Below are 115,343 nucleotides of genomic sequence, written 5' to 3' on the forward strand. Positions count from 1 at the left end.
GGCTTTGTTGACTTTGCGCGAGTTCATTTTATTTCTGCATTACATGGTAGTGGCGTTGGTAATCTTTTTGAATCAATTCAAGAAGCCTATGTCTGTGCAACGCGTCGCGTAGGAACTTCTATGCTAACTCGTATCATGAAGATGGCAGAAGATGATCATCAGCCACCGATTGTTCGCGGACGCCGTGTAAAAATGAAATATGCACACGCTGGTGGTTATAATCCACCTGTTGTCGTTATTCATGGCAATCAGGTAACTGATTTACCAGATAGCTATAAGCGCTATTTAATGAACTATTTCCGCCGTACTCTGCAAGTTATGGGTACGCCAATCCGCATTCAATTTAAAGAGGGTGAAAACCCTTATGCGGATAAGAAAAATAAATTAACCGTTTCTCAAATGCGTAAACGTAAGCGTTTAATGTCGCACTTGAAGAAATCGAAATAAGAAAACTAAATTTCTTATTTAAGTGAAAAGCCACATTTTTATGTGGCTTTTTTATACCTACAATTTAAGTAGTTATTTTAATGACACTGCTGGCAGTGGTTTTTTATATTTCATAAAAAATTAATTTAATTTTTCAAATAATAATTTAAAATGCAATTGATTCCTATTCGCCTTAAAGAGCTATTACTTTGAAAAAAAAGATTATTATCACATCAATTTTTATGCTTTCTGCTTGTGCAACACCTGAAAAATGGGAAGCGAATACTACCACTCCATCTCCTTTAGATATTGCCAAAAATATGTGTAACCAAGAAGCGAACAAGCAATATACCGTGAAATATGTGACGCCAAGTAAACCTGTGTTTGCACCGATGCGAATTAATGGGAAAGAGATCCCTAATGCAGGGATTGGGCCATCAGTTCCTTATGATGCTAATGAATGGTCGCGTAAAGATTATTTTAATACCTGCATGAGAGCCGAAGGATGGGAAAATAAAAATAAAGTCACAGGGTTACTGGCTTTTTTGTTTAATTGATTTTAGAAAATATTTATCATTAATCTTCTAGTTATATTTCAGTAAAGCCACATTTTAATGTGGCTTTATCATCAATAAATTAAGTCGTTACACCCACTCTTTTTGGATCAAAAAGTCACTGTATAACTTTGCTTCTGGGGTATTTTGTTCAGGGGAGTAATCATACTCAAAACGAACTAAAGGTGGCATCGACATTAAAATTGACTCTGTTCTTCCACCGCTTTGTAAGCCAAATAATGTGCCTCTATCCCACACTAAATTGAATTCAACATAGCGACCGCGGCGATAGAGTTGGAACTGGCGTTCACGCTCACCCCAAGGTATTGATTTGCGTTTTTCAACAATAGGTAAATAGGCATCAATATAACCAAGTCCAACGTGTTGGACAAATTCGAAACAATGGTCAAAATCTGGGGTATTTAAATCATCAAAGAAAAGACCACCTACACCACGCGGTTCATTGCGGTGTTTTATATAAAAGTAATCATCACACCATTTTTTATAACGAGGATAATAATCTTCACTAAAAGGAGTACACACTGATTTAGCAACTTTATGCCAATGAATAACGTCTTCTTCAAATCCATAATAAGGTGTTAAGTCAAAGCCACCACCAAACCACCAAACGGGATCTTCACCTTCCTTTTCAGCAATAAAAAAACGGACATTAGCATGAGAGGTCGGAATATAAGGATTAAGAGGGTGAATAACTAATGACACTCCCATTGCTTGAAAACGACGTCCAGCTAATTCAGGGCGATGTGCAGTGGCAGATTTCGGTAATGTATCGCCATAAACATGTGAGAAATTGACGCCAGCTTGTTCAAAAAGAGCGCCATTGGTTAAAACGCGAGTACGACCACCGCCCCCTTCTTTTCTTTCCCAGTTATCTTGCTGAAAAGTGGCTTTTGGGTCTATGTTTTCAAGGGAGCGACAAATCGTATCTTGTAGTGATAAGAAAAATTCTTTAACGCGATGAATATCAGGTAAATTCATAATAACCTACAATTTTTATCATATTTATTAAAAATAGAACTCCATATTGTCTATGTTCTCATTTTCAAGTTGATTCATAAACCAAACAAGCGATAATAAATTCAGATTTATGTGACCGATAATGGGCAAAACCATGGAAATACGTGTATTTCGCCAAGATGATTTTGAGGCAATTATTACACTTTGGGAGCGTTGCGATTTGATATCGCCTGATAACGATCCTGAAATTGATATTGAAAGAAAATTAAACCACTCACCCGATTTATTTTTGATAGCAGAAGTGGCAGGTGAGATTGTGGGTAGTGTGATGGGAGGTTACGATGGTCATCGTGGCTCTTTATACTATTTAGGCGTTCACCCTGATTTTCGAGGAAGAGGCATTGCGAATGCATTGATCTCTCGATTAGAGAAAAAGCTGATTGCAAAAGGGTGTCCTCAAATTACATTAGTTGTGCCTGAAGAAAATGATGCAACAATTTGTATGTTTGAGAAGTTATTGTATGAAGATCAAAACCAAGAAAGCACAACTTATACTAAACGATTAATTGTTGATCAGGATTTCGATCTTTAATTGTGTTTAAAGCCCCTGATATTTTTAGGGGTTGTTTCTCTTCCCTTTATATTTATCTCTTTTTTCTTTGTTCCTATTCTTACATTTGTACTTCTTATTTTATGCGTAAAATCTGATATTGCCTTTTCTGTGGAACAAAATGTTATGTTGATGGTCGTAACTAGGCTTTCTTTTCATGTGGTTATCTAAGATCAAATCAGTAAATATTTTGTTATGCTGACTTATCGCGACTGTTTTAGCCTGATGATTGAGGCGATACAAAGAGTAAGATAAGGTGTTCTTAATAACCTCAATGTCTATTTTAATGTGTGACGAAAAAGTTTAACGGAGAAATAAATGATGCCTAAGTTTTGGTTACCCTTGTGTTTAAGCACAAGTGTTTTGCTATTAAGTGGCTGTTCATCCATGGGAGGAATGTCTTTTTCTGCACTAAATCCGATGAATTGGTTTTCAAGTGATACGTTAACAGTTTCTGCCAATGGATTAGGAAATATTGCCAGCTCAACAAAAATAACAGAAAGTGAAATAAAAAATGAGTTAGGTGGTAGCTTTAATTATCGTGAAGGTATGGAGATGCAAGGTAGCGATATTATTGTTGTCGTCCAAGCGCTCGCAGATAATAAAGTTCAAGTGGCTTTCTATGGCAAAGAAAAAGGTACCGTTGAGAAAATAGAAGTCTTTGATGCCAAGGCAACGACGGATTGGGGTACAACTATAGGTACACCATTTAAAGATATCTATAAAAAAGCATTTGGTGCGTGCAGCAAAGGCCCTAAAGATGAAAAACAGAGAACCATTTTATGCCAATCCGCAGAAGCTAAATCGGTGAGTTATGTCTTTAGTGGTCAATGGGATGGTCCTGATGGATTAATGCCACCTGATGAAGTTTTATCTAATTGGACATTAACGCAAATTATTTGGCAGAACAAATAGCCTTCACGCTATTCCTTATGCTATTCCTTATAAAACAAGGAAGATTTTATAATCAGACTGTCCGATTTTTGTTAAAAGGCAAATCTTCAGGAAAAAATATTCGATATAATCAACATCATTCTGGGTGTTTTGATTATTGATTAGGAAAGCAATATGTCTCATGCACAAAGTGGCATTTTAGTCGCACATAGTAAATTTGGTCTTTTTATCGAAGCAATGGTTGTGGGTGAATTAGAGGCTCTGCGTGAAGGATGTCAGAAATTCATGCAATCATTATCTGATTTACAAAAGCAATTTCCTGATGCATCACTAGGCGCAGTTGTTGCATTCGGCTCTGATCTTTGGAAAAAACTTTCTGATGAAAATAGCGCACCAGAACTGAAACCTTTTCGCCCTTTAGGTAAAGGTTTAGCGCCTGCAACACAGCGCGATCTTCTTATTCATATTCAATCTATGCGTCATGATGTGAATTTCTCACTGGCACAAGCCGCAATTGCTGCTTTTGGTGATGCAATCAAAGTTGAAGAAGAAATTCATGGTTTCCGTTGGATAGATGAGCGCGATTTAAGTGGTTTCATCGATGGCACAGAAAATCCACAAGATGATGAGCGTTATGGTGTTGCACTAATTAATGACGGTGTTGATGCTGGTGGTAGTTATGTTTTAGTTCAACGTTATGAGCATAACCTGAAGAAATGGGCTCGTTTTAGTGAATCAGACCAAGAAAAAATGATCGGTCGCACTAAAAAAGACAGTGTTGAACTTGATGAATCCGAGCGTAATGTGACATCTCACGTTTCTCGTGTTGTGATTGAAGAAGATGGTGAAGAACTAGCGATTTTACGTCACAGCCTGCCTTACGGTACTGCAAGCGGTAAACATGGTTTATATTTCTTAGCTTACTGTGGTCGTTTATATAACATTGAGCAGCAACTATTGAGTATGTTTGGTGAATTAGACGGCAAACATGACGACCTATTACGTATGAGTAAACCTGTAACAGGGAGTTATTACTTCGCACCTTCTTATGAAGTATTAAAAGCACTGTAATCATTATCTGGTGTTAAATACGTTTTATTAATGAAATGCCTGCTTTAAAAGCGGGCATTTTTGTCTGAATTTTTTTCACATAAAGAGTAATTGATGTAAATTTAATTGATTAGACTGAGTTTCATTCGGTTTTAATAGCTTATGGTTATATCAAATAACAAAAGCTAACTACACTGTTATAAATAAAGTCGATAGAGTAACCATTAGAATAAAACTTACAATGATGGGTACTTTTGATGAAGAAAAACACAATCAGAACCTTTGCATTACAAGCAACCGCAGCATTGTCTTTGGTTGTTAGTAGTTATGCGGGAGCAGCTCAATTACTTAATAGCTCTTACGATATCGCAAGAGAGCTATTCACACAGCTAAATAGTGATTTTAAAACGCAGTGGGATGCTCAACATCCTGACAATAAAGTCACCATCAAACAATCTCATGCGGGTTCTTCTAAGCAAGCACTTGCCATATTGCAAGGTTTACCTGCGGATGTAGTGACCTATAACCAAGTCACTGATGTGCAAATTTTGCATGATAAAGGCAAATTAATTCCTGCTGATTGGCAACAACGTCTTCCTAATAATAGTTCACCTTATTATTCCACCATGGCGTATTTAGTACGCAAAGGAAATCCAAAGAACATCACTTCATGGGAAGATTTAACGCGTGAAGATGTCAAAGTGGTTTTCCCTAATCCTAAAACATCGGGTAATGGTCGCTATACCTATTTAGCAGCGTGGGGAGCATTTGAAAAAGCTTATGGTAATAATGAGAAGACACAAGAAGCGATGAAGAAATTCCTCAAGAATGTTGAGGTATTTGATACAGGAGGTCGTGGTGCAACGACTTCTTTTATTGAACGTGGACTTGGAGATGTATTAATAAGCTTTGAATCTGAAGTTAATAATATTCGTCAACAATATGGTGAAGATGAATATCAAGTCATTGTGCCACCTGTTGATATTTTAGCTGAGTTTCCTGTCGCTTGGATTGATAAAAACGTTCAACGTAATGACACCGAAGCATTGGCGAAAGCCTATCTAAATTATTTATACAGCCCTAGAGCACAAGAGATCATTACGCAATTTAATTATCGCGTAAATGATAAAGCGGTCATGGCTGAAAAAGTAGCACAATTCCCAACAACGTCACTATTTACGATTGAAGAGGTATTTGGTGACTGGAATAACGTGATGAAAACACATTTCACGACAGATGGCATGCTTGATAAATTGTTAGCGCAAGGACGTCAATAATGTTTACCACAACCAGTAAACGGGTATTACCAGGATTTGGATTAAGTTTAGGTGGAACACTGTTTTATACCTGCTTGATCTTACTGTTACCAATGAGTGCGCTGGTTGTGCAACTTTCTGATATGAGTTGGTCTCAATATTGGGCAGTGATAACGCATCCTCAAATTGTGGCCGCTTATAAAGTCACGCTATTAGCAGCGGCAGTTGCCAGTATTTTTAATGCTATTTTCGGTATGTTGCTTGCGTGGATCATTACTCGTTACCGTTTTCCGGGTAGACAACTACTCGATGGCTTAATGGATTTACCTTTCGCTTTACCTACGGCGGTTGCTGGCTTGACACTCGCAACTCTTTTTTCAACTCAAGGCTGGTACGGTTTTGTATTGGATAAATTTGATATCAAAGTCATTAATACATGGATTGGTATTGCCGTTGCTATGGCTTTTACCAGTTTACCTTTTGTTGTAAGAACGGTTCAGCCAGTTCTTGAAGAGTTGGGCCCTGAGTATGAAGAAGCGGCTGAGACGCTAGGGGCGAGTCGTTGGCAGACTTTTCGTAAAGTTGTATTACCTGAGTTATCACCGGCACTAATAGCGGGAACCGCGCTCTCTTTTACGCGTAGTTTAGGTGAGTTTGGTGCGGTTATTTTTATTGCCGGCAATATTGCATGGCAAACAGAAGTCGTTTCTTTGATGATTTTTATTCGATTGCAAGAATTTGATTATCCTGCGGCAAGTGCAGTTGCTTCTGTAATTTTACTTGTTTCATTAGTCTTACTGTTTTCAATTAATGGATTACAAAGCCGATTTGGTCAACGATTGAGGGGGCATTGATGTCGGATATTATGCAACAACGTTCGGCATATCGTCGCCAAATTGATTGGGTAAAGTGGGGATTAATCCTTACAGGCGTTGTGTTATCCATTTTGTTTTTAGTTGTGCCTATTGCGTGGATCTTTATGACCGCGTTTTCAAAAGGCGTTGAAATATTTACTGAGAACTTATTAGACAGCGATATGTTACATGCTGTCTGGTTAACTGTACTCATCGCGCTAATCACTGTACCTGTCAATATGTTGTTCGGTGTCAGTATGGCATGGCTTGTCACGCGCTTTCGTTTTCCTGGGCGCCAGTTATTAATGACACTGATTGATATTCCATTTGCAGTGTCTCCAGTGGTTGCTGGATTACTTTATCTGCTTTTTTACGGTAGCAATGGCTGGGCTGGGCAGTGGTTATCGCAATTTGATATTCAACTTATGTTCTCATGGCCGGGAATGGTATTAGTGACAGTGTTTGTCACTTGCCCTTTTGTAGTGAGAGAACTGGTGCCAGTGATGATGAGCCAAGGCAGCCAAGAAGATGAAGCAGCCGTGTTATTAGGAGCGAGTGGTTGGAAGATGTTTTGGCGAGTGACATTACCAAATATTCGCTGGGCATTGTTATATGGTGTGGTATTAACTAATGCCAGAGCTATTGGTGAATTTGGTGCGGTTTCTGTGGTATCTGGTGCTATTCGTGGCGAAACCTATTCACTACCGTTACAAGTTGAATTATTGCATCAAGATTACAATACCGTCGGTGCATTTACTGCGGCGGCATTACTTGCGATGATGGCAATTTTTACCTTAATGTTTAAAAGTGCTTTGCAATGGCATTTAGCCCGTCAGCAATGAACATCATTATTTACACAAAGTAGAGGCAAAATATGAGTATTGAAATTAATAGTGTCACAAAATATTTTGATCGCACTGAAGTGTTGCATGATGTCACTCTTGATGTGGCTTCAGGTGAAATGGTGGCACTATTAGGGCCTTCCGGATCAGGTAAAACAACACTCTTGCGTATTATTGCAGGCCTTGAACATCAAACCCAAGGAAGTATTCGTTTCGAAGGGCAGGATGTTAGCCGATTACATGCGAGAGATCGCAAAGTTGGTTTTGTTTTTCAGCATTATGCGCTGTTTCGCCATATGACTGTATTTGAGAATATCGCTTTTGGTTTAACGGTATTGCCTCGACGAGAGCGTCCTAACAAAGAAGCTATTCATAAAAAAGTGCAACAATTGTTAGAGATGATCCAATTGCCTCATTTAGCGCAACGTTATCCAGCACAATTATCTGGTGGGCAAAAACAGCGAGTCGCTTTAGCTAGAGCTTTGGCTGTTGAACCCCAAATTTTACTGCTTGATGAGCCTTTTGGCGCTTTAGATGCCAAAGTAAGAACAGAGTTGCGTCGTTGGTTACGTGAATTACATGAAGAGCTTAAATTTACCAGTGTCTTTGTCACTCATGATCAACAAGAAGCGATGGAAGTGGCTGATCGCATTGTGATTATGGGAAATGGCAAAATAGAGCAAGTGGGGACACCACAAGAAGTGTGGCAATCACCAAAAAGTCGCTTTGTTTTAGAATTTTTAGGCGATGTGAACCACCTAAAAGGTGAAATTAATGGTGCTCAATTACAGATTGGGGGATATCACTTACCATTGTCTGTGACACCACTTTATCAAGGTTCAGTAGATGTGTTCTTACGTCCTTGGGAAATTGCATTAAGTGTATATGCCAATAGTGTTTGCCGATTACCCGTTAAAGTTATTGAGGTATCACCCAAAGGGCATTATTGGCAGATAATTTTACAGCCATTAGGATGGAGTGATATACCTATTACTGCGGTTTGGAATGATATTTCTTCTGCGCCAACAAAAGGAAATACCTATTATATGGGAGGTGCTCAAGCCCGTTTATATACGGAGGATACTCCCTTAAATACGGTATCGTTAGCCTATACTGCCTAATTATTAATCTATCAATTAATTTTACTATTTTTCACCCATGCTTATTTCTGGCATGGGTGTTTTGGTTTCTATAAAAGCGAAGAGACTTATCGAATTACGTTAATATTATTGCGTTAATAAGTTAAATGTGATTTCTTCATTAATACAGACAAACAAATGAGCAGGAACTTATTGTGGCAGGGTTAGAACAATTTATTGGTAATACACCATTAGTAAAACTACAACGACTTACACAAGAGGTGGACGCTGAAATCTGGGTTAAGCTTGAAGGCAATAATCCCGCAGGTTCAGTAAAAGACAGAGCTGCATTATCGATGATTGAACAAGCAGAATTACGCGGTGAAATAAAACCGGGTGATACGTTGATTGAAGCAACCAGTGGTAATACGGGTATTGCCTTAGCGATGATTGCAGCGGTAAAAGGTTACCGTTTAAAGTTGTTAATGCCTGAGAATATGAGTAAAGAGCGTCAAGCATCAATGCAAGCTTATGGTGCAGAATTGATTCTAGTTAGTCGTGAAGTTGGTATGGAAGGTGCGCGAGATCTCGCGCAACAGATGGAACAACAGGGCGAAGGTAAGGTATTAGACCAATTTAATAACCCAGATAATCCAAGAGCTCATTTTATTTCTACTGGTCCTGAAATTTGGCAACAAACACAAGGTCGTATTACTCATTTTGTTTCGAGTATGGGAACAACAGGCACAATTACGGGTGTGGGAAGTTACTTAAAAACACAATCTGATAGTGTGCAAGTGATAGGTCTTCAGCCTGAAGAAAAAAGTCAAATTCCGGGTATTCGTCGTTGGTCACCTGCTTACTTGCCAGGTATCTTTAAAAAAGAGCTGGTGGATAGTGTGATAGATATGTCACAAACAGAAGCAGAATCAACGATGCGCCTTTTAGCAAGTCAAGAGGGTATCTTCTGTGGCGTAAGTTCTGGAGGGGCTGTTGCTGGCGCTCTGCGCGTTGCAAAAGAGAATCCCGGTGCGGTGATTGTTGCGATTGTGTGTGATAGGGGGGATCGTTATTTATCTACGGGCGTTTTCTCGTCATACTTCAAGTTGTAGCGTTGTTGACTGCGTTCACTCACCCTAGTCACATACTTATGTATGCTCCTAGGGACTTATTCACTTGTCGCCTAGCTACACCTTGAATTATTTAGAGCATTTTACTCGTCATACTCCAAGTTGTAGCGTTGTTGACTGCGTTCACTCACCCTAGTCACATACTTATGTATGCTCCTAGGGACTTATTCACTTGTCGCCTAGCTACACCTTGAATTATTTAGAGCATTTTACTCGTCATACTCCAAGTTGTAGCGTTGTTGACTGCGTTCACTCACCCTAGTCACATACTTATGTATGCTCCTAGGGACTTATTCACTTGTCGCCTAGCTACACCTTGAATTATTTAGAGCATTTTACTCGTCATACTCCAAGTTGTAGCGTTGTTGACTGCGTTCACTCACCCTAGTCACATACTTATGTATGCTCCTAGTGACTCATTCACTTGTCGCCTAGCTACACCTTGAATTATTTAGAGTAAGAACATCGTCGAATTAGTTAGAGTAGTTTTTGGTTTGTGTTTTTTGAATACAAAAAAACCGCCACATTATTGGTGGCGGTTTAAATAGAGAACATCACAGAAGATTATTTTTTAATCTGAATAATAACGGTTTCACCAACAGTAACTGGGCCTGTCATTTTGGTTAAACCTTGAATTTCATCCATATTAGAGATAACAACCGGAGTTAGAACTGATTTTGCTTTTTCTTCTAATACAGCTAAGTCAAATTCTAAAATAGTATCACCTACTTTTACTTGCTGACCTTCTTCAGCGATACGTTTAAACCCTTCACCTTTCAGTTCAACAGTGTCGATACCGAAGTGGACAAACAACTCGATACCGTTGTCAGACTCAATAGAGAAAGCATGGTTAGTCTCGAAAATTTTACCGATAGTACCATCGACTGGCGCAACAATTTTATTACCAGCAGGTTTGATAGCAATACCGTCACCTACGATTTTTTCAGCGAAAACAACATCAGGAACATCTTCGATATTGACGATTTCACCAGAAAGTGGTGCAACAATATCAATCGTGCCACTGCCTTTCTTTTCCTCTGAAACCAGTGATTTTAATTTATCAAACAGACCCATGAATCTTCTCCTAATTATTGTAGTTGGGACCGGGCTCTGGCTAATGCGATTAGCACAGTGTCTTTTCTTTAGTAAAAGTTTCTACTAAGTCCATCAATTCTTTTGCAGTTGGCTGAGCAAGTGCTTGCTCTGCTAGTGCTTTTGCATCATCGTAATTCGCGTTACGGATCACTTTTTTGATGCGAGGAATTGAAATAGCACTCATACTAAACTCATCTAATCCCATGCCGAGAAGGAGCAACGTTGCTCGTTCATCTCCAGCAAGTTCACCACACATTCCAGTCCATTTACCTTCAGCATGTGATGCATCAATCACCTGTTTTATCAGGTTGAGTACTGCAGGTGACATTGGATTATACAGATGAGATATCAGCTCATTTCCACGGTCTACAGCCAGAGTATATTGTGTTAGATCGTTAGTCCCAATACTAAAAAAGTCAACTTCTTTTGCCATATGACGAGCCATCACTGCTGCGGCTGGGGTTTCTACCATCACACCGACTTCAATAGATTCATCAAAAGCTTTCTTTTCTTCACGAAGCTGGCTTTTTAGTATTTCAAGTTCTGCTTTCAATGCACGGATCTCTTCAACAGAGATAATCATTGGAAACATAATGCGTAGTTTACCAAAAGCAGATGCTCTTAAGATAGCACGTAATTGTGGATGAAGGATCTCTTTACGGTCAAGACAAATACGAATTGCACGCCAGCCTAAGAATGGGTTCTCTTCTTTTGGTAGGTTCATATAAGGTAAGTCTTTATCGCCACCAATATCCATAGTACGAATAATGACCGCTGGGCTTCCTACGGCTTCTGCTACCGCTTTATAGGCTTGGAATTGCTCTTCTTCTGTTGGTAAAGAGTCTCTATCCATAAATAAGAACTCAGTACGATACAGACCAACACCTTCAGCACCGTTACGTTCAGCACCCGCAACATCTCGAACTGTACCAATATTAGCGCAAACTTCGACTTGATGCCCATCAAGTGTAATAGCAGGTAGGTCTTTGAGTTTTGCTAATTCTTCTTTTTCGTGCAGATACTCTTCTTTGATAGCTTTTAATGTTTCGAGTTCTTCATCTGATGGATTAATAATGATTTTGTTATTAATCGCATCAAGAACAAGATAATCATCTTTTTTAATGGTTTGTGTCGCATTAGATGTTCCCACAATAGCTGGAATTTCTAATGAACGAGCCATGATAGAGGTGTGAGATGTTCTACCACCTAAGTCAGTGATAAAACCTAATACGTTGTCTAAGCTTAATTGCGCAGTTTCAGAAGGGGTAAGGTCAGTTGCAACTAAAATAACTTTTTCTGAGATAGCACTTAAATCGATAATTGGCATCTCTAAGATATTGCGCATTAAGCGTTTACCAATATCACGAACGTCAGCTGCACGCTCTTTTAGATATTCGTCATCTAATGCTTCTAATGCGGTTGCTTGATCTTCAATAACAGATTGAACCGCAGCTTCAGCGGTTTTTTTGTCGCTTTTGATGAGAGTAACAATTTCTTGTTCTAACTCTTCATCTTCTAGCAACATGATATGGCCTTCAAAGATTTCGGCTTTATCCGCACCAAGGTTCTTTTCAGCACGCTCTTTAATAATTTCTAGTTGTTGTGCAGATTTGTTACGACCGTCTTTAAAGCGTTCGATTTGATTTTCAATTTCATCACTTTGGATCTTACGTTGGCTAATGATGATGGGTTCTTCTTTGAGGAGAAGGGTTTGACCAAATGCGATACCGGGTGACGCTAAAATTCCTGAAATCATAATTTATCCTACGACTTGCTGGTGATAATCTTAAAAGAATAGGATTGCAAAATACTGTTGTTTTAAAATCATCATTAAAATTAACTCCCCTGAATGGTTTCAGGGGAATAAATACTGCGTTAATACTTAATCGCGAATTACTCTAATTCCGCCATTAATTTTACCAATGCTTCAACAGCTTGTTTTTCATCTTCACCTTCAGCAGAGATAGTCACAACAGTACCTTGGGTTAAGCCTAAAGTTTGTAATTTAAAAAGACTCTTAGCGCTGGCAGATTTACCACTAGAGATAAGCGTGATATCAGAAGAGAATGTTTTGGCTTCTTTTACAAATTGTGCCGCAGGACGAGTATGTAAGCCGTTTGGTGCTGTAATAGTAACTTCTTGCTGGTACATAGGATTTTTTCCTTTTATAACTCAATTGTTCACATTAAGTCAGGACTTAGTAAGTGTAGATGAATTTGTCCTGCTTTGCGTAGCAATATCAGATAATATTAAGTCGTAAAGCGTCATCTGATAAAAATAGTGTTCAGAAAGATAAAAGAGTTCGTTTTGTCATCTCGGTTATTTTCTGATTAATTTCGACCTTCGAAATAATTAATTGATTAAATACTAAACTCGAAGAAATAAATCACCTGTCTGGATGACAAACTTTGATCTCTACCACAAAAAAAGCACCATTGAGGTGCTTTTTTAATAAATATTTTACAATTGAGATGACGCGATTTAGCTATCAGAAATGTCAGCAAAAAGTGGGGTGCTTAAATAACGCTCACCAGAAGAAGGTAAAATAACCACAATTTCTTTATTTGCAAATTCTGGCTCTTTTGCGAGTTTTACTGCTGCCGCAATAGCTGCACCTGAAGAAATACCTGCGAGAATGCCTTCTTTAGTCATAAGTTCACGAGCAGTATCAAAGGCTTCTTCGTTAGTGATTTGAATAACACGATCCAGTAACGATAAATCTAGGTTTTCAGGAATAAAACCAGCTCCGATACCTTGGATTTTATGTGGACCCGGTTTTATTTCTTCACCAGCTAGAGCTTGAGTTATAACAGGGGAGCCTGCTGGTTCAACAGCAACCATTGTTACCGCTTTACCTTGTGTTTTTTTCAAGTAGCGACCAATACCTGTAATAGTACCACCAGTGCCGACACCAGCAATAACAGCACCTACTTCACCATCAGTATCATTCCAGATTTCTGGGCCTGTGGTTTTTTCATGAATTTCAGGGTTAGCTGGATTACTAAATTGTTGTAGTAAAAGGTAACGCTTAGGATCGCTATCGCGAATTTCATTGGCTTTATCAATGGCACCTTTCATGCCTTTTGCGCCTTCAGTCAGCACTAAATTAGCACCCAATGCTTTGAGTAATTTACGGCGTTCTACACTCATAGTATCTGGCATTGTCAGTGTTAATTTGTAGCCACGAGCCGCTGCAACATAAGCTAGAGCAATCCCAGTATTACCACTGGTAGGTTCTACAAGCTCAACACCTTCTTTAAGAATGCCTTTTTTTTCTGCATCCCAAATCATGTTGGCACCGATACGGCATTTTACACTGAAGCTTGGGTTACGAGATTCCACTTTAGCCAGAATGTTGCCATTTCCGAAATGCTTTAAGCGAATTAAGGGAGTGTGCCCAATAGTTTGCGAGTTGTCTTCGAAAATCTTGCTCATTTTTATCCTCGGTACATGATTTTTATAAGGTCAGATGAAATTACCATACGCCATCAAGCTAAAGATGGAAATAAGCTTTATGAATATACTTATAACTTTTTTATCTTTTTATTCCAAAAGGTTCTAATCAAGAGTCAGTGAGACGATTCACAAATTAATAAATCAAGAGATGTACAGTATATTGATGGCTGATAATCTATTTTTAACCACATTTACTGCAAATACAGGGGTCATAATGGAAACCATTGAAGAGTTGATTAGTGCGCTTGAACTCGCCGTGCCTGAATTAGATGCGCAAGCTTTGCGTGAAAATTTACCCGAGTCAGATGCTCAAGAAGATGTCCTTAATTGGCTATATGAATCACTCTCAGCTCAAGGATTAATGGATTATGTGGAGTGGACAGAATATTTTGGTGATATTCCTGATCTAAAATCGTTAGAGCACATTTCTTTGCCTGAATCACCAAGTGCGTTGATTTTATCTCAAGTTGAGAATATTGATTGGGATGAGGTGAGTGTAGATCCTTATATGCTGCCTTATGAACTACCTTATTTGGAATATATTAACCATTTTTTGACAGAAAAAGGGTTACGATTGGTAGACCTTACTCCGTTTGAAAATGCTTATATTTTCTGTATTCGAGATGATGAAGAGATAATTGAAAAACTAGATGGCGCATTAAATATCTTTGAAATGGGTATTAATGAGCGTGATCCAATGGATAGAGAAGAGACAAAAGATTATATTCGTTCATTAATTGAGTAATCTGATTAATAACAAAATAAGTCAAATCACGTTTTAGAAGAAAAGCACAAAAGAAAACCCCGTCTAATAATAAAACGGGGTTTTTCATATTTATCGATATGTCGCTAAATTAGGTTTACCACTGTCCATCTTGCACATGCTGTTTACGATAACGATCGCACCACATTGCGGTTGCACCACAGATAGCAACAGGCATGATGACTAAATTTAGAATAGGGATCATGGTAAAAATATTAATAACCATACCAAATTGAAGATTATTCCATTTATCCTGTTTAAGCGAAGATTTCATCGCTGCAAATGAAATTTTATGGTTATCAAATGGGAAGTCATTATATTGAATTGCCATCATCCAAGCACCAAAAGCAAACCATAAAACAGGAGCAACGGTTTGTCCGATAGCAGGAATAAAATAGAGCAATAACAAAACAATAGCGCGAGGTAAATAATAAGCTATTTTAGTTAACTCACGTTTTAAAATACGTGGAACATCTTTCAATATACCTGCAACACCTGTATCTGGTGGGGCGACGCCAGTTATTTGGCCTTCTAATTTTTCAGCCAATAATCCATTAAACGGGGAAGCAATAATGTTGGCTAAGGTGCTAAAGAAATAAGTGAACACTAATAAGATAAAAATAACGGATAATGGCCAGATTAAATAACTCAACCACTGTAACCAATCAGGAACTTTTTCCATCATCCAATTGACCATGCCACCAATTTGTCCATATAACCACCAAAAGGCGCTTCCGAGAATAATAATATTGGCAAGTAGGGGTAAGATAACAAAACGTTTTAGCCCTTTGCGTGTAATTAAACGCCAACCAAGAGCAAAATAATGAAATCCATTTAAATTTTTATTCGTTTCTGTCAAATTTGTCATACTTCCTATTCTCTCCAATGAGGGCAAGCTAGTATCATATAGGGAGATAATCAGCCTTACTAGTCATGAATTGTCTAAAAAACGCGCATAAGAGATTGATGTGTGTATCTTTGTGACAAGAAAATTAAGTATTGGCTTGCACTTATGAGCATTGGCAAATACTCTTAGTAAAAAGTAATATTTGCCAACGTGGCTATTAAACCTCAAGACAACAGAGATAGAAATGATGCAGCAAAATTTGCGTCTGATATTAATCGTTGTTGGTGCGATTTTAATCATAGCTTTGTTATTACACGGCTTATGGATTGGTCGAAAAGAGCGTTCTAAGCTTTTCCGTAATCGCCCAGTAAAACGTCAGAAACAGAATTATCAGTCAGATGAGAACGATGACGAACCACAATATGCTGAGGTTAGTCATCAGACATCAACTTTATCCTCTACTGAAAAGCGGGAGAGTGAGCCACCGATAAAATCGGAGCTTCTACATGAACCTGAAATTTCAGTGGCAGATAGAGATCCATTAATGTCTGAAACCCAAACAAAAGGGAATTCTCACGATACTTCATTACAGCAAGAGCCTAGTCTTGGTGTTTTTGATGTTATTGAAAAAGAGCCTGTACCAATTGTTAGGGATGAGCCAAAACAAGCCCCTGTGGTTAATGTTGCGAGTGAAATAAAATCACACGTTAATACAATAAGCCCATCAGCAAGTTTTGAGCCTGCAATTTCAGAGACAACGGCTCATGTGACTTCTGTTGAAACTGAGGCTTCGCATCATGCTCCGGCTGAAGAGCCAAAAGTTGAATCTGTTCCGCAAGCAACAGAAGCAGAGAAAGAGCTGGTTATTGTTCTAAACGTAAGTGCACATCATGGTCAAATGCTGGATGGTGAAACATTGATGCAAAGTATCATTCAAGCTGGATTCCAGTTCGGCGAAATGAATATTTTCCATCGTCATCTTAATCCAACAGCCAATGGACCTGTATTGTTTAGTTTAGCGAATATGGTGAAACCTGGAACATTTAACATTGATACGATGGCTGAATTAACTACACCAGGTGTATCGATGTTTATGATGGTGCCATCTTATGGTGATGCTAATCAGAACTTTAAATTGATGTTACTTACGGCTCAACGTATAGCATCTGATGTAGGTGGTGTTGTGCTGGATGATGAACGTAAACTCTTAACGCCACAAAAAATCGAGCTTTATAAATCTAGGATCCGCAGGACACTGGATTTAAATCAATAGCATTTGTCTGTAAAAAGCCCCCGCTTGCGGGGGTTTTTCTTCTTTGGTGATAATCATGAATAAAAACACTCAACAAAAAATTGATAAACTTCGCGTTACTCTACGTCACCATGAATATCTCTATCATGTTATGGACGCACCTGAAATACCTGATGCTGAATACGATCGCTTAATGAATGAGCTAAAAGCATTAGAAGCTGAACACCCTGAATTAATTACCTCTGATTCGCCTACACAGCGAGTTGGTGCCTTACCTCTAACGGCATTTGAGCAAGTGAGACATGAAATTCCGATGCTCTCCTTAGATAATGCTTTTGATGAAACAAATTATCTGGCTTTTGATAAGCGTTTGCGTGATCGCTTAAAAAATAGTGAAGAGATCACTTTCTGTTGTGAATTAAAATTAGATGGATTGGCAGTTAGTTTACTTTATGAAAATGGAGTATTAGTACAAGCTGCAACGCGTGGTGATGGTACAACTGGGGAAAATATCACTGAGAATGTGAGAACAATCAAAGCTATTCCACTGCGTTTATATGGCGAAGATATTCCTGCTCGTATTGAAATTCGTGGTGAAGTCTTTATGAATGAAAAAGGCTTTGAATATTTAAACGAGGAAGCGCGCCGCACAGGTGGAAAAGTTTTTGCTAACCCTCGTAATGCCGCAGCTGGTTCATTAAGACAGCTTGATCCTCGTATTACAGCAAAACGGCCATTAACCTTTTTCTGTTATGGTGTCGGTGTACTTGAAGGTGGAGAATTACCTACAAGCCACTATGAGCGCTTACAACAATTTAAAAAATGGGGATTGCCAGTTAGCGATGCTGTAAAACTTTGCACTGGTAGCAAAGCAGTACTAGATTTTTATCACCATGTAGAAGAAATTCGTCCTAATTTAGGTTTCGATATTGATGGTGTTGTTATCAAGGTTGATGCAATTGCATTGCAAGAAGAGCTGGGTTTTGTATCAAGAGCACCGCGTTGGGCTATTGCTTATAAATTCCAAGCTCAAGAGCAGATGACGATTATCAAAGATGTCGAATTCCAAGTAGGGCGTACTGGTGCTATTACACCTGTTGCACGTTTAGAACCAGTTCAAGTTGCAGGTGTTGTTGTGAGTAATGCAACGTTACACAATGCTGATGAAATTGAACGTTTAGGAATACGTATTGGCGATACTGTAGTTATTCGTCGAGCTGGTGATGTTATTCCTCAGGTTGTCAGTGTGATTGAAGAAAAGCGCCCTGATGGTGCGCAAGAAATTGTCTTTCCGACACATTGTCCTATTTGTGATTCTGATGTTGAGCGCATTGAAGGCGAAGCTGTTGCACGTTGTACTGGCGGTTTAATTTGTGGTGCGCAACGTAAAGAAGCACTTAAACATTTTGTTTCACGTCGCGCTATGGATGTGGATGGAATGGGCGATAAAATTATCGACCAACTGGTTGAGAAAGAATATGTCAAAACACCAGCAGATCTCTTCCGTTTAGATGAAAAAATCTTATCTGGTTTAGAGCGAATGGGCGAAAAATCAGCTAAAAAATTGATCACCGCTTTAGATAAAGCTAAATCAACGACATTTGCACGTTTTATTTATGCACTTGGTATTCGAGAAGTTGGTGAAGCAACAGCAAGTGGATTGACAACACATTTTTCAACTCTTGATGCATTACGAAATGCAGATGTAGAAGCTCTAAAATCAGTTCCTGATGTGGGCGATGTCGTAGCTAAACATGTCGTTAATTTCTTCCAAGAGGAACACAATAGAACGGTTATTGACCAATTGATCAATGATGCAGGTATTACATGGCAAGCGCCGGTTATTGTGACTCATGAAGCGGGTGATAATCCTTTTGCAGGTAAAACCGTTGTGTTAACTGGGTCACTTTCACAGTTAACGCGTGATGAAGCAAAAGACAGATTAGTGGCGTTAGGCGCAAAAGTAAGTGGAAGTGTTTCTAAAAAAACTGACATGGTAATTGCGGGTGAAGCGGCAGGCTCTAAGTTAGTGAAAGCTAACGAATTAGGGATAACGGTTATCGATGAAGATGAAATGATACGATTACTTGATCAATCGAAATAATCATCCTAATATTTAATAAATGCTACTGGGAAACCTTCTCAGTGGCATTTTTACTTAAGCTAAATTTACATTTAATGTTTCTTAAGTAACTTTCAAAGTGTGATCAATCTATCTTATTTAATAAATAGTGTGTATACGGTTTCATGAGATTGTGACAGTAGTCACATCCTAATGTTACGCGTTACATAAAATGCTCTACAATATTTATTTTTATTTTTGGAGCATGCATGTCCTCTATCATTCACTTCGTTTTAGCACTCGCCGTTATTGGCGCATTAGCATTCGTTGCGAGTAACAACCGCAAAGGGATCCGTCTGCGTTATATCGTGCAGTTATTAGTTATTGAAATCGCATTAGCATGGTTCTTCCTCAACTCTGATGTTGGTGAAGGCTTTGTTCGTGGATTTGCTGGATTATTCGATCACTTATTAGGTTATGCCGCACAAGGTACTGAATTCGTATTCGGTGGCATGATGAAAGGTGGTTTAGCATTCTTCTTCCTGAATGTTTTATGTCCAATTATCTTTATTTCTGCATTAATTGGTATTCTTCAACATATCAAAGTATTACCTTTCGTGATCCGTATTATCGGTACTGTGCTTTCTAAAGTGAATGGTATGGGGAAACTGGAATCATTCAACGCAGTGAGCTCACTGGTTCTTGGTCAATCAGAGAACTTTATTGCCTATAAAGATGTATTAGGCAAAATGTCTCAGCGTCGTATGTACACTATGGCTGCAACAGCAATGTCGACAGTATCAATGTCGATTGTTGGTGCATACATGACAATGTTAGATCCAAAATATGTCGTTGCTGCTCTAGTACTGAATATGTTCAGTACCTTTATCGTCCTTTCTGTGATTAACCCATACTCTGTTGAAAATGAAGAAGAGATCCAAATGGGTAATCTGCATGAAGGTCAAAGCTTCTTTGAAATGTTAGGTGAATACATTTTAGCGGGTTTCAAAGTTGCATTAATCGTTGCTGCAATGCTGATTGGTTTCATTGCATTAATCGCAGCAGTGAATGCGATTTTCAGCATGATTTTCGGTATTAGCTTCCAAGATTGCTTAGGTTACGTTTTCTATCCATTAGCATGGGTTATTGGTGTGCCAGAGCAAGATGCATTACGTGTTGGTAGTGTTATGGCAATTAAATTAGTGTCTAACGAATTCGTTGCAATGGGTAGCTTACAAGATATCGCTGCTGAAATTTCACCGCGTTCTGTTGGTATCTTATCTGTATTTTTAGTTTCATTTGCTAACTTCTCTTCAATCGGGATTGTTGCAGGTGCGATTAAAGGTCTAAACGAAGTACAAGGTAACGTTGTTTCTCGTTTTGGTCTGAAATTACTGTTCGGTTCTACATTAGTAAGCTTCTTATCAGCAGCTATCGCAGGTCTGTTTGTTTAATCTCTGAAGGTAAACAGATAGCATGTGAATAAAATAACAATGTAAACGCAGTCACTTGTTAATCAAGTAACAGAAAATCAAGCAGTGCCTTTGGGTACTGCTTTTTTTATCTTTAAATTGCCCTATAATCGGTTCTATTCCTTCAATGACAATGTGGTAGAGAACATGTTAGACAAACAGCACCTTATCGATATAGCAAACACACAAATGCCATTTGGTAAGTACAAAGGGCGTATGCTGGTTGATTTACCAGAAGAATATTTATTGTGGTTTGCAAAGAAAGGCGAGTTTCCTGAAGGTAAACTTGGTCAACTCATGGAGATGACCTTAGCAATTAAAATTGAAGGTTTAGAAGGGCTATTAAAGCCATTAAAGCGATAAAATAAAAAAAATCCCGAAGATTTCTCTTCAGGATCTTAAAATTCTGGTGGAGCTAAACGGGATCGAACCGTTGACCTCTTGCATGCCATGCAAGCGCTCTCCCAACTGAGCTATAACCCCACATATTGGATTGTTCTAGAAGTACATTGGTGGAGCTAAGCGGGATCGAACCGCTGACCTCTTGCATGCCATGCAAGCGCTCTCCCAACTGAGCTATAGCCCCAACATACTGGAACGGGCTTGATAATAGGCAACAAGCACAATACTGTCAATCAGTTAATCTCACATTATTTATTGATTGCTGAAAAAGAGTACAAAAAAAGATACATTCCCTACTTTAGGGATGTATCTTTCTTAATAAGCAAGATTAACGTGGTAATTAAGCTTGGTTTTCTCTTTCAGAAATAAAGTCTAATGCTTTATTAATGCGTGCAACGCTACGAGTTTTACCAATAGCGTGAACGGTAACATCTAAGCCAGGAGATTGACCTGCACCTGTTACAGCAACACGTAACGGCATACCGACTTTACCCATACCCACTTCTAATTCATCAGCAGTATCTTGAATAGCTTGGTGAACATTTTCAGCTGTCCACTCTGTAATTGCTGATAACTTATCGCGAACAACTTCTAATGGTTGACGAGCAACTGGGCGTAAATGTTTCTTCGCGGCAGTTTCTTCAAAGGTTTCGAAATCAACATAGAAGTAATGGCAACTTTCAGCCATCTCTTTTAATGTTTTGCAGCGTTCACCTAATAATTTGATCAGCTCAACTAATGAAGGACCATTGCTGGTATCAATATTTTGTTGTTTGATATGCCAATCTAAATGAACAGCAACTTTCTCTGCTGGTAGTGTATTGATGTAGTGATGGTTTAACCAAAGCAGTTTATCAGTATTAAATGCGCTTGCTGATTTACTGATAGCCTCTAAAGTGAAGTGTTCAATCATTTCATCAATAGTGAAGATCTCTTGGTCACCATGAGACCAGCCTAAACGTACTAAATAGTTTAATAGTGCTTCTGGTAAATAGCCGTCATCACGATATTGCATTACGCTAACTGCGTTATAACGTTTAGATAGTTTTTTACCATCATCACCTAAAATCATTGATACGTGAGCATATTCAGGTACAGGCGCACCTAATGCTTTAAGAATATTGATTTGGCGAGGTGTGTTGTTGATATGATCTTCACCACGAATAACGTGAGTGATTTCCATATCCCAGTCATCAATAACAACACAGAAGTTATAAGTTGGAGAACCGTCAGTACGGCGAATAATTAGATCGTCAAGCTCTTGGTTACTAAATTCAATTGGGCCACGAATTTTGTCATCAAAAATAACAGAACCTTCTTGTGGGTTTAAAAAACGCACAACATGAGGTTCATCAGCGCTGTGATTATGGTTACCGCCACGACAACAACCATCGTAACGAGGTTTTTCACCTTTCGCCATTTGATCTTCGCGTAGTTGCTCTAAACGCTCTTTAGAGCAATAACAACGGTATGCAGTACCCGCAGATAACATTTGATCAATCACTTGGTTATAGCGATCGAAACGTTTAGTCTGATAATAAGGACCTTCATCCCAATTCAGATTTAACCAATTCATACCGTCCATGATTGCATCGATGGCTGGCTGTGTTGAACGTTCTAAGTCGGTATCTTCTATACGCAGTACAAATTCGCCCTTATTGTGACGGCTATATAACCAGGAATAAAGTGCGGTACGCGCACCACCAACATGTAGATAGCCAGTAGGACTTGGTGCAAAACGGGTTTTTATTTTACTCATTGGGATTGCCTTTGTACGTCTTACTTATATATAGATAAGTAATCGTGATTATCAAAAAAACGAAATGGTTGTCTTATTTTATCACTGGATGCTAATTCCTCAATGGCATTAAGCTTTTAACAGAGATAAATTTTTCAAATTGATGATTTTTTGTTTGACGAAGAGTATCCGTAGGATTACTTTGGTTAATTGCTGTGTCACTTATGGTGCTAAAAAAAGCATCTTGACTAAAAATAAAACGAACGATCATTTTCACGATAAAAAACTGATAAAAATCGTTGACTCATAGCGCAGTATCCCTATAATGCACCCCATCACGACGGGCGGTTAGCTCAGTTGGTAGAGCATCTCCCTTACAAGGAGGAGGTCGTTGGTTCGAGCCCAATACCGCCCACCATTATTTCGTTGTGATAAGTTGTATGATTTAGTGTAATTGGGCGGTTAGCTCAGTTGGTAGAGCATCTCCCTTACAAGGAGGAGGTCGTTGGTTCGAGCCCAATACCGCCCACCAATTACATTGAAGCGTGGTAGTGAGAATTTAGTCATCATGAAGTGGGCGGTTAGCTCAGTTGGTAGAGCATCTCCCTTACAAGGAGGAGGTCGTTGGTTCGAGCCCAATACCGCCCACCACTTCATCCGGTTATTTCGCGCAATATCACACATTTAGGTATGGGTCGTTAGCTCAGTCGGTAGAGCAGTTGACTTTTAATCAATTGGTCGGGCGTTCGAATCGCCCACGACCCACCATTCCTAAAAATACAACGCAAAGTAGTGAACATTGTGACGGGTCGTTAGCTCAGTCGGTAGAGCAGTTGACTTTTAATCAATTGGTCGGGCGTTCGAATCGCCCACGACCCACCATTCACAAAGCTACTTACAGATTTACGCAAAATTATTAAATGGGTCGTTAGCTCAGTCGGTAGAGCAGTTGACTTTTAATCAATTGGTCGGGCGTTCGAATCGCCCACGACCCACCATTCACAAAGCTACTTACAGATTTACGCAAAATTATTAAATGGGTCGTTAGCTCAGTCGGTAGAGCAGTTGACTTTTAATCAATTGGTCGGGCGTTCGAATCGCCCACGACCCACCATTTAATAATAAAGCGGGCGGTTAGCTCAGTTGGTAGAGCATCTCCCTTACAAGGAGGAGGTCGTTGGTTCGAGCCCAATACCGCCCACCACTTCTTTATCTCTTCGTTATACCTTCTTCTTTACTTCCTTTAGCAGTTATCTAAAACAATCAACAATGGTTATTTGGTATTTTTAATACTTGCGTTATTGCAGTCTAGTTGCATTCATTTAAACCTCAATCGTTTTCTCTGTATCTATTGTTTTACCATCTACTCATGCATTCCTCGTTCATGGCCACATATCCTTACCACATGCTTTCCTAGGTCCTTATATTGGCTTCATTTCTTTTATACCTAAGGTAATACTTAGCTACTTATCTTGTTTCTGTGGTGCTATTAGTTTCGAAGACTGTTTTAACTTGTTATTACATTGTGTTTTCTGTGAAAAAGGATCATAAGTCGTTTTTTTATTACGCTTTTTTACATTTTGTCATATTTTAATTATTTAAAGTGGAGGTGTTTAAAAAGAAAGTCATTCTTCTATTGTTAAGTTAATCATTTTTAGCGAGGAGGCGCTCAGTAGAAAATATGTATTTATTTTTAAGTAGAGCTCAAATTTCGATCTAAAAAAATTACTCTAATTGGAAAAGAAAGATCTACTCCTTTTAGGCGTAAATGTGGTCATTTTCAGTTTATTCATAAAATTAAATAACCTTAGATGCACTGTTACAAATTATTTGAGTACTTTTCATGAGCAATATCTCTCATAAAATGAGTAAGTTAAAACATTTTTAGTCAGCGTTGAAAAGTATGTGTCACTCATTTTTTAAGAAAAAATTCAGAAGGTTAAAAGGCAATAATTGGGATTTATAGTTAATCTTTCTTACTTTTTATAAATCATAGGATAGTGCTAACAAGAAGAAAGATTAATTATAATGATGTTTTATTTTCTTTATTCTTCTTTTTTAAAGATATGATAGAGCGAGAGTGCTTAGTTAACTCTATGATTTAAAATAAGTTAAAACTAAAGTTTGATATTTATCAATATTTTCATCATAATGAACTGAATAGTAAATGATATAAAGCAAAAAAAACTTATTTCATCGCTAATTGATTTGTCCTGAAGCGGTTAATTTCATTTTTTACGAAAAATGGAGAAAATTGTGCATTTGGCAAGAATATAAATTATATAAAAATATTAATGTTTATTTTGCTCTAAGAATAACTCCTATATGGAATAAGTGTAATTACTTAGGATGTAAAAAGATTAATTTTTGTTTTTTTTAACAAAATTAGATCATACTAAATTTGATATTTTACAGTTCATTCCATTGCCAATTTTGCTTAAGATGTGATGATTAATCTATTTTTGTAATGTACAAAATGCGCGTATTTGAGTGAAAAAGAAAGAATAGTATTGTATGGTCATAAAAGGAACGGATTTTATGATAATAAGCATAGCCTTCTAATAACTTACTGATAAAACAAAAATATTTATATTAGAACTCCCTCTTTTTCTATTTCACAAAGAAGATTTTTAATCTAATTAAAAATTAAAGTAAGTTATTCATTAATAAAAATTCAAAAAAAATGAGTAATTAAATCTATTATTCATTTATTCTAGAGTAATAAAGAATTATGGATCTTGAAATATATTTAGTTGAAAGAGTAAGGGTTTATGCTTATATAAATTAATTAACAAATGTTTAAAATGTGATTTATATCTATATTTTAATGTAATCGAAGTAACTTATTGATATTAATAAATAATATTGACTTATTTATAAACTCATCAGATTTCATTGATATTGCTTAAGCTATTTAATAAAAATAAGAAAATCATTACCTTTATGAGGTTAATTTATTATTTTAAATAAATTAGGCTGAAATAAGTTGATTTATTTTTGCGCAATTCAACCAATCATACTTTAAATTAAGCTCATGCTAGATAATAATTCTAATCAATGAGTAAAGTTTAAGGAAAAAAAAGCGTATTTTTATAACTAAAATATTTTAACTGCATGAAAATAAAAGAAATATACCCCTATCCTAGGTATTGTTTACTAGTATGGGTAAATTGCTGTGTTTGCACTGTCTTTTTTTGACTAGTTGAAAGTGTTTAAATGCGTAGTATATTATTTACATATGATAAGTCATGTTATGAATTGTAATATTTCTTATCTACTAAAAATAATATTTTATTAAAACAAAAAGGTGTCCTCGATAATATATAGTTTTACATATTATTGCATAGGAACACACCATTATAAAATTAGATATCAATCAAAGTGAAAAGCGAGAACAATATTATGAGTAGCAAGTATCCAGTCGCTTATGCAGTTGGACAAAAAATTAAGTCGTTAAGAAAATCTCAAGGTTATACTGTATTTCAGTTAGCAAAAGAGATTGATATTAGTGAACAACAGTTATTTCGTTATGAGCGTGGTGTAAACCGTATTGATATTGATTGCTTAGTTAGAGTACTAGAAGTACTAGGCGTTAATATTGGTAGCTTCTTTGAAGAAGTAACAGGTGGAATGGCTCAAGAAACTGAGCGTAATGAACAACATATTCCAGCTCATTTCGATAGCAAGGCTCTTTCTATCTTCTAATAATATTCTTAAATTAGAAAGTAACTCATTTTAGAATAATTAAATTGAGTAAGATAATTCTTATATGTAAGTATTTCTCTTTTGTTAGTTAATAATAAGAATTTTCTTAATAGATGAAATAGAGCCTCTATATGAAACCAATGCCCTTATTAGGGCATTTTACGTTTATAGAGAATGATAATTTTTAATTTTTATGAAAAAAAGAATAATTGTATTGCAAATGAACTGAGATTTTCATGCTTGGAGAAATATATTCTCATATTTATTTGTATGAGAAAAAAACAGCTAATTAATACTTGTTTAGAATAAGCTACCTATCAAATTATCTCTTATATTACCCACCACAATTTCACCTCCTGATAACATTTTTGAAGCTATTAAGCGTATAACTTACGCATTTCATACCAATAAATTTAAAAAGAATAAATTTTAATTTGATAAAGGCAAAATGTGAGCGTTGGTGCAAATACGTTATCAGATCAAAATTTAAGTATTTATCATTAAATGACTACTTATGATAATAGTAGTTAATATCACATTAGAATGGATTATTGTTGCCTCTTCATCGTGAATATGAAGAGGCAGTAACAATTAGTCTTTGAGAGGTTTAAGAATGTGTTCGAGCTGCTGATCAGTGAGGGTGATATTAAAAAATGTTTTATAGAACTGTTGTGTCTCTTTAGGGATATCAATATGTGCTGTCTGTTCTGGATATAAAACAGTCGCTAACCATAAAAATTGTAAGGCTTCTTCTGTGGTTTCACGACACCACCAAAATAAGCCCTTGGGGTTTGTATAAACTCGACCTTCACGTACCGCAGTAATAGATTGCCATTCAGGTGCATTTTTAATGATTTCAGTGTCTTTTGCATACATAGTGACAATGACATCAGGATTGGCATGAATAACTTGTTCTAAGGAAACATCACCTGCTCGGCTTGGCACATTATCAAACCAATGTTCGGCAACGTTAACACCACCTGCAAGCGCTATCCAATCATTATTTAGCGAAGGTGCGCCTGAGGTTCTTAATGGTGAACCAAAAGCATGATAGACCTTCATTGGTTTATTGATACTGACTTCGTTTACTGCACTTTTGACAAGCGCTTTATTACGTTGAAAGTAGGCTAAGTAATCTTTTGCTAATTGGTGACTATTTGAACCTAAAATCTCACCCGTGATCAACGTTCTTTCTAACAATGCATCCATTGAGCCTGACTTTAATAATGCAACACTGATCCCTGCATTTTTTAGTGCTGTTGTTTGTGCATCAGATAGTTTTCCTGTTGCAAAAAAGATTTGAGGTTGGCTAACTATTAATGTTTCGATATTCAGTGTGTCATTATTACCTTTGCTGGATATTGAAGCTGTTTTTATAGCTGGGACAATCTCAGTAAAAAAGGGAATAGTTTTGACCAAGTCGGTTGTGGAAACTATTTTATCTCCAGCCCCAAGCATAGCAAGGATCGCATTTTGAGCATTCCAACTAGTGGCGACTCTTTGAGGGGAATCAGGAACCGTAATGGATTGGTTTTGATAATATTGAACAACTCTTTGTGCTTGTACATTAAAGGAGAGACTGAGAGCCGAAACTCCCAGTAACGTAATGCACAAGGTTTTGAAAAGCCCTTTATACATTCTGTTTTCCTCTTAGAGTTCAATGCTTACAGACGCTGAAACTTGACGAGGTGTACCTAAGAAAGCATTTGCGCCACCAATTGCACCATTTTGGTTACCAGAGAAAATAGATGCCCAATAATGCTCATTAGTAACGTTATCTAAATTGAGGCGGAAAGTCGTTTTCTTATCCCAATATTGTGTTTGATAACGAGCACCTAGGTCGAGCGTGGTATAGGCTTTTGCCCACATAGTATTAGTTGTATTTGCTGCACGTTTACCTGTGTAGTGAATATTGGCGCTATAGATAACATTTGGCAAAGTAGGGTAATGGTATTCAGCTAATAAGTTGGCTTGGTATTTTGGTACGCCCACAACGTCTTTATCTTGCGTCTGAGTATTACCGGTGTTGGTCAAGGTAGGATCTAACCAGGTTATGCTACTGAAAATGAAAAACTCATCAGTGACTTTTCCGTTAGCGATAAGCTCTAACCCTCGGTTACGTTGTTTACCTTGTTCTTTAAAGATATTGTCGTTACCTACATAGGCAAAAGGGCGCTCTAATTGGAAAATAGCCGCATTTAAATTAAGATCGCCAATTTGCGATTTAATCCCCATTTCCCACTGTTCACTGCGATAAGGTTTTAGCACTTCATTTTTGTTGTCGGCAGTGTTTGGTGCTGAATCGCCTTCTTCTAATGAATCTGTATAAGAAATATAAGTCATCACTTCAGGAATAGGTTTAAACATTAATGCGACAGCAGGGCTTAATCCATTTTCGGTGTGATTTGATCCACCAGCACGATAAGAAGTTTCTTTGATCCAGTTTTGGCTTAGCGATCCCATCACTGACCATTGAGGATTAAATGTAACTGTATCACCTAGAGTGATTGATTGAACTTGAGAGCGACTGTTTTTGGTGCGAGCAGCACCTGTATAGAAGCCTTCATTAGAAGGATCATCATAGCGATGAGGATTATTGATATCTTGAGTTGGTAATGTGAATTTCTGATCATCACCATTTGCACCATAAATATCCCAACGATAACCGCTAGTAGCAAGAATTAAATCATGAGAAAGTGCACCGGTCATCACATGACCATTAACATTGACTGAATGACTTAAAACAGTAAAACGACCATAAGTTGTCGGTACTGATAACGTTGGTGTAAATTGCTTACCATCATTACTTAATTGGTTAGACACAGAACGGAATCCACGATCAGCTGTTTGATAACCAATTGCTGCACTTATTTGCCAATCTTCGTTAAAATCATGTTTTAGTCGGCTACTTACCGTTCTGGTGTGAAGATCGACACCCGCAAAAGCTTGGCCATAGCCTGCTTTAGTTGGGTCTGGTGCATCAGGTAATGCGGTGACTTTGGGTCCATAAGAAAATGCACCAGGGTAACCCATTTTTTTAAACCAATAATCACTAAAATTTACTTCTAACACGGTATCAGATGAGATATTCCAATCAAATGCAGTACTGATTAGCTGGCGACGTGTTTTGCTACCTGCGACATAACCTTTACCTTCATCATGCATTAAATTAATGCGATAACCAAAAGTGTTGTTGTCATCAATAAAACCACCTAAATCAAGATGACCTTTAAATTGGTTATCATTGACATAAGTTGCATTAAGAGAGGTTAAACGTTTTAAGGTTGGGCGTTTTTGTGTGAAATTGAATTGTCCGCTAGGGCTTGCTGGTCCATAAAGCGAACCTGTTAGACCGTTTATAATATCTACGTGTTCAAGCATTTCGATAGGAAAGGCTGTGGTAGAAATAATATTCACACCATCTAAACGAGAGTTGGCAACAACATTACCCTGCATTCCACGATTTTGAGGACGTCCAACATCCATTCCACCACGCGCTTGCATTTGGGAAGAGGCATTATATTTTAAGATATCCGCAACACTGGTGACTTGCTGATTTTCAATCATAGATTGAGTGAAAGTATTTGTTGTGTAAGGAGTATCTAGCCATTTTTTTTCACCTAATGGCCCCATATCAACTTCACGCGTAACAAACCCAGCACCGGCTTCACTATTATTCACTGGTTGTGCAGTAACGACGATTTTTTCAGCATTTTCAGCAGCTACACTTGCTGATACAGCTAATGTTTGTGCTATAGCACAAGCTATTGTCGAAATGATAAATTTCTTCACGATAGACTCCTAAAATGTATTTTTTAATTATATAAACCCATCGATATTAAAAAATTTATATAACGATACCCATCGCGAACGCAATGTAATGTATATCATTGTATAATTTTATATATAACGAGGATGGGCGCCGACTATACACCGAATAACATGTAAATAAAATGATATATTTGCTAATAATAAGATTATGAAATTGTTTCTGAATTAAGATCAAAAAAATGCCCGCTTAAACGGGCATTTTAGGAAATGAAATATAACAGAAGGGATATTAAGTAATTAATGCTCTGCTTTTTCTGCTATGGAACCATGATCATCATGTTTCTGGTGACGGTGATGTCCATCGATCATGCTACGGAATGTTTGAGTAAAAGTATCACCCAGTGTACATAAGTAGAAGTGCGCACAAATAAACATTAATGCCACTATTCCTAATACTAAGTGCGCTTTTAGCATCCAATAGCCTTCACCCAGTACTTCAGGATATAAACATAATAATCCAGTAACAAGTAACAGCGGCACTAAACCAAACATCACACCTAAATAAGCGAGTTGCTGAAGTGGGTTAAATTTATCAGTTTCAGTTGCTGCGAAAGGATGTGGCTCGCCTTTCATTATACCGTAAAGATAAAAGCGAGCTTGTTTGATACAACGACCAATTAATCCGCTAAATCTTACTTTGTAATGCACGCCGTTGCTGGTTGTTAAATTGATAAGAATAAAACCAATCCAGAACGCGATAAGTACAAAACCACAGATCTTATGTAATAGCACCATTGAAGTGACATTCCCGATAGAGAAATGCCCTAAAAATCCGCTCAATAGTAATAGGATAAACAGTAAAGCATTACCCCAGTGCCAAAAACGAATTGCTTTAGAATATAAATAAACTCGCTCTTCTTCATAATGACCAGAGTGTTTTGGTGCAAGGGCATAGCGTAGTAAACCATGAATAACTAATACCGCTATCATAGCAACGATTAATAAACCAGCTGCCATTAACCATACAGGCCAATAATCTGGCGTATAATGGAGTTCTGCTCCCCAGATACTAGTCATGCTTTATCTCCCTGATGGATTTCTTTACGACGGAATAAACTTGGTTTTCCGACATTATCTAATTGGTATTGATAAACGGATTTTTGTTTGATCCAAGCCTGAATTTCAGGTGAGTCGATGCGACCAAAAGCAAGTGCATCTGTTGGGCATACCGATACACATGCAGGTAGTTCACCCTCAGCTAATCGAGTATCAGAACAGAAGTTACATTTATCTGCGATATGCGTCATTGGGTTGATATAACGAACATGGTAAGGACAAGCACCAACACAGTAATCACAGCCGATACACAGCTCTTTTTTCACCTGAACGATACCATTTTCATCAATAAAAGAGGCACCAGTAGGGCAAACAGAAACACAAGGTGCATCCTCACAATGCTGGCAAGAAACACGGAAAAATTGGTAATGTGGATTACCCGCTTCGTCGTCATGAGGGCCTTGAATTTGGACTTGAAGTCGGCTAAATCCTTCTGGAATGTCATTGATGACTTTACACGCAACAGTACAAGCTTGGCAGCCAATACAACGTTTTTCATCATGTAACATGACAAATTGTTTATCATTATTGTTCATCGTTATTTTTTTCCTTAAGCCCGACTAATTCTGACACCTGATGTATGTACATCAGTACCTGATACAGGACTAATCTCATGAGGTAATAAGTTGCCACAGTGAATGCCTGTTGTAGTCGCTGCTGTTTTCGCACCTGCTTTTGCACCTGATCCCATATAAACAAATACGGTGTCAGGACGAATGCCTTCAGTGATCAAAGCATGTGCTTTTTCTTTGCCTATACTGTTTTCTAGAATGATTTCATCACCATGTTTAATTCCATGGTTTTTAGCTGTTTCAGGGTGAAGCCAAACAGGGTTTTCCCACATTAATTCAGCTAATAATGGTACGTATTGTGTTGCACCATTAGTATGAACGGCGACTTTACCTTGGATAAAATAAAGCTCGTCTTTTTCTTTTAATGGGAAGTTGTGGAAGCGTGGAATACCGTAGTTCTCTAAACGGCTTTCTAATTCTTCAGAGTAGATTTCAATTAAGCCACTTGGTGATTTAAATGAGAGAGCTTTTTCCATTGTATTGTTGCTATCAACATGCTTAATTGCATCTGGATATTGCTCAACAAAGGCTTTTACATAAGAAGGTTCGCGTAAAAGTAACGGGATACCATAAGACAAGTAACCTTTTTTATGGATTTCCTTATACAATGCTTCATCACCATTGACTTGATAAAGCTGTCTTACACCCATGTTTTCCCAAGGGAAATAGGCTTCTAATCCTAATGCTTTACCTAATTCTATCCAAATCAACCAACTTGGTTTAGTATCACCAATAGGTTCGACAACTTGCTGGCGTAATGCATAAGCAGGGTTTAAACTTGAAACATCAGAAATCTCTTCATCACGCTCTAAATAAGTGGTTTCAGGTAACAGATAATCTGCATAAGCAGCACTTTCACTTAAATAAACATCACAGCTAACAATTAAATCTAATTTCTGTGCTGCTTTTTCCAACTCAGGACGACAACTGACCGTTTGGAATGGATTATGACGAGACATAATCCATGCTCTTGTTTGATACGGCACACCTTCTAAAGTTGAATCAATAATCGATTGAACGATACCGCCGCCTTTATTGATGTATTTAAACTGAGGTGCTGTTGCATCAATACGTTTTGCGGTAATTTCAGGCATACCTTTAACGCTTGGTTTCGCTAATTCAGGTGCAACATTAATGCCCGCTAATTTATTGTATTTTGAAGCAGCTTTTTTCTGATACATACCGCCTTCACGTTCAATGTTGCCAAGTAAGGCATTGAAGGTGAAGATCATTCTGCGCATATTGATTTCTTCTTTATTAAAGGTTGCGCGGTGACCAGGCATAATCAGTGCATGAGGTGCTTTTGCTGCTATTTCGCGTGCGATACGAACAATATCTTTAGCGGGAACATCAGAATGTGCTTGAGCCCATTCAGGTGTTGTATCTTGTAGAACTTCTTTTAATTGTGGTAAGCCAACAGTAAATTTCTCAACGAAATCTTTATCGTAGAGATCTTCTTTAATTAAGATATGGCACATTGCCATTAGAACAGGTAAATCGCCGCCTGGTCGGATCGCAAACCATTCATCTGCTTTACTTGAAACAACAGATAAACGAGGATCAAAACTGACTAGTTTTGCGCCGCGCTCTTGCGCTGTCATTAATTCGTGTGTTTCAGCGACTTCAATACCTTCATAAAGGTTATGGCCGAAAGAGAGAATATACTTAGAATTCGCTAAATCCATTGCAAGATCACCACCCATCATCACTGATGCTGCAATGGCTTTACCTGCTGGGCAAGTCGATGCGTGTGTAAACGTATTCGGTGAACCAAATGCCGCTGCCAAATGGAAAAGGTGAGAAGAGAGCGAACCTGATTTAGATGAAAAAGAGATACTTTCTGCACCATAATTTTGTTTTATGGCGTTCATCTTTTCTGCAATTTCTTTATAAGCTTGTTCCCAGCTTATCACTTCCCATTCACCAGCGCCTCTAGGGCCTTTGTGTTTCATGGGTTTGACAATCCGGTTTGGATCATTAACTAGGCTAACACCACTTCCGCCTCTTGCACAAACTCGGCTACTTTGGTGTTCCGCATTTCTATTTCCTTGGATAAAAACGGTCTTGTTGTTAACAACCTGAGCTTCTATCGGACAACGATAAGAACACATTTCACACAGGCTAGGTGTTAATTTTGACTGACCCTTAAGAGAATCTACAGGATTAAATGCAAGTGCACCCGGTGGTAAGCTACTCACGGTACAACCCACACATCCTATCCCCATCCCCTTAATGAAAGAACGACGACTAATACTCATATAACCTCCAGTTTCTTCTTATAGCTAAATATTATATACGGACGGTTAAATAAATATTTGAAGGCGTCTCCATTTTATTAATCCATAAGTGATGAGTTAGTTGTAAATAATAAATAATAGAGAATAAGAAGTTAATAAATATCACTAAATAAATTAACTAAAATAGACAAAATCAAATGATAATTATTTTCTTTCATTGAATGCTATTATAAAAGTTTGGAGAAGAAATTGGGGATTTTAAAGGATATGACGGTTACGGATTGTTCTTTTAAATTCACTAACTTATGGTATTAATCTGTTTTATTAAAGTGTATTTGAAATGTATGATTAATAATAATTTAAATTTGACAAAAAAGCTCATCGATATATAATTATTTATATATCGAAACCTCATCATTTTGTAATTGATTTGTTATTTAAAAACCAGAATAAATAATAATTTTCATGCTATTTAAATCCCGTTTCTTCTTAAATTATCTTCTTATAAAAAATAGCTAACTTTATTATTTTGATGATAAATACAAATAAAATAGAAAAATAAACCAGGCTATGCTTGGTACAAAAAATGCGCTATTAAACGAGTCCAGATTAAGACTAAACACGAGACGATTTATAAATTATTATTCATTATGTTTAAATATTAATTAATGATATTGATAGTTATAGAACTGTGTCGTGATTGTCAAAAAGAGCTATTTTTTGTTTTATGTGTCTTAACAGCATTAATGCTAAGTGAAGGTGCGTAGGAAAAAGATGGAACGAAATGTTAAAGAAATGGCGACTTATTGAACACTAAAAGTCACCATTTGCCACATATTTTATGTGTAGTCATTATTGTTTTTTTCGTTGTTTGTTGTTTTTGTATCTTCTATATATCTATATAGAAGAAAGGATTTAAAACAGCATGACAATTAAAACAAGGCTCAGTAACAGAGGATAAATTCTTGCATGCCATTTGTCAGGAATACGAGATAAAAATCGTTCAGAGATCTTCAAACCAACCCAAGTGCTACAAATCAGAATAAGTGCAGCTTTTAGCCAAATATAACCAATAAAACCAGATTCACTATTTAAAGGTGATGTAAAAGAAAGGGTGACATAAGTGAATGTTGCTGTGAGTGCTAAAGGTAACGTTAATGCATTGGCGATTGCTGCTGATTGCGCCATTGGTGTTCCCCTACGACGCAATAAAGGTACTGTCATCACACTTCCACCAACCCCTAGAAAAGCGGCAATAATACCAATCACGGTACCATTAATGCTTTCTTTTGCTTTGGTCACTTTTTTTGAGTTGTGAGTAGGAGCCATAAAACCGGGGCGAAAATAGCAATCTAAAATAGTGATAAAAAGATAACCAATAAAGATCCACTTGATCCACACACCTTCAACCGTTAAGGCGAGAAGAGCACCTAAGATCCCTCCAAAAGCGATACCAATAAACAGAATGGACATGATATTCCAATCAAGTCTTTTTGCTTTATGGTGTTTAATGGTTGTGACTGTCGCAGAAAACAACATAATTAATGCAGAGGTAGCAACCGCGATTTGCATAGCATGTTCAGCGGGTAAACTGTCTATTCCCCAGAGTGTAAGAATAAGAGTATAGAGTAAGGGAACAGTGACAAAGCCACCGCCAAATCCAAATAACCATGTCGTGATGCCTGAAATTAAACCAAAAGAAATCAGCCAGAGTGTCATTTCAAATCTCCTGTTGAGTCAGGAGATTAACAATATAGAATAAAGCGATGGCTTACCCACGTAATAATGACAAGTTTATACGAATTTAGGACAATTTAAATATTATGCGTAATATCGATATCAACAGTGTGGATAATCTTCCTCGTGATATTTTGGCATTAGGCTCTGATTATCCTTATGACACATTACTTGAAGCTCACCACCATCGACGAGCTCAATTTTTATATGCCCCTAATGGGGTAATGAAAGTTAAAACAGAAGATGGACAATGGATTGTATTACCTTACAGTGGCGTGTGGATCCCAGCAGAAAAAGTACATCAAGTACTAATGTTGGGGAGTAGTACTTATAGTCTCTATATTGAGTCTAATAAAGTTCCTCGTCACTCAGAATATTGTGAGGTTTTACAAGTTTCCCCTTTGCTTCATCAGCTATTACTTTCGGCCAATGAACTTCCTTTACTTTATGATCTAGGTGGACGAGATAGCGCATTATTGACTTTGCTTTGTCATGAATTAGCTCATGCCAAGCCATTACCTTATTTTACGCCATTACCGCAACATGCTTTATTAGATGAATTGTGTACTGAATTTATGTCACAACCTAATATTCGCACGACACCAGAAATGTGGGCTGAAAAATTAAATAAGAGCCTGCGTACTTTTACCCGCTTTTTTCATAAAGAAACAGGTCTTTCTTTTCGAGATTGGCGTCAAAAAGCGTGTTTAATGTATGCGTTAACCGCTTTAAAGAAAGGTGATTCAGTTACTGAAGTCGCTTTAGAACTGGGTTATGAAAATCCGAGCGCCTTTAGTGCAATGTTTAATAAAGAGATGGGATATTCACCAAAATTGTTTTTAAAACAACTGAAAGAGTTTTAATAGAACAGATATATATAAGAATGAACATAATCATTGATGCTGATATTTATCAGATGGTTTTTAAGTTAAATTTCTTTGTTCAAAAAAGAAACAAAAAAATTCCTTCCAATATCAGTGCGTTAAAACTTGATTAATAGAGAGTGAGGGGGGTAAAATGTAGGCCGTCCATAAGTTGCACTTAATTTTTCTACGTATGTTCCCTTAGTTAAATGGATATAACAAGCCCCTCCTAAGGGCTAGTTACAGGTTCGATTCCTGTAGGGAACGCCAGCTACTGCCCATCCTATAAATTTAGAAATTATTCTTAGAGCAGTGTTTATCAGTTCACGCTATTATCATCATTGTTTTACTTCTTCGTTCAATCACCAATAATAAACTTAGGTTTTTATATGGACATAAAATCAATTAATGATATTCGATATCTGAAATTTTTATTTATTGCTTATTTTTTTCTGCTGGTGGGGTGTAACTCCAGGCCAACTGATATTCTTGTGCCTCCTGAAAATTTTCATCAAGTTTCAGAAAAAGTTTATCGTTCAGGACAGCCGACACCGGGTGAAATGAAATGGTTAGAAGCCCAAGGTATAAAAACGATTATTAACTTACGTGAATATCATAGTGATAGTGATGATGTAAAAGGCACACAATTAGAAACTTTCCACGTAAAAATGAACGCCAATAGAATTACTGATAAGGACGTTATTGAGATATTGCGTAAAATAAATAGCACGTCTGATCCTGTATTAGTGCATTGTTGGCATGGCAGTGATCGTACAGGAACTGTTATAGCAATGTATCGGCTAATATTTGAGAATTGGACAAAAGAGCAGGCAATTGCTGAATTAAGAAAAAAAGAGTACGGCTATCACGAGCTTTTTTTTCCTAATATTGTTCAATACCTAGAAGAAGTCGATATTTCCGCAATAAAACAACAAGTATTTAATCAGCAATTTACAGATAAATAAACAATTTATTGATTCAATACGCTATTGAAAAAATGAAAATAGCGTATTCTAAATAACAAAGATGATGTTTATAAATTTATGTGGAAATAAAATGTCAAATAATCAGATTAACTTGATATCAGAAATTATTTGCCCGCATTGTCATATGAAAAAAATGGAAGCAATGCCAACGGATGCTTGCCAATGGTTTTATGAATGCACGCATTGTCATGCTCTATTAAAACCCCTTGAAAGAGATTGCTGTGTATTTTGTTCTTATGGAACAGTACCTTGCCCACCTATTCAGAAGGCAAATTCATCTGGAAAAACATCATGTTTTTGTCAACATGAGAGTAAATAATTATTTATCTATAACAGTTAAATAAAATAGCTTTATATTCAAAGAGAAATTAAATATTAGTTAATTTATTACTTTAATTTTTAAAATGTATTCTTGTCTAAAAAATAAATTACTGTTAGATTTTATTTAGTCTATTTTTAAGATTTATTTTTATGTCATATTTTACAACCTCTCCAGCAATTATTATTACCATCACTTAGTGGTGGGGATTGGTTGTATTAAGAACCCGCCAGATAAGCGGGTTTTTTATTTTAAACTCCTTATCTGGCTCAAAGATAAGGGAAAAAAATGTTTACTCCTCAAGACGTTGACCAACATATCCAATCGCTAACTCAATTAATTGCGAATGCAGATCAAGCTATTACTGACGAAAATTTTGAGTATTTAATGAATTTTTATACTGAAAATGGCACGTTGGTGGTTAAAGATAATTTGCATGTTTCTGGTAAGCCTTCACTAAAAAAAGCATTTATGGCGATCGCTGGATTTTTCAATCATTCATTGCAAGTCTCTCAAGGAAAAGTGAAGGTTATATTTGGAGAAGATTGTGCACTTGTTTTAGCTCAAACACTTTTAAGTGCAAGTATGCCAAATGAAGGGAAATTTAATACAGTAAGAGAAGCGACTTATGTTTTTAAACTTATCAATGACCGGTGGCTTTGTGTTATAGATAACTCTTATGGTACTGATTTATTAAAATCATCTTCTGATGTTCGTTTACATTTTTTCTGTGGGAAAATTGCTTCTGGTAAATCAACGTTAGCTAAATCACTTTCTCAATCACCCAGAACGGTATTAATCAATGAAGATGAATGGCTATCGCGGCTTTATCCAAATCAAATAAAGACAGTGAGCGACTATATTGAAAAAAGTGAGTTAGTGAAGTGTGTATTAAGCGAACATATTGCAGTTCTTCTTAAAGCGGGAAATACCGTTATTATGGATTTTCCGGCAAATACACTGAAGCAGCGACAATGGTTAAAATCATTAGCAGATAATATGGGAATGCCTTATCTATTTCATGTTTTGAAAGTAGAAAGTGCTGAGTGTAAAAAACGATTATCTTTACGTAATCAATCAGATGAGGCTCCCTTTAAAACCACAGATGCAGAGTTTGATTTTATTACACAGCATTTTTCGTACCCAGATCCAGAAGAGCAATTAATGATAAAAGAATATAATTAAATAACATTATGTATTTTTATATTAGCCCATAATATAGGGCTAATGTTTTAAATCAGCTCGATAAGATAATCACAAAACCCGAATTATCTTATAAGATCAAAACCTAATAAAAGTACCACTTATCATGCATTGACAGTATTATGTGTAGAGTTTATGAATATGCGAACTATGATGCTACTCATCATAAGATAATTAGCGGAGAACATTATGAAGTATCGCCTGTGCGGTGTTGCTCTTTCAGTCGCCTTACTTTCAGGATGTGCAAGTGCCCCTAATAATGGGGAGGGGCGCTCTGACCCATTAGAAGGGTTTAACCGCCAGATGTTTGATTTTAACTACTATGTTTTAGACCCTTATATCTTACGCCCAGTTGCTGTTGTTTGGCGTGATTATGTGCCACCACCAGCAAGAAATGGCTTATCTAACTTTTTAGGTAATTTAGAAGAGCCGGCAAGTATGGTAAACAGCGTATTACGTGGTGACTTTGAAAAGGGTGCAAAACATTTTGGTCGTTTCTGGATCAACACCGTTTTTGGTATGGGTGGTTTAATAGATGTCGCTGGTATGTCTAAAGAAACAATGGAAAAAGAAGTCCCTATGCGATTTGGTAGCACATTAGGGCATTATGGTATGGATTACGGCCCTTATGTGGTTGTGCCTGGCTATGGTAGTTTTACAGTTCGTGAAGAAGGTGGTGATTGGGCTGACTTAACGTATCCTATGCTGAGCTACTTAACATTTTGGATGTCAGCAGGAAAATGGGCATTAGAAGGTATTGAGACACGAGCACAATTGCTCGATTCTGATGCCATTTTACAAAACTCTTCTGATCCTTACTTAATGATGCGTGAAGCTTATTTCCAACGTAACGATTTCCAAGCAGATGGCACCGTAAAAGAAAACCCTAATGCGAAAGCCATTGAAGATGATTTAGATTCCATTGATTAGTGAATTATCTTTTTTAGCTTGATGAATAAATAAAAAATGGTCTTAAAAAAGACCATTTTTTGTATAAAAAGTAGAGTGAAAAATTAGAAACGGTAGTTAAAGTTCATACCGTATAACCATGCTTTACCTGATGATTCAAACTCATAAGCTGGTAATGGTAGATCTTCAGATAATTTCTCTTTGATGGTGACTTTTTTACCGTGCATATACGCTAAGCCAACATCAACAGACATATCTTTGTTAAATGCATAAGTTGTACCTGCACTTAACCAGAAACGGTCTTGGTCTGGAATAGAGATTGAGCGTTTATCAGCCGGAACTGGGCTATCATCGAAGGCAATACCAGTACGGAATGTCCAGTTATCATCGTGATAATAGGTAGTACCTAAAGCCACACGCCATGCATCACGGAAACCTTCTTCTTTCTTGAATAGTTGCTGACCATCACTTTTACGTGTGGCTCTTAACTCTTCAAAGGCACTCCAACTTGTGTAAGCGAAGTTATAGTGAACAGCCCATTTTGGTGCAACACGGTGATAAGCGGCAAATTCCCAAATTTCAGGTAAATTTAAATCTAGCTTACCAGGGATAGTTTGACCATTGGTACCAACAATTCCCATACCTTCAAGTTGTGGAATTGAACGTAAATCACTTTGATATTCACCGTCTTTAAATTTCACTTTTATTTTAGAGCGATAAGTGAAGCTAATGCGATTACCTTCGTCGAATTCGTATAACAGCCCTGCGTTCCAGCCGAAGCCCCATGCATCACCTTTTAATTGAGCAAAGCGATCACTAGGAGATAAGCTTGATAAATAACCACCTAATACTTGATAATTAGGATCTTGGCTTTGAGATAACTTACCACCTAATACTTTACCGGCTTCACCCACATGACGTGTGATTTCAGCATCTGCGTAAAGAGCATTTAATCCTAAACCGACACTAAATTGGTTATTAACACGGTAACCTGCACTTAAGTTTAGGTTCATGGTTTTTAAATCAGTTTTACCACCGATAAGCCCCGCAGGATAATCGTTCGGGAAATCTGTTGCTAAACCAAAGTTTGTTGTGCCTGATGCGCCAATGGCCCATTTATCATTAATAGGGGCTACAAAGTGGATATTAGGGACTAATGCACTGGGTGCGATATCTTTTGCAGTGGTATCAGTACCTGTAAGAGGTGATTTACCTTTAATATCAACACTTGGATTAATTAGAATAGCACCGACAGAAAATTCGGGGCGATCAAACATAGTGAGTGCAGCTGGGTTTCGGCTACCTACGCTTGCGTCATCGGCGATAACGCCTTCCCCTGAAAATGCACGCCCTAGTGCTGAAGTAGAATATTCATTTAACTGAAAACCGGCAGCGCCTGCTTGAGAGGAAATTGCTCCTACAATGGCAGCTAGTGCTGTGCGAGTAAACAGGTTTTTACGGTTCATGACCTAAACCCTCATAATTTTTTTAAGTTAGTAACTTCTGATTAGAAGCGCTGGATTTTAGGTGCGGTTGTCGTTATGACAAATCAGACCAGTTGATTAAGTATAAAGTTGATTACCCCAAATGTTGCAAGTATGTTTTATAAATATTTCCATTTAGATTCAATAATTGGGATTTAGTTAACATATTTTTCACAAAACATCCCAATAAAGATGTTTTTGATTGTTAAATAAACAGAATAATCAATTATTTTTGTAAGATTGTAATAAAATTTGAGCTAAAGCAGTTTATTTTATTTTTTTGCGATTATGATAGATAATTAACATTTCTTTCGTTGGGAGACTAAAATGGCAGACGCAATTAATCGTTGTAGTGCAGAAGAAACCGCTGCTTGCTGTTGTGTAGATGTGGGTACTATTATTGACAATAAGAATTGCACAGCGTCATATCAGCATGTCTTCGCTGATAAAGCACAAGCGCAAGCAATGTTAGATCAACTCAGTGCGAAAGCACAATCTATCGCTTCAGAGCCTTGCAAAATCAATCAACAATTTGCTGATGTTGATGGTGGTGTTCAACTTACCGCTGATTTTACATTCTCTTGTGAGGCAGAAAACTTAATTTTCCAGTTAGGATTACGTTAATCCTCTGAAATTAATAGATTTAAGGCTGTTGAAATTCAACAGCCTTTTTTATACCTTTCGGCCACTCCATTATCTTTCCTATCATTATTGTTAAGGTTCAGACATTTCATCGAAATATTGAGCGCTAACTCCCACTTCTCGTAAAATGACGTTTCTGAAAAGTGAAATTTTTGTTAACACTATTATCAGGTCAGACCTCTTTAGTGTTAGGAAATCATTTTGTCAGGAGCCGTTATGAAGTCATCAACGAACAGTGCTATGAAAGATCGCATCGCCATTGTCAGCGGGCTACGCTTACCTTTTGCTAAACAAGCGACGGCGTATCGAGGAATACCTGCGGTTGAATTAGGGCGTTCAGTGGTTCAAGAATTAGTGACTCGCAATGAAATTCCTCCCGAAATTATTGATCAACTTGTTTTCGGGCAAGTGGTTCAAATGCCAGAAGCACCTAACATTGCCAGAGAAATTGTGCTCGGTGCAGGATTAAGTGTAAAAACGGATGCTTATAGTGTAACAAGAGCATGTGCAACAAGCTTTCAGGCGATAGCTAATGTTGCTGAAAGTATGATGGCAGGACATGTCTCTGTCGGTATTGCTGGTGGCGCAGATTCGTCTTCAGTTTTGCCTATCGGTGTTAGTAAAAAACTTGCAGATGTTTTATTAAGCCTTAATAAGGCCAAATCATTAGGTCAACGATTAAGTTATTTAAGCCGATTACGATTTCGTGATCTTCTTCCTGTGGCACCTGCCGTGGCTGAATACTCAACTGGGTTACGTATGGGGGATACTGCGGAACAAATGGCAAAGACTTACCATATTTCAAGAGCCGCTCAAGATGAATTAGCGCATCGCTCTCATCAATTAGCAACGAAAGCATGGGATATGGGTAAATTAGATAATGAAGTAATGACTGCGTTTTTTCCACCTTACAAAGAAGGCTTTCATCAAGATAACAATATTCGTAAAAACTCTGTTCTTGATTCTTATGCCAAGCTCAAACCTGCTTTTGATCGTCGCCATGGTAGTGTCACTGCCGCAAACAGCACACCATTAACCGATGGTGCAGCGGCTGTATTAATGATGAAAGAATCTGTTGCTAAAAGTCTCGGTTATCAACCTTTAGGTTATTTACGCAGTTATGCTTTCACAGCGACAGATGTCTGGAAAGATATGTTATTGGGGCCATCATATGCCACACCACTTGCACTTTCTCGCGCAGGCCTTGCATTGAGTGATCTAACGCTAATTGATATGCATGAAGCTTTTGCTGCACAAACACTCAGTAATCTGACGCTGTTTGCCAGTGAGCGGTTTGCTAAAGAGCAACTCGGATTATCCAAGGCGATTGGGGAAGTGGATATGGATAAGTTTAATGTGCTAGGCGGTTCTATTGCTTATGGACATCCATTTGCTGCGACTGGCGCAAGAATGGTCACACAGACACTGCATGAGCTTAAACGTCGAGGTGGCGGGTTTGGGTTAACCACTGCTTGTGCTGCGGGTGGATTGGGTGCTGCGATGATTTTGGAGGTGGAATAATGGAACAACAACAAACAACACTAGAAAAATCATCTGTTTTTCAGTTTTCAGTTCGTAATGACAAAGTGGGTGTTATCACCATTGATGTTGTTGGTGAAAAAGTAAACACGCTAAAAGCAGAGTTTGTACAGCAATTTCAAGATGTTTTAAGGCAAGCTCAGCAACATTCCGGTGTAAAAGGGTTAATTATCACCTCAGGTAAAATAGACAGTTTTATTGCAGGTGCGGATATCTCCATGATTGCAGGTTGTAAAACCAAAGAAGAAGCGAGTGCACTCGCAAAAGCAGGGCAAGATCTTTTTACTCAACTTGAAAATTATCCATTGCCGGTTGTAGCCGCTATCAATGGTGCATGCCTTGGCGGAGGGCTTGAATTGGCATTAGCCTGTCATGGACGAATTTGTTCTGATAATAGCAAAACGCGTTTAGGGCTTCCTGAAGTGCAACTTGGATTACTGCCAGGATCTGGCGGAACTCAACGTTTACCTCGTCTTATTGGTGTGACATCTGCGTTAGATATGATCTTAACGGGTAGACAAGTTAATGCGAAGCGAGCCTTAAAATTAGGTCTTGTAAATGATGTTGTCTCACAAGATATTCTATTGGAAGTTGCTGCTAAATGGATCTTATCGGGTAAAAAAGAGCAGAGAAAGCATTCGATGATGGAGCGTTTTTGGGCAAACACAACTTTAGGTAGAAATATACTGTTTGGGCAAGCTAAAAAACGCACATTAGCTAAAACAAAAGGTCACTATCCAGCAGCAGATCGTATTCTTCATGTTATAGAACGTGGTCTTGAAAAAGATATTCAAACAGGGTTTAAAGAAGAGGCAAATGCGTTTGGTGAACTCGCTATGACACCCGTTTCATCTGCATTAAGACACCTCTTTTTTGCTTCTACGGCACTTAAAAATGAAACAGGATCATCCGAAAAGCCAGATAGTTTGCACCATATTGGTATTTTAGGTGGTGGATTAATGGGGGGAGGGATCGCCTTTGTCACGGCGACAAAAGCTAATTTACCTGCAAGAATTAAAGATATCAGTGATAAAGGAATTGCTCAGGCGCTTAATTATAGTTGGAAAGCGCTTTCAGCCAAAGTGAGTAAAAAAAGATTATCTGCACGCGAACGTCAGCGCCAAATGGGATTACTCTCTGGCTCATTGGATTATAGCGGTTTTCATCAATCAAATATTATTGTTGAAGCGGTTTTTGAAGATCTTGCTTTAAAACAGAAGATGGTCGCAGATATTGAAGGCGTAGGGAAAGGTAAAATTATTTTTGCTTCAAATACCTCTTCGCTTCCTATCCATAAAATTGCAGAAACAGCCAAATATCCAGAAAAAGTGATCGGGCTTCACTATTTTAGCCCAGTAGAAAAAATGCCTTTGGTTGAAGTTATTCCACATGAAAATACGGATGAAAAAACGATTGCTACAACGGTAGCTTTTGCTAAAAAACAGGGCAAAGTTGCAATAGTTGTTGGTGATAAACCTGGATTCTATGTTAACCGTATTCTTGCTCCTTATATTAGCGAAGCATTGACATGTTTAGTACAAGGTGAACCTATTGAGAATATTGACAAAGCACTTGTTCAGTTCGGTTTTCCCGTAGGGCCTATTCAGTTATTGGATGAAGTGGGTATTGATATCGGTACAAAAATAACGCCAATATTAGTGAATGCATTTGGTGAAAGATTTGCCTCTCCTCCTGCTGTGGATGCCATTATTGCTGATAATAGAAAAGGCCGTAAAAATGGGCGAGGTTTTTATCTTTATGCAAAACATGCATTACCTTTCTCATTAGGTAAAAATAAAAAACAGCCTGATCCGGCTATATATCGACTATTACAAATTAAGCCTAAAAACCAACTGTCTTCCTCTGAAATTACGGAGCGCTGTTTATTATTAATGTTAAACGAAGCCGTTCGTTGTTTAGATGAAAATATTATAAAGCAACCACGAGATGGTGATATTGGTGCTGTATTTGGTATTGGTTTTCCTCCTTTTTTTGGTGGCCCATTCCGTTATATGGATAGTATGGGAACAACAATGGTGGCAGAAAAACTTAACCAACTTGCCGATAAATATGGAGAAAAATATCGCCCTTGTGAGCGTTTAGTTGAAATGGCTAAGCGAAATGAGCGTTTTTACAATTAATATCATCGTTTTACCATTGCTTTTTCCTTTTGTGACATTTGTTTTGATTGAGGCGCTTAGGCGCCTTTTTTCTTGTACTTCTTGCGTCAGATTAATAATTGGTGAATTTTTAATGGAAAAAGGGGTCGAAAGTGTTAATGATAGCCAGATATGGCAAAATAGTTATTTGAAAATAAATTTAAAAACAAAGCTTTTTAAAATAAAATTCTAAAAATGATGTTAATTTGTAAACCAACAGCATGTTCTTAAAAAGATGAATAATGCTATTGCAATTAGGGTATTGAAGATTTTATATGAGGATATATTGATTTAAACTGAATTAAATTAAGTATCTTAAAAGTGTAAATACCAGTAATTACAAAAAATAAAATAGGTTTAATAATTTACTATGCAAATTTTTATTATGCGCCACGGAGAAGCAGCTCTTGATGCTGCCAGCGATGCACTAAGACCACTGACTGAACGTGGAAAAAGTGAATCAATAAAAATGGCTGAATGGATGACTAAGCAGGGACATACAATCGATTATGTTTTAGTTAGCCCTTATTTACGTGCTCAACAGACATTAGATGCAGTAAAAGAAGATTTAGCGCTACCTAGTAAAATAGAAACAGATGATGGACTTATCCCCGGAGGGAATCCTTCACATGTTGCACATTACTTACGTGCCTTGGGCGATACAGGATATAAAAATATTCTTGTTATTTCTCACTTACCTTTAGTTGGCTATGTTGTCGCTGAACTTTGTCCGGCAGTATGTGCCCCTATGTTTTCAACATCAACCATTGCTTGTGTTGATTTTGATTTATCAAAAGGTGCGGGGGAGTTGCTATGGCAGGTATCACCCTCAACATTGAAATAAAATTTAAATCAATTAGCTAAGTAAGTAATTAACACCTTATTTCACCCGATAGGTGATTTAAGGGTTAATGCGATAGAGTTTTTTTGGTTTAGCGGCGAGCAATATCGTCATTTTCCACTAATACTAATAATGCAGCATCGCCTCCCCATTCTTTTGGGGCTTGATGAAAAGCAATGACATCAGGGTGCTGCGCTAACCAGAGTGGTGTTTGCTGTTTTAAAATATGTTTTCCATGGCCGTGCATAATACAGGCACAATAAACATGTTCTCGCCTACATGCCGCAATTAATGCACCAATCTCTTGTTTTGCAATTAGCTGTGTTAATCCATGCAAATCTAGAAAAAACTCAGGAACATAATCACCACGACGTAGTTTTTTTAATTCATAAGCATTAGCGCCTTCTCTTAAATAGCGCATTGGGCCTTCTGTGGCTAAGTTAGGCTGAAATTCATCTGAAAAATAATAAGAAGCATCAACTTGCTCTTGTTGTAGACGTTCAACAGCGTAGTGTGTCACTTTCTTACGTTTGGGTGAATGAAGTATTTTATCTTGAGGTAATTTCTTGGTGCCTTTTATCATCTCCTGAAATAACTCAATTTCAGAAGGTGGTAATGAAAATTTTTTATTCATTTTTTACGATTCTTCATAGTGTTACTGTCTTTATCAGGCAATAGTACATGAAATAGCGTCAGAGATAAAAAGTATAGGCGATAAATTTAGCATAAAAAAAGGCAGGGAATTTACCCTGCCGAAATAGTCACATAGTTAGCAAATATAGGCTGGTTAACAAGTTGCTCTACTCATGATATCTGTGAACATTAAACGCTGCTATATCTTCAGATTGCGATAAAAAGATATCAAAATAGTCTTTAAAATTAGTTATTTGCTTTCAAGTGACTGTATATTAAATGAAAAACATCTATAGGCGCATTTTGGTACACAGTTAACTCTTTCATGTTTTAAGTATGGTTCAATTTCATTAACTTGCTAATAAAAGTTAAATTAAAAGTATAAAATGCCAATATTTATTTATGAGTAGATCGTAAATTTTGCTTTTGATTACCTGATTGAAGTTTAAAACCATGGTCAATATATGGTTATAGCGAAGGAAATAATAATGTAGTGATGTTTTTTATGGTTCCCCGCTGATTTATCGCCATCTTCATGGCAAACTACAGACTTTCTATTTCTTCAGAGGACAACAGTTTTGGATATAACACTAAAAGAGGAAGCAGTTGCTGATCTAAGCACGATCCTAGATATGTTACGTTGGGCTATGAGTCAGTTTAATTCATCTGATATTTATTATGGTCATGGCACAGATAACGCGTGGGATGAAGCATTACAGCTTGTATTACCGACTATTGCACTTCCTTTAGATATTCCAGAGGCTCTGTTATCAACGAAGTTAACGACTTCTGAAAAAATGGAAATCATTACACTTATCGAAAGCCGAATTGAGCAAAAAATTCCAGTTCCTTATTTAACTCATCGCGCTTGGTTCTGTGGTCACGAATTTTATGTTGATGAACGTGTTCTTATCCCTCGCTCCCCTATTGGTGAATTAATCAATAACCATTTTGATGGTTTAATTCAGCAAGAACCAACACGTATTCTCGACTTATGCACGGGAAGTGGCTGTATTGCGATTGCTTGTGCTCATGAGTTTGAAGATGCTGAAGTCGATGCGGTTGATATTTCTGAAGATGCACTGGAAGTGGCTGAATTCAATATTGAAAACCACGGTTTAGTACATCGTGTATATCCAATGCAATCAGATTTATTTAGCGCCATTGTTCCAACGCCTTACGATATTATTGTGACAAATCCTCCGTATGTTGATGTTGAAGATATGGGCGATTTGCCTGATGAATACCAAGTTGAACCTGAATTGGCATTAGCTTCAGGTATTGATGGTCTAGATATTACGAGACAAATTTTACTAAAAGCCCCTGAATATCTGAGTGAAAAAGGTATTTTAGTGTGTGAAGTGGGTAATAGTATGGTTCATCTTATTGAGCAATTCCCAGAGGTTCCATTTACATGGCTTGAGTTTGAAAATGGTGGACTTGGTGTCTTTATGCTGACCCGTGAACAGCTCGTCGAACATTCAGAGTATTTTTCTACTGATAAACGTTGATGTAACAGCAATGAGACGATAGATTGTTATTTATTGCAAATAACATATTGATAACATCATACAGTAAAAGATAGGAATAAAGGGATGGCAGGAAACAGTATCGGACAATTATTCAGAGTCACGACTTTTGGTGAGTCTCATGGTATTGCATTAGGTTGCATTGTTGATGGTGTACCTCCTGGATTGCCTTTAACAGAAGCCGACTTACAAGTTGATTTAGATAGACGTAGACCCGGAACATCACGTTATACCACTCAACGCCGTGAACCTGATCAAGTACGCATTTTATCAGGTGTATTTAATGGTGTTACAACAGGAACAAGCATTGGTTTACTGATTGAAAATACCGATCAACGTTCTCAAGATTACAGTGAAATCAAAGATGTTTTTCGCCCCGGTCATGCTGATTATACCTACGAGCAAAAATATGGTTTGCGAGATTATCGTGGCGGTGGGCGCTCTTCTGCTCGAGAAACTGCAATGCGTGTTGCTGCCGGTGCAATCGCAAAAAAATACCTAAAAGAGAAAATGGGCATTGAAGTAAAAGGCTATCTTTCTCAACTAGGCCCAATTACTTGTGAGCTTGTTGATTGGTCTATCGTTGAAACCAATCCATTTTTCTGCCCAGATCCTTCTCGCCTAGAAGCGCTTGATGAATATATGCGTGCGCTTAAAAAAGAAGGCAACTCGATTGGTGCAAAAGTGACTGTGGTTGCGGAAGGTGTGCCAGCAGGATTTGGTGAGCCTGTTTTTGATAGACTAGATGCAGATTTAGCACACGCATTAATGAGTATCAATGCTGTTAAAGGAATTGAAATCGGTGATGGTTTCGGTGTTGTAACATTAAAAGGCACTGAAAATAGAGATGAAATTACTAAGAATGGTTTTACTAGTAACCATGCAGGTGGCATTTTAGGTGGAATTAGCAGTGGTCAGCCAATTGTTGCTCATATCGCTTTAAAACCAACATCTAGCATTACTATTGCAGGTAAAACAATTAATCGTGATGGTGAAGAAGTCGATATGATAACCAAAGGTCGTCACGATCCTTGTGTGGGAATACGTGCTATTCCTATTGCAGAGGCAATGATGGCAATTGTATTGCTCGATCATGCATTGCGCCAACGTGGTCAATGTGGTGATGTTCTACCTCCGTTAATGCAATGGTAATCATTCTACATCAATAATGTGGTCGATAAACTGTTGTAAGTTTGATGTTAGCTTTAAAGGTGTGAGCGCCTAATTTTATTATGCTCAGATCGTGTTGCTGTGGCTTTTTTAAAATAAATGAGATAAACACAGCAACACGTCCTTCATTCCTAATAATTCGGATAGATAAATGGATTGGCTCTTTTCAGATGGCATCTACCTTCTTCTCTTCTTTGTTGCTTTAATCGCCGGTTTTATTGATTCGATTGCTGGTGGTGGTGGATTAATCACTATTCCAGCTTTGTTATCCGCGGGGATCCCGCCTGTTCAGGCTCTCGCAACGAATAAACTGCAATCAGTAGGTGGCTCGTTTTCGGCTACGCTCTATTTTATACGTCGAAAAGTTATTGATTTAAAAGCACAACGATTTGCAATTTTAATGACTTTTATTGGTGCAGTTTCTGGTGCCATGTTGGTGCAGTTTATTAATCCAGAAATCCTTAAACAAGCACTTCCTATTCTTACCATAGCCATCGGTCTCTATTTTCTTCTTACTCCATCAATAGGTGCTCAAGATAGTAAACAACGTATTGGCTACTATACTTTTGGTGCAATATTAGGGGGAGGTGTCGGTTTTTATGATGGTATTTTTGGACCTGGAACTGGCTCTTTTTTCGCTTTAGGTTATGTCATGTTACTTGGATATAATCTTTCAAAAGCAACCGCTCATGCTAAGTTACTTAACTTCACTTCTAACTTTGGCTCTTTACTGTTTTTTATTATTGGTGGGCAGGTTATTTGGACTATTGGTTTAGTTATGCTTTGTGGGCAGTTTATTGGTGCTCGCTTAGGTGCAGGTTTAGTATTAACAAAAGGGCAAAAATTAATAAGACCTATGCTGGTCATTATCTCCTTTTTGATGAGCATCAAACTCATACATGACAATCATGGCGATACTATTGCACTTTGGTTTTCTGCACTTTTTAATTAGGAATAGATGGTTTTTAAATGTCAGCACATCATTATCAACAGTTAATTGATATCTTTAATCAATGTTTTAGTGAAAGTTTCCAAACCCGTTTAGTTAAAGGGGATGATGAGCCGATTTATTTGCCTGCAAATGAAGAGACACCTTATCACCAAATCGTTTTTGCTCATGGTTTTTATGCCAGTGCATTACATGAAATATCACATTGGTGTATCGCCGGAGAGGCTCGTCGCCAACAAGTTGATTATGGTTACTGGTATTGCCCAGATGGACGAGATGAAACCACTCAAGGACAGTTTGAAGTTGTAGAAATCAAACCTCAAGCGTTGGATTGGTTATTCTGCCAAGCTGCTGGTTATCCTTTCAATGTCAGTTGTGACAATTTAGAAGGTAACTTTGAACCTGATCGCTATGAATTTAGAAATAAAGTGAGAGAACAAGTACTCACTTATTTACGAGACAAAAATACGCCACCTCGCGCACAGCTATTTATTAATGCGTTACATTTGTTTTACAATACCCCAAAGCTAACGGAAGAGATGTTTCCTTATCAGGAAAATCCTTTAGTTAATTAAGGATTGCGAGAATAACTATCGCCTATCCACTGTGAAGGTTTTACCCAATAGGGTGGAGTCTGAAGTAGTAAGGTTGCTAGAACACACGTATTTATGCTTTGTTAATACAGGATAAATATAAAAGGTAGCAACATTATATATTGAGGATAAATAATGCTTTCTGAGTATGAAACGTACTTATTAGATAAAATTGATAGCCGTGTTGAACATGCCACTGACGATGAGTTATTTGCAGGCGGGTATTTACAAGGCCATATTACACTGGCTATTGCTGAACTTGAGCAAGAAAATAACACACAGTTAGAAGCGTTAAGATCGCGTGTAGAAGAGAGCATTCAAAAGGCGATAAAAGCAGGTGAGCTTTCACCTCCAGATCAAGCGTTAGTTTTATCTACATGGCATGATTTAGTTAACTCAATTAATTAATTCGGCATGTCTATTAAGAGAACAACCGGCATAAATCGGTTGTTTTTTCTTTCTTAATATCTTATTAAAATTATAGCCTCTAAGTCATATTTAAGATATTTGCTGTTGAATTAGATTGGTTTTTATACAAAAATTGATCCTTACTATTTATCAATTGTTTTTATTTGATTTTTCAAAGTCGATGTATCTCTCATTGATTAAGCATAATAGTGCTATCTTTTGTAACTCCTTGCCATTTCTGTAAAATTACTTTTAAATGTTTTTTAGGAATGTTTCTCGGGATGCAAATGATTTGCATAGAATATTTATGATAAGGATAACGATACGATGAAAAATTTCTTTAAAATAGGCCTACTGACTAGCGCTGTTTTATTTTTATCTGCTTGTGATCAATTTGATTTAGATAATAAAAAAAATAAGTTTTATTACAGTAATCCAAGTGAAAAAGTCATTAGCTTTAGCGTCGATGGTAAAGAATATCAGGTTGAGCCGGGTAAAAATGGTTACATAACGCTGTCACCTGGTGAACATAATTTAAAAGACAGCGCCGGTAATAATGCTCGATTTATGGTTTATGATCATAATAATGGTGGCATATTAAATCCTGATAATTTTATGTATTACACTCTTTCTGAAGTTTATGCAGTAAAGGGAAAAACAGATCAATTTAAACCTGTTGATTACCCCGTTATTATTAATGGCTATGAATTTGAACTTCCAGTGCGCAGTACTAATGCCACATTAATTGATGGTAATGTTTTTCAGTGTACTTATGCCTTAGGCGAGCCATTTCCTAATGAAATTCGCACTCGTAATAAAAATAATGACGGTAGCATAAAAAATAAATGCTTTGATAAACCTGAATTTATTAAATATATTTCAGCGGAATACAGTAAAGATTTAGCTCCGTTTACTCAAGAAGATGAATATAACGATTCTGTTAATCTTGATTTAGACTATATGTTGCCAACAGCAGAATTTACTGATCCTGATATTCAAGCTGAAGCAGAAGAGTTAGTTTCATTATTAAATCAAATTCAAGAAAGTGAAGATCCGAAGATCCATAACACATTAAAAGATAAACTTTATAAGGCGACACTCGCTGTTTCTCGTGCGTATGAGAATCGGGCAGTTAAAGACTCAGTAGAAGATAATAAATACTATGGTCGCTTTATGAAAGAGACTCAGAAGTTCCAATCTTACGGCATATTGCCTAAAGATTAATAATTTAAAAAATAAGAAATTATTTTAGCATTAGCATAAGCCATCCAACGGGATGGCTTTTTAATAAATTAAACATAAAAATATAAAAACAGCCGAGCTGGAAAAAGAGATGACAACAACACAAAACAAAATAAAAAATAACGATATTACGCTCCGTCAAACACAAATCGACGATGCTGTTAAACTACCTGCTATTGAGCAATCGGCAGGACAACTCTTTAGTACCTTAGAAGATTTAAGTTGGATAAGTGAAAGTGGCGTACAAAGTGTTGAAAAGCATTTAGAGTTTATTCGCCAGCAAGGGCACTGGGTTGCGGTTAATAGTGATAATGAACCAGTTGGTTTCATTATGACGAAACCTTTACCAGAAAGCTTATTTATTCATGAACTCTCAGTGAGCCAAGACTGGCAAAATAGGGGCATTGGTAAATTACTTATTCAAAAAGTAAAAGATGAAGCCAAGCTATATCACTTTGATGCTGTTACATTGACAACCTTTCGTCATGTACCTTGGAATGCACCGTATTATCAACGTTTAGGTTTTTCTATTTTACCAGAAAGTGAAATTCCTCATTCTTTGCAAGAAATCTTAGATGATGAAGTTGAAATTGGGGGATTTGTAAAAGAAATGCGCTGTGCAATGAAGTTTGAGCTTTAGCTTCTCTTTGCATGCGATGATGTCGGATCTCTCAATGAGTAAAACAAAAAGCAAAAATAAGCGAGCCAAGCAACCCAAGTCGGTTGCTTAGACATTTATTTTACTTCAATCGACTTTCCTCGCAATAATGCTCTTACCCAAAAACGATTAGGGTGTAAGGCATTCAATACATTATCTTCAACGGGAAAAGGTTCATCAAAAATTTGGCTTGCTAATATTTCAGCAGATAAAGGTGCTGAACATAAACCTCGTGAACCTAATGCGCTAAAAACATAGAGCTGATGAAAAGCGGGAGCTAATGAAGGGATCTTTCTTCTACGTTTAAATCTATCTAGGTGCTTATATTCTACAATTAATCGATCAAAGTCAGGCACTTCACCTAATAGTGGAAGATGATCTCGAATAGTACAACGAATACCTACTCGTGCTTCATTTCGGCTAAAATCAACGTCTTTAATCCAAGGGGCTTTTGCTAAACATTGTATAAGATGTGCTTGGTTATTTTCTTGCTCTTGAGTCGAAACAGTTAAATCTAATCGATCGCGGCGAAAGCTTGCTCCCACACAATGCAAATTATCTTGGTTATCAACAGGCGTAAAATAGCCATCATAACAAAGTACGGTTTTTAGTTTTGATAATATCTTTGTTGTTGGAATATGGCTAACTTGGCCTCTAACTGCGCTAATGGGTAATTTTGCACTTTGGGTAAAGTCTATAATTCGATGCCCATTTGCCAAAATGACGCAATCATGTTGTGATTGAAGTTGTGTCGTACACTCTCCATCGTGATGAACAATATCTAAGCACCAAGATGCTTCTTGCGCACTTATTTGAGTAACTTGATGATTAAATCGTAACGTTAACCCTAATTGTTCAGCGTATTTTAATGTATTGATTGTGAACTCAGTTGGTGAAAGCCAGCCCGCTTGTGGATAAAACAAAGCATCGCAATTAATGTCTATTCCGCTACGTTTATTGACTTCATCTTTATTGAGATAACACGCTATTTGAGCAAAAGGTATGGAATTATCTATAACCCTCTGTGCTTTTTTGCGCACTTTCTCGTTATAAATAACCTGTGCAACGCCAGACCATTGGTGTGAAAAAGGAATGCCTATTTTACTCAGATTGTCATAAGTGCGATGAGCAAATAAAAATGCGGTTGTAAAAAATTGTTCTAGTTCATCGGATTTACCATTGAGTAAAGGATATAACACACCTTGTCGATTGCCTGAGGCATTAGTTGCAGGTTGTTTATCTTCACAATATAAGGTGACATTAGCACCTCTTCTTAGGCAGGAAAGCGCCGTAAATGCACTGGCAATACCGCCACCTATAATTGCAATATTCTGTGCTTTGGTTGCACTTGGTCTTGCATAATAAGGGAGAGACTCAGAGGATGGAGTACGTGGAAAAACACCTGTTAGCATCTCTCTTTTTTGACCAAATCCTTTGATTTTATTTATCTCAAAACCAACACTTTGCAAACCTCGTTTGACAATACCTGCTGCGGTAAATGTTGCAAATGTGCCGTTTTCACGCATTGAATCAGCCATAGCTTGGAATAAGGTTTCACTCCACATTTGTGGATTTTTAGACGGAGCAAAACCATCAAGAAACCAAGCATCAATTTTATTATGTAGTGTTTGGCGAGTTTGAGGCAGGAGTGTATTGATATCGCCAAACCATAAATCAAGGGTAATTGCACCATCAGCAAGAATAATGCGGTGGCAACCTGCAATGGGTAATGGCCATTGAGAACAAAGTGCTTGTGAATATTTTTCGAGTTCAGGCCAATGGCAATGTGCAGATTGTAAATCACTTTTAGTCAGAGGGAATTTTTCGAAACTGACATAATGAAGGCGTTTTAAACGAGAGTCAGGGGATGTTTGCTTAAATTGCTCGAAAGCTTGCCACAGTGTTAAAAAATTAAGCCCAGTACCAAATCCTGTTTCTGCGATAACACATTCAGAGCGTACATGTGTACCAAAACGTGATGGAAAATGATTTCCATGTAAGAACACATGTCGAGTTTCTTCTAGACCATCTTGGTTTGAAAAGTAAATATCGCCAAATTGTTCAGAGATAGGCGTACCAAGTTCATTCCAACTTAAGGACGCAGTATTTATCGGGCTATTATTCACGGAACTGCCTGTATTTATCGTAAAAATTAACCAATATCTTAGCGCCGTTAGGTGGCTTGTGCCAGACTTAAAGGGGAAAGTGTATTATCAGCTTATCTGTATTTTTGTAAAAAAGATCCTGATCGGACTTGTTCGGCGTACAACTGTACGCTAAAGTGCTATTCAGAAATCCCGCAGCTACAACTATTATTGTAAAGAGGTATGAATGAAGCGCGCAGTGATCACGGGTCTGGGTATTGTTTCGAGCATTGGTAATAACCAGAAAGAAGTGCTGGATTCTTTAAAAGAAGGTCGTTCCGGGATAACTTTCTCAGAAGAATTTAAAGAGATGGGGCTTCGTAGCCACATTTGGGGCAACGTTAAGCTTGATACTGAAGGTCTTATTGACCGTAAAATCCGCCGTTTTATGAGCGATGCATCGGTTTATGCCTATTTATCTATGCAAGAGGCGATAGCTGATTCAGGTCTGACAGAAGACCAAGTTTCTAATATTCGTTCTGGCTTAGTCGTTGGCTCTGGTGGTGGTTCTCCACGTAACCAAGTGCAAGGTTCTGATGGCATGAGAGCTAAAGGTCTACGTGGCGTAGGTCCTTATATGGTAACTCGTGCAATGGCATCAGGCGTTTCAGCTTGTTTAGCAACACCTTTCAAAATTAAAGGTGTTAACTATTCAATCAGTTCTGCTTGTTCAACATCAGCACACTGTATTGGCCACGCCGTTGAGCTTATCCAGTTAGGCAAACAAGATGTTGTATTTGCTGGTGGTGGTGAAGAGTTAAGTTGGGAAATGACCTGCGAATTTGACGCAATGGGCGCACTTTCAACTAAATATAACGAAACCCCAACCAAAGCTTCTCGTACTTACGATAAAAACCGTGATGGTTTTGTTATCGCAGGCGGTGGCGGTATTGTGGTTGTTGAAGAGTTAGAACACGCATTAGCGCGTGGCGCACATATCTATGGTGAAGTCGTAGGTTATGGTGCAACATCTGATGGTGCAGACATGGTTGCTCCTTCAGGTGAAGGTGCTGTACGTTGTATGCAAATGGCAATGCAAGGTATTGATAAAGTTGATTATATCAATACACACGGTACTTCAACGCCAGTTGGTGATCTAAAAGAGCTTGAAGCTATCACGGAAGTGTTTGGTTCGCATACACCAGCTATCTCAGCAACAAAAGCAATGACGGGTCACTCATTAGGTGCTGCTGGTGTGCATGAAGCAATTTATAGCTTACTGATGTTAGAGCATGGATTTATTGCACCAAGCATCAATATTGAAGAATTAGACGATAAAGCAATGGGAATGAACATCATTACTCAACCAACAGAACAGAAGCTGGAGACTGTAATGTCAAATAGTTTTGGTTTTGGTGGTACAAATGCTTCATTAGTCATGAGTAAATATAAAAAATAGTTAGATATACTTATATTTTCTTATTAAAAAAAGCAGACTTCATTTTAATGGGGTCTGCTTTTTTATTTGAAATTCATTATGAAAAATAATTTATTATTCTAATAAAGACATCTTTCGAATAAAAATCATTAAAAAAAGATTATATAAATAACGTTTAAAAATACCTTACCTAATAGTTGCTCATTTTATTATTCTAATAAAATAGACAAATTTTGTTAATATGTTGTTTCTATTGAGAAAAATAAATTAGCTTCATTTTATTTCAATCGTTTAATTTAATTTTATCCAAAATCATTAAATATTTTGTTTTATATAGGGTTAGGCGAACGGAAAAGTTGAATAAGACAAAAAGAGCGCAAAAAAATTGATCTGGGTTATTTTATTACAAATAAGTAGGAGCTATTTAATATAAAAGTTGGTAATGTTTGCCACGGATACTTGTATTACTTTATATTTTATACTTTGATTTCTTGTGTCAGTTTTATTTATTAAATCTAACATTATGAATGTGACCGGCTAAGAATTTAGCCGGCATTTTTTATTGTTGTCTTTTTGACATTGACTCACATCTCCTGATGACAATCTACTTTTTTCTGAGCAGACTGACGTCGGAAATTCAGTGGTGTTCTAAGTTGTTGCACTAAGAGGACACCAAGTAACACAATACCCCCACCGACTAAGTGATAACTATGCATTTCTTCACCAAGAAGTGCGATAGCGATCATTGCAGTAAATAATGGCATGAGGTTCATAAAAATAGAGGTCGTATTTGCACCTAGTTTCATTACACCTAAAATCCACAGATAAGGCGCAAGAATAGAAGCTCCGATACCTGCGAAGATAACTAATCCAATATTATCTTTTGTTAACGCAACACTTTCGGCAAGAAAGAAGTTTGGCAATAATAACAGAACACCAAATCCAATTTGCACATAAAGTGATTGCCAGTTAGGTAGTGCAATAGACCATCGTTTTGTTAATACACCGTAAAGGGCGTATGACGCCGAAGCAATAAACATCATCAGCTCACCATAACCCAAACCTTGGGAAAGCAATTGAGAAGGTTCGCCTCGGCTAATTAACCAAACTAAGCCACTAATTGAAAGCACTGTGCCTAAAACAATACCCACCGTAGGTACAACACGTAAAACAAAAATACTAATAATAACGGTTAATAATGGGATGAGAGAGTTCAGTATTCCCATAAATGTTGCACTAACATAATGCGCCGCATAATAAGCTAAACTTTGGTACATCACCATCCCTAATGCACCAAGAATAAATAATTTCCACCAATATTGTTTAACGGTTTTACGATGATGCCAAACTGGCATGATCAAAAATGGTGTCATAATTAAAAAGGCGAGGAACCAACGATAAAAAGAGATTGCAGCAGGATCGATAACAGACGCAGCTGCTTTATTGACGACTGCATTAATGGACCAGATTAACACCGCTAAAAGCGGAAAAATTGCGTTTTTCATTGTTCTCACATCTATTTTTAAACCAGGTCGCTATTGTAAGTCTGTCTGATTAGATATATATAATGAAAACCAGACAACAGATAGGCCAATAAAGACAACATGACAAGAGAACAACATAAAGATGACAATTGAACAACAAAAAATGCAATGGTTATTGTCTGATCCAGATACGGTTCGATTTCGTGATGAGCAACTATTAGCTGAAACAGAGTTTGTTTATCATCAACATGATTTTGGTCAGTTACTTTATGTGATTTCTGGTGTCATGGATTTAGAAGCGGGAGGACAGCGGTTTCTAGCGCCACCAGAATTTAGTGTATGGATACCCAAAAATGTAGGGCATGCTAGTTACAATAAAAAAACACTCTCTTTTAAGGTGCTAGACATCTCACCAAGTTGGTGTGAAGGATTATTAGATAAACCTTGTTTGATTCAATTAAGTGCTATTTTTTCAACCATATTTTCCGACTTTTTTCATCGTGGTGTGTGTAAACCGCAAACAGAAGAAGATTTTCGCTTAGCTCAAGTACTGATTGATCAACTTAAAGCTTCGCCAATACATCATACTTATTTACCGTCTTCTAAAGATAAATTACTTGCTCCCATACTTTCTATATTAGAGCAGGATCCAGCGGATAATACCTCGTTAGAAGAATGGGCCAAAAAACGTTATACCTCAGAAAGAACACTTTCTCGTCGTTGCCAACAAGAATTAGGCATGTCATTTAGTGAATGGCGTAAGCGCCTACGCTTTTTACATGCAATTTCTTTATTAGAACAAGGGAAAAGCGTGAATGAAATTGCATTTGATGTGGGATATAGCTCTTCATCTTCATTTATTGCGATGTTTCAACAATATGCGGGCACAACACCGGAACGTTTTCGTCGATTACCCAATTGTTAAGCCTTCTTTTCATATATTTACTTAAAATCTAGGCGGATTTTACTGTCAATAATAGGCTTTACTGTGAATAAGTGGCAAAATAGACCGCTTAATTTTGTTTTTCGATTGATTGTTTACACACATAAATACCAAATCAGTGAGATAACACCGTGAAAATTCTGGTTGATGAAAATATGCCTTATGCGGAACAACTTTTCCGCCAATTAGGTGAGGTAAAAGCTGTTTCTGGTCGCCCATTACCTACTGATGAGCTTAATGATTCTGATGCCTTAATGGTGAGATCAATTACTAAAGTCAATGAATCCTTATTATCAGGCAAGCCAGTAAAATTTGTTGGAACTGCGACTGCGGGTTTCGATCATGTAGATATTGCATGGTTAAAACAGCAACAAATTGGTTTTTCATCAGCCCCAGGTTGTAATGCTATCGCGGTTGTTGAATATGTATTTTCTGCACTGATGATGTTAGCAGAGCAAGATAGCTTTCAATTAACCGATAAAGTTGTCGGTATTGTTGGTGTGGGAAATGTAGGCGGTCGATTAGCTACACGCCTTCGCGCATTAGGTGTAAATGTTTTACTTTGCGATCCACCAAGAGCGGATAATGGTGATGATGAAGAGTTTCATCCACTGGAAACATTGTTAGAAAAAGCAGATATTCTAACTTTCCATACACCTCTCAATAAATCAGGCTCATACAAAAGTTATCATTTAATTAATGAGAGTAACCTCGAAAAATTACCTGAAGGTCGCATTTTAATTAATGCGAGCCGTGGCGAGGTTGTTGATAATCAAGCATTATTATCTGTACTTGAGAAAGGTAAATCCTTACGCGTTGTATTGGATGTTTGGGAGCCAGAGCCAGATCTCTCTATTGAGTTATTAAATAAAGTTGATATCGCAACACCACATATTGCGGGTTATACCTTAGAAGGTAAGGCGCGTGGTACAACTCAAGTTTTTGAAGCTTATTGTGATTTTATTGGACAGCCTCAAAAAGTTGAATTATCAACTTTGTTGCCTGCACCTACTATTTCCACCATTTCAGTACAAGGTGAGTTAACACAAACACTTTTAAAACAACTTATTCATCTTGTTTATGATGTGCGTCGTGATGATGCTCCATTACGAAAAGTGGCAGGAATAAAAGGGGAGTTTGATAAATTACGCAAATTTTATCCTGTACGTCGTGAGTGGTCTTCACTACACGTCATTTGTGACAATCAAACTACGGTTGATACATTAAATACAATTGGCTTTAGTGCTACATATAAAAGTGCTACACACAAATAAAGCAAAATATTATTTTAAAAATTTTATGGTATTGGAGGATATCTTATGGGAGAAGGTTGGAATATTGCAGTTGTTGGTGCAACAGGCGCTGTTGGTGAAGCAATTTTAGAACTGCTACAAGAGCGTGAATTTCCCATTGGTGAATTAACTGCAATCGCAAGTGAAGATAGCATTGGGAAATCAGTGCGTGTAAATAGTAAAAGTGTTGCGGTTCAAGGTATTCACAATATCGAGTGGGCTGATATTCAATTAGCTTTCTTTGCCGCACCAACAGAAATCAGTGCGCAATATGCACAACAAGCGGCTGATGCTGGCTGTATTGTTATTGATTGTAGTGGCATTTTTGCAATGGATTGGGATGTACCGTTGGTTGTTCCTGGCGTGAACAGTGCAATGCTAGCCGAATACCGTACTCGTAATATTGTTTCAATTGCTGATAGCATGGTGAGCCAATTATTACGCGCCATTAATCCATTAACAGAATCTGCGGGTTTAACGCGCCTTAGCGTGACAAACTTAATGTCTGTTTCTCGTTTTGGAAAACAAGCCGTAGATGAACTGGCAGGGCAAAGTGCCCGTTTACTTAACGGTATTCCTCCTGAATTAGGTCGTTTTAATAAGCAATTAGCATTTAACATCTTACCTTTAATGGTTGATGACGAAGGTTCTATACAAGAAGAACGTCGCATGGTTGACCAAATTCGTAAAATTTTGCAAGACGAAGGTTTGCCTATTTCTGTCACCACATTACAAGCACCCGTTTTCTATGGTAATGCACAATCCGTACAATTAGAAACATCTCGTCCAATGGGGAGTGATGAAGCGCGCGAGACATTACAAGAAAATGAAGATCTGAGTATCAGTGATGAAAATGATTTTCCAACACAAGTGACTGATGCTTCAGGTAATGTGAGCTTAAATTTAGGTTGTTTCCGTAATGATTATGGTATGCCAGAAGCCTTACAATTTTGGTCAGTGGCAGATAACGTGCGCTTTGGCGGGGCATTAATGGCTGTTGAAGTAGCAGAGCAATTAATGCAGGAGCAGTTTTACTAATGAATGCGCAAGTGAGTGCTGAAGTGACAGAACAGCCCTTGACTGAGTCAGCGGTTACGTCTGAAAGCACAACAATCAAAATTGCTTTAGGCGTTGAATATGATGGTAGTCGCTATTATGGCTGGCAACGCCAAAATGAAGTGCGCAGTGTACAAGAACGGCTAGAAAAAGCGCTTTCACAGGTAGCTAATGAGCCTATATCTGTGTTTTGTGCGGGGAGAACTGACGCTGGCGTACATGCAACGGGGCAAGTTGTCCATTTTGAAACGACGGCGCACCGTAAAGATCCCGCATGGACAATGGGTGTTAATACTCATTTACCTGCGGATATCGCTGTTCGTTGGGTAAAAACCGTTTCTGATGATTTTCATGCTCGCTTTAGTGCAACAGCAAGACGTTATCGCTATGTGATTTTTAATCATCGCTATCGTCCTGCTATCTTGTCATCGGGCGTGACACATTTTCATTATCCTTTAGACGCTGAACGTATGCATCAAGCAGCGCAATGTTTACTAGGTGAAAATGATTTTACCTCTTTTAGGGCTGTCCAATGTCAGTCGCGAACGCCATGGCGCAACGTTATGCATGTCAATGTTTCTCGATATGGTGACTATGTTGTTGTGGATATTAAAGCGAATGCGTTTGTTCATCATATGGTGAGAAATATTGTTGGCAGCCTTTTAGAAATAGGGTGTGGCAATCAGGATATTACATGGATGGCTGAATTATTAGCCTTAAAGGACAGAACTAAAGCGGCGGCAACAGCAAAAGCTAATGGGCTGTATTTGGTGTCTGTGGATTATCCTGAGCATTTTGAATTACCAAAACCTGCAATGGGCCCACTATTTTTAGCGGATAACCCTATTGAGATATCTCAATCATAAAAACACCCAGTTCTCTGAGGATTTATGGAAATATTAACGCAATTTGTTGATTTAATTAAACTTCTAATTGATTTTATTTTACATATTGATGCGCATTTAGCAGAACTCGTCGCACAATATGGTACGTGGGTCTATGCCATCTTGTTTCTTATTGTTTTTTGTGAAACAGGGTTGGTGGTAACGCCTTTCTTACCCGGAGACTCCTTATTATTTGTTGCTGGCGCTTTAGCTTCACTAGAAACCAATGATGTGAATGTCCATATTATTGTTTTACTGCTACTTTGTGCCGCTATTTTAGGGGATGCTGTTAACTATTCTATTGGGCGACTTTTTGGTGAAAAACTATTCAGCAAGCCTGATTCAAAGATTTTCCGTCGTGAATATTTAGATAAAACCCATGCCTTTTATGAAAAGCATGGTGGTAAAGCAATAATTTTGGCAAGATTCGTGCCGATTATCCGAACTTTTGCTCCATTCGTTGCAGGAATGGGTAAAATGTCATATCGTCATTTTGCCTTTTATAATGTTACTGGGGCAGTTGTATGGGTACTGCTATTTACTTATGCAGGATACTTTTTTGGTGACTTAGATATAGTTCAAAAGAACTTAAAATTGCTAATTGTTGCCATTATTGTTATTTCTATTTTACCGGGCGTTATTGAGATCCTACGCCACCGCAGAGCGAGTGCAAAAGCAAAGAAAGAAAGTGATAACAAAGAGGTTTGAGCAGTTATCATAAGTTTTTGCCGTAGAATAGCCATAATAAAGAGATGCGCTGAAATTAAGTAAGCGGTATCATCATAAACTTTGCTAACCACACAGCCAGTGCATTGTGGTTGATACGCTAACAATAATTTTACTGGCGAAGGTCAGATTCAGACGAAAAGGTCCATTAATGAGCTGGATTGAAAAAATTCTAAACAAAAGCACTATCACAAGTTCACGTAAAGCCAATATCCCTGAAGGGGTTTGGACTAAATGTGACAGCTGTGGGCAGGTACTCTATCGCGCAGAATTAGAGCGCAATTTAGAGGTTTGTCCTAAATGTGATCACCATATGCGCATTTCAGCGCGCCGTCGCCTTGAGACTTTCCTTGATACAGGAAGTACAACAGAATTAGGTAGCGAATTAGAGCCTAAAGATATTCTGAAATTCCGAGACTCTAAAAAATACAAAGACAGAATCAGCACTGCTCAAAAACAAACGCAAGAAAAAGATGCATTAATCGTGATGAAAGGAACGCTGAAAAAGATGCCAGTTGTTGCTGCATCCTTTGAATTTGCGTTTATGGGCGGTTCGATGGCTTCTGTTGTGGGGGCACGTTTTGTTCGTGCTGTTGAACAAGCACTAGAAGATAACTGCCCATTAATTTGCTTCTCTGCAAGTGGTGGCGCTCGTATGCAAGAAGCGCTGATGTCATTAATGCAAATGGCAAAAACCAGTGCAGCATTAGCAAAAATGCAAGAGCGTGGTTTACCTTATATTTCAGTTATGACTGACCCCACAATGGGTGGCGTTTCTGCAAGTTTAGCGATGTTAGGTGATATCAACGTTGCTGAACCTAAAGCACTCATTGGTTTTGCAGGCCCTCGTGTTATTGAACAAACAGTACGTGAAAAACTGCCTGCTGGTTTCCAACGCAGTGAGTTCCTACTAGAAAAAGGGGCGATTGATATGATTATTCGCCGTCCTGAAATGCGTGATGAGCTGGCTGAATTACTGGCTAAGCTGACTCAGTATGATTTAGTCGAAGATGAAAATGAAATCATCGGTGAAGAAATGATTGCTGATGAAATTGAATCTACAGACAACGAGCCAGAAATTAACATCGAAACGAATAAAAAAGAAGATGTCTAATATCATAACTGCTCCTAAAGCCACATCGCCTTTGTCGGTGTGGCTTTCTTATCTTGAACATTTACACTCTAGCGCCATTGATATGGGGTTAGAGCGAGTAGGCAAGGTAGGAAAAATATTGAACGTGTTACGTCCTGCGCCTAAGGTAATCACTGTCTCAGGCACAAATGGAAAAGGCACAACCTGCCATATGCTAGAATCAATCTTGATAGCATCAGGATTGAAAGTCGGCGTTTATAGCTCCCCACATCTTGTTCGTTATACAGAACGCGTTCGTATCCAAGGTAAAGAACTCTCCGAAGATGCTTTTTGTGAAGTCTTTGCAGAAATCGAACAAGCTAGAGGCGATATATCGCTCACTTTTTTTGAATATGGCACTCTGGCTGCGCTGAAGTTATTTCAACAAGCACAACTTGATGTTGTTATTCTTGAAGTAGGATTAGGCGGTCGGTTAGATGCAACGAATATCGTTGATGCAGATATTGCTGCTATCACAAGTATTGCCCTCGATCACACTGATTGGTTAGGTGCCGATAGAGAGCATATTGGTCACGAGAAAGCCGGTATTTTCCGAGCCAATCATTATGCTGTTGTGGGTGAGCCTGATATGCCTCATTCCATTGCTCAAGTTGCCAATGAAAAACAAGCTAAGCTTTTCCGTCGTGGAACAGATTGGTCTTTTGTTATTGAAGGTGATCACTGGCATTGGCGTAGTGTTGACTGTAAATTTGATACGTTGCCAATCCCTAATATTCCGTTAGCCAATGCGGCGACAGCAATGGGTGTTATTCGTTGCTTGCTCAAATCTGATGACAAAGTCAGCCAATCAATAACACAGCAAAGTATTGTCGAAGGTATGTCTCGTGCACAATTACCGGGTCGTTTTCAGGTAATTTCTCAACATCCTTTGGTTATTTTTGATGTGGCTCATAATCCTCATGCTGCAGGATATTTAGCGGAAAAATTATCACAATTACCACAAAAATCTGATACTCAAGTGCGTATTGTTGTTGGTATGCTGGGTGATAAAGATATAGCAGGAACATTAGCGTGCTTAACACCATTGGCTGATCATTGGTATGTCGCTCCACTTAATGAGTTTCGTGGTGCTTCTGCTGATGTATTAGCTCAACATCTTGAGAAACCAATGGTATTCGATAGTGTTGAAAATGCATGGCAACAAGCAATGTCTGATGCCGCTCCTAACGATATTGTTGTGGTTTGTGGCTCATTTCATACTGTCGCGCATGTGATGGAACTTTTGGAAAAGGAGAGTGTGGGTGGCGAGTAAATTTCAAAATCGCTTAGTCGGTGCCGTTGTATTGGTGGCAGTAGGGGTTATTTTTTTACCTGCACTGCTCGACGGCGATAAGAAATATAACGAAGACCAGTTCGCCTCTATTCCTTTAGTACCCAAACCAGGTGATGAGCAAGAAATAGAATCTATCGCCCCGATAGAGCAAACCGCAGTGCCTTCTACTCCATCAGAAGGCGCATCTGAAGGTATGCTTTCTGAAGCAGTGACAGGCGTTGAGCAACCTGCGGTTACAACACCTGAACCACCTGCTGTTGTACCTGCTACACCACCAGTACAACCGTCGCAACCACAACCGCAACCAGAGCCTCCTGCTGTGGTTACGCCACCAGTACAACCACCAGCACCTCCAGTGCAAGAAACTAAGCCACCGAAAGGCGAGGCTTGGGTTGTTCAATTAGGTGCGTTGAAAAATGCGGCGAAGGTAGAAGAAATTATTGCGAAAATGCATTTCTCAGGTTATCCAGTATATACCATACCTGCACGCCCAGTTGCAGGACAAGTGACTCGAATTTACATTGGCCCTAGCGCATCTAAGTCAGAATTACAGGCTATTTTGCCTCATTTAAAAGAGCTTACGGGCTTACAAGGTGAGGTAAGGGCATATAAGCCTTAATTTTTTCTAAACGAGTCATCAGATGAGTGATGTAACAAAGCGTTAACTTATTGCGGCGATTATGATTTTTCATATCGCCGTAAATTATTTTGAATTTAGCGAAAATTAGCATTACGCAAACGTTTTCGTTTTCTGTTAGAATGCTTCCGTATTAATGCGGAGCATCATTATTGGATAAAGAATTTATGGTCTGGATAGATTACGCCATCATTGCCATTATTGGTTTTTCCGCATTAGTCAGCCTGATCCGTGGCTTTGTTCGTGAAGCATTGTCACTCATCACCTGGGGTTGTGGTTTCTTTGTTGCTAGTCAGTTTTATCCTTATCTTGCCGTCTATTTTACCCGGTTTGAAGATGAGCTGGTTCGTAACGGGATTGCAATAGTTACGTTATTTATTGCGACACTGATTGTCGGTGCCGTTGTGAATTATGTGATTAGCTCTCTTGTTCAACGCACAGGGTTATCAGGTACAGATCGTGTATTGGGGGTCTGTTTCGGGGCTTTAAGAGGCGTGCTGATAGTCTCAGCATTACTTTTTGTTTTAGGCGCGTTTACGCCTATGGCAGATAGCGCTGATTGGCAACGTTCTGAGCTTATTCCTCAATTCAACCATATTATTAGGTGGTTCTTTGACTACCTGCAAAATGCGTCAAGTTTCGTGTCGGAGAGAATATAACCTCTCCGTCTGGCTGATGAGGATCTATTCATGTGCGGTATTGTCGGTATCGCTGGAGCTAATCCAGTAAACCAATCAATTTATGATGCGTTAACGGTGTTACAACACCGAGGTCAAGATGCAGCAGGCATTGCAACGATAGACGGTAACAACGGTTTCCGTCTTCGCAAAGCGAACGGACTGGTTAAAGATGTGTTCGAAACTCGTCATATGTTGCGTTTAAAAGGTACTATCGGGATAGGGCATGTCCGTTATCCAACAGCGGGTAGTTCTAGTGCATCAGAAGCGCAACCTTTTTATGTGAATTCACCTTTTGGTATTACGTTGGCGCACAATGGTAATTTAACCAATGCGCATTTATTACGTCGCCAATTATTTGAAACAGCGCGTCGCCATATCAATACCACCTCTGATTCTGAAATATTACTCAATGTATTAGCATATGAATTAGACCGTTTTGACCATTTTCCGCTTGAGCCTGATAATATTTTTGCCGCCGTTGCAGCAATGCATAAAAAACTCCGCGGGGCTTATGCTTGTGTCGCTTTGATCATCGGTCATGGCTTACTGGCTTTTCGTGATCCCTTTGGTATTCGTCCTTTAGTATTGGGTAAACGTACCTTAGAAGATGGTCGCCATGAATATATGGTTGCATCTGAAAGTGTTGCACTTGATACGTTAGGTTTTGAATTTTTACGTGACGTTGCACCGGGTGAAGCAGTTTATATCACAGAGCAAGGACAACTCTTTACTCGCCAATGTGCTGAAAATCCGCAGTTAATGCCTTGTCTGTTTGAGTATGTTTACTTTGCTCGCCCTGATTCCTTTATCGATAAAATTTCGGTTTATAATGCGCGTTTACGCATGGGGCAGAAATTAGGCGCTAAAATTGCCAAAGAGTGGGATGATTTACATATTGATGTTGTGATCCCAATCCCTGAAACATCTTGTGATATTGCCTTAGAAATAGCTCATATTCTCAATAAACCTTATCGCCAAGGCTTTGTAAAAAATCGCTATGTTGGTCGTACCTTTATTATGCCGGGCCAGCAAGAGCGTCGTAAGTCAGTTAGGCGTAAATTGAATGCAAATCGCGCAGAGTTTCGTGATAAAAATGTTCTGTTGATTGATGACTCTATTGTACGTGGCACAACGTCAGAGCAAATTGTCGAACTCGCAAGAGAAGCGGGTGCGAAGAAAGTCTATTTTGCCTCCGCAGCGCCAGAAGTTCGCTTCCCTAATGTGTATGGTATTGATATGCCAAATGCCAATGAGCTTATTGCTCATGGACGTGAAGTGGATGAGATTCGTAAATTAATTGGTGCTGATGGACTTATTTTCCAAGATCTCACTGATTTAATCGCCGCAGTACAAGAAGAGAATCCTGATATTAATCAGTTTGAATGTTCTGTATTTGATGGTGTTTATATTACGAAAGATATCGACCAAGATTACTTGGATTATTTAGAAAATCTACGTCGTGATGATGAACATAAAATTCGTGATCAGAATGAAATAGAAAATTTGGAAATCTATAACGAAGGCTGATTTTTCGGTAAGATACCTTCCTTATAAAGCGTCGATGCCAGTGTGTTCTGCATCGACGCTTGTTTTTTGAGGGTTAATCATCATAATGATTAACAAAGGTATATATTCTGAGGATTATAATGAAAAAGCTGATAGTTGGGCTAACAGGTGCTAGTGGTGCAATTTACGGTATACGTTTATTAGAGATACTAAAATCTGTGCCGTCAGTTGAAACACATTTGGTGATTAGCCAAGCTGCACGCCGTACTATTTCATTAGAAACTGATTATTCGCTAAAAGATATTCATGCTTTAGCGGATGTGATTTATGACGATCGCGATATTGGCGCATCTATCTCTTCAGGATCGTTTCGTGTCAATGGAATGGTCATATTACCTTGCTCAATCAAAAGCCTGTCAGGTATTGTTCATAGCTATACAGATACCTTAGTCACTCGTGCTGCAGATGTGGTATTAAAAGAAGGGCGTAAGTTAGTGTTATGTGTGCGTGAAACACCTCTGCATTTGGGTCATTTGCGATTAATGACGCAAGCTTCTGAGTTAGGCGCCGTAATTATGCCCCCAGTACCTGCATTCTATTTTCAGCCTAAAACAATTGATGATATTGTTAATCAAACTGTGAATCGTGTACTTGATCAGTTTGATATTGATTTACCTGATGATTTATTTCAACGGTGGGAAGGGGATAAGCCGACTCGCTAAGTATACTCGTCATACTTCAAGGTGCAGCGTTGTTGACTACATTCATTCACACTAGTCACATACTATTGTATGCTCCTAGCGACTCATTCACTTGTCGCCTAGCTGCATCTTGAATTATTTAGAGTATCTATTCCGTAGAATACCTATTTCGAATTATTGAGAATATAAAAGAGATCATTTTCCTGTGGTAATAATATCTTTTAATGCCTCTTCTAAGTGTGGGTAACGAAATTCAAAGCCAGCACTGAGTAATTTTTCAGGTATAGCTTGTTGTCCACCTAATACTAATGTGGCGCTTTCTCCCATCACTAGACGTAATACACTTTCGGGAACTGTCATTAAGGCTGGGCGGTTAAAAGCTTTTCCTAATAGGCGAGTAAACTCTTTATTTTGTACAGGGTTAGGTGCTGTTAAGTTAAACGCGCCTTTAGCATCTTGGGTCTTAAGCAAGAAAACAATCGCATTGACCATATCATCAATATGGATCCACGGCATATACTGTTTTCCGCTTCCCAATTTGCCACCTAATCCTAACTTAAAAGGTTTGCTCATTTTAGGCAGTGCGCCGCCGAGCGTTGAAAGTACAATTCCTGTACGCAACAAGCAAACTCGAGTTAATGGTGTTTGAGCTTCAAGCGCAATGCGTTCCCATTTTGCACAAAGCTCGTGTGTAAATTCAGGATTTGCTGGTGTCTCTTCTGTGACTCGAGTATCACGTTGATCACCATAAAAACCTACCGCAGAACCCGAAATAAAAACAGCAGGGGGACAATCACTAGCCTTAATCAAATCAACCAATTTCTGGGTTAAATGACAACGGCTATTAACCAGCTTTTGTTTTTGAGAGGGGGTCCAACGGTTATCAGCAATAGGCTCTCCAGCAAGATTAATAACGGCATCAAACTCATTAAGATTTTGTTTGTCGTTGAGTTGAGTCCAACAGGTGATTTCATTACAAAAATGTGAATAAACTTTTTGAGGCGAACGAGAAAGCACCGTAATATCATTATTGACGAGTGCAAGCTCACAAACTAATGCTTTACCAATTAATCCTGTACCACCTGTGATAAGTATTTTCATCACAATCCTCCTGATCTTCTTGCTTGATAAAGAATAAATATCATCCTGATATATGAATTGCTTATATTAACCAAAGAGTTTTTTCGCTGCTGGGCGCTGGTTAATGTTGTTTAGCCATTTATCAATCGCTGGATAATTTGCCAAATCAATATTGTGGTGATCGTGCAGACGAGCCCATGTATATGTAGCAATATCCGCAATGCTGTACTCTTTGCCACCAAGATAAAGTGAATGCGCTAATCTTTTCTCTAATACGCTATATAAACGCTGTGTTTCTTCAGTATAACGTTTAATCGCATAAGGAACTTTTTCTGTGGCATAACGGGTAAAGTGATGATTTTGCCCCAACATAGGGCCAAAACCACCCACTTGCCAAAACAGCCATTGTAGTTGTGTTGTTTTTTCTCGTAAATTCTGGCTGAGCAATTTGCCACTTTTCTCAGCTAGATAGATAAGAATAGCACCTGATTCAAAAATAGAGATAGGTTCACCTCCATCAACAGGTGAGTTATCTACAATAGCGGGAATTTTATTATTGGGTGAAATGGCTAAAAATTCAGGTTTAAATTGATCACCTTTACTAATATCAATGCGATGTAACTGATAAGGTATGCCAGTTTCTTCAAGAAAAAGCGTTATTTTTTGGCCATTTGGGGTATCTGCATAATATAAGTCAATCATTAAAAGCTCCAAAATAAAGTAGGCACTAAATAAACAATATAATCACAGTCTGCCTTTTAACATCATAAAAAGCAAAAAAGTGCAAGATGGATAAAACAAGTTACGTATGATTATTGTAGTGGTGAAAAATAGTGATTTTGGTATATTCAGGATAAAAATTACGATCGTTTAGTATCGGTTAAAAAAGGTTTGTTGAGGATGGAACAAGAAAAGACGGCATTGATTGAATGGGTTGATATTGTTGATGATAAAAATGAAGTCGTTGCACAAGCAACACGTCAACAAATGCGAGCTGAAAATCTAAGACATAGAGCAACTTATATCGTTGTTCATGATGGAATGGGGAAAATCTTGGCGCAGCGTCGAACTGAAATAAAAGATTTTTATCCCGGTTGGTTAGATGCTACTGCGGGTGGTGTGGTTCAACAAGGTGAGAATTTACTTGAAAGTGCACGTCGTGAAGCAGAAGAAGAGTTAGGTATTGCAGGAGTCCCTTTTGCTGAGCATGGTCAATTTTATTATGATGATGAAAGTTGCCGTGTATGGGGAAGCTTGTTTAGCTGTGTTTCTCATGGACCGTTTGCATTGCAAGCAGAAGAAATTGAGGAAGTGTGTTGGTTAACTCCCTCTGAAATTACTGAGCGCTGTGATGAATTCACGCCAGACTCACTAAAAGCACTTTCTCTTTGGTTAACGCGTAATAACAGCACTCGCTTAGAAACCCGAGAAACCGTCGATTAAGGGGTACTCTGCCCTATTTCAAAGCGATAAGCATAGTTGATAACGGTATCTTCGAATATAGCGTTATCATCTTCGTCTCTTAAGCGTTGTAAAAGGGCTATCAGATGTTTTCCTGCTTCTTTTCCCATTTTGGGATAATCAAACCGAATTGACGTGAGAGAAGGGGATATCTGATCACTATTATCAGAACCTTCTAAACACGCAATTGCCAGATCTTGAGGGATCTTAATCAAACGTCTCTGGCACTCAAAAATTATTCCTAGCGCAATACTTTCATGACTACAAATAACGGCATCTAATTCAGGTTGGCGTAATAAAATTTCGCTTAAAGCTTGTCTACCATAAGCCATTGATGCAGGATCAGGCGTCGTAACACTTTGTTCTGCATTTAAATAATTTTTCAGTAATGCTCGCGACCATCCTGTAATTTGCTGGTGGTGTAAACGCTGTCCTTGTAATGCGCCAATATAACCAATACAACGCCTTCCTTGAGCTACTAAATGACTTGTTAAATCAAAAGCTGCTTGTTCATAAGAGCAATCAATGCTGATTGCCGCTTGTTCATTAGATTGACTGACTACACTGACCACAGGCACATTGGCATTACTAATATGTAAAAAATGAGCAGGACTTAATTGTGAACCAAAAGCGATTAATGCAGCAGGATTGCTTTGCAAGAGCATATTTATCACATCACTGGCTTTATGGGGTTGATGTTCATAACAACCAACCAAAATTTGATATTGATGGCGATTTAATATTTGCTGTAAAGATTGCATAAAATCAGCACTGGCTCTATCCGTAAAAGAAGGCAGAAGTACTGCAATAATATGGCTTTGAGCGGAAGCTAAAGCGCCTGCCGAGGCGTTAGGAATATAGCCAAGTTCTTCTACCGCTTGATTCACTTTTTCTCGTAATTTATCAGAAACTAATTCAGGGGTTCGCAATGCACGAGAAACGGTCATTGAACCTACCCCCGCGTGTTTAGCGACATCTTGTAATGTGACGCGACCTGTATTTCGGCGCTTACGTGTTTTGATCATGTGTGATTATGCTTGCTTAGCCTATTTTATTAACCGCAGATCCTACCTGAAATCTTCCTATTATGCTGAAACAATACAGTGTCAATTGTTGGCATTTTCTGCAATTAACATTTCATTAAAATGATAGCGCTATCACAATTACGAATGATCTATCTAGATAGCGCTACCATTAATGATTACTATCCTTAATAACGAAGCTCAAAGAGAGTCTTATCGAGGTTACAAGTATGCTTAAAACGTTATTAACGCCTGATGTGGTGCAAGTGGTTCCAAACGTTAGCGATTGGCGAGAAGCTGTTAAAGTGGCGTGTCAGCCATTAATTGATAAAGGTTGTATTGAACCTCGTTATATCGATGCGATTTACAAATCACACGAGAAAATAGGGCCATATTATGTATTAGGTCCTGGTATTGCGATGCCTCATGCGCGTCCTGAAGATGGTGTTAATCAACTTTCACTTGCATTAACGATTGTTGAGCAAGGTGTTGAATTTGGTGCTGATGAAAACGATCCGGTGAAATTACTAATTGTTTTAGCGGCAACTGATAACGATAGCCATATTAATGCCATTATGAAATTAGCTGAACTTTTTGATAACGATAAAGACATTCAATCGTTATTTAATGCGAAAAGCAAAGCGGATGTATTAGCCGTTATCAACAACTATTAATGACAATTTAAAATTACCAAGGGGAATATCATGAAAATTACAGTTGTGTGTGGAAATGGTTTAGGCAGTAGCTTAATGATGGAAATGAGCATCAAAAGTATCCTAAAAGATCTTGCTGTGAATGCAGATGTAGATCACGTTGATCTGGGATCAGCAAAAGGCACCCCAAGTGATATCTATGTTGGAACGCGTGATATTGCAGAGCAACTTAATTCACAAGCAGTAAATGGAAAAGTGGTTTCATTGGATAATATGATTGACAAAGTGGCGATGAAAGAGAAGCTTTCAGTCGCGTTACGTGAATTAGGCGCGTTATAAGGAGCCTATCATGGACTTTTTCCGCTTTCTAATGAGTGATGTGCTTTCAGAGCCTGCTATTCTAGTCGGCTTGATCGCATTGATTGGTTTAATTGCTCAAAAAAAACCAGTTACAGAATGTATTAAAGGTACCGTAAAAACCATTATGGGTTTTGTGATTTTAGGTGCTGGTGCAGGACTTGTTATTAACTCACTGGGTGATTTCTCAACGATTTTCCAACATGCATTCGGTATTCAAGGCGTTGTGCCTAATAATGAGGCGATTGTCTCTATTGCACAAAAAAGCTTTGGTAAAGAGATGGCATTAATTATGTTTTTTGCCATGTTGATTAATATCTTAATTGCACGTTTAACGCCGTGGAAATTTATTTTCTTAACAGGTCACCATACATTATTTATGTCGATGATGGTGGCGGTTATTTTGGCAACTGCGGGCTTAGAAGGCACAGTATTAGTTGCGGTAGGTTCATTAGTTGTTGGGATTTCAATGGTGTTTTTCCCAGCCATTGCACATCCTTATATGAAAAAAATTACTGGCTCTGATGATGTTGCATTAGGGCACTTCTCCACTATTTCTTATGTTGTTGCTGGTTTTATCGGCAGTAAATTTGGTAATAAAGAGCATTCAACCGAAGAGATGAATGTGCCCAAAAGCTTACTATTTTTACGTGATACGCCTGTTGCCATCGCCTTTACTATGGGCATTATCTTTATCATTACGTGTTTATTTGCGGGTGATGCTTTTGTTCGTGAAGTCAGTGGTGGCAAAAACTGGTTTATGTTCTCATTAATGCAATCTATAACTTTTGCAGCGGGTGTTTATATTATTCTGCAAGGTGTGCGTATGGTGATTGCGGAAATCGTTCCTGCATTTAAAGGCATTTCAGATAAGTTAGTGCCTAATGCCAAACCAGCGTTAGACTGCCCAGTGGTATTCCCTTATGCACCTAATGCGGTATTGGTCGGCTTTTTAAGTAGCTTTGCTGCTGGTGTTATCGGTATGTTCATTCTGTATGCCTTAGATTGGACGGTGATCATTCCGGGTGTTGTTCCTCACTTCTTCGTGGGTGCAACAGCAGGGGTATTTGGTAATGCAACAGGTGGGCGTCGCGGTGCGATTTTAGGTGCATTTGTTCAAGGTTTATTAATTACGTTCTTACCTGTATTCCTATTACCTGTACTTGGTGATATCGGTATTGCTAACACCACATTTAGTGATGCAGACTTTGGTGTTATCGGGATCTTATTGGGTATTATTGTTCGCTAGTTACTTTATTCATTAAGTTAAATAGAGCGCCTTATTGAAGTTAATTCATTAGGGCGTTTTTTTATTCTTTTTGGTAAAAAAAGAGAGTTAAATTTCTTTTTTATATTCAATCTATTATGATTAGAGTGTTCCCCGTATGCACGGGGATAAACCGACTATATGAATAGCGCGGTAGATAATGGTGCTGTGTTCCCCGTATGCACGGGGATAAACCGTCGCCTGTAACACTGAGCGATCTATCGATGAGGTGTTCCCCGTATGCACGGGGATAAACCGAACAGGTTTTCCTCTAAACCCATAGTCATAGAGTGTTCCCCGTATGCACGGGGATAAACCGCGTTTTCGCATGGGCTAACAATGAAAATGGTTGTGTTCCCCGTATGCGCGGGGATAAACCGGGTGCATGGTGGTTAATTGACTCTGAAACAGAGTGTTCCCCGTATGCACGGGGATAAACCGCACTCAGATATCAATGATGTTCATGTACATAAGTGTTCCCCGTATGCACGGGGATAAACCGCTTTAAACAAGTCTTTCCTCCTGCAAACCTGAGTGTTCCCCGTATGCACGGGGATAAACCGTTTCTTTACGGTGATAAGTGGCAGGTTTCTTAGTGTTCCCCGTATGCACGGGGATAAACCGGGATTGTTTGTATTGGTGATCCCGTTTCTTGCGTGTTCCCCGTATGCACGGGGATAAACCGTAACGTGTTATCGGCGATGCGTAACGCAGGTCGTGTTCCCCGTATGCACGGGGATAAACCGGTGAATTTAATGTGGGTTTCGGGCATAGAACAGTGTTCCCCGTATGCACGGGGATAAACCGCTTTTATCTCCTATCGATGTTTCAACGTCCTACGTGTTCCCCGTATGCACGGGGATAATGATTCTTAAATATTTATTTTTCCTAATTTTATTTGAGACAATAAATAAGTAATAGCTAGTATTTTTTATCATTATTAACATTAATATTATATTTTTTAAATTATTGGTCGTATGCTGGATAAAGTATTAGAGTTATAAATAAATAGGGGTAGGTCTAGTTTTTAGTATTAAATGAAGAAAATAGTTTTTATTCATTATAAACTTTAAAATATGAAGAAATAGTAATTAGGTTAATATGAATAGAGACTATTATAGCTATTGGGGTAAATTTAAATCAGACAATAATAGTGAGTGTTATCACTTGCTTCCCTATCATAGCCTTGATGTGGCAGCTGTTGGCTCTATATTATTTTCAGCAGATACAAAAATTGTAAAAGATATTTCTGATTTTTTGCAAATTAACGCTGAAGATTTCTCTAAATTATTTTACTTTATACTCTCCCTTCATGATATTGGTAAATTTTCCTCTTCATTTCAATATATCGGTAAAAATATTATCGATAAAAAGCAAATTCCTGAAAGTCGATTTTCTTACGATGGAAAAAATTACCGCCATGATCGTTTAGGTTATTATTTTTGGATGCAAATAAAAGAAACGGTTTTCTCTTTAGTAATACCTGATGGTGATTATAATAACCGTAAATTATCAAATGGTTTTTTGATAATGATTGAAACAGTATTAGGCCATCACGGTAAACCAATTAACAAGAATGATATTGAGTATATGGAAAACTTTATCCATAAAAACAATGAAAATGCGGCGGTTAATTTTGCTTGTGATGCTTTTAAGTTATTTAATCCTAGTATTTCAGCAACATTTTTTTATGATAAAGAGTGGCTGGGTAGATTAAAACAGATATCATGGCTTCTTGCTGGAATGGCAACACTTTCTGACTGGATTGGTTCTAATAATGAATATTTTCCTTATTATAAAAATAAAATTTCATTATCTGAGTATTGGTTATTAACTTTAAAGCAAGCAGAAAAAGCTATATTATCAAGTGGTTTTAAGCGAGATTATCAAATATCTCCTTTTATTTCTGTTGAGTATAATTTTGGTTATAAACCTACACCATTACAGCAATGGGCTGAAAAAGTACCAATAAATAAATATCCCCAGCTTTTTATATTAGAAGACACTACGGGGGCTGGGAAAACAGAAGCAGCATTAACATTAGCTCATCGATTAATGGAGGCTGATGTTGCTGATGGATTCTATTTTGGTTTACCTACAATGGCGACGTCTAATGCCATGTTCTCAAGAATTGTCAATTATTATACTAGACTATTTGATAAAAATAGCGAAGCACCAAGTATTGTACTAGCCCATGGCGCTAGCATTATGAATGAACAATTTACCAGTATTATTAGAGATGGAAACGAACAATATAATAATCGAGATAATACGGCTTCGGCACAATGCTATCAGTGGCTATCAGATTCTCGAAAAAAAGCGTTATTAGCAACAGTTGGTGTCGGAACGCTGGATCAAGCTTTACTAGCGATGCTTCCTAGGCGGCATCAACCTTTAAGATTATTAGGATTAAATAGAAAAGTTATCATCTTTGATGAAATTCATTCAGCAGATGAGTTTATGTTTGAAATCATTGAAAATCTATTATCTGCACATCTATATCAAGGTGGTTCTGTTATTCTATTGACAGCCACTTTATCACTTAAGCAAAGACAAAGAATTATTAATAGTTGGTTTGATGCACTAGATCAGCCACAAAAAATGATACAGTCAAAAAGTTTTCCATTAGCAACACACTTAACCTATTTCCCCGAAGTAGCAATGATGGAATATCCTTTGGAAAGTAGAAAGGAAGTCACCCGACAAGTAAAAGTCGAAATAATAAATGAAGAACAAGACTGTATTAATATTATAGTGAATGCAGTAAATAGTGGAAATTGTATTGTTTGGATTAGAAATACGGTTAATGATGCCATTAAAGCATATCGTGATATAAATCAAAGGTTACCTGAAAATCAAAATAATTGCCTGCTATTTCATAGCCGCTTTATATTACATGATAGAAAAAATCACGAAGAGCAAGTTTTAAAACGATTTGGAAAAAAAAGTACTGCTCAACAAAGAAAAGGCACGGTATTAATTGCAACTCAAGTTTTCCAAGAAAGTTTAGATGCCGATGCAGATATTATGATTTCAGATATTTGCCCAATTGATGATCTTATTCAACGCTCTGGGCGTTTACATCGTCATACTCGTACAATGAACGGGGATTATGTATCGAATATTCAAGATGGACGAGCATCCCCAGTGCTGTATGTACATGCACCCATATTTACAAACGATCCAATAAGCAGTTGGCTCACAGAAAACTTTTCATCAACAGAAGCTGTTTACCGTTCCCCTGGGCGTTTATGGTTAACGTTAAGAAGTTTAATACAGCTAGGTGAAATAAAAATGCCACATGATGCGCGACAATTAATTGAGTCAGTTTACAGTGATAATACTTATAATGAAATTCCACTATCATTAATTCGACAAGAAAATAACAGTTTAGGTGAGCAAAGAGCAAAAGCTGTAAAAGCTCAATTACAACTATTAAAATTAAATAAAGGCTACAGTGAAGAGAGTTCGGAATTTTGGACAGAAGATTACTATGATATAAGTACTCGATATAGTGATATCGAAATAGCTAATATTCTTTTATTAAAGAAAATAGACGATAATTATCTCCCTTGGGTAGATGACTCTGATTTTTCTATTGCTTTAAGTACTGTGAAAATTTCAAAAAATAAATATGCCGATAAACTCACGACTGTAACTGAAAATATAAAAGAAAAGATAAATAAACAATATCCACAAACTCGCTATTTACAATTGTGGATACCAGAAGATGATATAAATTATCAATATGATCCTTTAATTGGTTTTAGTGAAAGACGGGAATTGTCATGAATATTATTAATCAACCTTGGTTGCCTTTTCGTTTTCGTAATGGAGAAATAAAAACTCTTCCTATCTCAGCTATTTCTCATCCTGATATTATCGACTTTTCCTTAAATAGAGCTGATTTTCAAGGTGCTGCTTACCAATTTGCAATCGGGTTATTGCAAACGGTATTTGCACCAGAAGATGAAGATGAGTGGGAAACATATTTTGAAACGCCACCTTCAGATAACACACTAAAAAGTGCCTTTGATAAAGTCGCTCATGCTTTTAATGTAACGGGAAATACCCCTTTATTTATGCAGGATTTTTCTTCTTTAGAAGAGCAAAAAAATATACCAATAGCGCAGTTATTAATTGATGCGCCTGGTGAAAATGGAGTAAAGCAGAATACTGATCATTTTATTAAACGAGGTATTGCTGATGTGATGTCATTAGAAATGGCAGTATTAGCATTATTTACTCTACAGATAAATGCACCTAGTGGAGGGAAAGGTCATCTAGTAAGTTTAAGGGGAGGTGGCCCTTTAACTACATTGATATCACCTACCGATACACAGTCAACGCTATGGCAAAAACTATGGTTAAATATAATTAATCGCGACTTTTGGGAGTATAGTGAGCCAAATTTTTATGATGGCAGTGTTTTTCCCTGGTTAGTACCATTAAATTTAAAAGAGGGAAAAGGGGAGAATGTTTTTCCGAAAGATGTTCATCCACTGTATATGTATTGGGCTATGCCTCGTAGAATAAGATTACAGATAGAAAATAAATCTGCAATTTGTCAAATTAGTGGTAAAAATAGTAATATCACAGTTCAATACTATTTAACTAAAAATTACGGATTAGATTATCAAGAAGGATGGTTACATCCATTAACACCTTATACTTGGGATACTAAAAAAGTAGACAGTTTTCCTAATCCAATTAAAGGGAAACAAGGTGGAATTCATTATAATTTATGGGATAGATTACTTTTATCAAGTAGTGAAAATGGACAAAAATGTGCTTCTGTCGTCAGCCATTATTTAAAACTTTGTCAATTATTAGTATTAACTAAAAAACCAAGATTACTTATTTTTGGTTATGATATGGATAATATGAAACCTCGGGGTTGGTATGCTTTAGAAATGCCGATTTTTAATATTGATGAAAAATATCATAATAAAATAATCAATGAAATAAAACTTATCCAAACATTGACCAGTGAATGTTTGAAGAGTGTTAAAAATAAAATAAAAGCAGCATGGTTTAGTAGCCCTAAAGATATAAGTGGTGATATGAGTTTTATTGATTTAACTTTTTGGCAAAGAAGTGAAAGTCTATTTTTTGAAACCGTACAAAATATAATTGAAAAAACACAAGGAAATGACTATTTAACAGCAGAACAAGCAAGTAAATGGTTAAATGGTATAAGAAATATTTGTCTTTCTATTTTTGATGAATATGCACTTTCTTCATTGGAAACACTGGGTGCAATAAGTGGATGCATTAAGGCTAGACAAAGTTTAATTAAAGATATTTATGGTAATAAAGCAATTAAGAAATTTATTGTTGATTTTAAAATCACTAAAATGAGTGGAGAGGAAAATGGAACTCTATCAATCAAATAATATAACTTTGTATAATCATCCAGAATTAAAAACGTGTGTATTACGTTGGTGGGAAAGCCTATTTTTATCACCAGATGAATTAAGGAAGAAAAATATTTTACCTGCCCCAAATCGGTATAAAGCAGAATTAAAGCGATGCGACTCAATTACTGCAATTATGTTGACTGAAGGGTTTCGTGCATTATGGTTGAGTTTTCCCTCTGAGCTTATTAATCAAGCAAGCAGAGAAGATATTGAACGTTGGGCAGTCATTGCCGCGGTATTAGTTTATGTCACTCAAAACAGTGAGAAGCATTTTGCTACGATTGCAGGTGAAAAAGATGACAGCAAAAAATCGGCTATTAGTGAATCACGTTTTCTACAGCTTCAATCATCTCGAACATACGATGAATTTATAAGACGCTTAAGAAGAATTTTAATTCAAATTAAAGGCAAAGCAGCTATTTCATCAATAAGCCAAGATATTGAAAAATGGGTTTTAGAAAAACAACGTATCCGTTTTGTGCAAACAAATAAACAAATTATTGTTGAATGGGCAATGAAATATTATCAAGCAGCTGTTTAACTGTTTTATTAATTTAATAAGGAAATGAAATGAGCCAATTTATTCAATTACATTTTTTAACTTCATACGCACCTTCTAATTTAAATCGTGATGATTTAGGGCGACCAAAAACAGCAAGAATGGGGGGTTTTGAACGTTTAAGAATAAGTTCACAAAGTTTAAAACGTCATTGGCGTACATCTGAGTTATTTGTTAATTCTTTGGAAAATAAAATAGGCGTACGTACCAGAGAGTTTGGTTTGAAAATTTATAATCAATTACTGAAAGGTGAAATTTCAGAAAAAGATGCACAAAAATGGACTGAATTAATGATGAAGGAATATGGAACATTAGATACCGATAAAAAGAATTTTTTAAAAACAAAACAACTAGTTCATATTAGTCACTTAGAAGAAGAAATAGCATTTGATTTAGTTAAGAAATTAATAGATGAAAAAAGAAATCCAACGGAAAAAGAACTTAAGAGTTTAAAAACAATAAGCACATCTGTTGATATAGCGTTATTTGGTAGAATGCTAACACTCAAAGATGGAAAAGACTCAAGTAAGTTTAGTGTTGAAGCGGCTTGCCAAGTTGCTCACGCTATTAGTGTCCATAGTACGGTTGTTGAAGACGACTATTTTACCGCAGTTGACGATTTAAATGACGGTCAATCAGATATGGGGTCTGCTCATATAGGGGAATTAGGATTCGCTGCCGCACTTTTTTATAGTTATATATGCATTAATAAAACTCAGTTAATTGAATCTTTAGAAGGTAATGAAGAATTAGCAAATAAAGCTATTCAAGCATTAACAGAAGTAGCAATTAAAGTTTCACCAACAGGAAAACAAAATAGCTTTGCTTCTCGCGCTTATGCTAGCTATGTTCTTGCAGAGAAGGGAAGTTATCAACCTCGTTCTTTATCCGTTGCATTTTTAAAACCTATCGATGATGAAGATATGGAAACAGCAGCTATTGATTCATTAATTTCTCGAATGGAGAATTTTGATAAAGTTTATGGTGTGTGTGCTGACTCACGTTATCAGCTAAATGTTGCAAAAGGAGAAGGTTCACTTTCTGAATTAATGCAATTTGTTGCTGAGTCATAAGGAGATATCATGGCTCAATATCTTGTGTTTCGTCTTTATGGATCGCTTGCTAGTTGGGGGCTACCTGCCGTTGGAGGTGACAGGCAAACAGGACTTGCACCTTCACGTTCTGCTATTTTAGGATTTCTTGGTGCCGCGTTAGGAATTAAGCGAGAGGATGAACAGAAATTAGTTCAATTGCAGCAAAGTATTTTAATTGCTACAAAACAAATAGTGCCAAGTACGCTATTAAGAGATTTTCATACGGCACAAGTACCTTCTACACGAAAAAATGTTATTCATTCAACTCGGCGTAGTGAATTAGCTGAAAGAGATCTGAATACGGTTTTATCAAGTCGAGATTATCGATGTGATGCAATATGGATTGTTGCCATTAAATTAACTGAGATTCCACGGTATACGCTCAAACAACTCCAAGATGCATTATTAAAACCAGTTTATATACTTAGTTTAGGGCGCAAATCTTGTCCATTATCTTTACCCATGATGCCTCAAATAGTGGAAACAGAACAACTGCGAGATGCTTTAGATACTCAATTTCCCAATATAACAACATCAGATAAAGCGGATAATTATTGGTTTAGTGCAAATGGATGGATGACCTATTTTTGGGAAGGAAATTATCAAGATATTGAAGGTGAAAATATTATGACACTTCACCCATGGGATGAGCCTGTAAATAGGCAGCACTGGCAATTTCGCCAACGTGAAATGTACCAAATGAGTGTAAAAAAGGAGGGTGAATAATGTACTTGTCTAGAGTTACAATAGGAGGCTCCATTGACTATTTACACTCGTTACTCGCGAATGAACGGCAGTCAGGATATACAATTCATCAGTTATTATGGCAGTTATTTACTGAGGAAACTGAACGCTCATTTCTTTATCGGGTAGAAATGGATAAAAATGGAACACCTACTTTTTATATACTTTCTTCTGTACCGCCAATTATGCAACACCGTTTTTTTAAAATAGAAATAAAACCTTTTTTACCTAAACTGATTACAAAAATGAAATTGGCTTTTTCTTTAAGGGCAAATCCTACTATTTGTATTACCGATAAAGAAGGAAAACGCCATCGTCATGATGTTCTTATGCATGCTAAAAAGCAGGCTCAATTAAGTGCCAACAATTATAATCAAGATGATATTCATAATTTAATGCAGCAAGCAGCATTAAATTGGATAAGTTCTGAAGAGCGTTTAAATAAGTGGGGGATTTCATTAAATCATTTGCCAGATATTAAAGCTTATACGCCCGAACGGATTAAAAAATCGTCAGGAAAAATAATGGCTTTTTCTTCTGTTGATTACCAAGGTATCTTTACGATTGAAGACCCCGCTCTTTTTTGGCAACAATACCAACAAGGATTTGGTAGAGCAAAAGCCTTTGGCTGTGGGTTAATGCTAATTAGGGCTATTTAATGGCGTTTATTCCTTTAAAGCCTATTCCAATTAAAGATCGTTACTCAATGATTTTTATTGGCATGGGACGAATTGATGTAAAAGATGGAGCGTTCGTTGTTATTGATGGAGTTAATGGCGAAAGAATGCTTATTCCAGTAGGTTCGCTGGCTTGTCTTTTATTGGAACCGGGTACACGTATTAGCCATGCTGCGGTTAAATTAGCAGCAACAACAGGTACGTTATTGATATGGGTGGGTGAGGCAGGTGTTCGGCTTTATTCTGTGGGACAACCTGGTGGTGCGCGTTCAGATAGATTACTTTATCAGGCAAAATTAGCGTTAGATAATGATTTACGACTAAAAGTTGTGCGTAAAATGTTTGAACTTCGTTTTGGTGAGCCAGCACCATTAAAACGAAGTGTTGATCAACTAAGAGGAATCGAAGGCGCGCGAGTTAGAAAACAGTATCAAATGTTAGCGAAAGAATTTAACGTCGATTGGAATGGTCGGCGTTATGATCCAAAAGATTGGGAGGCAGGAGATATCATTAACCGTTGTATTAGTGCGGCAACAGCTTGTTTATATGGTGTCACAGAGGCTGCTATTTTGGCGGCTGGTTATGCTCCTGCAATTGGCTTTTTACATACAGGAAAGCCTTTATCGTTTGTCTATGATATTGCTGATATCATCAAATTTGAAACTGTGGTTCCTGTCGCATTTAAAATTGCATCATATAAAGTAATTTCCCCCGATCGAGAGGTTCGTCTTGCCTGCCGAGAAGCGTTCCGCAAACATCAAACGTTAAATAAGCTTATTCCTTTAATTGAGGAAATTCTTTCTGCTGGTGATATTTTGCCCCCTGAACCACCTTCTGATGCTCAACCTCCTGCGATCCCTCAAGCACGACCTTTTGGTGATGAAGGCCATAGAGAAAAATAGCAATGAGTATGATTGTCGTTGTTACTGAATCTGTACCACCTCGATTAAGAGGTCGATTAGCGGTATGGCTATTAGAAGTTAGGGCTGGTGTTTATATAGGTAATGTCTCTGCACGAATAAGAGACATGATTTGGGAACAAATCAATGTATTAGCAGAAGATGGCAATGTTGTTATGGCATGGGGAACAAATACTGAATCAGGTTTTGATTTTCAAACTTATGGAGAAAATCGCCGTGAGCCGATTGACTTTGATGGTTTAAGATTAGTGTTATTTAAACCATTAGAAGAGGAAGAATAATAGTTGGTAGAAATAAATATATTTTTTTGTTTAATCAAATCAATTAAATATATTTAGAGTGTTCCCCGTATGCACGGGGATAAACCGCCACGGAATACCCAACGACAAACTAACCACTCGTGTTCCCCGTATGCACGGGGATAAACCGCCACGGAATACCCAACGACAAACTAACCACTCGTGTTCCCCGTATGCACGGGGATAAACCGCCACGGAATACCCAACGACAAACTAACCACTCGTGTTCCCCGTATGCACGGGGATAAACCGGTTCATCCTCGCACTATTTATAAATGGCGCGCGTGTTCCCCGTATGCACGGGGATAAACCGTATACAGATACGTATTTTTTAACTTCGATAGAGTGTTCCCCGTATGCACGGGGATAAACCGTCCTCTTAGTCATATTAAAATAGAATATAAAGGTGTTCCCCGTATGCACGGGGATAAACCGTATACCCTGCTCACTTTGGTGTAGCATTTTGTGTGTTCCCCGTATGCACGGGGATAAACCGCGGAGGGAGTTCTTTGTATTCACCAAACCATTGTGTTCCCCGTATGCACGGGGATAAACCGACAAATTATCTATATGATTTAGTTGATTTTGTGTGTTCCCCGTATGCACGGGGATAAACCGTTAACATACCCCAAGCTAGCTATCGCCTACCCGTGTTCCCCGTATGCACGGGGATAAACCGTCCTTTACTTCAATGATGGGAGTGATTCTATCGTGTTCCCCGTATGCACGGGGATAAACCTACCGCGAACAAAGTTACGGTTTGCCATTTTGCGTGTTCCCCGTATGCACGGGGATAAACCGCCACGGAATACCCAACGACAAACTAACCACTCGTGTTCCCCGTATGCACGGGGATAAACCTACCGCGAACAAAGTTACGGTTTGCCATTTTGCGTGTTCCCCGTATGCACGGGGATAAACCGAAATCAATTCCAGCTAAATGTAATGCCAATTCGTGTTCCCCGTATGCACGGGGATAAAATCGATCCACTGTAAACTATTAAACAAAAACGCTACCAGTGAGAGTTTTTCAAATTTTATCTAAAAAGAGTGTTGGCACCTGCTTTGGGTGGTTTTTTTGCTATATCAATAAAAATATGTGAATTTATATGTTTATTTTATGAATACTAATGCTATTATCCTGAGTGAATATTCATATTGTGTATATTTTCGTACCTAATTAATTATAAAAATAGGTTTAACATCATAATCACTAAGGAAAAAGAAGATGTCTTTTGGTATTCGATATCTTGCATTGTTACCACTTTTTGTTATCACTGCTTGCCAACAACCGATTAATCACAATCCACCAGCGACTCAAACGACTCAGGTTCAACCTGCAATCGTGAATAACTCATGGATTGAAATCTCACGTAGTGCGCTCGATTTCAATGTGAAAAAAGTCCAGTCACTTTTAGGTGATAAATCCTCTCTTTGCGCTGTTTTAAAAGGCGATGCATATGGTCATGATTTATCATTAGTTGCGCCTGTTATGATTGAAAATAAGGTGCAATGTATTGGTGTAACGAATAACCAAGAGCTAAAAGAAGTTCGTGACTTAGGATTCCAAGGCCGTTTAATGCGTGTACGTAATGCCACAGAGCAAGAAATGGCTCAGGCAACAAGCTATAATGTGGAAGAATTGATTGGTAATTTATATATGGCTAAAAAGTTAGATGCCATTGCTAAACAACAAAATAGAGTGATCCCTATTCATTTAGCCTTAAATTCAGGTGGAATGTCTCGTAATGGATTAGAAGTGAATAACAATGCAGGGCTTGAAGAGGCGAAGCAAATTGCTCAATTAGCTAACCTTAAAGTGGTTGGTATTATGTCTCATTATCCTGAAGAAGATGCTGATAAAGTAAGAGAAGATCTTGCTCGTTTTAAACAGCAATCCCAAAAGGTATTGGATGTTACTGGGCTAAATCGTAAAGATGTCACTCTGCATATGGCAAATACGTTTGCGACAATTACCGTACCTGAATCATGGCTAGATATGGTGCGTGTAGGTGGAATTTTCTATGGCGATACTATCGCAAGTACAGATTACAAACGTGTAATGACGTTTAAATCGAATATTGCTTCAATCAATTATTATCCTAAAGGTAACACTGTTGGTTATGACCGTACTTACACACTAAAACGTGACTCGGTATTAGCTAATATTCCTGTCGGCTATGCAGATGGCTATCGTCGAGTTTTTAGTAATGCAGGGCATGCTTTAATTGGTGGTCAACGTGTACCTGTTTTAGGTAAAACGTCAATGAATACGGTGATTGTTGATATTACAGATCTTAAAAATATCAACTCAGGGGATGAAGTTGTATTCTTTGGTAAGCAAGGTAATAGCGAAATTACGGCAGAAGAAGTTGAAGATATTAGTGGCGCACTGTTTACAGAAATGTCGATTTTATGGGGTGCGACTAATCAACGGGTATTAGTGGATTAAAGTAGGGTGCTTGGTAACCACAAAACACAACAACCTGTTTGAGAAATTGTGGGGGAAAGTTCCCCCACAAAGCTATTTATCGCAAGATAAAGTCGCTTGAACTACTGTATGACCACTACGAATATTGAAAGAGCATAATCTTTCATGTTTAAGTAATGATAAACACAGTGCTGTCACACAGACAGCAATCAGCCCCATCAGGGCAAATTTAGCCATTTCTCTTGACACTCCTTTATAAAGGAGACAGAATCAAGTTGTGTGGTTTGAGACTGCCTCGGATTTTAGTAAAGTAAAATTCGGGGCTTTCGTCTTTTTGGCGCTCGCAAATGCTTGAACCAAAATGATCCAAGCACCCACCTGCATACTAACAGAAACCCACCTCATTTCTATCTTTTTCGAATAAAAACAATATAAATAAACGATTAAAATCAATGCGTTAGTTTTGTTTGTGTTGGGGTTTATATGCGGGATTTTTCTTGACTCTCCTTTATAAAAGAGACAGAATCGATGTTGACACTGCTTCGAATTTTAGTAAATTAAAAATCTGTTGAATAAAAAAACGCCAGATGAAATCAATCATCTGGCGTTTTTTATTTGAAGCGAACTTCAATAATTATGCGTTTTCTTGTTGGCTTGCTTGAATTGCTGTTAACGCAACGGTGTAGACGATATCGTCCACTAATGCACCACGAGAAAGGTCATTCACAGGTTTACGCATACCTTGTAACATTGGTCCGATTGAAACCAAGTCAGCTGAACGTTGTACCGCTTTATAAGTGGTGTTACCGGTGTTCAGATCAGGGAAGATAAACACTGTCGCTTTACCTGCAACTGGTGAATTTGGTGCTTTAGATTTAGCAACGTCAGCCATAACAGCCGCGTCGTATTGTAAAGGACCATCAATCATCAGATCAGGGCGTTTTTCTTGTGCTAAACGTGTTGCTTCACGTACTTTTTCTACGTCACTACCCGCACCAGAGTTACCAGTAGAGTAAGAGATCATCGCAACGCGTGGGTCGATACCGAATGCAATTGCAGAATCTGCAGATTGAATTGCGATTTCAGCCAGTTGTTCTGCTGTTGGATCTGGGTTAATTGCACAGTCACCATAAACATAAACTTGTTCAGGTAACAGCATAAAGAACACAGAAGACACTAATGAGCTACCTGGTGCAGTTTTGATTAACTGTAGTGGTGGGCGAATAGTGTTTGCGGTTGTATGAACAGCGCCAGAAACTAGGCCATCCACTTCGCTTTTTTCCAGCATTAATGTGCCTAGAACCACGTTATCTTCTAACTGTTCACGAGCAACAACTTCTGTCATACCTTTGCTTTTACGCAGCTCAACTAAGCGAGGTACATAGATTTCACGTACTTCTTTAGGATTGACTAACTCAATACCAGTGCCTAATTCAACACCTTGTGCAGTTGCTACGCGACGAATTTCTTCTGGGTCGCCTAACAATACGCAAGTTGCGATACCACGTTCAGCACAAATTGCTGCTGCTTTAACAGTACGTGGTTCATCACCTTCAGGTAAAACGATACGTTTTTTCGCTTTACGCGCTAATTCTGTTAATTGATAACGGAATGCTGGTGGTGATAAACGGTTAGGGCGTTCAGAGTTAGCGGTCAGTGAATCAATCCATTGTGTATTGATATGTTGAGCAACGTAGTTCTGAATTTTTTCAATACGTTCATGGTCATCAGCAGGAACTTCTAAGCTAAAGCTTTGCAGATTTAAAGAGGTCTGCCAAGTGTTCGCATTAACCATAAAGATTGGTAAGCCAGTTTCGAATGCACGTTCACAAAGTTGTTTGATTGGTGCATCGATTTGGTAACCACCTGTTAGTAGAATTGCACCAATTTCAACGCCATTCATTGCTGCAAGGCATGCTGAAACTAATACATCAGGGCGATCCGCTGAAGTCACTAAAAGTGAACCAGGACGGAAATGCTCTAACATGTGTGGAATACTACGGGCACAGAAAGTAACAGACTTAATACGACGGGTTTCAATATCGCCTTTATTGACGATAGTCGCATTTAAGTGTTTTGCCATATCTGTTGCACGAGTGGCGATTAAATCGAAGTTCCATGGAATGCAACCCAGTAAAGGCAGTGGGCTATTTTTTTCGATGGTTTTTAAATCGACATTAGAGATAATCGCTTTACTTGAATCATCAAAGATTTCAGATAAGTCAGGGCGAGTACGGCCTTGATCATCAACAGGTGCATTTAGTTTGTTAACAATAACGCCTGTGATATTTTGGTTTTTTACACCGCCGAATTCAGCACGCGCAAATTCGATACGCTCTTTTAGCTGTTCAACAGTGTTGTTACCTAATGCAGTAACGAAAACAATTTCAGCACCTAATGTTTTTGCAATTTCATAGTTTAATGATTGTGCAAAAGGGTGCTTACGCATAGGTACCAGACCTTCGATGAGAATAACTTCTGCATCAGCGGTGTTTTCATGGTATCTAGCAACAATTTCTTCCATCAAAACATCTTTTTGGTTTGAGCTGAGTAGAGACTCAACATAATCCATGTTTAAAGGTTCTGATGATTGAATAGTGGAGTGAGAGCGGATAATCGCAGTTGTCTGATCTAAAGCGCCTTTTACACGAGGTTGTGCAATTGGTTTGAACACGCTAAGGCTAACGCCTTTTTGTTCCATAGAACGGATAACACCCAAGCTGACGCTGGTTAAACCTACGCGTGTATCAGTTGGGACTAGCATAATTGTACGGGACACGGAAACCTCTTTAAATATCGGTTGCTCGTTATGTAAAACAGTACTGCCAGTATTACACTGGCAGTACATCAAAGAACTTAAGCGGTCAGGCGACTTGCGTCCTGAGCGATGACTAACTCTTCGTTAGTTGGAATAACAACAGCAAGACGGCTGTTATCGGTAGTGATAGTGCCTGATTTACCGAAACGTGCATCTAAGTTACGTTGATGATCAACTTCAAAACCTAACAGAGCCAGTTTTTTCAGAGATAATTCACGTACCATTGCTGCGTTTTCACCGATACCACCAGTAAAGATAATAGCATCTAAACGACCTTCCATCAGTGCACAGTAAGAACCGATGTATTTCGCTAAACGATGGCAGTAAACGTCCATTGCACGTTTAGCATCTGCTTTAGTGTCGTAGTTATCTTCAACATAACGGCAGTCACTAGTGACTTCTGTTAAACCTAACAGACCAGATTCTTTAGTCAGCAGTTTGTTGATGTCATCAACGCTCATACCTAAAGTGTCGTGTAAATGGAACACGATAGCAGGATCGATATCACCACTACGAGTACCCATTACTAAACCTTCTAATGGAGTCAGGCCCATAGAAGTATCAACACATTTACCGTTAACAACAGCAGAAACAGAACCACCATTACCTAAGTGGCAAGTGATTACGTTCAGTTCATCAACAGGTTTGTTTAACATTTTAGCGGCTTCACGAGAAACGTAGAAATGGCTAGTTCCGTGAGCACCGTAACGACGGATGCTGTGATCTTTATATAAGCTGTATGGCAGAGCATACAAATAAGCTTCTTCTGGCATTGTTTGATGGAAAGCCGTGTCAAAAACAGCAACCATTTTTTCAATTAAATGAGGGAATGCTTTACGAGCTTCTTCAATACCAATAAGGTGAGCTGGGTTATGCAATGGTGCAAATGGGATAGCTGCTTCAATACCTTTGATAACTTCGTCAGTGATCACGACAGATTTAGTGAATTTCTCGCCACCATGAACAATACGGTGACCAATAGACGCGATTTGTGCAGAAAGTTCTGGTTTTTGAGCCAGAATAGTATTTACGATGAAGTTTAATGCTTCGCTATGAGCAGCACCTGCGCCTAACGCAGCTTCGTGTTTCTGGCCATCCATTTTCCACTTCAGGCGGGCTTCAGGAAGGTTGAAGCATTCAGCCAAACCTGACAGGAATTCTTCACCATTTTCTGGGTTGATAATTGCAAATTTAAGAGAAGAACTACCGCAGTTCAGTACCAGCACCAGCTTACTTGACATGGAATTACCTATTTATCTTGTTGTCGTAGTGTCTTTTATATTATAAAGACGGTGGTTAATAAAACGTCAATCATAAAAGCCTATCGCATTCCTATGATGACATTAATGACGCGCATCATGCTTAAAGTAAAAAACTTGATGCTAATTATAGTTGCCAATCATTAATTGGACGATTTTTATTCACCCATTAGCTTTTCGCGTTAAAATCGGCGAAAAGGGTTGAAAATCACGCCGGCAAACAAAATATAGCGCTTTATTGCCACAAACCTTTAGAATGGGCACAGGATACAGAGTAAAGGCAACAAAGACAAAATATACTTAATTCTACTAAAAGATTTTTATTCTTTATAGATATTTTTTAAAAGTTACAGAAGAAATTGATTGAGGTCATTATGAGCGAACCGACAGTGACTCCCCCCGGCTTTTTTAAGAAGCTTCGTTTGGGTAACGAGTATTTAAAAACCTGGCCGGTTGAGAAGCAGTTAGCGCCTGTTTTCCCTGAAAATCGTATTGTCAAAGCCACTCGCTTTGGTATTCGCTATATGCCACCTATCGCCATTTTTACAATGACATGGCAAATCGCACTAGGCGGCAATTTGGGGCCAGCAATTACAACAGCGCTCTTTGCTTGTAGCTTGCCAATGCAAGGATTATGGTGGTTAGGTAAACGTGCGGCAACACCACTTCCTGCTACGTTATTACGCTGGTTTTATGAAATTCGTGAGAAATTTGAAGAAGCAGGTATTGCTTTAGCACCTGTTGAGCAAACGCCAACTTACCTTTCTTTAGCCCATTTATTAAAACGTGCTTTTAAGCAACTTGATCGTTCTTTTCTTGATGATGTGTAGAACATTTGTTCTACCTTCTTCGTTTGTCATGATTGTCATTTGAATTACCCCGTTGAGATCAAAAAACGCGTAGTTAGTGCTACTCAATACTTTTGATTAATGTCATGATCATTTCAATGATTTCTTTGGAGAATTAATGATGGAAATGACACACGCACAACGCTTGATCCTCTCTAATCAGTATAAAATGATGACTATGATGGATCCTGATAACGCTGAACGTTATCGTCGCTATCAGACAATTATTGAACGCGGTTATGGATTACAGTTACGTGAACTTGACCGTGACTTCGATGAAATGTCAGAAGAGACTTGCCGTACCATTATTAACGTCATGGAAATGTACCATGCACTGCAAGTTTCTCGAGATAACTTAAAAGAACAAGAGATGCCAGATGCTCGTCGTGTCGCATTTATAGGCTTTGATGCGGCGACAGAATCCCGCTATCTTAGCTATGTGCGTTTTATGGTGAATACAGAAGGGCGTTACACGCATTTCGATAGTGGCAGTCATGGTTTTAACTCTCAAACACCAATGTGGGAAAAATACCAAAGAATGCTTAATGTTTGGTTAGCTTGCCCTCGTCAATATCACCTTAGCACCGTTGAAATTCAGCAAATACTTAATGCGTAATCGCAGTGCATAATAGTTGATGCACCACTGTAAGGTTAAAGGTAGGCATAAAATATGGCAATCACATGTAAAGGTTTTCTGTTTGATCTCGATGGAACATTAGTTGATTCATTACCAGTTGTTGAACATTGTTGGGCGCTATTTGGTGAGCGCGTGGGTGTTTCAACACAAGAGATTAATGACTACATCCACGGAAAGCCCGCAATTGAATCGATTCGCCATTTTATGCCTAATGCAACTGAACAAGAGATAACGGAAACTTTTCGTTGGCTAGAAAAATTAGAGTCAACACAAACAGAAGGCTTAGCACCGCTTCCGGGTGCTATTGAGTTGATTAATCGCCTTAATGACTTAAATATTCCGTGGGCGATTGTCACGTCAGGCACTGTTCCTATTGCCTCAACGCGCCAATCTGTCACTGGGATCCCTGAGCCTAAGCATTGGGTTACAGCGGAATGTATTAGTAAAGGTAAACCTAATCCTGAACCTTATCTTTTAGGTGCCAAAAAATTGGGTTTATTACCACAAGATTGTGTGGTTTTTGAAGATGCAGCTGCGGGTATCTACTCTGGTTTAGATGCGGGATGCCAAGTCGTTGCCGTTCATGCACCTCTTTCTCTCCCTCGCCGTAATGAGATTCATTTAATTATTGATTCATTAAATGATATTCAAATCGAGAAGCAAGCTGAAAAAGTGATAATAACGCACAAAAGGTAGTCTTTTCTTTGATCATATTAAAAGACTTATTGTTGTAAAAATGGTCTACTTATCAATGTAGTGAATTGATGTCTTAAACTGTTTTCACTTATTGCTGATCGAGGCCATTTTGAATAGCGAATTATTATGGGTTTTAAGCCTGCTATTGATAGCTATTGTCCTTTTTACGACCAACAAAATCCGCATGGATGTGGTCGCTTTACTTGTCATCATCGCATTTGTTCTCAGCGGTACACTCTCATTAAATGAAGCCACGGTAGGATTTAGCGATCCTAACGTATTACTTATTGCTGCCCTTTTTGTTATTGGTGAAGGGTTAGTGAGAACAGGTGTGGCTTATCAAATGGGTGACTGGCTAGTTCGTGTCGCGGGTAGCAGTGAAGTTAAAATGCTTGTGCTATTAATGATATGCGTTGCAAGTTTAGGTGCTTTCATGAGTTCAACAGGTGTTGTTGCCATCTTTATTCCTGTTGTATTGAGTGTTGCCGCTCGAATGAAAACATCGCCAGGTCGTTTAATGATGCCGTTAGGTTTTGCGGGACTTATTAGTGGATTAATGACCTTAGTGGCAACACCACCTAATATGGTTGTTAACAGTGAATTAGTCAGAGAAGGTTTACCAAGTTTTCAGTTTTTCTCCATTACACCTATTGGTATCGCCGTATTATTTGCAGGTATTCTCTATATGCTGGTGGTACGCAGGTGGTTAGGAAATAACGATAATGGTAAGCAAAAAGAAGCTTATCGTCGTACTTTCCGTGATCTTATTCGTGATTATCAGTTAGCAGGGCGTGCTCGTCGTTTAGCAATTCGTAAAGGTTCTCCACTGGTAGGTCATTCACTTGATGAATTACACTTACGTTCGCGTTATGGTGCAAACGTTGTCGGTATTGAACGCTGGAGGCGGTTTCGGCGTGTGATGGTTAGCGCAACCGGTGGTACTGAATTAAGAGAGCGTGATGTTTTATTAGTTGATATGTCAGCCAGTGATGTTGATTTACGTGAGTTTTGCCGTGAACAGATGTTAGAGCCAATGGTATTGCGAGGCGAATATTTTTCTGAACAATCTCGTGATGTGGGGCTTGCTGAAGTATCAATGAACCCTGATTCTGAATTATTAGGTAAATCATTAAGAGAAATTAAATTTCGTACTCGTTATGGCCTAAACGTTGTGGCTATTCGTCGTGAAGGAAGTGCCTTACCGGGTAAAATTGTTGATGAGCCATTACGCCTTGGTGATGTGCTATTGGTGATTGGTGATTGGAAACTTATTCGCATCTTATCCACTAAACCGCGTAATTTTATCGTGTTAAATTTAGCCGCAGAAATTGAAACTGTTGCTCCTGCTTCATCTCAAGCACCTCATGCATTGTTTTCGTTAGCATTAATGGTGGCATTAATGGTGACGAATGAAGTACCTAACTTTATTGCAGCACTTATTGCCTGTTTATTAATGGGTAAATTCCGTTGTATTGATATGGAAAGTGCTTATCGCTCTATTCACTGGCCAAGCATTATTTTAATTGTCGGTATGATGCCTTTTGCAGCAGCATTACAAAAAACAGGTGGTATAGAGCTTATAGTCAATGGCTTAATGGATGTTGCGGGTAGTGCAGGTCCTCAAGTGATGTTGGTCTGTTTATTTATACTTTGTGCATCAATTGGGTTGTTTATCTCGAATACGGCAACAGCGGTACTGATGGCACCGATTGCTATAGCGGCTGCGAATCAAATGAATGTTTCTCCATTACCATTTGCAATGGTGATTGGTGTTGCTGCATCCGCAGCCTTTATGACACCGGTTTCATCGCCCGTTAATACGCTTATTCTTGAACCGGGAGGATATAAGTTTGCTGACTTTATTAAGATTGGTGTGCCATTTACGATAATTGTAATGCTGATTAGTGTCTTCCTGATCCCGCTATTATTTCCATTTTAAGTATTAATGCTTTTGTTTGATAAAACGCTGTTTATTAATAAATAAACAGCGTTTTTTATTTATTGGCTGATGGTTTTTTATTTGATGTATGCGCCATATCTATGAGTGTGTGTTTTTTGAAATATTGAAACGTATAAAGGAGTAATCTATATCCAATAGATAATTTAGGAATGTTTAAAATGAAAATAGAATCAAATATATCATCTGTAATTGATGCTAAAATTAATATGAATGAAGGTGGAAGTAATAAAAGTACTCTTAAGGGTAATATTTCAAATATAGATAATAAAAATATTTTTATATCACTACCGATAATAGTAAAACCAAATATTGAAATCTATATGATGAAATTAGGTAATAAAAATTTGGAGAGTAGTATTACCAATATATCAAACTTTAAAAATGATAATATTGAGTTTTCAGAAAAATTTATCGCCAGTTTTTTAGCACTTAATTCAGATAAACTAGCTGCTAGTGGACAGAGTAAATTACAGAATATTAACAGAGCAATAAAGGTTGAAATTCCAAAAATAAATGATGAGAAAATGGCTGTTTCATCAAATGAAAAAAAAGATAGTGAAGCGATAAATAGCCAAATGAAAGGTGAGTTAGATAATATAGGAAAAGGTAGTCAAAAGAGTGAAGATAATTCTTTATATAGAAAAGATGGTGCATATAACAAATTGAGTAAAAGATATGATTTAAATAGTAGTAATTTTTCTCCTATTAAAAATCTTATTGATGATAAAAAAATATCAACTGAAGAAAAAGAAAGAGAATTAAAAAAATATTTAGCACGTAATGATTCTGAAATAAAAAAAATGAACAGGTTTGAAAGATTTAAAGATATATTTGGAATGTCAAAAAAAATAAATATACTGCGAAATCAGCAAGACAATGATGCTAAGATTATCTTTTATGGCTTAAGTAACTTACATAATTCTATAGTAAATAAAGATATTTCTTAGAGTGTAAAATTATTTCAGCTTTTTATGTAAGATGAGAGTCAATTGGTATACTCTCATCTTATATAGAATAATATTGCTTACTCACTAATCTCATCAAGCGATAAACTAAATCCTGGTACAAATACCTTTATAAAATAGTCCATCTCAGGACTCTGTCTTTCCGCTAATGTTTTTTCTAATCGATTTTTCGCTAAATTAAATTCGCTATTGCCTGCTGCTAACTCTTCAAGACATTTTAAATAAGCGCATAAGCTATCAGCTTGCTTAACAATAAAGGTTTCTTCTTCACTATGTAATTGTTCATCAATAAGAGGGCGAAAATCGTCTTGTAATTCTTCTGGTAACATTTCAATCAATTTTTGCTGTGCATATTTTTCTATTTTTTTATATTCATGGGCAATTTGCGGATTGTGATATTTAATGGGGGTTGGCATATCACCGGTGATCACTTCGCTGGCATCATGATACATCGCTTGTAATGCAATTCGTTCGGCATTGACATTGCCATCAAATTTACGATTTTTAATCACGGCTAAGGCATGGGCAACAAAAGCCACTTGTAAACTGTGTTCCGACACATTTTCTTGGCGAATATTACGCATTAATGGCCAGCGAGTAATGAGTTTTAAACGAGAAAGGTGGGCAAAAAAGTAACTCATAATATCTCCCTATTGCGTGATTGAAGATATTATTGTGAGTGGATAATAGGTAGATGTAAACGGCAATAGAAAAGAAAATAAAAAAACGCAATATAACGTATTGATATATTGCGTTTTATTTTATGTATGGGCAATCTTATTGATGATAACCCACAATAAAGCGACCAAATTTTTGAATTGCCATATCTAAATCATCTTCACGCGGAAGAGTCACAATACGGAAATGGTCTGGGTGTGGCCAGTTAAATGCCGTTCCTTGTACTAATAGCACTTTTTCTTGCAACAATAAATCGAGGATCATTTTCTGATCGTCTTTGATACTGTAGCGATTTAAGTCAATTTTAGGGAACATATAAAGAGCACCCATTGGCTTAACGCAAGAAACACCTGGAATTTGGTTAATCAGTTCCCAAGCACGATTGCGTTGCTCATATAAGCGACCACCGGGCAGGATAAATTCACTAATACTTTGATAACCCCCTAATGCAGTTTGAATGGCATGTTGCATAGGAACGTTAGCGCATAAACGCATAGACGCTAACATATTTAAGCCTTCAATATAGCTTTTAGCATGTTTTTTAGGGCCGTTTAATACCATCCAACCTTGACGGAAACCTGCAACACGGTAGGTTTTTGATAAACCATTAAATGTTACGGTTAATAAATCCGGTGCCATCGCGGCAATAGAGTGATGCTCTGCATCATCATAGAGGATTTTATCGTAGATCTCGTCAGCGAAGATAATCAGGTCATGTTGACGTGCTATTTCAACGATTTCCATCAGAATATCTTTGCTATATACCGCACCTGTTGGGTTATTTGGGTTGATAATAACAATACCGCGGGTATTTTTTGTAATTTTACTGCGGATATCATCTAAATCAGGGAACCAACCTTGTTGCTCATCACACATATAGTGAACAGCATTTCCTCCTGAAAGAGAAACTGCCGCTGTCCATAATGGGTAATCAGGTGCAGGTACTAGCATTTCATCGCCATTATTCAATAAGGCTTGCATTGCTTGTACGATTAACTCAGAAACACCATTACCAATATAAATGTCTTCAACAGTGATATCTCGCATATCACGAGCTTGATAATGCTGCATGATAGCTTTACGCGCAGAAAACAGACCTTTGGAGTCACTATAACCCTGAGAACTTGGTAGATTGCGGATCACATCTACTAAAATTTCATCAGGTGCTTCAAAGCCAAAAGGTGCCGGGTTACCAATATTGAGTTTTAAAACTTTGTTACCTTCTTCTTCCAGACGTTTTGCTTCTTGCAAAACCGGACCTCTAATGTCGTAACAGACATGTTCGAGTTTGTTTGATTTTTTAATCTGATTCATAGCGCGTTTACCTAATAGGGTCTGACTCGTATCTTTATTGTGATCATGGCGACTTAGCGACATTTATCGCCGATTGCTATTCATATAGAAAGATACAAATGAAAAGGCTGTCCCAGCAAATAACTGTTCTATCACTCTACTCTTACGTTACAAACTTTTGAAGATGCTAGGTAATTTTTGGTGTAAAAGGTCAGTTTATTCTTAGAATGTTATTTTGATGACTGATTGTATTAGTTATGATGGGTTTATGTTTCAGTTTTAATAAATAATCTGGATTATTATTCTATTGAATAGGGGCTTTTTAGTGTGGTGATTAGAAATAAGTTGATGTGATAGATAGGTATACGAGATGTTGCATAATCAATTATTGAATAATTTTATCGGATTTGTATTATCTGACTTAATATATTAAATTTTCAAATAATATGGTTAAATCTATTTTATTCTATAGCAATCAATTAGTTTAAGTATAAATTAAATTTAAATCTTAAATTTAGTTTATAGGGGAAGATACTTAAATTCGAATGCATAGTTAAGATAATTTAAATTATTTTCAAAATGTTAAAATTTATGAATGAGAAAGCAATATAGTATGATCTAAGTCTAACTTGTGATGACGGTATACAGTTCTTTCTTGTGAATGCTTGAAATGATAATAAAATTTAATTTGTTACAAAAAGATGCAATTCCTTTCTATCTAGGAGGTGTAAACGATAAGAAACAAATGTAAAGTATTCGGTATGTCTTTGCTCTCCTTTTCAGAGTAGAGTACTGTCTGAATCGGAAGTCTTTTTTAGACTTTTGATATAAAACACCAGGTATATGTAATTTAAAAATCAAAAATAAGTGAAGAATAAACAATGATTAATGCAAATCGTCCGATAATGAATCTCGACCTCGATCTGCTTAGAACGTTTGTAGCTGTAGCAGATTTGAACACTTTTGCAGCCGCTGCTGCTGCTGTCTGTCGAACCCAATCTGCTGTGAGTCAGCAGATGCAACGTTTAGAGCAATTGGTGGGTAGAGAGCTTTTCGCCCGTCATGGTCGTAATAAACTTTTAACAGAGCATGGTCTACAACTGTTAGGTTATGCACGTCAAATTCTGCGTGCGAATGATGATGCAACGGCATCATTAACGTATAGCGATGCAGAAGGGGAGCTACGTATTGGTGCTTCTGATGACTCTGTGGATACTTTATTACCGTTTTTATTAAACCGTATCGCATCGGTGTATCCACGTTTAGCTGTTGATGTACGCATTAAGCGTTCTCAATATATTGAGACAATGCTAGATAATCATGAAATTGATTTAGCATTAACAACAGCACGTATTGGTCATCACCCACGCACAGCGTTACGTACTGCACCAGTGCTATGGCATTGTGCGCCAGATTTCCAATTACAAATGAATGAACCTATTCCTTTAGTTGTAATGGATGAAACGAACCCATTCCGTCAATTAGCGATAAACACGTTAGATGACGCTGGAATTCAATGGCGTATTGCCTATGAAGCAGCTTCTTTATCTGCTGTTCGTGCCGCAGTTAATGCAGAAGTGGGTATTACTGCACGTCCACTTGAAATGCAAAATGCCGATTTACGTATTTTAGGCGAAAGCGAAGGATTACCTCGTTTACCTGAAACACAATATTGGTTGTATCGTAACTCTGATGAACAAAATGAAGCGGTGTTAACTGTATTCAATGCGATTGAAAACAAGAAAACACCTTATACCGTCACTGCACCTGAAGATATTAGCTCTACTGAACTTGAATAATCACATTAATAATTGTGTGAATTTTTTAGCGTTAAAACACAAAAATTAAAGATTAAAAAAGAGTCAAATAAAACTGGATAGTGATGAATAATGATAAACGGGAATAGATGCAATGAAGTGCATTTATTTCCGTTTTTTTATTGCCATTTTTTGAAATAGTAACACTATGTTAATAATTATGTTGTTTTATGTATTTATCTTTGTGACATTTCATTCCATAACTACCTTAATTGCTTGTTAAAAAAATGTTTACCTTCCCCCTTGGTTAATCACTTGTAGGATTTGTTAACAAATAAAAAGATTGTCTAGGTTTTAAGAGAATAAAAAAGTAAATCTAAGCGGATATTTGACCTCCTCCACAATATTAGAAAGTTAATTTGTTAAAATTTGGATAAATTTTAAACTGATTAAGTATTTTTTCGACTATTTTGTGAGTTTGATCAAGAAAATAAGGCACATTTGCCTGTGTTGAGTCAGGTTTTTCCTGAGATACTGGTGTAGTAAAATCGAATTATCGGTTAGACTAAGCGTGTTAGCATAAAGTTTGTCGGTTGACTGACACGTTTTAGCATTAGCCAGTAATTGAGTGTTAAAAATGAGTGTTAAATTTGTTAAATCGCGATGGAAAACTGAGTGATTTGTCGCAAAGTTTTCCAAAAAAGAAGAAAGGTATAAATAGACTGTTATTATTTCTTTAATTAGCAAGTCTGTTTAATTCGCCTTTTTTTTCGTAATTAGAAATGTGGTGTAAACCGCCGGATAAGAGTTGGTTAATTGACACCACCTTTGATGAGTAAGCAATGAGTATGTCTACAACCACCGAAGTTATCGCCCATCATTGGGCATTTGCTGTCTTCCTCATAGGCGCATTGGGGTTATGTTCGCTCATGTTGTTGGGTGCCCGCTATTTAGGCGGACGCGCACAGGCAAGGGCAAAGCATGTTCCTTATGAATCTGGTCTTGATTCTGTTGGCAGCGCTCGTCTGCGCATGTCAGCTAAATTCTATTTAGTTGCCATGTTTTTCGTTATTTTCGATGTTGAAGCACTGTTTCTTTATGCCTGGGCTGTTTCCGTTCGTGAAGTTGGCTGGTTAGGCTTTATTGAAGCGTCAGTCTTCATCGCTATTTTATTAGCTGGATTATTCTATTTGGTTCGTATAGGCGCATTAGATTGGACGCCTGTTCGCTCTCGTCGTGAAACCGCGAGTAAAAGCCATGTTCGATTAACCAGCGGCAAACATCCGCAGCAGTAATAAGCGAGGCATTAGAAATGGATTATACGCTCACCCGCATAGATCCGAACGGTGAGAATGACCGTTATCCCCTGCAATCACAGGAAATCGTCAGCGACCCATTAGATGCTCACGTTCATCGCAGCGTGTATATGGGAAAACTGGAACATGCGTTGCACGATGTTGTGAACTGGGGACGGAAGAACTCTTTATGGCCATATAACTTTGGTCTTTCCTGTTGTTACGTTGAAATGGTGACGTCATTTACGGCGGTGCATGACGTGGCTCGTTTTGGTTCAGAAGTATTACGTGCATCACCTCGTCAAGCTGACTTTATGGTGGTTGCGGGTACTTGCTTTACTAAGATGGCACCCGTTATTCAACGTTTATACGATCAGATGTTAGAGCCTAAATGGGTTATCTCTATGGGGGCATGTGCAAACTCTGGTGGTATGTACGACATCTATTCAGTAGTGCAAGGTGTTGATAAGTTCATCCCGGTTGATGTGTATATTCCTGGATGTCCTCCACGCCCTGAAGCTTACATGCAAGCACTAATGTTATTACAAGAGTCCATTGGTAAAGAACGTCGCCCATTATCATGGGTTGTCGGCGACCAAGGCGTTTACCGTGCCAATATGCAATCAGAACGAGAAAGAAAACACGGTGAACGTATTGCAGTGAAAAACCTGCGTACTCCTGACGAAATTTAAAGGCTTTTGCCTAAGACGTAACCAGAGCAATGTGTTGCGATCATAGTAACCCTGATCAAAGTTGTGGTGAATAGAAATGACCGATCAGATAGCGCAAAAAGGCGCTCGGCCAGCGTGGGAAACGACCGATCATATTGATGATCAGGTCGTTAATGAACTGCGTCAGAAATTTGGGCCAGATGCGTTTACGTTCCAGCCTACTCGTACTGGCATGCCAGTTGTTTGGGTAAAACGGGAACAACTTATTGAGGTAATGCTATACCTCAAATCTTTACCAAAACCTTATGTCATGCTGTTTGATATGCATGGTTTTGATGAGCGTCTTCGTACGCATCGTCAAGGCTTGCCAGCAGCAGACTTTTCTGTTTTCTATCATCTGATATCAATCGATCGTAATAAAGATATCATGCTGAAAGTCGCATTAAGTGAAAATGATCTTAATGTTCCGACTATCACATCTATCTTTCCTAACTCGAATTGGTATGAGCGTGAAGTCTGGGATATGTTTGGGATTGTCTTTAATGGGCATCCAAATTTACGCCGTATTATGATGCTTCCTGATTGGGAAGGACATCCACTGCGTAAAGACTATCCTGCTCGTGCGACAGAGTTCGATCCTTATGTGCTGACAAAGCAGAAACAGGATCTGGAAATGGAATCGCTGACATTCAAACCTGAAGAGTGGGGGATGAAACGCGGTACTGAGAATGAGGACTTTATGTTCTTAAACCTCGGTCCTAACCATCCATCATCTCACGGTGCATTCCGTATTATTCTTCAGCTTGATGGCGAGGAAATCGTCGACTGTGTGCCTGATGTGGGTTATCACCACCGTGGTGCTGAAAAAATGGGAGAGCGCCAATCTTGGCACAGCTATATCCCATACACAGACCGAATCGAATACCTCGGCGGATGCGTTAACGAAATGCCTTATGTACTTGCAGTGGAAAAACTTGCCGGTATTGAAGTGCCTGAACGCGTTAAAGTCATTCGTGTCATGCTGTCTGAGCTATTTCGTATTAATAGCCACTTACTGTATATCAGTACCTTTATCCAAGACGTTGGTGCGATGACACCGGTGTTCTTTGCCTTTACTGACCGCCAAAAAGTTTACAACATCGTTGAAGCGATTACCGGATTCCGTATGCACCCTGCATGGTTCCGTATCGGTGGTGTTGCTCACGACTTACCTCGCGGTTGGGAACGCTTATTACGTGAATTCTTAGACTGGATGCCAAAACGTCTAGATTCTTACGTAAAAGCAGCACTGCAAAACAGTATTTTGAAAGGTCGTACTATTGGCGTTGCCTCATATAATACTAAAGAAGCATTAGATTGGGGTGTGACAGGTGCTGGTCTTCGTGCAACAGGCGTTGAGTTTGACGTTCGTAAATGGCGACCATATTCAGGTTATGAAAACTTTGAATTCGAAATCCCTGTTGCAAGTAATGGTGACTGTTATGACCGCGTAATGCTGAAAGTAGAAGAACTACGCCAAAGCTTACGTATTCTGGAACAGTGCTATAAAAATATGCCAGAAGGGCCATTTAAAGCAGACCATCCACTGACAACGCCTCCACCAAAAGAGCGTACATTACAGCATATCGAAACTATGATTAACCACTTCTTACAGGTTTCATGGGGCCCAGTTATGCCTGCTAATGAATCATTCCAGATGGTTGAAGCCACTAAAGGGATCAATAGCTATTATTTAACCAGTGATGGCAGCACAATGAGCTACCGTACGCGTATTCGTACGCCAAGTTTTGCTCACTTGCAACAAATCCCAGCGGTTATCCGCGGTAGCTTGGTTTCTGACTTGATTGTGTATCTGGGAAGTATTGATTTTGTAATGTCGGATGTGGATCGTTAATCATGCAAAATGAATTAAACCAAAAAGATGATGCAGTGCAGATCGAAATCGTTGATGTAACGCATTCAAAGAAAGCAACGTTTGTTTTAACTGAAGAAGAACGTGCTGAAATTGAACAAGAAAAACATCATTACGAAGATCCTCGCGCAGCCTCTATTGAAGCACTGAAAATTGTGCAAAAGAACCGCGGTTGGGTTGAAGACGGCGCGATTTATGCGATTGCGGATGTTCTTGGGATCCCTGCAAGCGATGTTGAAGGCGTTGCTACGTTCTATAGCCAAATTTTCCGTCAACCCGTTGGCCGTCACATCATTCGTTTTTGTGACAGCGTGGTTTGTCATATTACAGGTTATCAAGGCATTCAGGCAGCGATTGAAAAGCACCTTAATATCATTCCTGGTCAAACTACACCAGATGGTCGCTTTACGTTACTGCCAACCTGCTGTTTAGGTAATTGTGATAAAGGTCCTACTATGATGGTAGATGACGATACTCACAGCTTTGTTAAACCTGAAGAGATTGAAACGTTACTGGAGCAGTATCCATGACAGCAATTTCAGGAGCAAAACCGATTATTCGTAGCGCAGAAACGCACCCGCTAACGTGGCGCTTACGTGATGATCGTCAGCCTGTATGGTTGGATGAATACCGTGCTACAAACGGTTATAAAGCGGCAGAAAAAGCATTAAAAGGTATGTCACCAACTGAGGTGACCACTGAAGTTAAAGATGCTGGCCTAAAAGGTCGTGGTGGTGCTGGATTCTCAACAGGCTTGAAATGGAGCCTGATGCCAAAAGATGAAAGCATGAATATCCGTTACATCCTTTGTAACGCGGATGAAATGGAGCCAGGGACTTATAAAGACCGTCTCTTAATGGAAGAACTCCCACATCTGTTAATTGAAGGGATGATTATCGGTGCTCACGCATTAAAAGCTTACCGTGGTTATATTTTCCTTCGTGGCGAATATATCGAAGCGGCTAAGAATCTGCGCCATGCTATTGAAGAAGCAAAAGCAGCAGGCTTTCTGGGGAAAAATATCTTTGGTTCAGGTATTGATTTTGAACTGTTTGTTCACACAGGTGCAGGTCGTTACATCTGTGGTGAAGAGACTGCATTAATCAACTCATTAGAAGGTCGTCGTGCTAACCCGCGCTCTAAACCTCCATTCCCTGCAACATCAGGTGCATGGGGTAAACCAACTTGTGTCAATAACGTTGAAACACTGTGTAATGTGCCGGCGATTATTGAACACGGCAAAGATTGGTATATCGGCTTAAGTGAAGGCAAAAGCCCAGATGCGGGTACTAAATTAATGGGATTCTCAGGTCGCGTGAAATATCCGGGCTTATGGGAATTACCATTTGGTACAACAGCGCGTGAGATCCTCGAAGATTACGCAGGCGGTATGCGTGATGGTCTTAAGCTGAAAGCATGGCAACCGGGTGGTGCAGGTACTGACTTCTTAACAGAAGATCACCTCGATCTCCCAATGGATTTTGGCACGATTGCAAAAGCAGGTAGCCGTTTAGGTACAGCACTTGCGATGGCGGTAGATAATGAAATTAATATGGTTTCATTAACCCGTAACTTAGAAGAGTTCTTTGCTCGTGAATCTTGTGGCTGGTGTACACCTTGTCGTGATGGCTTGCCATGGAGTGTCGAAATCTTACGTGCGATAGAAAACGGTAAAGGTCGTCCTGGTGATATCGAAACCCTTGAACATTTATGTCGTTCTTTAAGTCCGGGACACACATTCTGTGCTCATGCACCGGGTGCAGTAGAACCTTTACAAAGCGCCATTAAATATTTCCGTGAAGAATTTGAGGCTGGCATTATTCAAGAAGATTATACCAATGCCAACTTGATCAGAGGTATTCAGCCTAACTTGCTGAAAAGCCGCTGGTAATTTTTCACGACACATTCTAGGTTTAACGCCTGCTGTGCAGGCCTTTGGGAAGCATGCTGACTATGGCTACGATTCATGTAGACGGCAAAGAATATGAAGTTAACGGGGCTGATAACCTGTTAGAAGCCTGTCTTAATTTAGGCTTAGATATTCCTTATTTTTGCTGGCATCCAGCGCTGGGAAGCGTTGGCGCTTGCCGCCAGTGTGCGGTTAAGCAGTATCAAAATGCTGAGGATACCCGCGGTCGTTTAGTGATGTCTTGTATGACACCTGCGACTGATGGCACGTTTATCTCTATCGATGACGAAGAAGCGAAAAAATTCCGCGAAAGCGTTGTTGAATGGTATATGACAAACCATCCTCATGACTGTCCAGTTTGTGAAGAAGGGGGTAACTGCCACCTTCAAGATATGACGGTAATGACAGGTCACACTATGCGTCGCTATCGCTTTACTAAGCGTACACATAGAAACCAAGATCTGGGGCCGTTTATTTCTCATGAAATGAACCGTTGTATTGCTTGTTACCGCTGTGTTCGTTACTACAAAGATTATGCTGATGGTACTGATCTCGGCGTCTTTGGTGCACATAACAACGTGTTTTTTGGTCGCGTTGAAGATGGCACATTAGAGAGCGAATTCTCGGGTAACTTGGTCGAAATTTGTCCGACAGGTGTATTTACTGACAAAACTCACTCATCACGTTATAACCGTAAGTGGGATATGCAGTTTGCACCAAGTATTTGCCAAGGTTGTAGCATGGGTTGTAACACAAGCCCGGGTGAACGCTATGGTGAATTACGTCGTATTGAAAACCGTTATAACGGAACTGTAAACCGCTATTTCCTTTGTGACCGTGGTCGTTTTGGCTATGGCTATGTGAATTTAGCAAGCAGACCTCGTCAGCCTAAAAAACGTTTAGGCAGTAACTGGTTAGAAATTAACGCTGTTCAAGCGACTCAAGCAGCTGCGGATATGCTGAAGAAAAGTCAGCGTATCGTGGGTATTGGTTCCCCGCGTGCAAGCATTGAAAGTAACTTCGCATTACGTGAAGTTGTTGGCGCTGAAAACTTCTATAGTGGTATTTCTGCATCAGAGCAAAAACGACTGACTTTAATGTTAGATATTTTACAAAAAGGTGGTGTTCATACCCCATCTCTGCGTGAAATTGAAAATTACGATGCTGTTTTAGTGTTAGGTGAAGATTTAACACAAACAGGTGCTCGTATGGCATTGTCTGTACGTCAGGCCGTGAAAGGTAAAGCGCGTGAAATGGCAGCAGCTCAAAAAGTGGCTGACTGGCAAATTGCTGCGATTATGAACATTGGGCAACGTGCAAAATATCCGCTGTTTGTCACTCATGTTGATGAAACTCGCCTTGATGATGTTGCTGCGTGGAGTTATCGCGCACCAGTTGTCGATCAAGCGCGTTTAGGCTTTGCGATTGCTAATAACATTAACGGTGATGCACCTGCTGTTGATGGCATTGATGAAGCGCTAAATAAACATATCGAAATGGTTGTTCAAGCACTTTCTCAAGCGAAAAAACCATTAATTATCAGTGGTAGCCATGCAGGTAGCGAAGACGTTATCAAAGCAGCCGCTAACATTGCTTTTGCATTAAAAGCAAAAGGTAATGAAGTAGGGCTTTCTTTCGTTGCTGATGATGCAAACAGCATGGGTCTTGCCATGATGAATGCACAGCCACTGGATGATGCATTAAAAATGATGCGCAGTGGTCAAGCTAATACCGTTGTTGTCATGGAAAACGATTTATATCGCCATTATGATGCAGACGTGATTGATGATGCGCTTGCTAAAGTAGATAACGTTATTGTTATCGACCACCAGCAAACAGACATTATGGCGAAAGCACATCTTGTTCTTCCCGCTTCTTCATTCGCTGAAAGCGATGGAACAATGGTGAGTCAAGAAGGCAGAGCACAACGTTACTTCCAAGTTTTCGAACCTTCTTTCTATAACAAAGATGTGGTGATGCATGAAAGCTGGCGTTGGTTGAGTGCTGTTGATTCACAATGGCATGAAAGAACGCTGGATTGGACACAGTTAGACAATGTTATTGAGCATTGTGCAACCAGTCTTCCTCAGTTTGCTGGCATTGTTGATGCGGCTCCGAATGCATCATTCCGTATTCGCGGGCAGAAACTGGCTCGTGAACCACATCGTTATAGTGGTCGTACTTCTATGTTGGCGAATGTGTCTGTGCATGAACAGCGTCAACCAAAAGATATCGACACCCCATTTGCATTCTCAATGGAAGGTAATAACAGCCCAACAGCTCCTCGTCAGCAAATTCCATTTGCATGGGCACCGGGTTGGAACTCACCTCAAGCATGGAATAAATTCCAAGCAGAAGTGGGTGGCAGCTTACGCTTTGGCGATCCGGGTGTGCGTTTAATCGAATGTGGTGATAATACACTTGGCTACTTCACTGATATTCCTGCGCCATTTAATGCACAGAAAAATCAATGGACTGTCGCACCTTGCTACCGTTTATTTGGTAGTGAAGAGTTATCACAACGCGCTGAAGTTATCCAATCTCGTATGGAAACCGCTTATTTAACATTGAGTGAATCTGATGCCCAAGCATTAGCGTTAACACAAGGTCAGCAAGCGATGTTTACTTACGAAGGCCGTGAATTCACCTTACCTGTGAAAATCAGTGCTCACCTGACTCAAGGTCAAATTGGCTTGCCGTTAGGTATGGCGGGTATTTCTCCATCGCTGGTGGGTGTATCGGTTCGTCAACTGCGGGGTATTGCATAATGAGCTGGTTATCTCCTGAAGTTACAGAGATTTTACTCACCGTTTTAAAAGCCGTCGTGATCTTGCTTGTCGTGGTCACTTGTGGTGCTTTTATGAGTATGGGGGAACGCCGTTTACTGGGTTTATTCCAAAACCGTTATGGGCCTAACCGTGTAGGTTATGCAGGTTCAGCACAGCTAATTGCGGATATGATCAAAATGTTCTTTAAAGAGGACTGGATCCCGAAATTTGCTGACCGCTTTATCTTCACCATTGCGCCAGTGATTGCGTTTTCATCTTTACTGCTGTCATTTGCAATTGTACCTGTTAGCTCAACATGGGTTGTTGCTGACTTAAACATCGGTATTTTGTTCTTCTTGATGGTTGCAGGTATTGCGGTGTATGCCGTGTTATTTGCAGGATGGTCAAGTAACAACAAATATTCACTGTTAGGTGCAATGCGTGCATCAGCACAAACTGTAAGTTATGAAGTGTTTTTAGGGCTTTCAATCTTAGGTGTTGTTGCACAAGCGGGCTCTTTTAACCTGACTGACATCGTAAACTCACAAGCAAATATGTGGAATGTCATCCCACAATTCTTTGGCTTTATTACGTTTGCGATTGCTGGGGTTGCTGTTTGTCACCGTCACCCATTTGACCAACCAGAAGCAGAGCAAGAGCTGGCTGATGGTTATCACATTGAATATTCTGGTATGAAATTCGGTTTGTTCTTTGTGGGTGAATATATCGGTATTGTTGCGGTATCAGGTCTTATCGTGACGTTATTCTTCGGTGGTTGGCAAGGGCCTTTCTTACCGTCATTCATTTGGTTCGCACTGAAAACTGGATTCTTCATGATGATGTTTATCCTTATTCGTGCATCGTTACCGCGTCCGCGCTACGACCAAGTGATGTCTTTTGGTTGGAAAATTTGCTTACCGTTAACGCTTATCAATCTGCTGGTCACTGCTGCAGTGATACTTTACAACGCTCAATAAGGGGTGATTGAACCATGACTTTAAAAGAGTTATTGACTGGTTTCGGCACCCAGGTACGAAGCATTTGGATGATTGGCTTACATGCCTTCGCCAAACGCGAAACACAGATGTACCCGGAAGAACCTGTCAATGTTGCACCACGTTATCGTGGACGAATTGTATTGACGCGCGATCCTGACGGTGAAGAACGCTGTGTTGCTTGTAACTTGTGTGCAGCAGTCTGTCCAGTTGGCTGTATTTCATTACAGAAAGCAGAACATGAAGATGGTCGTTGGTATCCGGAGTTTTTCCGTATCAACTTTTCTCGCTGTATTTTCTGCGGTTTATGTGAAGAAGCTTGCCCAACAACGGCGTTACAATTAACGCCTGATTTTGAAATGGGTGAGTTTAAGCGTCAGGATTTGGTTTATGAAAAAGACGATCTGTTGATTTCAGGGCCAGGCAAATATCCTGAATATAACTTTTACCGTAAAACAGGTATGGCGATTAACGGCAAAGATAAAGGTGATGCGGATGATGAAGCTAAACCTATCGATGTCAAAAGCCTGTTACCGTAAGGAGCGATATTCATGGAATTTGCATTTTACATCGCGGGGCTGATTGCCATCCTTGCAACATTGAGAGTGATAACTCATACCAATCCTGTACACGCTTTGTTGTACTTAGTGATTTCATTGATTGCGCTCTCTGTGGTTTTCTTCTCGTTAGGCGCCTATTTTGCTGGTGCATTAGAAATCATTGTTTACGCTGGCGCCATTATGGTGTTATTCGTTTTCGTGGTGATGATGCTCAACTTAGGTAAATCCGTCGTTGATCAAGAGAAAAAGTGGCTACAACCGAAGTTTTGGATTGGGCCTGCGCTTTTATCTCTGATGCTATTAGTCGTGTTAATTTACGCCATTAGTAGTGTCACTCACGGTGAAATTGCTGGAGAAGTGATTGGCGCGAAAGAGGTCGGTATTAGCTTATTTGGGCCTTATATTCTGGCTGTTGAGTTAGCATCTGTTCTCTTATTGTCTGGATTGATTGTTGCTTACCACATTGGTCGTGATAAGAGCCATGACGATCTCGTCGAAAACGAAAACGCAGGGGAGCAAAAATGATACCTCTTCAACATGGTTTGATCTTGGCTGCGGTACTGTTTGTGTTAGGTTTTACCTGCTTAGTACTTCGCCGCAACCTGTTGTTTATGTTGATCGGACTAGAAATTATGATTAATGCAGCTGCACTGGCATTTGTTGTCGGTGGTAGCTTTTGGGGTCAAACGGATGGTCAGATAATGTATATTCTGGCAATCAGTTTGGCAGCGGCAGAGGCAAGTATTGGTCTGGCATTGTTGTTACAGCTTCATAGACATCGCCAAAATATCAATATTGATACAGTCAGTGAGATGCGCGGATGAATATACTCTATTTAACCATTCTGCTACCACTGCTGGGATTTTTACTGCTCGCTTTCTCGCGTGGTCGTTGGTCTGAAAACGTATCAGCATGGATTGGTACAGGTTCTGTTGGTTTATCTGCCCTTGTTGCACTTTGGGCTGGTATGGATTTCTTTGCTAACGGGCAAGAAACTTATGTCCTGACTTTATGGAACTGGATGTCAGCAGGGAATTTCAATATTCCGTTTACACTGGTTCTTGATGGTCTTTCATTAACAATGCTGGGTGTTATCACAGGCGTTGGCTTCCTTATTCATATGTATGCATCTTGGTATATGCGTGGCGAAGAGGGATATTCTCGCTTCTTTGCTTATACCAACTTATTTATCGCAAGTATGGTTGTCTTAGTACTGGCTGATAATATGATGCTGATGTATATGGGATGGGAAGGGGTTGGTCTATGTAGTTACTTATTAATTGGTTTCTATTATAGCAATCCTGCTAATGGCGCAGCTGCGATGAAAGCGTTTATCGTAACGCGTATCGGTGATGTGTTCTTAGCTATCGGTATGTTTATCCTGTTTGACCAATTAGGTACATTGAGCTTCCGTGAAATGGCAGTACTTGCGCCTGAGCAATTAGCCGTAGGTTCAAGCGTCATTAACTGGGCAATGTTAATGGTCTTAGGCGGTGCAGTAGGTAAATCAGCACAGCTTCCATTACAAACATGGTTAGCGGATGCGATGGCAGGCCCTACACCAGTCTCTGCATTAATCCACGCCGCGACGATGGTTACGGCAGGTGTATACTTAGTTGCACGTAGCAACGCACTATTCTTAATGGCACCTGAAGTACTTGAGTTAGTCGGTATTATTGGTGCAGTTACATTAGTGTTAGCGGGCTTTGCGGCTTTAGTACAAACCGATATCAAACGTATTCTTGCTTATTCAACCATGAGCCAAATTGGTTATATGTTCTTGGCTTTAGGCGCTCAAGCATGGGATGCGGCAATTTTCCACTTAATGACTCACGCTTTCTTTAAAGCATTACTGTTCTTATCTGCAGGTTCTGTGATTGTTGCCTGCCACCACGAACAGAATATCTTTAAGATGGGCGGGTTACGTAAGAAGATCCCATTTGTTTATGCTTGTTTCTTAATTGGTGGTGGCGCATTAGCGGCATTACCATTGTTAACAGCAGGGTTCTTCAGTAAAGATGAAATCTTATGGGGTGCGTATTCAAACGGGCATTTTAACTTAATGCTTGCAGGTTTAGTGGGTGCGTTATTTACGTCACTTTATACCTTCCGTTTGATTTTCATCGTATTCCATGGTGAAACCAAAACCGAAGCACACCAAGTTAAAGGCTTCACTCATACTTTCCCATTAGCGGTATTAGCACTGTTATCAACATTTATCGGTGCGTTAATTACTCAGCCGTTAGGTGCTGTTTTCCCTGAAGGAAACGCATCGCATGAGGGTAAATATGTATTAGAAGCACTTTCTGGTGTGGTAGCGATAGTAGGCGTTGCCATTGCAGCATGGTTATACCTGAAACAGCGTCAATGTGTTTCTAAGGTTGCTAATACTCGTACAGGTCGTTTCTTCTCAACATGGTGGTTCCATGCTTGGGGATTCGATGCACTGTATGAAGTGCTGTTTGTCAAACCTTATAAAGGGGCGGCGTGGCTTATCCAAAATGATCCTGTTAACCAATTCTTTAATCTATTCGGCTGCCTGCTTAAAGGCACTAATAAAGGATTAAGTTTCAGTGAAAATGGATTAGCACGTTGGTATGCGGCTTCTCTCGGTTTAGGTGCAGTGCTGGTTATCGCTCTGCTGCTTCTGGTTTAATTAAGGGACACATTGCGCCATGTTATTACCCTGGCTAATACTTATTCCCTTCATCGGTGGCCTGCTAAGTTGGCAGGCTGAACGAATCGGCTCGCAAGTCCCTCGCTGGGTTGCGTTGCTGACGATGGGATTAACACTCGTTATTTCTGTGCAACTTTGGTTGCAGGGCGATTATCAACTACTTAGTGCGGATGGAGCGCCACGCTGGACAGAGTATTACTTTGTGCCGTGGATCCCTGCTTTAGGGATTAATATCCAATTTGCACTTGATGGTATGTCATTGCTGATGACTGTATTAACCGCGATTTTAGGTATCTTAGCGGTACTTTCATCGTGGAATGAAAATCAGCCATCACAAGGTGCTTTCCATTTTAACCTGCTGTGGATCTTAGCTGGTGTGATGGGGGTATTTTTAGCAACTGACCTGTTTTTATTCTTCTTCTTCTGGGAAATGATGTTGATCCCAATGTACTTCCTGATTTCTTTATGGGGACACAAAGGAAGTAGCGATAAAAAACACGTTAGTGCAGCAACAAAATTCTTTATCTATACACAGGCTAGTGGTCTGTTAATGTTGCTGGCCATTATCGGTCTTGCGGTGGCTTTCTACCGTGAAACAGGTATTTGGACGTTTAACTACGATACCTTATTACAAGCACACACAGTATTAGGCTCTGAACTACAATTTATCCTGATGTTAGGTTTCTTTGCTGCATTTGCAGTGAAAATGCCAATTGTTCCTGTACATGGTTGGTTAGCAGATGCTCACGCAGAAGCACCAACAGCAGGCTCTGTTGACTTATCAGGTATTTTGCTAAAAACAGCAGCTTACGGTCTATTACGTTTTAACTTACCACTGTTCCCTGAAGCGTCAGCGTTACTGGCACCTGTGGCGATGTGGTTAGGTTTAATTACCGTATTTTATGCAGCATTACTGGCATTTCGTCAGACAGATATCAAACGTCTTGCGGCTTACAGTAGTATTTCTCACATGGGCTTTATCGTCATTGCGATTTATGCCGGTTCTGTATTGGCTTACCAAGGTGCGATTATTCAAATGATCACCAATGGTTTGTCAGCAGCAGGTCTGTTTATCATGTGTGGCATGCTGTATGAGCGTTTAGGTACGCGTGATATGAACCAAATGGGTGGATTGTGGAAAAGCATCCGTTTCTTACCTGCGTTTTCACTGTTCTTTGCGGTTGCCTCTTTAGGTATGCCTGGAACAGGTAACTTCGTTGGTGAGTTTATGATCCTGTTTGGTACTTATGGTCACTTTAAGCTGATCACGATTATTTCGGTCTTTGGTTTAGTATTTGCTTCTGTCTACGCACTGTGGATGATGCAACAAGCTTACTATGGTTCACCGAAAACAGCTGAAAGAACCTATAAAGGGTTAGATCTGAGAGAGTTTTTTATTCTGATCACATTGGTTGTTTTACTGGTTATTTTGGGCTTCTTCCCACAACCAGTGTTAGACACATCAATATCAGCGATGGAAAATCTCCAGACTTGGTATTCCGCTTCTATTTCAACAGTAAGGCCGTAATTCGCCATGACAATAACTCCTGAACAATTGATCGCAATGCTACCGCTATTGATCGTCGGATTGACGGTGGTGGTTGTGATGCTGTCCATTGCGTGGCGACGCGATCATTTTACTATTGCCACTTTGACAGCAACAGGTTTCATCATTGCGCTGGGATCACTTTATTACGTTAATACATTAGGCGTAGTGGACGTTACCACGCTTTACCATGTTGATGGATACTCTAGCTTCTTTACTGCACTAGTGATCCT

Annotated in this window: 101 protein-coding genes, 11 tRNA genes and 2 CRISPR repeat arrays (2 of these 114 running past the window's edge); of the genes, 85 read left to right on the forward strand and 27 right to left on the reverse strand. The window is 38.5% G+C overall.

The window, feature by feature from the left end; all coding sequences use genetic code 11:
- Both der and CBE70_RS04600 read left to right on the forward strand, forming a co-directional pair.
- On the forward strand, window positions 1–447 hold the 3' portion of the coding sequence (gene der / locus CBE70_RS04595) for a ribosome biogenesis GTPase Der (RefSeq protein WP_075670500.1). The gene continues 1,044 nt to the left of window position 1, outside the view; the window shows 447 of its 1,491 coding nt (coding positions 1,045–1,491); its start codon lies off the left edge, out of view; its stop codon occupies window positions 445–447.
- Window positions 448–635: 188 nt separating this feature from the next.
- Window positions 636–983 (forward strand): hypothetical protein, encoded by a 348-nt coding sequence (locus CBE70_RS04600; protein WP_232797359.1) that lies wholly within the window; start codon window positions 636–638, stop codon window positions 981–983.
- Between the two features lie 87 nt (window positions 984–1,070).
- Here the strand turns inward: CBE70_RS04600 and hemF are convergent, their stop codons facing one another.
- The gene (hemF, locus tag CBE70_RS04605; RefSeq protein ID WP_100158413.1) at window positions 1,071–1,979 is read right to left on the reverse strand and encodes an oxygen-dependent coproporphyrinogen oxidase; all 909 of its coding nucleotides are present in this window, start codon (window positions 1,977–1,979) and stop codon (window positions 1,071–1,073) included.
- Window positions 1,980–2,112: 133 nt separating this feature from the next.
- Between hemF and CBE70_RS04610 the strand changes: the two genes are divergently transcribed.
- From CBE70_RS04610 to cysM, 8 genes are all read left to right on the forward strand, one after another.
- On the forward strand, window positions 2,113–2,550 hold the full coding sequence (locus tag CBE70_RS04610) for a GNAT family acetyltransferase (protein ID WP_075670504.1): 438 nt from the start codon (window positions 2,113–2,115) through the stop codon (window positions 2,548–2,550).
- Between the two features lie 336 nt (window positions 2,551–2,886).
- Entirely contained in the window at window positions 2,887–3,483 is a 597-nt protein-coding gene (locus CBE70_RS04615) for an RpoE-regulated lipoprotein (RefSeq protein ID WP_232797360.1), read from the forward strand.
- A gap of 153 nt (window positions 3,484–3,636) precedes the next feature.
- Complete coding sequence (locus CBE70_RS04620; RefSeq protein ID WP_100158414.1) at window positions 3,637–4,533, forward strand: Dyp-type peroxidase; 897 nt, start codon at window positions 3,637–3,639, stop codon at window positions 4,531–4,533.
- A gap of 236 nt (window positions 4,534–4,769) precedes the next feature.
- Complete coding sequence (gene cysP, locus CBE70_RS04625) at window positions 4,770–5,789, forward strand: thiosulfate ABC transporter substrate-binding protein CysP (RefSeq protein WP_100158415.1); 1,020 nt, start codon at window positions 4,770–4,772, stop codon at window positions 5,787–5,789.
- Complete coding sequence (cysT, locus tag CBE70_RS04630; RefSeq protein WP_100158416.1) at window positions 5,789–6,622, forward strand: sulfate/thiosulfate ABC transporter permease CysT; 834 nt, start codon at window positions 5,789–5,791, stop codon at window positions 6,620–6,622. The genes cysP and cysT overlap by 1 nt, the downstream gene beginning before the upstream one ends.
- Entirely contained in the window at window positions 6,622–7,464 is an 843-nt protein-coding gene (gene cysW / locus CBE70_RS04635; protein ID WP_100158417.1) for a sulfate/thiosulfate ABC transporter permease CysW, read from the forward strand. Before cysT ends, cysW begins: the two co-directional genes overlap by 1 nt.
- Window positions 7,465–7,496: 32 nt before the next feature.
- Window positions 7,497–8,585: a sulfate/thiosulfate ABC transporter ATP-binding protein CysA gene (gene cysA / locus CBE70_RS04640; RefSeq protein ID WP_100158418.1), complete on the forward strand. Its 1,089-nt coding sequence runs from the start codon at window positions 7,497–7,499 to the stop codon at window positions 8,583–8,585.
- A 173-nt stretch (window positions 8,586–8,758) separates the two neighbouring features.
- Window positions 8,759–9,655 (forward strand): cysteine synthase CysM, encoded by an 897-nt coding sequence (gene cysM, locus CBE70_RS04645; protein ID WP_100158419.1) that lies wholly within the window; start codon window positions 8,759–8,761, stop codon window positions 9,653–9,655.
- A gap of 582 nt (window positions 9,656–10,237) precedes the next feature.
- Here cysM and crr read toward each other — a convergent pair.
- The 4 genes from crr to cysK form a co-directional block, all read right to left on the reverse strand.
- Window positions 10,238–10,747: a PTS glucose transporter subunit IIA gene (gene crr, locus CBE70_RS04650; protein ID WP_036935451.1), complete on the reverse strand. Its 510-nt coding sequence runs from the start codon at window positions 10,745–10,747 to the stop codon at window positions 10,238–10,240.
- A gap of 49 nt (window positions 10,748–10,796) precedes the next feature.
- Window positions 10,797–12,524, reverse strand: coding sequence for a phosphoenolpyruvate-protein phosphotransferase PtsI (gene ptsI, locus CBE70_RS04655; RefSeq protein WP_100158420.1), 1,728 nt, complete (start codon window positions 12,522–12,524; stop codon window positions 10,797–10,799).
- A gap of 137 nt (window positions 12,525–12,661) precedes the next feature.
- Window positions 12,662–12,919, reverse strand: a complete 258-nt coding sequence (gene ptsH / locus CBE70_RS04660) for a phosphocarrier protein Hpr (RefSeq protein ID WP_006533407.1) — start codon at window positions 12,917–12,919, stop codon at window positions 12,662–12,664.
- Window positions 12,920–13,249: 330 nt separating this feature from the next.
- On the reverse strand, window positions 13,250–14,203 hold the full coding sequence (gene cysK / locus CBE70_RS04665) for a cysteine synthase A (protein ID WP_100158421.1): 954 nt from the start codon (window positions 14,201–14,203) through the stop codon (window positions 13,250–13,252).
- Between the two features lie 235 nt (window positions 14,204–14,438).
- Between cysK and CBE70_RS04670 the strand changes: the two genes are divergently transcribed.
- A complete protein-coding gene (locus CBE70_RS04670) occupies window positions 14,439–14,969 on the forward strand; it encodes a hypothetical protein (RefSeq protein WP_100158422.1) in 531 nt (176 codons plus the stop codon).
- Between the two features lie 115 nt (window positions 14,970–15,084).
- Here the strand turns inward: CBE70_RS04670 and cysZ are convergent, their stop codons facing one another.
- Window positions 15,085–15,855, reverse strand: a complete 771-nt coding sequence (gene cysZ / locus CBE70_RS04675; RefSeq protein WP_100158423.1) for a sulfate transporter CysZ — start codon at window positions 15,853–15,855, stop codon at window positions 15,085–15,087.
- 226 nt (window positions 15,856–16,081) lie between these two features.
- Between cysZ and zipA the strand changes: the two genes are divergently transcribed.
- The 4 genes from zipA to CBE70_RS04695 all read left to right on the forward strand — a co-directional run bounded on the left by zipA (window position 16,082) and on the right by CBE70_RS04695 (window position 20,983).
- Window positions 16,082–17,107, forward strand: coding sequence for a cell division protein ZipA (gene zipA / locus CBE70_RS04680; protein WP_198585690.1), 1,026 nt, complete (start codon window positions 16,082–16,084; stop codon window positions 17,105–17,107).
- A 55-nt stretch (window positions 17,108–17,162) separates the two neighbouring features.
- The gene (ligA, locus tag CBE70_RS04685) at window positions 17,163–19,190 is read left to right on the forward strand and encodes an NAD-dependent DNA ligase LigA (protein ID WP_100158425.1); all 2,028 of its coding nucleotides are present in this window, start codon (window positions 17,163–17,165) and stop codon (window positions 19,188–19,190) included.
- Between the two features lie 227 nt (window positions 19,191–19,417).
- Window positions 19,418–20,602 carry a NupC/NupG family nucleoside CNT transporter gene (locus CBE70_RS04690; protein ID WP_100158426.1) on the forward strand — a complete coding sequence of 395 codons (1,185 nt, stop codon included), beginning with the start codon at window positions 19,418–19,420 and terminating at the stop codon, window positions 20,600–20,602.
- Window positions 20,603–20,767: 165 nt separating this feature from the next.
- Window positions 20,768–20,983, forward strand: a complete 216-nt coding sequence (locus CBE70_RS04695; protein WP_100158427.1) for a DUF3820 family protein — start codon at window positions 20,768–20,770, stop codon at window positions 20,981–20,983.
- Between the two features lie 44 nt (window positions 20,984–21,027).
- Here CBE70_RS04695 and CBE70_RS04700 read toward each other — a convergent pair.
- The 3 genes from CBE70_RS04700 to gltX all read right to left on the reverse strand — a co-directional run bounded on the left by CBE70_RS04700 (window position 21,028) and on the right by gltX (window position 22,781).
- Window positions 21,028–21,103: transfer RNA gene (locus tag CBE70_RS04700), tRNA-Ala, on the reverse strand.
- Window positions 21,104–21,130: 27 nt separating this feature from the next.
- A tRNA-Ala gene (locus CBE70_RS04705) sits at window positions 21,131–21,206 on the reverse strand.
- Between the two features lie 156 nt (window positions 21,207–21,362).
- Complete coding sequence (gltX, locus tag CBE70_RS04710; protein WP_100158428.1) at window positions 21,363–22,781, reverse strand: glutamate--tRNA ligase; 1,419 nt, start codon at window positions 22,779–22,781, stop codon at window positions 21,363–21,365.
- Between the two features lie 321 nt (window positions 22,782–23,102).
- Between gltX and CBE70_RS04715 the strand changes: the two genes are divergently transcribed.
- The 9 genes from CBE70_RS04715 to CBE70_RS04755 all read left to right on the forward strand — a co-directional run bounded on the left by CBE70_RS04715 (window position 23,103) and on the right by CBE70_RS04755 (window position 26,465).
- Window positions 23,103–23,178, forward strand: a tRNA-Val gene (locus CBE70_RS04715).
- 38 nt (window positions 23,179–23,216) lie between these two features.
- Window positions 23,217–23,292 (forward strand) — tRNA-Val (locus CBE70_RS04720).
- 43 nt (window positions 23,293–23,335) lie between these two features.
- Window positions 23,336–23,411: transfer RNA gene (locus CBE70_RS04725), tRNA-Val, on the forward strand.
- Window positions 23,412–23,452: 41 nt separating this feature from the next.
- A tRNA-Lys gene (locus CBE70_RS04730) sits at window positions 23,453–23,528 on the forward strand.
- 38 nt (window positions 23,529–23,566) lie between these two features.
- Window positions 23,567–23,642 (forward strand) — tRNA-Lys (locus CBE70_RS04735).
- 40 nt (window positions 23,643–23,682) lie between these two features.
- Window positions 23,683–23,758 (forward strand) — tRNA-Lys (locus CBE70_RS04740).
- 40 nt (window positions 23,759–23,798) lie between these two features.
- Window positions 23,799–23,874: transfer RNA gene (locus CBE70_RS04745), tRNA-Lys, on the forward strand.
- A gap of 14 nt (window positions 23,875–23,888) precedes the next feature.
- Window positions 23,889–23,964: transfer RNA gene (locus CBE70_RS04750), tRNA-Val, on the forward strand.
- Window positions 23,965–26,162: 2,198 nt separating this feature from the next.
- A complete protein-coding gene (locus CBE70_RS04755; RefSeq protein WP_100158509.1) occupies window positions 26,163–26,465 on the forward strand; it encodes a helix-turn-helix domain-containing protein in 303 nt (100 codons plus the stop codon).
- Window positions 26,466–27,056: 591 nt separating this feature from the next.
- On the opposite strand, the gene CBE70_RS04760 is transcribed toward CBE70_RS04755, so the two are convergent.
- From CBE70_RS04760 to CBE70_RS04785, 6 genes are all read right to left on the reverse strand, one after another.
- Window positions 27,057–28,103 carry an ABC transporter substrate-binding protein gene (locus tag CBE70_RS04760; RefSeq protein WP_100158429.1) on the reverse strand — a complete coding sequence of 349 codons (1,047 nt, stop codon included), beginning with the start codon at window positions 28,101–28,103 and terminating at the stop codon, window positions 27,057–27,059.
- A 12-nt stretch (window positions 28,104–28,115) separates the two neighbouring features.
- Window positions 28,116–30,257, reverse strand: coding sequence for a TonB-dependent receptor (locus CBE70_RS04765; protein WP_232797361.1), 2,142 nt, complete (start codon window positions 30,255–30,257; stop codon window positions 28,116–28,118).
- Between the two features lie 276 nt (window positions 30,258–30,533).
- Window positions 30,534–31,313 carry a thiosulfate reductase cytochrome B subunit gene (gene phsC / locus CBE70_RS04770; RefSeq protein ID WP_100158430.1) on the reverse strand — a complete coding sequence of 260 codons (780 nt, stop codon included), beginning with the start codon at window positions 31,311–31,313 and terminating at the stop codon, window positions 30,534–30,536.
- A complete protein-coding gene (locus tag CBE70_RS04775; protein WP_023581663.1) occupies window positions 31,310–31,888 on the reverse strand; it encodes a 4Fe-4S dicluster domain-containing protein in 579 nt (192 codons plus the stop codon). Before CBE70_RS04775 ends, phsC begins: the two co-directional genes overlap by 4 nt.
- Window positions 31,889–31,902: 14 nt before the next feature.
- The gene (phsA, locus tag CBE70_RS04780; RefSeq protein WP_100158431.1) at window positions 31,903–34,182 is read right to left on the reverse strand and encodes a thiosulfate reductase PhsA; all 2,280 of its coding nucleotides are present in this window, start codon (window positions 34,180–34,182) and stop codon (window positions 31,903–31,905) included.
- A gap of 894 nt (window positions 34,183–35,076) precedes the next feature.
- On the reverse strand, window positions 35,077–35,880 hold the full coding sequence (locus CBE70_RS04785; RefSeq protein ID WP_100158432.1) for a sulfite exporter TauE/SafE family protein: 804 nt from the start codon (window positions 35,878–35,880) through the stop codon (window positions 35,077–35,079).
- Between the two features lie 104 nt (window positions 35,881–35,984).
- Here CBE70_RS04785 and CBE70_RS04790 point away from each other — a divergent pair, with 104 nt between their 5' ends.
- From CBE70_RS04790 to mlaA, 6 genes are all read left to right on the forward strand, one after another.
- Complete coding sequence (locus CBE70_RS04790) at window positions 35,985–36,761, forward strand: AraC family transcriptional regulator (RefSeq protein WP_100158433.1); 777 nt, start codon at window positions 35,985–35,987, stop codon at window positions 36,759–36,761.
- A gap of 195 nt (window positions 36,762–36,956) precedes the next feature.
- Window positions 36,957–37,031 (forward strand) — tRNA-Arg (locus CBE70_RS04795).
- Between the two features lie 119 nt (window positions 37,032–37,150).
- Window positions 37,151–37,726 carry a fused DSP-PTPase phosphatase/NAD kinase-like protein gene (locus CBE70_RS04800; protein ID WP_100158434.1) on the forward strand — a complete coding sequence of 192 codons (576 nt, stop codon included), beginning with the start codon at window positions 37,151–37,153 and terminating at the stop codon, window positions 37,724–37,726.
- Between the two features lie 91 nt (window positions 37,727–37,817).
- Window positions 37,818–38,066, forward strand: a complete 249-nt coding sequence (locus CBE70_RS04805) for a GDCCVxC domain-containing (seleno)protein (RefSeq protein WP_100158435.1) — start codon at window positions 37,818–37,820, stop codon at window positions 38,064–38,066.
- A 288-nt stretch (window positions 38,067–38,354) separates the two neighbouring features.
- Complete coding sequence (locus tag CBE70_RS18680; RefSeq protein ID WP_408633998.1) at window positions 38,355–39,251, forward strand: AAA family ATPase; 897 nt, start codon at window positions 38,355–38,357, stop codon at window positions 39,249–39,251.
- A 207-nt stretch (window positions 39,252–39,458) separates the two neighbouring features.
- The gene (gene mlaA / locus CBE70_RS04815) at window positions 39,459–40,199 is read left to right on the forward strand and encodes a phospholipid-binding lipoprotein MlaA (RefSeq protein ID WP_100158436.1); all 741 of its coding nucleotides are present in this window, start codon (window positions 39,459–39,461) and stop codon (window positions 40,197–40,199) included.
- An 83-nt stretch (window positions 40,200–40,282) separates the two neighbouring features.
- Here the strand turns inward: mlaA and fadL are convergent, their stop codons facing one another.
- Window positions 40,283–41,644 (reverse strand): long-chain fatty acid transporter FadL, encoded by a 1,362-nt coding sequence (fadL, locus tag CBE70_RS04820; protein WP_100158437.1) that lies wholly within the window; start codon window positions 41,642–41,644, stop codon window positions 40,283–40,285.
- Between the two features lie 345 nt (window positions 41,645–41,989).
- On the opposite strand from fadL, the gene CBE70_RS04825 reads away from it, so the two are divergent.
- The 4 genes from CBE70_RS04825 to sixA all read left to right on the forward strand — a co-directional run bounded on the left by CBE70_RS04825 (window position 41,990) and on the right by sixA (window position 46,846).
- The gene (locus CBE70_RS04825) at window positions 41,990–42,286 is read left to right on the forward strand and encodes a YfcZ/YiiS family protein (protein ID WP_100158438.1); all 297 of its coding nucleotides are present in this window, start codon (window positions 41,990–41,992) and stop codon (window positions 42,284–42,286) included.
- Between the two features lie 234 nt (window positions 42,287–42,520).
- Window positions 42,521–43,825, forward strand: coding sequence for an acetyl-CoA C-acyltransferase FadI (fadI, locus tag CBE70_RS04830; protein WP_100158439.1), 1,305 nt, complete (start codon window positions 42,521–42,523; stop codon window positions 43,823–43,825).
- The gene (gene fadJ / locus CBE70_RS04835; protein WP_408633999.1) at window positions 43,825–45,984 is read left to right on the forward strand and encodes a fatty acid oxidation complex subunit alpha FadJ; all 2,160 of its coding nucleotides are present in this window, start codon (window positions 43,825–43,827) and stop codon (window positions 45,982–45,984) included. The genes fadI and fadJ overlap by 1 nt, the downstream gene beginning before the upstream one ends.
- A 388-nt stretch (window positions 45,985–46,372) precedes the next feature.
- A complete protein-coding gene (sixA, locus tag CBE70_RS04845) occupies window positions 46,373–46,846 on the forward strand; it encodes a phosphohistidine phosphatase SixA (protein ID WP_100158441.1) in 474 nt (157 codons plus the stop codon).
- Window positions 46,847–46,934: 88 nt separating this feature from the next.
- Here sixA and smrB read toward each other — a convergent pair whose 3' ends face one another.
- A complete protein-coding gene (smrB, locus tag CBE70_RS04850; protein ID WP_100158442.1) occupies window positions 46,935–47,477 on the reverse strand; it encodes an endonuclease SmrB in 543 nt (180 codons plus the stop codon).
- A gap of 631 nt (window positions 47,478–48,108) precedes the next feature.
- Here smrB and prmB point away from each other — a divergent pair.
- The 7 genes from prmB (at window position 48,109) to CBE70_RS04885 (ending at window position 54,007) form a co-directional block, all read left to right on the forward strand.
- The gene (prmB, locus tag CBE70_RS04855; RefSeq protein WP_232797364.1) at window positions 48,109–48,987 is read left to right on the forward strand and encodes a 50S ribosomal protein L3 N(5)-glutamine methyltransferase; all 879 of its coding nucleotides are present in this window, start codon (window positions 48,109–48,111) and stop codon (window positions 48,985–48,987) included.
- Between the two features lie 84 nt (window positions 48,988–49,071).
- Window positions 49,072–50,157 carry a chorismate synthase gene (aroC, locus tag CBE70_RS04860; protein ID WP_100158444.1) on the forward strand — a complete coding sequence of 362 codons (1,086 nt, stop codon included), beginning with the start codon at window positions 49,072–49,074 and terminating at the stop codon, window positions 50,155–50,157.
- A gap of 169 nt (window positions 50,158–50,326) precedes the next feature.
- The gene (locus tag CBE70_RS04865; RefSeq protein WP_088495094.1) at window positions 50,327–51,127 is read left to right on the forward strand and encodes a sulfite exporter TauE/SafE family protein; all 801 of its coding nucleotides are present in this window, start codon (window positions 50,327–50,329) and stop codon (window positions 51,125–51,127) included.
- 17 nt (window positions 51,128–51,144) lie between these two features.
- Window positions 51,145–51,699 carry an elongation factor P hydroxylase gene (locus tag CBE70_RS04870; RefSeq protein WP_100158445.1) on the forward strand — a complete coding sequence of 185 codons (555 nt, stop codon included), beginning with the start codon at window positions 51,145–51,147 and terminating at the stop codon, window positions 51,697–51,699.
- A gap of 153 nt (window positions 51,700–51,852) precedes the next feature.
- Window positions 51,853–52,125, forward strand: a complete 273-nt coding sequence (locus CBE70_RS04875; protein WP_100158446.1) for a YfcL family protein — start codon at window positions 51,853–51,855, stop codon at window positions 52,123–52,125.
- A 327-nt stretch (window positions 52,126–52,452) separates the two neighbouring features.
- A complete protein-coding gene (locus CBE70_RS04880; RefSeq protein WP_100158447.1) occupies window positions 52,453–53,349 on the forward strand; it encodes a hypothetical protein in 897 nt (298 codons plus the stop codon).
- Between the two features lie 109 nt (window positions 53,350–53,458).
- Window positions 53,459–54,007, forward strand: coding sequence for a GNAT family N-acetyltransferase (locus tag CBE70_RS04885; RefSeq protein ID WP_100158448.1), 549 nt, complete (start codon window positions 53,459–53,461; stop codon window positions 54,005–54,007).
- A gap of 95 nt (window positions 54,008–54,102) precedes the next feature.
- Here CBE70_RS04885 and mnmC read toward each other — a convergent pair whose 3' ends face one another.
- Window positions 54,103–56,151: a bifunctional tRNA (5-methylaminomethyl-2-thiouridine)(34)-methyltransferase MnmD/FAD-dependent 5-carboxymethylaminomethyl-2-thiouridine(34) oxidoreductase MnmC gene (gene mnmC, locus CBE70_RS04890; RefSeq protein ID WP_100158449.1), complete on the reverse strand. Its 2,049-nt coding sequence runs from the start codon at window positions 56,149–56,151 to the stop codon at window positions 54,103–54,105.
- 205 nt (window positions 56,152–56,356) lie between these two features.
- On the opposite strand from mnmC, the gene fabB reads away from it, so the two are divergent.
- On the forward strand, window positions 56,357–57,568 hold the full coding sequence (fabB, locus tag CBE70_RS04895) for a beta-ketoacyl-ACP synthase I (protein ID WP_088495099.1): 1,212 nt from the start codon (window positions 56,357–56,359) through the stop codon (window positions 57,566–57,568).
- Between the two features lie 563 nt (window positions 57,569–58,131).
- Here the strand turns inward: fabB and CBE70_RS04900 are convergent.
- The gene (locus CBE70_RS04900; RefSeq protein ID WP_100158450.1) at window positions 58,132–59,052 is read right to left on the reverse strand and encodes a DMT family transporter; all 921 of its coding nucleotides are present in this window, start codon (window positions 59,050–59,052) and stop codon (window positions 58,132–58,134) included.
- 121 nt (window positions 59,053–59,173) lie between these two features.
- Here CBE70_RS04900 and CBE70_RS04905 point away from each other — a divergent pair, with 121 nt between their 5' ends.
- The 11 genes from CBE70_RS04905 to CBE70_RS04955 all read left to right on the forward strand — a co-directional run bounded on the left by CBE70_RS04905 (window position 59,174) and on the right by CBE70_RS04955 (window position 69,903).
- Window positions 59,174–59,956, forward strand: a complete 783-nt coding sequence (locus CBE70_RS04905; protein WP_100158451.1) for an AraC family transcriptional regulator — start codon at window positions 59,174–59,176, stop codon at window positions 59,954–59,956.
- A 149-nt stretch (window positions 59,957–60,105) separates the two neighbouring features.
- Window positions 60,106–61,248: a 4-phosphoerythronate dehydrogenase PdxB gene (gene pdxB, locus CBE70_RS04910; protein ID WP_100158452.1), complete on the forward strand. Its 1,143-nt coding sequence runs from the start codon at window positions 60,106–60,108 to the stop codon at window positions 61,246–61,248.
- Window positions 61,249–61,293: 45 nt separating this feature from the next.
- A complete protein-coding gene (locus CBE70_RS04915) occupies window positions 61,294–62,304 on the forward strand; it encodes an aspartate-semialdehyde dehydrogenase (RefSeq protein ID WP_100158453.1) in 1,011 nt (336 codons plus the stop codon).
- On the forward strand, window positions 62,304–63,188 hold the full coding sequence (gene truA, locus CBE70_RS04920) for a tRNA pseudouridine(38-40) synthase TruA (protein ID WP_232797362.1): 885 nt from the start codon (window positions 62,304–62,306) through the stop codon (window positions 63,186–63,188). The genes CBE70_RS04915 and truA overlap by 1 nt, the downstream gene beginning before the upstream one ends.
- Window positions 63,189–63,212: 24 nt before the next feature.
- The gene (locus tag CBE70_RS04925; RefSeq protein ID WP_100158454.1) at window positions 63,213–63,914 is read left to right on the forward strand and encodes a DedA family protein; all 702 of its coding nucleotides are present in this window, start codon (window positions 63,213–63,215) and stop codon (window positions 63,912–63,914) included.
- Window positions 63,915–64,083: 169 nt separating this feature from the next.
- Complete coding sequence (accD, locus tag CBE70_RS04930) at window positions 64,084–65,046, forward strand: acetyl-CoA carboxylase, carboxyltransferase subunit beta (RefSeq protein ID WP_100158455.1); 963 nt, start codon at window positions 64,084–64,086, stop codon at window positions 65,044–65,046.
- Window positions 65,039–66,337: a bifunctional tetrahydrofolate synthase/dihydrofolate synthase gene (folC, locus tag CBE70_RS04935; RefSeq protein ID WP_100158456.1), complete on the forward strand. Its 1,299-nt coding sequence runs from the start codon at window positions 65,039–65,041 to the stop codon at window positions 66,335–66,337. Before accD ends, folC begins: the two co-directional genes overlap by 8 nt.
- The gene (dedD, locus tag CBE70_RS04940; protein ID WP_100158457.1) at window positions 66,327–66,977 is read left to right on the forward strand and encodes a cell division protein DedD; all 651 of its coding nucleotides are present in this window, start codon (window positions 66,327–66,329) and stop codon (window positions 66,975–66,977) included. Before folC ends, dedD begins: the two co-directional genes overlap by 11 nt.
- A gap of 185 nt (window positions 66,978–67,162) precedes the next feature.
- A complete protein-coding gene (gene cvpA, locus CBE70_RS04945; RefSeq protein WP_023581692.1) occupies window positions 67,163–67,654 on the forward strand; it encodes a colicin V production protein in 492 nt (163 codons plus the stop codon).
- Between the two features lie 30 nt (window positions 67,655–67,684).
- The gene (gene purF / locus CBE70_RS04950) at window positions 67,685–69,202 is read left to right on the forward strand and encodes an amidophosphoribosyltransferase (RefSeq protein ID WP_075670606.1); all 1,518 of its coding nucleotides are present in this window, start codon (window positions 67,685–67,687) and stop codon (window positions 69,200–69,202) included.
- Between the two features lie 119 nt (window positions 69,203–69,321).
- Window positions 69,322–69,903: a UbiX family flavin prenyltransferase gene (locus tag CBE70_RS04955; protein ID WP_100158458.1), complete on the forward strand. Its 582-nt coding sequence runs from the start codon at window positions 69,322–69,324 to the stop codon at window positions 69,901–69,903.
- A gap of 174 nt (window positions 69,904–70,077) precedes the next feature.
- Here CBE70_RS04955 and CBE70_RS04960 read toward each other — a convergent pair whose 3' ends face one another.
- Together CBE70_RS04960 and CBE70_RS04965 are read right to left on the reverse strand one after the other, a co-directional pair.
- The gene (locus tag CBE70_RS04960; RefSeq protein ID WP_100158459.1) at window positions 70,078–70,983 is read right to left on the reverse strand and encodes a TIGR01777 family oxidoreductase; all 906 of its coding nucleotides are present in this window, start codon (window positions 70,981–70,983) and stop codon (window positions 70,078–70,080) included.
- A gap of 66 nt (window positions 70,984–71,049) precedes the next feature.
- Window positions 71,050–71,664: a glutathione S-transferase N-terminal domain-containing protein gene (locus CBE70_RS04965; protein WP_100158460.1), complete on the reverse strand. Its 615-nt coding sequence runs from the start codon at window positions 71,662–71,664 to the stop codon at window positions 71,050–71,052.
- 198 nt (window positions 71,665–71,862) lie between these two features.
- On the opposite strand from CBE70_RS04965, the gene yfcD reads away from it, so the two are divergent.
- A complete protein-coding gene (gene yfcD, locus CBE70_RS04970; RefSeq protein ID WP_100158461.1) occupies window positions 71,863–72,405 on the forward strand; it encodes an NUDIX hydrolase YfcD in 543 nt (180 codons plus the stop codon).
- Here the strand turns inward: yfcD and CBE70_RS04975 are convergent.
- Window positions 72,402–73,448 carry a LacI family DNA-binding transcriptional regulator gene (locus tag CBE70_RS04975; RefSeq protein WP_100158462.1) on the reverse strand — a complete coding sequence of 349 codons (1,047 nt, stop codon included), beginning with the start codon at window positions 73,446–73,448 and terminating at the stop codon, window positions 72,402–72,404. The two genes, yfcD and CBE70_RS04975, sit on opposite strands and share 4 nt — an antisense overlap.
- A 227-nt stretch (window positions 73,449–73,675) precedes the next feature.
- Here CBE70_RS04975 and CBE70_RS04980 point away from each other — a divergent pair, with 227 nt between their 5' ends.
- The 12 genes from CBE70_RS04980 to alr all read left to right on the forward strand — a co-directional run bounded on the left by CBE70_RS04980 (window position 73,676) and on the right by alr (window position 87,887).
- On the forward strand, window positions 73,676–74,119 hold the full coding sequence (locus CBE70_RS04980) for a PTS sugar transporter subunit IIA (RefSeq protein ID WP_100158463.1): 444 nt from the start codon (window positions 73,676–73,678) through the stop codon (window positions 74,117–74,119).
- Between the two features lie 30 nt (window positions 74,120–74,149).
- Window positions 74,150–74,437: a PTS sugar transporter subunit IIB gene (locus CBE70_RS04985; protein ID WP_036935547.1), complete on the forward strand. Its 288-nt coding sequence runs from the start codon at window positions 74,150–74,152 to the stop codon at window positions 74,435–74,437.
- 10 nt (window positions 74,438–74,447) lie between these two features.
- Entirely contained in the window at window positions 74,448–75,704 is a 1,257-nt protein-coding gene (locus CBE70_RS04990; RefSeq protein ID WP_099073795.1) for a PTS ascorbate transporter subunit IIC, read from the forward strand.
- Window positions 75,705–75,829: 125 nt separating this feature from the next.
- Window positions 75,830–76,591: direct repeats of the CRISPR family, unit length 29 nt; unit sequence GTGTTCCCCGTATGCACGGGGATAAACCG.
- A 232-nt stretch (window positions 76,592–76,823) separates the two neighbouring features.
- On the forward strand, window positions 76,824–79,514 hold the full coding sequence (locus CBE70_RS04995; protein ID WP_100158464.1) for a CRISPR-associated helicase/endonuclease Cas3: 2,691 nt from the start codon (window positions 76,824–76,826) through the stop codon (window positions 79,512–79,514).
- The gene (casA, locus tag CBE70_RS05000; RefSeq protein WP_100158465.1) at window positions 79,511–81,118 is read left to right on the forward strand and encodes a type I-E CRISPR-associated protein Cse1/CasA; all 1,608 of its coding nucleotides are present in this window, start codon (window positions 79,511–79,513) and stop codon (window positions 81,116–81,118) included. The genes CBE70_RS04995 and casA overlap by 4 nt, the downstream gene beginning before the upstream one ends.
- Entirely contained in the window at window positions 81,096–81,683 is a 588-nt protein-coding gene (casB, locus tag CBE70_RS05005; RefSeq protein ID WP_100158466.1) for a type I-E CRISPR-associated protein Cse2/CasB, read from the forward strand. The genes casA and casB overlap by 23 nt, the downstream gene beginning before the upstream one ends.
- A 29-nt stretch (window positions 81,684–81,712) precedes the next feature.
- Entirely contained in the window at window positions 81,713–82,774 is a 1,062-nt protein-coding gene (gene cas7e, locus CBE70_RS05010) for a type I-E CRISPR-associated protein Cas7/Cse4/CasC (RefSeq protein ID WP_100158467.1), read from the forward strand.
- A gap of 9 nt (window positions 82,775–82,783) precedes the next feature.
- Window positions 82,784–83,521: a type I-E CRISPR-associated protein Cas5/CasD gene (gene cas5e, locus CBE70_RS05015; RefSeq protein WP_100158468.1), complete on the forward strand. Its 738-nt coding sequence runs from the start codon at window positions 82,784–82,786 to the stop codon at window positions 83,519–83,521.
- The gene (gene cas6e, locus CBE70_RS05020; RefSeq protein ID WP_100158469.1) at window positions 83,521–84,198 is read left to right on the forward strand and encodes a type I-E CRISPR-associated protein Cas6/Cse3/CasE; all 678 of its coding nucleotides are present in this window, start codon (window positions 83,521–83,523) and stop codon (window positions 84,196–84,198) included. The genes cas5e and cas6e overlap by 1 nt, the downstream gene beginning before the upstream one ends.
- Window positions 84,198–85,118: a type I-E CRISPR-associated endonuclease Cas1e gene (gene cas1e, locus CBE70_RS05025; protein ID WP_100158470.1), complete on the forward strand. Its 921-nt coding sequence runs from the start codon at window positions 84,198–84,200 to the stop codon at window positions 85,116–85,118. Before cas6e ends, cas1e begins: the two co-directional genes overlap by 1 nt.
- 2 nt (window positions 85,119–85,120) lie before the next feature.
- A complete protein-coding gene (gene cas2e, locus CBE70_RS05030) occupies window positions 85,121–85,417 on the forward strand; it encodes a type I-E CRISPR-associated endoribonuclease Cas2e (protein WP_100158471.1) in 297 nt (98 codons plus the stop codon).
- Between the two features lie 58 nt (window positions 85,418–85,475).
- A CRISPR array of direct repeats spans window positions 85,476–86,419; the repeat unit is 29 nt; unit sequence GTGTTCCCCGTATGCACGGGGATAAACCG.
- 244 nt (window positions 86,420–86,663) lie between these two features.
- On the forward strand, window positions 86,664–87,887 hold the full coding sequence (alr, locus tag CBE70_RS05035) for an alanine racemase (RefSeq protein ID WP_100158472.1): 1,224 nt from the start codon (window positions 86,664–86,666) through the stop codon (window positions 87,885–87,887).
- A 72-nt stretch (window positions 87,888–87,959) separates the two neighbouring features.
- On the opposite strand, the gene CBE70_RS05040 is transcribed toward alr, so the two are convergent.
- From CBE70_RS05040 to ackA, 3 genes are all read right to left on the reverse strand, one after another.
- Entirely contained in the window at window positions 87,960–88,103 is a 144-nt protein-coding gene (locus CBE70_RS05040; RefSeq protein WP_100158473.1) for a Hok/Gef family protein, read from the reverse strand.
- Between the two features lie 397 nt (window positions 88,104–88,500).
- Window positions 88,501–90,645 (reverse strand): phosphate acetyltransferase, encoded by a 2,145-nt coding sequence (gene pta / locus CBE70_RS05045; protein WP_100158474.1) that lies wholly within the window; start codon window positions 90,643–90,645, stop codon window positions 88,501–88,503.
- 77 nt (window positions 90,646–90,722) lie between these two features.
- A complete protein-coding gene (ackA, locus tag CBE70_RS05050; protein ID WP_100158475.1) occupies window positions 90,723–91,925 on the reverse strand; it encodes an acetate kinase in 1,203 nt (400 codons plus the stop codon).
- A gap of 392 nt (window positions 91,926–92,317) precedes the next feature.
- Between ackA and yfbV the strand changes: the two genes are divergently transcribed.
- The 5 genes from yfbV to CBE70_RS05075 all read left to right on the forward strand — a co-directional run bounded on the left by yfbV (window position 92,318) and on the right by CBE70_RS05075 (window position 97,031).
- The gene (yfbV, locus tag CBE70_RS05055) at window positions 92,318–92,773 is read left to right on the forward strand and encodes a terminus macrodomain insulation protein YfbV (RefSeq protein WP_069367978.1); all 456 of its coding nucleotides are present in this window, start codon (window positions 92,318–92,320) and stop codon (window positions 92,771–92,773) included.
- A 139-nt stretch (window positions 92,774–92,912) separates the two neighbouring features.
- A complete protein-coding gene (locus tag CBE70_RS05060) occupies window positions 92,913–93,407 on the forward strand; it encodes a YfbU family protein (RefSeq protein WP_100158514.1) in 495 nt (164 codons plus the stop codon).
- Window positions 93,408–93,461: 54 nt separating this feature from the next.
- On the forward strand, window positions 93,462–94,124 hold the full coding sequence (locus CBE70_RS05065; RefSeq protein ID WP_100158476.1) for a sugar phosphatase: 663 nt from the start codon (window positions 93,462–93,464) through the stop codon (window positions 94,122–94,124).
- A gap of 109 nt (window positions 94,125–94,233) precedes the next feature.
- Entirely contained in the window at window positions 94,234–96,063 is a 1,830-nt protein-coding gene (locus tag CBE70_RS05070; RefSeq protein ID WP_100158477.1) for an SLC13 family permease, read from the forward strand.
- A 179-nt stretch (window positions 96,064–96,242) separates the two neighbouring features.
- Window positions 96,243–97,031 (forward strand): hypothetical protein, encoded by a 789-nt coding sequence (locus tag CBE70_RS05075; protein ID WP_157925993.1) that lies wholly within the window; start codon window positions 96,243–96,245, stop codon window positions 97,029–97,031.
- A gap of 77 nt (window positions 97,032–97,108) precedes the next feature.
- Here CBE70_RS05075 and yfbR read toward each other — a convergent pair whose 3' ends face one another.
- Both yfbR and CBE70_RS05085 read right to left on the reverse strand, forming a co-directional pair.
- The gene (gene yfbR / locus CBE70_RS05080; RefSeq protein WP_100158479.1) at window positions 97,109–97,690 is read right to left on the reverse strand and encodes a 5'-deoxynucleotidase; all 582 of its coding nucleotides are present in this window, start codon (window positions 97,688–97,690) and stop codon (window positions 97,109–97,111) included.
- A 136-nt stretch (window positions 97,691–97,826) separates the two neighbouring features.
- Window positions 97,827–99,041: a pyridoxal phosphate-dependent aminotransferase gene (locus CBE70_RS05085; RefSeq protein WP_100158515.1), complete on the reverse strand. Its 1,215-nt coding sequence runs from the start codon at window positions 99,039–99,041 to the stop codon at window positions 97,827–97,829.
- An 860-nt stretch (window positions 99,042–99,901) separates the two neighbouring features.
- Between CBE70_RS05085 and hexA the strand changes: the two genes are divergently transcribed.
- The 14 genes from hexA to nuoN all read left to right on the forward strand — a co-directional run.
- Window positions 99,902–100,819, forward strand: coding sequence for a transcriptional regulator HexA (gene hexA / locus CBE70_RS05090; RefSeq protein WP_075670634.1), 918 nt, complete (start codon window positions 99,902–99,904; stop codon window positions 100,817–100,819).
- Between the two features lie 800 nt (window positions 100,820–101,619).
- Window positions 101,620–102,072 (forward strand): NADH-quinone oxidoreductase subunit A, encoded by a 453-nt coding sequence (locus CBE70_RS05100; protein ID WP_036912633.1) that lies wholly within the window; start codon window positions 101,620–101,622, stop codon window positions 102,070–102,072.
- 17 nt (window positions 102,073–102,089) lie between these two features.
- Window positions 102,090–102,764 (forward strand): NuoB/complex I 20 kDa subunit family protein, encoded by a 675-nt coding sequence (locus tag CBE70_RS05105; protein ID WP_004243697.1) that lies wholly within the window; start codon window positions 102,090–102,092, stop codon window positions 102,762–102,764.
- A gap of 76 nt (window positions 102,765–102,840) precedes the next feature.
- On the forward strand, window positions 102,841–104,637 hold the full coding sequence (gene nuoC / locus CBE70_RS05110; protein WP_100158480.1) for an NADH-quinone oxidoreductase subunit C/D: 1,797 nt from the start codon (window positions 102,841–102,843) through the stop codon (window positions 104,635–104,637).
- 2 nt (window positions 104,638–104,639) lie between these two features.
- Window positions 104,640–105,185 (forward strand): NADH-quinone oxidoreductase subunit NuoE, encoded by a 546-nt coding sequence (nuoE, locus tag CBE70_RS05115; RefSeq protein WP_006533305.1) that lies wholly within the window; start codon window positions 104,640–104,642, stop codon window positions 105,183–105,185.
- Window positions 105,182–106,546 carry an NADH-quinone oxidoreductase subunit NuoF gene (gene nuoF, locus CBE70_RS05120; protein WP_023581728.1) on the forward strand — a complete coding sequence of 455 codons (1,365 nt, stop codon included), beginning with the start codon at window positions 105,182–105,184 and terminating at the stop codon, window positions 106,544–106,546. The genes nuoE and nuoF overlap by 4 nt, the downstream gene beginning before the upstream one ends.
- Before the next feature lie 53 nt (window positions 106,547–106,599).
- On the forward strand, window positions 106,600–109,332 hold the full coding sequence (nuoG, locus tag CBE70_RS05125) for an NADH-quinone oxidoreductase subunit NuoG (protein WP_100158481.1): 2,733 nt from the start codon (window positions 106,600–106,602) through the stop codon (window positions 109,330–109,332).
- The gene (gene nuoH, locus CBE70_RS05130) at window positions 109,332–110,309 is read left to right on the forward strand and encodes an NADH-quinone oxidoreductase subunit NuoH (RefSeq protein ID WP_006533300.1); all 978 of its coding nucleotides are present in this window, start codon (window positions 109,332–109,334) and stop codon (window positions 110,307–110,309) included. Before nuoG ends, nuoH begins: the two co-directional genes overlap by 1 nt.
- Window positions 110,310–110,323: 14 nt before the next feature.
- On the forward strand, window positions 110,324–110,866 hold the full coding sequence (gene nuoI / locus CBE70_RS05135) for an NADH-quinone oxidoreductase subunit NuoI (protein WP_006533299.1): 543 nt from the start codon (window positions 110,324–110,326) through the stop codon (window positions 110,864–110,866).
- A 12-nt stretch (window positions 110,867–110,878) separates the two neighbouring features.
- The gene (gene nuoJ / locus CBE70_RS05140) at window positions 110,879–111,412 is read left to right on the forward strand and encodes an NADH-quinone oxidoreductase subunit J (RefSeq protein ID WP_100158482.1); all 534 of its coding nucleotides are present in this window, start codon (window positions 110,879–110,881) and stop codon (window positions 111,410–111,412) included.
- Complete coding sequence (gene nuoK / locus CBE70_RS05145; protein WP_023581731.1) at window positions 111,409–111,711, forward strand: NADH-quinone oxidoreductase subunit NuoK; 303 nt, start codon at window positions 111,409–111,411, stop codon at window positions 111,709–111,711. Before nuoJ ends, nuoK begins: the two co-directional genes overlap by 4 nt.
- A complete protein-coding gene (nuoL, locus tag CBE70_RS05150) occupies window positions 111,708–113,543 on the forward strand; it encodes an NADH-quinone oxidoreductase subunit L (RefSeq protein WP_100158483.1) in 1,836 nt (611 codons plus the stop codon). The genes nuoK and nuoL overlap by 4 nt, the downstream gene beginning before the upstream one ends.
- Window positions 113,544–113,562: 19 nt before the next feature.
- Complete coding sequence (gene nuoM / locus CBE70_RS05155) at window positions 113,563–115,092, forward strand: NADH-quinone oxidoreductase subunit M (protein ID WP_100158484.1); 1,530 nt, start codon at window positions 113,563–113,565, stop codon at window positions 115,090–115,092.
- 6 nt (window positions 115,093–115,098) lie between these two features.
- Window positions 115,099–115,343: the beginning of an NADH-quinone oxidoreductase subunit NuoN gene (gene nuoN, locus CBE70_RS05160; RefSeq protein WP_100158485.1), read on the forward strand. The gene runs 1,225 nt beyond the window's last position; only the first 245 of its 1,470 coding nucleotides appear in the window; it begins with the start codon at window positions 115,099–115,101; its stop codon lies beyond the right edge, outside the window.

It is taken from the genome of Proteus columbae, assembly GCF_002777965.1.
GTDB lineage: Bacteria > Pseudomonadota > Gammaproteobacteria > Enterobacterales > Enterobacteriaceae > Proteus > Proteus columbae.

Coding starts and splice junctions, on each gene's coding strand:
- hemF (WP_100158413.1), bottom strand. CDS start 1,979: ATGAATTTACCTGATATTCATCGCGTTAAAGAATTTTTCTTATCACTA.
- CBE70_RS04610 (WP_075670504.1), top strand. CDS start 2,113: ATGGAAATACGTGTATTTCGCCAAGATGATTTTGAGGCAATTATTACA.
- CBE70_RS04615 (WP_232797360.1), top strand. CDS start 2,887: ATGATGCCTAAGTTTTGGTTACCCTTGTGTTTAAGCACAAGTGTTTTG.
- CBE70_RS04620 (WP_100158414.1), top strand. CDS start 3,637: ATGTCTCATGCACAAAGTGGCATTTTAGTCGCACATAGTAAATTTGGT.
- cysP (WP_100158415.1), top strand. CDS start 4,770: ATGAAGAAAAACACAATCAGAACCTTTGCATTACAAGCAACCGCAGCA.
- cysT (WP_100158416.1), top strand. CDS start 5,789: ATGTTTACCACAACCAGTAAACGGGTATTACCAGGATTTGGATTAAGT.
- cysW (WP_100158417.1), top strand. CDS start 6,622: ATGTCGGATATTATGCAACAACGTTCGGCATATCGTCGCCAAATTGAT.
- cysA (WP_100158418.1), top strand. CDS start 7,497: ATGAGTATTGAAATTAATAGTGTCACAAAATATTTTGATCGCACTGAA.
- crr (WP_036935451.1), bottom strand. CDS start 10,747: ATGGGTCTGTTTGATAAATTAAAATCACTGGTTTCAGAGGAAAAGAAA.
- ptsI (WP_100158420.1), bottom strand. CDS start 12,524: ATGATTTCAGGAATTTTAGCGTCACCCGGTATCGCATTTGGTCAAACC.
- ptsH (WP_006533407.1), bottom strand. CDS start 12,919: ATGTACCAGCAAGAAGTTACTATTACAGCACCAAACGGCTTACATACT.
- cysK (WP_100158421.1), bottom strand. CDS start 14,203: ATGAGCAAGATTTTCGAAGACAACTCGCAAACTATTGGGCACACTCCC.
- CBE70_RS04670 (WP_100158422.1), top strand. CDS start 14,439: ATGGAAACCATTGAAGAGTTGATTAGTGCGCTTGAACTCGCCGTGCCT.
- cysZ (WP_100158423.1), bottom strand. CDS start 15,855: ATGACAAATTTGACAGAAACGAATAAAAATTTAAATGGATTTCATTAT.
- zipA (WP_198585690.1), top strand. CDS start 16,082: ATGCAGCAAAATTTGCGTCTGATATTAATCGTTGTTGGTGCGATTTTA.
- ligA (WP_100158425.1), top strand. CDS start 17,163: ATGAATAAAAACACTCAACAAAAAATTGATAAACTTCGCGTTACTCTA.
- CBE70_RS04690 (WP_100158426.1), top strand. CDS start 19,418: ATGTCCTCTATCATTCACTTCGTTTTAGCACTCGCCGTTATTGGCGCA.
- CBE70_RS04695 (WP_100158427.1), top strand. CDS start 20,768: ATGTTAGACAAACAGCACCTTATCGATATAGCAAACACACAAATGCCA.
- gltX (WP_100158428.1), bottom strand. CDS start 22,781: ATGAGTAAAATAAAAACCCGTTTTGCACCAAGTCCTACTGGCTATCTA.
- CBE70_RS04755 (WP_100158509.1), top strand. CDS start 26,163: ATGAGTAGCAAGTATCCAGTCGCTTATGCAGTTGGACAAAAAATTAAG.
- CBE70_RS04760 (WP_100158429.1), bottom strand. CDS start 28,103: ATGTATAAAGGGCTTTTCAAAACCTTGTGCATTACGTTACTGGGAGTT.
- phsC (WP_100158430.1), bottom strand. CDS start 31,313: ATGACTAGTATCTGGGGAGCAGAACTCCATTATACGCCAGATTATTGG.
- CBE70_RS04775 (WP_023581663.1), bottom strand. CDS start 31,888: ATGAACAATAATGATAAACAATTTGTCATGTTACATGATGAAAAACGT.
- phsA (WP_100158431.1), bottom strand. CDS start 34,182: ATGAGTATTAGTCGTCGTTCTTTCATTAAGGGGATGGGGATAGGATGT.
- CBE70_RS04785 (WP_100158432.1), bottom strand. CDS start 35,880: ATGACACTCTGGCTGATTTCTTTTGGTTTAATTTCAGGCATCACGACA.
- CBE70_RS04790 (WP_100158433.1), top strand. CDS start 35,985: ATGCGTAATATCGATATCAACAGTGTGGATAATCTTCCTCGTGATATT.
- CBE70_RS04800 (WP_100158434.1), top strand. CDS start 37,151: ATGGACATAAAATCAATTAATGATATTCGATATCTGAAATTTTTATTT.
- CBE70_RS04805 (WP_100158435.1), top strand. CDS start 37,818: ATGTCAAATAATCAGATTAACTTGATATCAGAAATTATTTGCCCGCAT.
- CBE70_RS18680 (WP_408633998.1), top strand. CDS start 38,355: ATGTTTACTCCTCAAGACGTTGACCAACATATCCAATCGCTAACTCAA.
- mlaA (WP_100158436.1), top strand. CDS start 39,459: ATGAAGTATCGCCTGTGCGGTGTTGCTCTTTCAGTCGCCTTACTTTCA.
- fadL (WP_100158437.1), bottom strand. CDS start 41,644: ATGAACCGTAAAAACCTGTTTACTCGCACAGCACTAGCTGCCATTGTA.
- CBE70_RS04825 (WP_100158438.1), top strand. CDS start 41,990: ATGGCAGACGCAATTAATCGTTGTAGTGCAGAAGAAACCGCTGCTTGC.
- fadI (WP_100158439.1), top strand. CDS start 42,521: ATGAAGTCATCAACGAACAGTGCTATGAAAGATCGCATCGCCATTGTC.
- fadJ (WP_408633999.1), top strand. CDS start 43,825: ATGGAACAACAACAAACAACACTAGAAAAATCATCTGTTTTTCAGTTT.
- sixA (WP_100158441.1), top strand. CDS start 46,373: ATGCAAATTTTTATTATGCGCCACGGAGAAGCAGCTCTTGATGCTGCC.
- smrB (WP_100158442.1), bottom strand. CDS start 47,477: ATGAATAAAAAATTTTCATTACCACCTTCTGAAATTGAGTTATTTCAG.
- prmB (WP_232797364.1), top strand. CDS start 48,109: ATGTTACGTTGGGCTATGAGTCAGTTTAATTCATCTGATATTTATTAT.
- aroC (WP_100158444.1), top strand. CDS start 49,072: ATGGCAGGAAACAGTATCGGACAATTATTCAGAGTCACGACTTTTGGT.
- CBE70_RS04865 (WP_088495094.1), top strand. CDS start 50,327: ATGGATTGGCTCTTTTCAGATGGCATCTACCTTCTTCTCTTCTTTGTT.
- CBE70_RS04870 (WP_100158445.1), top strand. CDS start 51,145: ATGTCAGCACATCATTATCAACAGTTAATTGATATCTTTAATCAATGT.
- CBE70_RS04875 (WP_100158446.1), top strand. CDS start 51,853: ATGCTTTCTGAGTATGAAACGTACTTATTAGATAAAATTGATAGCCGT.
- CBE70_RS04880 (WP_100158447.1), top strand. CDS start 52,453: ATGAAAAATTTCTTTAAAATAGGCCTACTGACTAGCGCTGTTTTATTT.
- CBE70_RS04885 (WP_100158448.1), top strand. CDS start 53,459: ATGACAACAACACAAAACAAAATAAAAAATAACGATATTACGCTCCGT.
- fabB (WP_088495099.1), top strand. CDS start 56,357: ATGAAGCGCGCAGTGATCACGGGTCTGGGTATTGTTTCGAGCATTGGT.
- CBE70_RS04900 (WP_100158450.1), bottom strand. CDS start 59,052: ATGAAAAACGCAATTTTTCCGCTTTTAGCGGTGTTAATCTGGTCCATT.
- CBE70_RS04905 (WP_100158451.1), top strand. CDS start 59,174: ATGACAATTGAACAACAAAAAATGCAATGGTTATTGTCTGATCCAGAT.
- CBE70_RS04915 (WP_100158453.1), top strand. CDS start 61,294: ATGGGAGAAGGTTGGAATATTGCAGTTGTTGGTGCAACAGGCGCTGTT.
- truA (WP_232797362.1), top strand. CDS start 62,304: ATGAATGCGCAAGTGAGTGCTGAAGTGACAGAACAGCCCTTGACTGAG.
- CBE70_RS04925 (WP_100158454.1), top strand. CDS start 63,213: ATGGAAATATTAACGCAATTTGTTGATTTAATTAAACTTCTAATTGAT.
- accD (WP_100158455.1), top strand. CDS start 64,084: ATGAGCTGGATTGAAAAAATTCTAAACAAAAGCACTATCACAAGTTCA.
- folC (WP_100158456.1), top strand. CDS start 65,039: ATGTCTAATATCATAACTGCTCCTAAAGCCACATCGCCTTTGTCGGTG.
- cvpA (WP_023581692.1), top strand. CDS start 67,163: ATGGTCTGGATAGATTACGCCATCATTGCCATTATTGGTTTTTCCGCA.
- purF (WP_075670606.1), top strand. CDS start 67,685: ATGTGCGGTATTGTCGGTATCGCTGGAGCTAATCCAGTAAACCAATCA.
- CBE70_RS04955 (WP_100158458.1), top strand. CDS start 69,322: ATGAAAAAGCTGATAGTTGGGCTAACAGGTGCTAGTGGTGCAATTTAC.
- CBE70_RS04960 (WP_100158459.1), bottom strand. CDS start 70,983: ATGAAAATACTTATCACAGGTGGTACAGGATTAATTGGTAAAGCATTA.
- CBE70_RS04965 (WP_100158460.1), bottom strand. CDS start 71,664: ATGATTGACTTATATTATGCAGATACCCCAAATGGCCAAAAAATAACG.
- yfcD (WP_100158461.1), top strand. CDS start 71,863: ATGGAACAAGAAAAGACGGCATTGATTGAATGGGTTGATATTGTTGAT.
- CBE70_RS04975 (WP_100158462.1), bottom strand. CDS start 73,448: ATGATCAAAACACGTAAGCGCCGAAATACAGGTCGCGTCACATTACAA.
- CBE70_RS04980 (WP_100158463.1), top strand. CDS start 73,676: ATGCTTAAAACGTTATTAACGCCTGATGTGGTGCAAGTGGTTCCAAAC.
- CBE70_RS04985 (WP_036935547.1), top strand. CDS start 74,150: ATGAAAATTACAGTTGTGTGTGGAAATGGTTTAGGCAGTAGCTTAATG.
- CBE70_RS04990 (WP_099073795.1), top strand. CDS start 74,448: ATGGACTTTTTCCGCTTTCTAATGAGTGATGTGCTTTCAGAGCCTGCT.
- CBE70_RS04995 (WP_100158464.1), top strand. CDS start 76,824: ATGAATAGAGACTATTATAGCTATTGGGGTAAATTTAAATCAGACAAT.
- casA (WP_100158465.1), top strand. CDS start 79,511: ATGAATATTATTAATCAACCTTGGTTGCCTTTTCGTTTTCGTAATGGA.
- casB (WP_100158466.1), top strand. CDS start 81,096: ATGGAACTCTATCAATCAAATAATATAACTTTGTATAATCATCCAGAA.
- cas7e (WP_100158467.1), top strand. CDS start 81,713: ATGAGCCAATTTATTCAATTACATTTTTTAACTTCATACGCACCTTCT.
- cas5e (WP_100158468.1), top strand. CDS start 82,784: ATGGCTCAATATCTTGTGTTTCGTCTTTATGGATCGCTTGCTAGTTGG.
- cas6e (WP_100158469.1), top strand. CDS start 83,521: ATGTACTTGTCTAGAGTTACAATAGGAGGCTCCATTGACTATTTACAC.
- cas1e (WP_100158470.1), top strand. CDS start 84,198: ATGGCGTTTATTCCTTTAAAGCCTATTCCAATTAAAGATCGTTACTCA.
- cas2e (WP_100158471.1), top strand. CDS start 85,121: ATGAGTATGATTGTCGTTGTTACTGAATCTGTACCACCTCGATTAAGA.
- alr (WP_100158472.1), top strand. CDS start 86,664: ATGTCTTTTGGTATTCGATATCTTGCATTGTTACCACTTTTTGTTATC.
- CBE70_RS05040 (WP_100158473.1), bottom strand. CDS start 88,103: ATGGCTAAATTTGCCCTGATGGGGCTGATTGCTGTCTGTGTGACAGCA.
- ackA (WP_100158475.1), bottom strand. CDS start 91,925: ATGTCAAGTAAGCTGGTGCTGGTACTGAACTGCGGTAGTTCTTCTCTT.
- yfbV (WP_069367978.1), top strand. CDS start 92,318: ATGAGCGAACCGACAGTGACTCCCCCCGGCTTTTTTAAGAAGCTTCGT.
- CBE70_RS05060 (WP_100158514.1), top strand. CDS start 92,913: ATGGAAATGACACACGCACAACGCTTGATCCTCTCTAATCAGTATAAA.
- CBE70_RS05065 (WP_100158476.1), top strand. CDS start 93,462: ATGGCAATCACATGTAAAGGTTTTCTGTTTGATCTCGATGGAACATTA.
- CBE70_RS05075 (WP_157925993.1), top strand. CDS start 96,243: ATGAAAATAGAATCAAATATATCATCTGTAATTGATGCTAAAATTAAT.
- yfbR (WP_100158479.1), bottom strand. CDS start 97,690: ATGAGTTACTTTTTTGCCCACCTTTCTCGTTTAAAACTCATTACTCGC.
- CBE70_RS05085 (WP_100158515.1), bottom strand. CDS start 99,041: ATGAATCAGATTAAAAAATCAAACAAACTCGAACATGTCTGTTACGAC.
- hexA (WP_075670634.1), top strand. CDS start 99,902: ATGATTAATGCAAATCGTCCGATAATGAATCTCGACCTCGATCTGCTT.
- CBE70_RS05100 (WP_036912633.1), top strand. CDS start 101,620: ATGAGTATGTCTACAACCACCGAAGTTATCGCCCATCATTGGGCATTT.
- CBE70_RS05105 (WP_004243697.1), top strand. CDS start 102,090: ATGGATTATACGCTCACCCGCATAGATCCGAACGGTGAGAATGACCGT.
- nuoC (WP_100158480.1), top strand. CDS start 102,841: ATGACCGATCAGATAGCGCAAAAAGGCGCTCGGCCAGCGTGGGAAACG.
- nuoE (WP_006533305.1), top strand. CDS start 104,640: ATGCAAAATGAATTAAACCAAAAAGATGATGCAGTGCAGATCGAAATC.
- nuoF (WP_023581728.1), top strand. CDS start 105,182: ATGACAGCAATTTCAGGAGCAAAACCGATTATTCGTAGCGCAGAAACG.
- nuoG (WP_100158481.1), top strand. CDS start 106,600: ATGCTGACTATGGCTACGATTCATGTAGACGGCAAAGAATATGAAGTT.
- nuoH (WP_006533300.1), top strand. CDS start 109,332: ATGAGCTGGTTATCTCCTGAAGTTACAGAGATTTTACTCACCGTTTTA.
- nuoI (WP_006533299.1), top strand. CDS start 110,324: ATGACTTTAAAAGAGTTATTGACTGGTTTCGGCACCCAGGTACGAAGC.
- nuoJ (WP_100158482.1), top strand. CDS start 110,879: ATGGAATTTGCATTTTACATCGCGGGGCTGATTGCCATCCTTGCAACA.
- nuoK (WP_023581731.1), top strand. CDS start 111,409: ATGATACCTCTTCAACATGGTTTGATCTTGGCTGCGGTACTGTTTGTG.
- nuoL (WP_100158483.1), top strand. CDS start 111,708: ATGAATATACTCTATTTAACCATTCTGCTACCACTGCTGGGATTTTTA.
- nuoM (WP_100158484.1), top strand. CDS start 113,563: ATGTTATTACCCTGGCTAATACTTATTCCCTTCATCGGTGGCCTGCTA.